Annotated in this window: 95 protein-coding genes, 1 other RNA gene, 3 pseudogenes and 1 riboswitch (1 of these 100 running past the window's edge); of the genes and pseudogenes, 77 read left to right on the top strand and 22 right to left on the bottom strand. The window is 41.9% G+C overall.

All coding sequences use genetic code 11. The features are described from left to right. Nucleotides 1-5 carry the start of an amino acid ABC transporter ATP-binding protein gene (locus BLS46_RS07855; protein ID WP_093586786.1) on the bottom strand. 736 nt of this gene lie to the left of the window's left edge, so 5 of the gene's 741 nt are visible here — the first part of the coding sequence; the start codon lies at nt 3-5; its stop codon lies beyond the left edge, outside the window. Then, on the bottom strand, nt 5-1,567 hold the full coding sequence (locus tag BLS46_RS07850) for an ABC transporter substrate-binding protein/permease (protein WP_093586784.1): 1,563 nt from the start codon (nt 1,565-1,567) through the stop codon (nt 5-7). The genes BLS46_RS07855 and BLS46_RS07850 overlap by 1 nt, the downstream gene beginning before the upstream one ends. A 133-nt stretch (nt 1,568-1,700) precedes the next feature. On the opposite strand from BLS46_RS07850, the gene BLS46_RS07845 reads away from it, so the two are divergent. Together BLS46_RS07845 and BLS46_RS07840 are read left to right on the top strand one after the other, a co-directional pair. Further along, complete coding sequence (locus BLS46_RS07845; RefSeq protein WP_093586782.1) at nt 1,701-3,590, top strand: DUF2207 domain-containing protein; 1,890 nt, start codon at nt 1,701-1,703, stop codon at nt 3,588-3,590. 61 nt (nt 3,591-3,651) lie between these two features. Beyond that, nucleotides 3,652-4,497: an undecaprenyl-diphosphate phosphatase gene (locus BLS46_RS07840; RefSeq protein ID WP_093586780.1), complete on the top strand. Its 846-nt coding sequence runs from the start codon at nt 3,652-3,654 to the stop codon at nt 4,495-4,497. Nucleotides 4,498-4,530: 33 nt separating this feature from the next. Here BLS46_RS07840 and dinB read toward each other — a convergent pair whose 3' ends face one another. Continuing rightward, complete coding sequence (gene dinB / locus BLS46_RS07835) at nt 4,531-5,592, bottom strand: DNA polymerase IV (RefSeq protein WP_093586778.1); 1,062 nt, start codon at nt 5,590-5,592, stop codon at nt 4,531-4,533. 236 nt (nt 5,593-5,828) lie between these two features. On the opposite strand from dinB, the gene pflB reads away from it, so the two are divergent. Next, on the top strand, nt 5,829-8,144 hold the full coding sequence (pflB, locus tag BLS46_RS07830; RefSeq protein ID WP_084974072.1) for a formate C-acetyltransferase: 2,316 nt from the start codon (nt 5,829-5,831) through the stop codon (nt 8,142-8,144). Nucleotides 8,145-8,538: 394 nt separating this feature from the next. Continuing rightward, on the top strand, nt 8,539-10,644 hold the full coding sequence (locus BLS46_RS07825) for an ATP-dependent Clp protease ATP-binding subunit (RefSeq protein WP_093586776.1): 2,106 nt from the start codon (nt 8,539-8,541) through the stop codon (nt 10,642-10,644). Between the two features lie 58 nt (nt 10,645-10,702). Here BLS46_RS07825 and BLS46_RS07820 read toward each other — a convergent pair whose 3' ends face one another. Then, nucleotides 10,703-11,185, bottom strand: coding sequence for an S-ribosylhomocysteine lyase (locus BLS46_RS07820; protein ID WP_000032557.1), 483 nt, complete (start codon nt 11,183-11,185; stop codon nt 10,703-10,705). 246 nt (nt 11,186-11,431) lie between these two features. Between BLS46_RS07820 and tnpA the strand changes: the two genes are divergently transcribed. Then, nucleotides 11,432-11,896, top strand: a complete 465-nt coding sequence (tnpA, locus tag BLS46_RS07815; RefSeq protein ID WP_093586774.1) for an IS200/IS605 family transposase — start codon at nt 11,432-11,434, stop codon at nt 11,894-11,896. A 135-nt stretch (nt 11,897-12,031) separates the two neighbouring features. Here the strand turns inward: tnpA and BLS46_RS07810 are convergent, their stop codons facing one another. Further along, entirely contained in the window at nt 12,032-13,519 is a 1,488-nt protein-coding gene (locus tag BLS46_RS07810; RefSeq protein ID WP_093586772.1) for a DUF1846 domain-containing protein, read from the bottom strand. Nucleotides 13,520-13,671: 152 nt separating this feature from the next. Here BLS46_RS07810 and BLS46_RS07805 point away from each other — a divergent pair, with 152 nt between their 5' ends. From BLS46_RS07805 to BLS46_RS07700, 21 genes and pseudogenes are all read left to right on the top strand, one after another. Beyond that, nucleotides 13,672-15,282, top strand: a complete 1,611-nt coding sequence (locus BLS46_RS07805) for a glycoside hydrolase family 13 protein (RefSeq protein ID WP_093586770.1) — start codon at nt 13,672-13,674, stop codon at nt 15,280-15,282. Between the two features lie 168 nt (nt 15,283-15,450). Further along, complete coding sequence (locus BLS46_RS07800; protein ID WP_093586768.1) at nt 15,451-17,418, top strand: peptide ABC transporter substrate-binding protein; 1,968 nt, start codon at nt 15,451-15,453, stop codon at nt 17,416-17,418. A 149-nt stretch (nt 17,419-17,567) separates the two neighbouring features. Further along, nucleotides 17,568-19,529, top strand: coding sequence for a peptide ABC transporter substrate-binding protein (locus BLS46_RS07795; RefSeq protein ID WP_093586767.1), 1,962 nt, complete (start codon nt 17,568-17,570; stop codon nt 19,527-19,529). A 189-nt stretch (nt 19,530-19,718) separates the two neighbouring features. After that, the gene (locus BLS46_RS07790; RefSeq protein WP_093586765.1) at nt 19,719-21,164 is read left to right on the top strand and encodes an LCP family glycopolymer transferase CpsA; all 1,446 of its coding nucleotides are present in this window, start codon (nt 19,719-19,721) and stop codon (nt 21,162-21,164) included. Nucleotide 21,165: 1 nt separating this feature from the next. Next, nucleotides 21,166-21,897 (top strand): capsular polysaccharide biosynthesis protein Cps4B, encoded by a 732-nt coding sequence (cps4B, locus tag BLS46_RS07785; protein ID WP_093586763.1) that lies wholly within the window; start codon nt 21,166-21,168, stop codon nt 21,895-21,897. Nucleotides 21,898-21,905: 8 nt separating this feature from the next. Continuing rightward, nucleotides 21,906-22,598, top strand: a complete 693-nt coding sequence (gene cpsC / locus BLS46_RS07780) for a capsular polysaccharide biosynthesis protein CpsC (RefSeq protein ID WP_093586761.1) — start codon at nt 21,906-21,908, stop codon at nt 22,596-22,598. A 9-nt stretch (nt 22,599-22,607) separates the two neighbouring features. After that, nucleotides 22,608-23,291, top strand: coding sequence for a tyrosine-protein kinase (locus BLS46_RS07775; RefSeq protein ID WP_093586759.1), 684 nt, complete (start codon nt 22,608-22,610; stop codon nt 23,289-23,291). Nucleotides 23,292-23,313: 22 nt separating this feature from the next. After that, nucleotides 23,314-24,681 (top strand): sugar transferase, encoded by a 1,368-nt coding sequence (locus BLS46_RS07770; protein ID WP_093586757.1) that lies wholly within the window; start codon nt 23,314-23,316, stop codon nt 24,679-24,681. A gap of 3 nt (nt 24,682-24,684) precedes the next feature. After that, nucleotides 24,685-25,134, top strand: a complete 450-nt coding sequence (gene pssD / locus BLS46_RS07765) for a PssD/Cps14F family polysaccharide biosynthesis glycosyltransferase (RefSeq protein WP_093586755.1) — start codon at nt 24,685-24,687, stop codon at nt 25,132-25,134. Beyond that, nucleotides 25,134-25,613, top strand: a complete 480-nt coding sequence (locus tag BLS46_RS07760; protein ID WP_093586753.1) for a glycosyltransferase — start codon at nt 25,134-25,136, stop codon at nt 25,611-25,613. Before pssD ends, BLS46_RS07760 begins: the two co-directional genes overlap by 1 nt. Before the next feature lie 142 nt (nt 25,614-25,755). Then, nucleotides 25,756-26,868: a glycosyltransferase family 1 protein gene (locus tag BLS46_RS07755; protein WP_093586751.1), complete on the top strand. Its 1,113-nt coding sequence runs from the start codon at nt 25,756-25,758 to the stop codon at nt 26,866-26,868. Beyond that, nucleotides 26,865-27,335, top strand: a complete 471-nt coding sequence (locus BLS46_RS07750; RefSeq protein ID WP_093586749.1) for a DapH/DapD/GlmU-related protein — start codon at nt 26,865-26,867, stop codon at nt 27,333-27,335. The genes BLS46_RS07755 and BLS46_RS07750 overlap by 4 nt, the downstream gene beginning before the upstream one ends. Before the next feature lie 266 nt (nt 27,336-27,601). After that, nucleotides 27,602-28,324 (top strand): annotated as a pseudogene (locus BLS46_RS07745) (glycosyltransferase family 32 protein); the annotation flags it as partial. 548 nt (nt 28,325-28,872) lie between these two features. Next, complete coding sequence (locus tag BLS46_RS10130) at nt 28,873-29,493, top strand: O-antigen ligase family protein (RefSeq protein ID WP_345773356.1); 621 nt, start codon at nt 28,873-28,875, stop codon at nt 29,491-29,493. Continuing rightward, nucleotides 29,487-29,987 carry an acyltransferase gene (locus BLS46_RS07735; protein ID WP_093586743.1) on the top strand — a complete coding sequence of 167 codons (501 nt, stop codon included), beginning with the start codon at nt 29,487-29,489 and terminating at the stop codon, nt 29,985-29,987. Before BLS46_RS10130 ends, BLS46_RS07735 begins: the two co-directional genes overlap by 7 nt. A gap of 10 nt (nt 29,988-29,997) precedes the next feature. Next, nucleotides 29,998-31,185 carry a CDP-glycerol glycerophosphotransferase family protein gene (locus BLS46_RS07730; protein ID WP_247943661.1) on the top strand — a complete coding sequence of 396 codons (1,188 nt, stop codon included), beginning with the start codon at nt 29,998-30,000 and terminating at the stop codon, nt 31,183-31,185. Beyond that, nucleotides 31,154-32,605 (top strand): lipopolysaccharide biosynthesis protein, encoded by a 1,452-nt coding sequence (locus tag BLS46_RS07725; protein ID WP_247943660.1) that lies wholly within the window; start codon nt 31,154-31,156, stop codon nt 32,603-32,605. Before BLS46_RS07730 ends, BLS46_RS07725 begins: the two co-directional genes overlap by 32 nt. Before the next feature lie 113 nt (nt 32,606-32,718). Next, a complete protein-coding gene (gene tagD, locus BLS46_RS07720) occupies nt 32,719-33,111 on the top strand; it encodes a glycerol-3-phosphate cytidylyltransferase (RefSeq protein ID WP_044812580.1) in 393 nt (130 codons plus the stop codon). A gap of 341 nt (nt 33,112-33,452) precedes the next feature. Continuing rightward, entirely contained in the window at nt 33,453-35,435 is a 1,983-nt protein-coding gene (locus BLS46_RS07715) for a peptide ABC transporter substrate-binding protein (protein WP_093586741.1), read from the top strand. A gap of 283 nt (nt 35,436-35,718) precedes the next feature. Further along, complete coding sequence (locus BLS46_RS07705) at nt 35,719-42,210, top strand: SpGH101 family endo-alpha-N-acetylgalactosaminidase (RefSeq protein ID WP_093586739.1); 6,492 nt, start codon at nt 35,719-35,721, stop codon at nt 42,208-42,210. Nucleotides 42,211-42,382: 172 nt separating this feature from the next. Beyond that, a complete protein-coding gene (locus tag BLS46_RS07700; protein WP_093586737.1) occupies nt 42,383-50,821 on the top strand; it encodes an SIALI-17 repeat-containing surface protein in 8,439 nt (2,812 codons plus the stop codon). Between the two features lie 174 nt (nt 50,822-50,995). On the opposite strand, the gene pbp1a is transcribed toward BLS46_RS07700, so the two are convergent. Both pbp1a and recU read right to left on the bottom strand, forming a co-directional pair. Then, entirely contained in the window at nt 50,996-53,143 is a 2,148-nt protein-coding gene (pbp1a, locus tag BLS46_RS07695) for a penicillin-binding protein PBP1A (RefSeq protein ID WP_093586735.1), read from the bottom strand. Continuing rightward, nucleotides 53,140-53,736, bottom strand: a complete 597-nt coding sequence (recU, locus tag BLS46_RS07690) for a Holliday junction resolvase RecU (RefSeq protein WP_093586733.1) — start codon at nt 53,734-53,736, stop codon at nt 53,140-53,142. Before recU ends, pbp1a begins: the two co-directional genes overlap by 4 nt. Before the next feature lie 66 nt (nt 53,737-53,802). On the opposite strand from recU, the gene BLS46_RS07685 reads away from it, so the two are divergent. From BLS46_RS07685 to tig, 17 genes and pseudogenes are all read left to right on the top strand, one after another. Further along, nucleotides 53,803-54,330, top strand: a complete 528-nt coding sequence (locus tag BLS46_RS07685; RefSeq protein ID WP_084974126.1) for an SLOG family protein — start codon at nt 53,803-53,805, stop codon at nt 54,328-54,330. A gap of 69 nt (nt 54,331-54,399) precedes the next feature. Next, the gene (gpsB, locus tag BLS46_RS07680) at nt 54,400-54,729 is read left to right on the top strand and encodes a cell division regulator GpsB (RefSeq protein ID WP_000146526.1); all 330 of its coding nucleotides are present in this window, start codon (nt 54,400-54,402) and stop codon (nt 54,727-54,729) included. 20 nt (nt 54,730-54,749) lie between these two features. After that, nucleotides 54,750-55,131: RNase P RNA component class B (rnpB, locus tag BLS46_RS07675), an RNA gene on the top strand. An 84-nt stretch (nt 55,132-55,215) separates the two neighbouring features. Continuing rightward, nucleotides 55,216-56,373, top strand: a complete 1,158-nt coding sequence (locus tag BLS46_RS07670; RefSeq protein ID WP_084974127.1) for a THUMP domain-containing class I SAM-dependent RNA methyltransferase — start codon at nt 55,216-55,218, stop codon at nt 56,371-56,373. Nucleotides 56,374-56,385: 12 nt separating this feature from the next. After that, complete coding sequence (locus BLS46_RS07665) at nt 56,386-57,837, top strand: cell division site-positioning protein MapZ (RefSeq protein WP_084974129.1); 1,452 nt, start codon at nt 56,386-56,388, stop codon at nt 57,835-57,837. Nucleotides 57,838-57,912: 75 nt separating this feature from the next. Next, nucleotides 57,913-59,337: an NADP-dependent phosphogluconate dehydrogenase gene (gene gndA / locus BLS46_RS07660; RefSeq protein WP_084974131.1), complete on the top strand. Its 1,425-nt coding sequence runs from the start codon at nt 57,913-57,915 to the stop codon at nt 59,335-59,337. A gap of 11 nt (nt 59,338-59,348) precedes the next feature. Further along, a complete protein-coding gene (locus BLS46_RS07655; protein WP_000518005.1) occupies nt 59,349-60,038 on the top strand; it encodes a response regulator transcription factor in 690 nt (229 codons plus the stop codon). A gap of 98 nt (nt 60,039-60,136) precedes the next feature. After that, the gene (locus BLS46_RS07650; RefSeq protein WP_093586731.1) at nt 60,137-61,117 is read left to right on the top strand and encodes an N-acetylmuramoyl-L-alanine amidase family protein; all 981 of its coding nucleotides are present in this window, start codon (nt 60,137-60,139) and stop codon (nt 61,115-61,117) included. 119 nt (nt 61,118-61,236) lie between these two features. After that, nucleotides 61,237-62,115 (top strand): mevalonate kinase, encoded by an 879-nt coding sequence (gene mvk / locus BLS46_RS07645; protein ID WP_093586729.1) that lies wholly within the window; start codon nt 61,237-61,239, stop codon nt 62,113-62,115. Next, the gene (mvaD, locus tag BLS46_RS07640; RefSeq protein ID WP_093586727.1) at nt 62,097-63,050 is read left to right on the top strand and encodes a diphosphomevalonate decarboxylase; all 954 of its coding nucleotides are present in this window, start codon (nt 62,097-62,099) and stop codon (nt 63,048-63,050) included. The genes mvk and mvaD overlap by 19 nt, the downstream gene beginning before the upstream one ends. Further along, nucleotides 63,037-64,044, top strand: a complete 1,008-nt coding sequence (locus tag BLS46_RS07635; protein WP_093586725.1) for a phosphomevalonate kinase — start codon at nt 63,037-63,039, stop codon at nt 64,042-64,044. Before mvaD ends, BLS46_RS07635 begins: the two co-directional genes overlap by 14 nt. Continuing rightward, entirely contained in the window at nt 64,028-65,029 is a 1,002-nt protein-coding gene (gene fni, locus BLS46_RS07630; RefSeq protein WP_084974143.1) for a type 2 isopentenyl-diphosphate Delta-isomerase, read from the top strand. The genes BLS46_RS07635 and fni overlap by 17 nt, the downstream gene beginning before the upstream one ends. 166 nt (nt 65,030-65,195) lie before the next feature. Beyond that, nucleotides 65,196-65,894, top strand: coding sequence for a cell wall-active antibiotics response protein LiaF (gene liaF / locus BLS46_RS07625; RefSeq protein WP_084974145.1), 699 nt, complete (start codon nt 65,196-65,198; stop codon nt 65,892-65,894). Continuing rightward, entirely contained in the window at nt 65,891-66,889 is a 999-nt protein-coding gene (locus BLS46_RS07620) for an envelope stress sensor histidine kinase LiaS (protein WP_093586723.1), read from the top strand. The genes liaF and BLS46_RS07620 overlap by 4 nt, the downstream gene beginning before the upstream one ends. A gap of 10 nt (nt 66,890-66,899) precedes the next feature. Next, nucleotides 66,900-67,532: a response regulator transcription factor gene (locus BLS46_RS07615; protein WP_093586721.1), complete on the top strand. Its 633-nt coding sequence runs from the start codon at nt 66,900-66,902 to the stop codon at nt 67,530-67,532. Beyond that, a pseudogene (locus tag BLS46_RS07610) lies at nt 67,533-68,188 on the top strand (DNA alkylation repair protein). It abuts the gene before it with no gap. A gap of 92 nt (nt 68,189-68,280) precedes the next feature. After that, nucleotides 68,281-69,564 (top strand): trigger factor, encoded by a 1,284-nt coding sequence (gene tig / locus BLS46_RS07605; protein WP_093586719.1) that lies wholly within the window; start codon nt 68,281-68,283, stop codon nt 69,562-69,564. A gap of 47 nt (nt 69,565-69,611) precedes the next feature. Here tig and BLS46_RS07600 read toward each other — a convergent pair whose 3' ends face one another. From BLS46_RS07600 to rnhC, 3 genes are all read right to left on the bottom strand, one after another. Next, nucleotides 69,612-71,978 carry an SF1B family DNA helicase RecD2 gene (locus tag BLS46_RS07600; protein ID WP_093586717.1) on the bottom strand — a complete coding sequence of 789 codons (2,367 nt, stop codon included), beginning with the start codon at nt 71,976-71,978 and terminating at the stop codon, nt 69,612-69,614. 148 nt (nt 71,979-72,126) lie between these two features. Beyond that, nucleotides 72,127-72,741, bottom strand: a complete 615-nt coding sequence (gene lepB / locus BLS46_RS07595; RefSeq protein WP_001105833.1) for a signal peptidase I — start codon at nt 72,739-72,741, stop codon at nt 72,127-72,129. Nucleotides 72,742-72,744: 3 nt separating this feature from the next. Further along, nucleotides 72,745-73,626, bottom strand: coding sequence for a ribonuclease HIII (gene rnhC, locus BLS46_RS07590; protein WP_093586715.1), 882 nt, complete (start codon nt 73,624-73,626; stop codon nt 72,745-72,747). An 86-nt stretch (nt 73,627-73,712) separates the two neighbouring features. Here rnhC and zapA point away from each other — a divergent pair, with 86 nt between their 5' ends. From zapA to BLS46_RS07560, 6 genes are all read left to right on the top strand, one after another. Then, nucleotides 73,713-74,015, top strand: coding sequence for a cell division protein ZapA (zapA, locus tag BLS46_RS07585; protein ID WP_093586713.1), 303 nt, complete (start codon nt 73,713-73,715; stop codon nt 74,013-74,015). Further along, nucleotides 74,012-74,560 (top strand): CvpA family protein, encoded by a 549-nt coding sequence (locus tag BLS46_RS07580; protein ID WP_093586711.1) that lies wholly within the window; start codon nt 74,012-74,014, stop codon nt 74,558-74,560. Before zapA ends, BLS46_RS07580 begins: the two co-directional genes overlap by 4 nt. A gap of 100 nt (nt 74,561-74,660) precedes the next feature. After that, complete coding sequence (locus tag BLS46_RS07575) at nt 74,661-76,997, top strand: endonuclease MutS2 (protein WP_093586710.1); 2,337 nt, start codon at nt 74,661-74,663, stop codon at nt 76,995-76,997. Between the two features lie 169 nt (nt 76,998-77,166). Continuing rightward, a riboswitch (glycine riboswitch) is annotated at nt 77,167-77,255 on the top strand. An 88-nt stretch (nt 77,256-77,343) separates the two neighbouring features. Continuing rightward, the gene (locus BLS46_RS07570) at nt 77,344-78,666 is read left to right on the top strand and encodes an alanine/glycine:cation symporter family protein (protein WP_093586708.1); all 1,323 of its coding nucleotides are present in this window, start codon (nt 77,344-77,346) and stop codon (nt 78,664-78,666) included. Between the two features lie 130 nt (nt 78,667-78,796). Beyond that, nucleotides 78,797-79,345 (top strand): carboxymuconolactone decarboxylase family protein, encoded by a 549-nt coding sequence (locus BLS46_RS07565; protein ID WP_004256949.1) that lies wholly within the window; start codon nt 78,797-78,799, stop codon nt 79,343-79,345. Between the two features lie 109 nt (nt 79,346-79,454). After that, nucleotides 79,455-80,354 (top strand): TDT family transporter, encoded by a 900-nt coding sequence (locus tag BLS46_RS07560; RefSeq protein ID WP_084945548.1) that lies wholly within the window; start codon nt 79,455-79,457, stop codon nt 80,352-80,354. Nucleotides 80,355-80,380: 26 nt separating this feature from the next. On the opposite strand, the gene serS is transcribed toward BLS46_RS07560, so the two are convergent. The 3 genes from serS to BLS46_RS07545 form a co-directional block, all read right to left on the bottom strand. Beyond that, nucleotides 80,381-81,655 (bottom strand): serine--tRNA ligase, encoded by a 1,275-nt coding sequence (gene serS, locus BLS46_RS07555; RefSeq protein WP_093586706.1) that lies wholly within the window; start codon nt 81,653-81,655, stop codon nt 80,381-80,383. 213 nt (nt 81,656-81,868) lie between these two features. Next, on the bottom strand, nt 81,869-82,240 hold the full coding sequence (locus BLS46_RS07550; protein ID WP_000079368.1) for a DUF956 family protein: 372 nt from the start codon (nt 82,238-82,240) through the stop codon (nt 81,869-81,871). Between the two features lie 2 nt (nt 82,241-82,242). After that, nucleotides 82,243-83,607: an aspartate kinase gene (locus tag BLS46_RS07545; RefSeq protein ID WP_038804093.1), complete on the bottom strand. Its 1,365-nt coding sequence runs from the start codon at nt 83,605-83,607 to the stop codon at nt 82,243-82,245. A 202-nt stretch (nt 83,608-83,809) separates the two neighbouring features. Here BLS46_RS07545 and BLS46_RS07540 point away from each other — a divergent pair, with 202 nt between their 5' ends. The 15 genes from BLS46_RS07540 (at nt 83,810) to BLS46_RS07470 (ending at nt 95,456) form a co-directional block, all read left to right on the top strand. Then, on the top strand, nt 83,810-84,595 hold the full coding sequence (locus tag BLS46_RS07540; protein WP_093586704.1) for an enoyl-CoA hydratase: 786 nt from the start codon (nt 83,810-83,812) through the stop codon (nt 84,593-84,595). A 90-nt stretch (nt 84,596-84,685) separates the two neighbouring features. Next, nucleotides 84,686-85,120 carry a fatty acid biosynthesis transcriptional regulator FabT gene (locus tag BLS46_RS07535; RefSeq protein WP_000386342.1) on the top strand — a complete coding sequence of 145 codons (435 nt, stop codon included), beginning with the start codon at nt 84,686-84,688 and terminating at the stop codon, nt 85,118-85,120. Next, nucleotides 85,120-86,094 carry a beta-ketoacyl-ACP synthase III gene (locus BLS46_RS07530; protein WP_093586702.1) on the top strand — a complete coding sequence of 325 codons (975 nt, stop codon included), beginning with the start codon at nt 85,120-85,122 and terminating at the stop codon, nt 86,092-86,094. Before BLS46_RS07535 ends, BLS46_RS07530 begins: the two co-directional genes overlap by 1 nt. 57 nt (nt 86,095-86,151) lie before the next feature. After that, nucleotides 86,152-86,376: an acyl carrier protein gene (locus BLS46_RS07525; RefSeq protein WP_093586700.1), complete on the top strand. Its 225-nt coding sequence runs from the start codon at nt 86,152-86,154 to the stop codon at nt 86,374-86,376. A gap of 116 nt (nt 86,377-86,492) precedes the next feature. After that, nucleotides 86,493-87,467 carry an enoyl-[acyl-carrier-protein] reductase FabK gene (fabK, locus tag BLS46_RS07520; protein WP_093586698.1) on the top strand — a complete coding sequence of 325 codons (975 nt, stop codon included), beginning with the start codon at nt 86,493-86,495 and terminating at the stop codon, nt 87,465-87,467. Next, complete coding sequence (gene fabD / locus BLS46_RS07515) at nt 87,460-88,380, top strand: ACP S-malonyltransferase (protein ID WP_093586696.1); 921 nt, start codon at nt 87,460-87,462, stop codon at nt 88,378-88,380. Before fabK ends, fabD begins: the two co-directional genes overlap by 8 nt. A gap of 45 nt (nt 88,381-88,425) precedes the next feature. Then, nucleotides 88,426-89,157 (top strand): 3-oxoacyl-[acyl-carrier-protein] reductase, encoded by a 732-nt coding sequence (fabG, locus tag BLS46_RS07510; RefSeq protein WP_001177612.1) that lies wholly within the window; start codon nt 88,426-88,428, stop codon nt 89,155-89,157. A gap of 28 nt (nt 89,158-89,185) precedes the next feature. Continuing rightward, on the top strand, nt 89,186-90,418 hold the full coding sequence (gene fabF / locus BLS46_RS07505) for a beta-ketoacyl-ACP synthase II (protein ID WP_093586694.1): 1,233 nt from the start codon (nt 89,186-89,188) through the stop codon (nt 90,416-90,418). After that, on the top strand, nt 90,419-90,907 hold the full coding sequence (accB, locus tag BLS46_RS07500) for an acetyl-CoA carboxylase biotin carboxyl carrier protein (RefSeq protein ID WP_093586692.1): 489 nt from the start codon (nt 90,419-90,421) through the stop codon (nt 90,905-90,907). Continuing rightward, nucleotides 90,904-91,326 (top strand): 3-hydroxyacyl-ACP dehydratase FabZ, encoded by a 423-nt coding sequence (fabZ, locus tag BLS46_RS07495; protein WP_000565515.1) that lies wholly within the window; start codon nt 90,904-90,906, stop codon nt 91,324-91,326. The genes accB and fabZ overlap by 4 nt, the downstream gene beginning before the upstream one ends. Nucleotides 91,327-91,337: 11 nt before the next feature. After that, nucleotides 91,338-92,705 carry an acetyl-CoA carboxylase biotin carboxylase subunit gene (gene accC / locus BLS46_RS07490; protein ID WP_093586690.1) on the top strand — a complete coding sequence of 456 codons (1,368 nt, stop codon included), beginning with the start codon at nt 91,338-91,340 and terminating at the stop codon, nt 92,703-92,705. A gap of 35 nt (nt 92,706-92,740) precedes the next feature. Beyond that, entirely contained in the window at nt 92,741-93,607 is an 867-nt protein-coding gene (gene accD, locus BLS46_RS07485; protein ID WP_093586688.1) for an acetyl-CoA carboxylase, carboxyltransferase subunit beta, read from the top strand. Beyond that, a complete protein-coding gene (locus BLS46_RS07480; RefSeq protein WP_093586686.1) occupies nt 93,604-94,371 on the top strand; it encodes an acetyl-CoA carboxylase carboxyl transferase subunit alpha in 768 nt (255 codons plus the stop codon). The genes accD and BLS46_RS07480 overlap by 4 nt, the downstream gene beginning before the upstream one ends. 158 nt (nt 94,372-94,529) lie before the next feature. Beyond that, nucleotides 94,530-94,715, top strand: coding sequence for a biofilm-regulating peptide BriC (gene briC / locus BLS46_RS07475; RefSeq protein ID WP_093586840.1), 186 nt, complete (start codon nt 94,530-94,532; stop codon nt 94,713-94,715). A gap of 18 nt (nt 94,716-94,733) precedes the next feature. Beyond that, on the top strand, nt 94,734-95,456 hold the full coding sequence (locus BLS46_RS07470; RefSeq protein WP_093586684.1) for a CPBP family intramembrane glutamic endopeptidase: 723 nt from the start codon (nt 94,734-94,736) through the stop codon (nt 95,454-95,456). A 49-nt stretch (nt 95,457-95,505) separates the two neighbouring features. On the opposite strand, the gene nusB is transcribed toward BLS46_RS07470, so the two are convergent. From nusB to gatC, 6 genes are all read right to left on the bottom strand, one after another. Further along, nucleotides 95,506-95,928 carry a transcription antitermination factor NusB gene (nusB, locus tag BLS46_RS07465; protein ID WP_093586682.1) on the bottom strand — a complete coding sequence of 141 codons (423 nt, stop codon included), beginning with the start codon at nt 95,926-95,928 and terminating at the stop codon, nt 95,506-95,508. Then, complete coding sequence (locus BLS46_RS07460; RefSeq protein ID WP_000510598.1) at nt 95,921-96,310, bottom strand: Asp23/Gls24 family envelope stress response protein; 390 nt, start codon at nt 96,308-96,310, stop codon at nt 95,921-95,923. Before BLS46_RS07460 ends, nusB begins: the two co-directional genes overlap by 8 nt. A 21-nt stretch (nt 96,311-96,331) precedes the next feature. Then, the gene (gene efp, locus BLS46_RS07455; RefSeq protein WP_000568640.1) at nt 96,332-96,892 is read right to left on the bottom strand and encodes an elongation factor P; all 561 of its coding nucleotides are present in this window, start codon (nt 96,890-96,892) and stop codon (nt 96,332-96,334) included. A 128-nt stretch (nt 96,893-97,020) separates the two neighbouring features. Next, nucleotides 97,021-98,463, bottom strand: a complete 1,443-nt coding sequence (gene gatB / locus BLS46_RS07450) for an Asp-tRNA(Asn)/Glu-tRNA(Gln) amidotransferase subunit GatB (protein WP_093586680.1) — start codon at nt 98,461-98,463, stop codon at nt 97,021-97,023. Further along, a complete protein-coding gene (gatA, locus tag BLS46_RS07445) occupies nt 98,463-99,929 on the bottom strand; it encodes an Asp-tRNA(Asn)/Glu-tRNA(Gln) amidotransferase subunit GatA (protein WP_093586678.1) in 1,467 nt (488 codons plus the stop codon). The genes gatB and gatA overlap by 1 nt, the downstream gene beginning before the upstream one ends. After that, nucleotides 99,929-100,231, bottom strand: coding sequence for an Asp-tRNA(Asn)/Glu-tRNA(Gln) amidotransferase subunit GatC (gene gatC, locus BLS46_RS07440; protein WP_045617614.1), 303 nt, complete (start codon nt 100,229-100,231; stop codon nt 99,929-99,931). The genes gatA and gatC overlap by 1 nt, the downstream gene beginning before the upstream one ends. A 165-nt stretch (nt 100,232-100,396) precedes the next feature. On the opposite strand from gatC, the gene BLS46_RS07435 reads away from it, so the two are divergent. Continuing rightward, on the top strand, nt 100,397-101,089 hold the full coding sequence (locus tag BLS46_RS07435) for a YwaF family protein (RefSeq protein WP_093586676.1): 693 nt from the start codon (nt 100,397-100,399) through the stop codon (nt 101,087-101,089). A gap of 143 nt (nt 101,090-101,232) precedes the next feature. Continuing rightward, complete coding sequence (locus BLS46_RS07430; RefSeq protein WP_093586674.1) at nt 101,233-102,777, top strand: peptide chain release factor 3; 1,545 nt, start codon at nt 101,233-101,235, stop codon at nt 102,775-102,777. A gap of 198 nt (nt 102,778-102,975) precedes the next feature. On the opposite strand, the gene BLS46_RS07425 is transcribed toward BLS46_RS07430, so the two are convergent. Beyond that, nucleotides 102,976-103,929 (bottom strand): aromatic acid exporter family protein, encoded by a 954-nt coding sequence (locus BLS46_RS07425; RefSeq protein WP_093586672.1) that lies wholly within the window; start codon nt 103,927-103,929, stop codon nt 102,976-102,978. Nucleotides 103,930-103,996: 67 nt separating this feature from the next. Further along, nucleotides 103,997-105,202 carry a serine/threonine transporter SstT gene (gene sstT, locus BLS46_RS07420; protein WP_000720780.1) on the bottom strand — a complete coding sequence of 402 codons (1,206 nt, stop codon included), beginning with the start codon at nt 105,200-105,202 and terminating at the stop codon, nt 103,997-103,999. 148 nt (nt 105,203-105,350) lie between these two features. Here sstT and BLS46_RS07415 point away from each other — a divergent pair, with 148 nt between their 5' ends. The 10 genes from BLS46_RS07415 to BLS46_RS07370 all read left to right on the top strand — a co-directional run bounded on the left by BLS46_RS07415 (nt 105,351) and on the right by BLS46_RS07370 (nt 113,149). Continuing rightward, nucleotides 105,351-105,911, top strand: a complete 561-nt coding sequence (locus BLS46_RS07415) for a mechanosensitive ion channel family protein (protein WP_093586670.1) — start codon at nt 105,351-105,353, stop codon at nt 105,909-105,911. Between the two features lie 57 nt (nt 105,912-105,968). Further along, a complete protein-coding gene (locus BLS46_RS07410; RefSeq protein ID WP_038804075.1) occupies nt 105,969-106,877 on the top strand; it encodes a magnesium transporter CorA family protein in 909 nt (302 codons plus the stop codon). Nucleotides 106,878-106,894: 17 nt separating this feature from the next. Continuing rightward, a complete protein-coding gene (locus tag BLS46_RS07405) occupies nt 106,895-107,422 on the top strand; it encodes a YqeG family HAD IIIA-type phosphatase (protein WP_093586668.1) in 528 nt (175 codons plus the stop codon). Between the two features lie 2 nt (nt 107,423-107,424). Continuing rightward, nucleotides 107,425-108,531, top strand: coding sequence for a ribosome biogenesis GTPase YqeH (yqeH, locus tag BLS46_RS07400; protein ID WP_093586667.1), 1,107 nt, complete (start codon nt 107,425-107,427; stop codon nt 108,529-108,531). A 213-nt stretch (nt 108,532-108,744) separates the two neighbouring features. Then, the gene (gene yhbY / locus BLS46_RS07395) at nt 108,745-109,056 is read left to right on the top strand and encodes a ribosome assembly RNA-binding protein YhbY (protein WP_000060169.1); all 312 of its coding nucleotides are present in this window, start codon (nt 108,745-108,747) and stop codon (nt 109,054-109,056) included. A 51-nt stretch (nt 109,057-109,107) separates the two neighbouring features. Continuing rightward, the gene (locus tag BLS46_RS07390; protein ID WP_049477881.1) at nt 109,108-109,737 is read left to right on the top strand and encodes a nicotinate-nucleotide adenylyltransferase; all 630 of its coding nucleotides are present in this window, start codon (nt 109,108-109,110) and stop codon (nt 109,735-109,737) included. Further along, nucleotides 109,737-110,330, top strand: a complete 594-nt coding sequence (yqeK, locus tag BLS46_RS07385) for a bis(5'-nucleosyl)-tetraphosphatase (symmetrical) YqeK (protein WP_093586665.1) — start codon at nt 109,737-109,739, stop codon at nt 110,328-110,330. The genes BLS46_RS07390 and yqeK overlap by 1 nt, the downstream gene beginning before the upstream one ends. Then, entirely contained in the window at nt 110,331-110,684 is a 354-nt protein-coding gene (gene rsfS, locus BLS46_RS07380; protein WP_093586663.1) for a ribosome silencing factor, read from the top strand. A gap of 611 nt (nt 110,685-111,295) precedes the next feature. After that, the gene (locus BLS46_RS07375; RefSeq protein ID WP_306806750.1) at nt 111,296-112,036 is read left to right on the top strand and encodes a class I SAM-dependent DNA methyltransferase; all 741 of its coding nucleotides are present in this window, start codon (nt 111,296-111,298) and stop codon (nt 112,034-112,036) included. Between the two features lie 9 nt (nt 112,037-112,045). Further along, nucleotides 112,046-113,149, top strand: coding sequence for a nucleotidyltransferase (locus BLS46_RS07370; RefSeq protein ID WP_093586661.1), 1,104 nt, complete (start codon nt 112,046-112,048; stop codon nt 113,147-113,149). Between the two features lie 24 nt (nt 113,150-113,173). Here the strand turns inward: BLS46_RS07370 and BLS46_RS10100 are convergent. After that, nucleotides 113,174-113,424 (bottom strand): annotated as a pseudogene (locus BLS46_RS10100) (ISL3 family transposase); the annotation flags it as partial. 361 nt (nt 113,425-113,785) lie between these two features. Here BLS46_RS10100 and BLS46_RS07365 point away from each other — a divergent pair. Next, nucleotides 113,786-115,343 (top strand): KxYKxGKxW signal peptide domain-containing protein (locus tag BLS46_RS07365; RefSeq protein WP_180364072.1); only part of this gene is annotated, 1,558 nt, incomplete at its 3' end.

Genomic DNA, 115,343 nt, shown 5'->3' with positions numbered 1-115,343 from the left:
GTCATTATTTCAAATCCTCCGTTTGCATTTGGTTAGCACCTGTAGTATAGGTATCCATGTCCATACGGCGTTCGATGAAGCGTAGGATACGCGTTACGGTGAAGGTGAGGACAAAGTAAATCACGGCGATGATTGTAAATGTCTGGAAGTATTGATAAGTTTGAGTTGCCACGGTATTTCCAGAGAAGTAGAGTTCCACAACAGAGATAACATTCAGTACAGACGTATCCTTGATATTGATGACAAACTCATTACCAGTAGCAGGTAAGATATTGCGAACGACTTGAGGGAGGACAACCTTGCGCATGGTCTGATTATGGGTCATACCAAGAGCAGTTGCGGCTTCAAACTGTCCCTTATCAACTGCTAGGATACCTCCACGGACGATTTCTGTCATATAGGCACCAGTGTTGATTGAAACGATGAAGATAGCTGCATGTGTGCGATCGAGATTGATTCCAAAGGCTTGTGCTGTACCATAGTAGATAACCATAGATTGAACGATCATAGGCGTACCACGGAAAATTTCAATATAGACATTGAGAATCCAGCCAAGTAGTTTTTGCAAGCCATAGATGGCCTTGTTTTCAGATAGAGGAGCTGTACGGAAGACTCCGATTGCAAGCCCGATAATAAGCCCTGCGATGGTCCCGATAATGGAGATCAAGAGTGTGATACCAGCACCACGCAAGAGTTGTTGCCAGTTTTCAGAAAGAATTTTAGCGACTTGACTAAAGAAGCTGCTTTCTTCCTCCGTTGTTGTCGCCTCCACTGGTTGCTCTTTGATCATCCGATCCATGAGGGCTACTTGTTCGTCCTTAGAAATGGTTTCAATGCTGGCATTGATTTGGCTGATGCGACTATCGTCTTTGCGAAGACCAATTGCAATAGCGGTGTCTTCTTCTCCGGTTTCAAAGCCCTTGTCAAGCTGGACCATCTTGAATTTGGAGTTGGCAGACTCAGCGGTCAGTGCTTCAGGTCGTTCAGAAACATAGGCATCAATGACACCGGCTTCCAGAGCTTGGCGCATCTGAGCGAAGTCGCCCATAGCAGTTTCTTTTTTGGCACCTGGAATTTGGGAAATCAGGTCATAAAGGTAAACGCCTTGTTGAGACGTGATTTTTGCTCCGCTAAAGTCGTTTAAAGATTTGGCATTGGCATAGGCGGAGTCCTTTTTGACCAATAGAACAGGTTCACTGGTATAGTAACTGCTTGAAAAGGCAATTTCTTGTTTACGTTCAGCTGTTGGGCTCATACCTGCAATGATCATATCGATTTTGCCAGAAGTAAGAGCAGGAACAAGTCCCTCCCATTTGGTTTTCACCACCAAAGGTTCCTTACCTAGATCTTTGGCAATCTTTTTAGCGATTTGGACATCGTAGCCATTGGCATATTGGTTGGTACCGTCAATTTTGACAGCACCGTTACTATCATCGTCTTGGGTCCAGTTGAAGGGGGCGTAAGCTGCCTCCATCCCGATGCGTAAATATTCGTCAGCTTGGACCTGGCTAACTAGTCCCAGTGTAAGGGCTAGGCTAGCAAGGATAGATAAGCATAATTTTTTCATGTTTTCTCCTATTTCTAGTCTAAAAATGACTTCTCTCTATTGTATCGAAAAATAGTGAGATTTTCAATACAAGTAAGCCTTTACTTATAAAAAATGATATAATGATAGCAAAGATAAAAAGGGGGATTGTGTTGTGAAAAAGACTTTTTTCGTGCTTTTATTTAGCTTGTTTTGTATTTTACCACTCTCTGTTTTTGCGGTTGATTTCAAGATTCGCTCTTATCAAGGTGATTTGTATATTCATGCAGATAATACAGCAGAATTTAGGGAGAAAGTAGTCTACTATTTTGATGAAGACTTTAATGGACAACTAGTAGGACTTGGCCGTTCTGGTAAGATGCCAAAGGGCTTTGAAATAGATTCCAGTCCGAAGATTCAGGTATGGAAAAATGCTAGTGCCATTGAAAATGTCAATAGTGAAGTGATAGAAGAATCGGAAGGTTATACTGTAAAAGTGTATAATCCAGGCCAAGAGGGAGATACTGTTGAAGTGGTGATCACATGGAAACTAAAAAATCTCCTATTTCTATATGATGATATCGCGGAACTTAATTGGCAGCCCCTGACGGATAGTTCAGAACCTATCGAAAAATTTGAGTTTCGAGTAACGGGCTTTAATGGAGCAGAAAAATTGTTCTTTCATACAGGGAAACTCTTTACAGAGGGCAAGGTAGAAAAGATAGATGGTGATTATCGTGTTCATTTACAGAACCTACCTCGTCAGCGTGGGGTTGAGTTGCATGCATATTGGCCTAGAAAAGATTTTGGAACAGCTTTGGATCAGGGATTGAAGGGCAATCGTTTAGCAGAATTTGAAAAAATAGAGGAATCCATTACTGCTGAAAAAGCTCAGAGCAAAGCTCTGGTTACGTGGATTATCCCTTTGCTACTCTCGCTTTCCTTAGTCTTTAGTGTTATTTTCTACTGCCTTTACAGAAGAAAAACCTCCCCATCGAAGAAATATGCTAAAAATCACCGTCTCTATGAACCGCCAATGGACTTAGAACCGATGGTTTTATCGGAAGCTGTTTACTCCACTTCTTTAGAGGAAGTCAGTCCCTTGACCAAGGGAGGAGGGAAATTCACCTTTGACCAACTCGTTCAGGCAACTTTATTGGATGTGATCGACCGTGGACATGTTTCAATCATCTCAAATGGAGATGAGGTCCGTTTAAAGGTCGTAAAAGAAAAAGGATTGGCAAGTTTTGAAAAAGATTGCCTTAATTTAGCCTTTTCAGGAAGAGAAGAAGTGCTTGTTTCAGATTTGTTTGCAGATTACCAAGTGTCAACTAGTCTTTACCAAGGTGCAAAAGCAGCTGATGAAAAACGAATTCAGAAAACAGGACGTAAGCTTAAGTCGTCTTTTGAGCAAGCTCTGAAGCAGATGCAGGATGGAGTGAGAAAGCGGGTTTCCTCTTTGCAACTTCCAGATTATTATCGTTCACTGAGTAATGGTGAAAAAATCCTGCGATTGACGATAGGTGTCTTTACGATTTTACCTGCTTTCGTTGGTTTTGGCTGGTTCTTGTATAGTTTGGATGCCCACGGGTATCTTTCTCTGCTACTTCTTATCTTTGGATTTGCAGGCTTGATGTTAGCTGCCGTCTATTATTGGACAACCCGATTTGATACTCGTGATGGTGTTTTAAATGAAGATGGACTAGAAGTGTACTATCTCTGGACTAGTTTTGAAAACATGCTTCGCGATATCGCCCATCTAGACAAGGCAGAATTAGAGAGTATTGTTCTTTGGAATCGCCTCCTTGTCTATGCTACTTTATTTGGTTATGCGGACAAGGTGAGTCATTTGATGAAATCTTATCAGATTCAAGTTGAGAACCCAGATATCAATCTTTACGTAGCTTATGGCTGGCACAGTATGTTTTATCATTCAACTGCTCAAATGAGTCACTATGCTAGTATTGCAAACACAGCAAGTACCTACTCCGTCTCTTCTGGAAGTGGAAGTTCTGGCGGAGGATTCTCCGGAGGTGGAGGCGGTGGTAGCATCGGCGCCTTCTAGAAAAAATCTATCGCAACATCCGAAATTATGCTATAATAGAGGACAGAAAAAGGAGTAATGTATGTATTTTATTGAAATTTTGAAGTCAATCTTTTTTGGGATTGTTGAAGGAATTACAGAATGGTTGCCCATTTCAAGTACTGGCCACTTAATCTTGGTTGAAGAATTTGTACAATACAAGGACCAAAATGAAGCCTTCATGTCCATGTTTAATGTTGTCATTCAGCTCGGTGCCATTTTAGCAGTTATGGTCATTTACTTTAATAAGCTCAATCCCTTCAAATCTGGAAAAACTAAGGTCGAAGTTCGTAGAACTTGGCAATTGTGGTCAAAAGTTCTCGTTGCAACCTTGCCTTTACTATTGGTTTTTAAACTAGATGATTGGTTTGATGCCAACTTCCATAACATGGTTTCGGTTGCCATTATGTTGATTATCTATGGTGTTGCCTTTATCTATCTTGAAAAACGAAATAAGGCGCAAGCCATTGAACCAACAGTAACAGAGCTAGACAAGTTGCCTTATAAAACAGCTCTTTACATTGGACTCTTCCAAGTCCTCGCCCTCTTTCCAGGAACAAGCCGTTCAGGTGCGACTATCGTTGGTGGTTTGTTGAATGGAACAAGCCGCTCTGTCGTAACAGAGTTTACCTTCTACCTCGGAATCCCTGTTATGTTTGGGGCTAGTGCTTTAAAGATTTTCAAATTTATTAAAGCAGGTCAACTTTTGAGTTTTGGACAACTGTTCTTGCTCTTGGTAGCTATGGGTGTTGCCTTTGCAGTCAGCATGGTTGCTATTCGTTTCTTGACTAGCTATGTGAAGAAGCACGACTTTACACTCTTTGGTAAATACCGTATTGTACTTGGTAGTGTCTTGTTGCTTTACAGTTTTGTGCGTTTATTTGTATAAGAAAAAGCTTGAGGGAATTTTCCTTCAAGCTTTTTAAAATCCTGTCACTGTGATTCCTAGTAGACGAGCGCCTTTTTCTTTTTCAGCTAGTTCTTCGTAGAGTTGAAGGGCAGTTTGAGAAATCTGGCTAGCGTCCTGTGTAGCTTGTGGGAGGCTTTTTCGTCTAGTTAGAGTGGAGAAGTCAGCGTAACGAATCTTTAGGATAATGATTTTTCCAGCTTTGTCTTGTTTACTGAGATTGAGAGCAACTTTTTCAGAGAGAAGAGTCAGCTCTTTTTTGATGTCCTCTTCAGCCTGGAGAATCTTACCATAGGTTTTCTCCTTGCCGATGGACTTACGAATGCGATTGGACTTGACCGGTGAATTATGAATGCCTCTGGCCTTTCGATAAAGATCAAAACCGAGTCTGCCAAACCGATCGATTAAAGTGACTTCAGAAACGTCTAATAAGTCTGCGCCAGTATAAATACCCATTTCATGAAGCCTTTCCACTGTTTTCTTACCTACACCATGGAATTTGGCAATATCCATCTGTTTAAGAAATTCTTGGGCTTGGTCAGGTAGAATCACTGTCAAACCATGTGGCTTTTGGTAATCGCTGGCCATTTTAGCTAGAAATTTATTGTAGGAAACGCCAGCAGAAGCAGTCAGGTGCAGTTCCTGCCAGATATCTTGTTGAATGAGGCGAGCTATTTTAACTGCTGACTTGATACCGAGTTTGTTTTCAGTTACATCCAAGTAGGCTTCGTCAATACTCATAGGTTCAATCAAATCAGTATAACGTTTAAAAATAGCTCGAATCTGAAGACCCACTGCCTTATACTTTTCATAATTTCCGGAGATAAAAACGGCTTGGGGACAACGCTCATAAGCTTCTTTAGAACTCATGGCAGAGTGAATACCAAAGGCTCGTGCCTCGTAGCTACAAGTGGAAACAACTCCCCGTCCGCCTGTTTGTCTAGGGTCGCTCCCAATGATAACAGGTTTTCCTTTTAACTTAGGATTGTCTCTTATTTCCACCGCAGCAAAAAAGGCATCCATGTCGATATGGATGATTTTTCTGGACAAATCATTAATCAATGGAAATATGAGCATTTTGCTTCCTTTCTAATGTCATTTTCTATTTATTATACCCTTTTTTCTGAAAAAATGGGAAAGTTCAACCCGACTTTCAAAAATATAATACAGATTGCGTCGAAAAACAGACTGTATTAGAAAAGAAAGTGATAAAGAAGCCTTTTTTCGCTTGTTGAAATCGGTTACAGTATGGTATACTGGTCTCATGAATGTAACAGATGACTGTTACTAGAAAGAAAAATGAGGACATTAACATGGTTGTTAAGACAGTTGTTGAAGCACAAGACATTTTTGATAAAGCTTGGGAAGGCTTCAAAGGCGTAGATTGGAAAGAAAAAGCAAGCGTATCTCGCTTCGTTCAAGCTAACTACACACCTTATGATGGAGATGAAAGTTTCCTTGCTGGCCCAACAGAACGTTCACTTCACATTAAAAAAATTGTAGAAGAAACTAAGGCTCACTACGAAGAAACTCGTTTCCCAATGGACACTCGTCCAACTTCTATTGCTGATATCCCTGCAGGATTTATCGACAAAGAAAACGAATTGATCTTTGGTATCCAAAACGATGAACTCTTCAAATTGAACTTCATGCCAAAAGGTGGTATCCGTATGGCTGAAACGACTTTGAAAGAAAATGGATACGAACCAGACCCAGCTGTTCACGAAATCTTTACTAAATACGTAACAACAGTTAACGACGGTATCTTCCGTGCCTACACTTCAAACATTCGTCGTGCTCGTCACGCTCACACTGTAACTGGTCTTCCAGATGCATACTCACGTGGACGTATCATCGGTGTTTACGCACGTCTTGCTCTTTACGGTGCAGACTATTTAATGCAAGAAAAAGTTAACGACTGGAATGCAATTAAAGAAATTGATGAAGAAACAATCCGTCTTCGTGAAGAAGTAAATCTTCAATACCAAGCATTGCAACAAGTTGTTCGCTTGGGTGACCTTTACGGAGTTGATGTTCGCAAACCAGCGATGAACGTTAAAGAAGCGATCCAATGGGTTAACATCGCCTTCATGGCTGTCTGCCGTGTTATCAACGGTGCTGCTACATCTCTCGGACGTGTGCCAATCGTATTGGACATCTTTGCAGAACGTGACCTTGCTCGTGGTACATTTACTGAATCAGAAATCCAAGAATTCGTTGATGATTTCGTTATGAAACTTCGTACAGTTAAATTTGCTCGTACAAAAGCTTATGACCAATTGTACTCAGGTGACCCAACTTTCATCACAACTTCTATGGCTGGTATGGGTAACGACGGTCGTCACCGTGTTACTAAGATGGACTACCGTTTCTTGAACACTCTTGACAATATCGGTAACTCTCCAGAGCCAAACTTGACAGTTCTTTGGACTGATAAATTGCCATACAACTTCCGTCGCTACTGTATGCATATGAGCCACAAACACTCTTCTATCCAATACGAAGGTGTAACGACAATGGCTAAAGACGGATACGGAGAAATGAGCTGTATCTCATGCTGTGTGTCACCACTTGACCCAGAAAACGAAGATCAACGCCACAACATCCAGTACTTCGGTGCTCGTGTAAACGTTCTTAAAGCCCTTCTTACTGGTTTGAACGGTGGTTACGACGATGTTCACAAAGACTACAAAGTATTTGACATCGATCCTATCTGTGACGAAGTTCTTGAATTCGAATCAGTTAAAGCCAACTTTGAAAAATCTCTTGATTGGTTGACTGACACTTACGTAGATGCTTTGAACATCATCCACTACATGACTGACAAGTACAACTACGAAGCTGTTCAAATGGCCTTCTTGCCAACTAAACAACGTGCCAACATGGGATTCGGTATCTGTGGATTTGCAAACACTGTTGATACATTGTCAGCGATTAAATACGCTACGGTTAAACCGATCCGTGATGAAAATGGCTACATCTACGATTACGAAACAATCGGTGAATACCCACGTTGGGGTGAAGATGACCCACGTTCAAACGAATTGGCAGAATGGTTGATCGAAGCTTACACAACTCGTCTACGTAGCCACAAACTATACAAAGACGCAGAAGCTACAGTATCACTTTTGACAATCACATCTAACGTTGCTTACTCTAAACAAACTGGTAACTCACCAGTCCACAAGGGTGTATACCTCAACGAAGATGGTTCTGTAAACTTATCTAAACTTGAATTCTTCTCACCAGGTGCTAACCCATCTAACAAAGCTAAAGGTGGATGGTTGCAAAACTTGAACTCACTTGCGAGCCTTGACTTCAGTTACGCAGCTGACGGTATCTCATTGACAACTCAAGTATCACCTCGTGCTCTTGGTAAGACTCGTGACGAACAAGTTGATAACTTAGTAACAATCCTTGATGGTTACTTCGAAAACGGTGGACAACACGTTAACTTGAACGTTATGGACTTGAACGATGTTTACGAAAAGATCATGTCAGGTGAAGACGTAATCGTACGTATCTCTGGATACTGTGTAAATACTAAATACCTTACACCAGAACAAAAAACTGAATTGACACAACGTGTCTTCCACGAAGTTCTTTCAATGGATGACGCATTGAGCTAAGATTCAATTGAAATAGAAAGAAAGCCAGTCGATATGACTGGCTTTTTGTATGATTAAAAATTTTTTAAAAAATAGTCAAATTTGGTCAAAAACTATTGACTTTTACTGACCAATGTGGTATAGTAGAAACATAAGGAAAATGAATTCCTTAGAAAACTTCATTTTCAATGATTCTATTTCTTGAAAATGTACGATAGATACCCTAGAAAGGGGTGAGGCCTATGTTAAATCTAACAGATTTTGAAAAGAAGATGATAAAAGGCTTATTTAAAAAAGAAAAACCAGGAATTATACGTAGGGTAGCTAGTTAGCTAGTCTAAATTTTTTAAAAGAAAGGTCAAAGATAGTCAATATCAGAGATTGCAATTAATTAACAATAAACGAGGTAAAGAATATGAACAACAACTTTAATAACTTTAACAATATGGATGATTTATTTAACCAATTGATGGGTGGTATGCGAGGATACAGTTCTGAAAACCGTCGCTACTTGATTAATGGACGAGAAGTGACACCTGAGGAATTCGCTCAGTATCGTGCAACGGGGAAATTACCAGGAAATGCAGAATCTGATGCGCAAATGCAGCACCACGCTTCAGGTATGAAACAAGACGGTGTCCTTGCTAAACTAGGTCGTAACTTGACAGCGGAAGCTCGTGAGGGCAAGCTAGATCCTGTAATCGGACGAAACAAGGAAATTCAAGAAACATCTGAAATTCTCTCACGTCGTACGAAAAATAATCCTGTTCTAGTCGGAGATGCAGGTGTTGGTAAGACAGCCGTTGTCGAAGGTCTAGCACAAGCGATTGTGAATGGAGATGTTCCGGCTGCCATCAAGAACAAGGAAATTATTTCTATTGATATCTCAGGTCTTGAGGCTGGAACTCAATACCGTGGTAGCTTTGAAGAAAACGTTCAAAATCTAGTCAATGAAGTAAAAGAAGCAGGGAATATTATCCTCTTCTTTGATGAAATTCACCAAATCCTTGGCGCTGGCTCAATCGGAGGAGACAGTGGTTCTAAAGGGCTTGCGGACATTCTCAAGCCAGCTCTCTCTCGTGGTGAATTGACCGTTATTGGAGCGACAACTCAAGACGAATACCGTAACACCATCTTGAAAAATGCAGCTCTTGCTCGTCGTTTCAACGAAGTCAAGGTCAATGCTCCTTCAGCAGAGGATACCTTTAAAATCCTTCAAGGGATTCGTGACCTCTATCAACAACACCACAATGTCATCTTGCCAGACGAAGTCTTGAAAGCAGCAGTGGATTATTCGATTCAATACATTCCTCAACGTAGCTTGCCAGATAAGGCTATTGACCTTGTGGACGTAACGGCTGCTCACTTGGCAGCTCAACATCCTGTAACAGATGTGCATGCTGTTGAACGGGAAATTGAGGCAGAAAAAGACAAGCAAGAAAAAGCAGTTGAGGCAGAAGATTTTGAAGCAGCTCTCAATGCCAAAACACGTATTGCAGAATTAGAGAAAAAAGTCGAAAACCACACAGAAGACATGAAAGTGACTGCAAGCATCAACGATGTGGCTGAATCTGTGGAACGAATGACAGGTATCCCAGTTTCACAAATGGGAGCATCAGATATCGAACGTTTGAAAGATATGGCTCATCGCTTGGAACACAAGGTTATCGGCCAAGACAAGGCGGTTGAAGCTGTAGCTCGTGCTATCCGTCGTAACCGTGCTGGTTTTGATGAAGGCAATCGCCCAATCGGTAGCTTCCTCTTTGTAGGTCCTACTGGGGTTGGTAAGACAGAACTTGCTAAGCAATTGGCGCTCGATATGTTTGGAACGAAGGATGCAATTATCCGTTTGGATATGTCTGAATACAGTGACCGCACAGCCGTATCTAAATTGATCGGTACAACAGCCGGTTATGTGGGTTATGATGACAATAGCAATACCTTGACAGAACGTGTTCGTCGCAATCCATACTCTATCATTCTCTTGGACGAAATTGAAAAGGCTGATCCTCAAGTAATCACCCTTCTCCTCCAAGTCTTGGATGATGGTCGTTTAACTGATGGTCAAGGAAATACAGTGAACTTCAAGAACACGGTCATTATCGCAACGTCAAATGCTGGATTTGGCTATGAAGCCAACTTGACCGAAGATGCGGACAAACCAGAGTTGATGGATCGTTTGAAACCATTCTTCCGTCCAGAGTTCCTTAACCGCTTTAACGCAGTTATCGAGTTCTCACACTTGAATAAGGAAGACCTTTCTAAGATTGTGGACTTGATGTTGGCTGAAGTTAACCAAACCTTGGCTAAGAAAGACATTGATTTGGAAGTCAGCCAAGCAGCTAAGGACTTTATCACAGAAGAAGGTTATGACGAAGTTATGGGTGTTCGTCCTCTCCGTCGCGTGGTTGAACAACAAATTCGTGATAAGGTGACGGACTTCCACTTGGATCATCTAGATGTCAAACATTTGGAAGCAGATATGGAAGATGGCGTTTTGGTCATTCGTGAAAAAGCCTAACTCAAGATTTTGAGAATAAAAAAAGAAGGAACTAGCTAAAAGCTGGTTCCTTTTGTGTTTAGATGACATGGCGTTCAAAGGCATCATCTGAGATTCCTTGTTCTAGGATGAGTTTCGCCCATTCTTTGGCAGAAAAGAGGCTGTGATCCTTGTAGTTTCCGCAAGATTCGATGGTTGTTCCAGGGACATCTTCCCAAGTAGTGGTTTCAGCGATTTCCTTGAGCGAATCCTTGATAACGGCTGCAATTTCAGCGCTAGTATGGCGCCCCCACATAATCATGTGAAAGCCTGTACGGCAACCAAACGGCGAACAGTCAATCATACCGTCAATTCGGGTACGGATGAGTTTGGCCAAGAGGTGCTCGATAGTGTGAAGGCCAGCGGTAGGGATAGAATCCTCATTTGGCTGCACCAAGCGAATATCAAAGTTGGAGATGACATCTCCTTTTGGCCCTGTTTCTTCCCCAATCAAGCGAACATAGGGTGCTTTAACAATGGTGTGGTCAAGTTCGAAACTTTCAACAATAACTTCTTTTGACATGGTAGTTCCTTTCAGTTTTCTTCTTTCATTATATCATAAAGACTGCTCTTGAAACAGAGAGAAAACCTCTCCAAGAAAGGAGAGGTTTGAGTTTTTATTATGTGACTATTAGTCCGTCTCGCTCCGCAAGGTGCGAGACAAATAAACCACCCGCTATGCGGGTGCGCATCGAAGGTTATACCAAAAAACTCCAAACGCGATACAATAAAGGTGTTCAAGCCAATTGTAAAGCGAAAGGAGAAAAATATGGCACAAAAGTCACATAGTTTATCACACACAAAGTGGATGTGTAAATATCACATTGTGTTCACCCCTAAGTATAGACGAAAAGTAATTTATAATCAATATCGAAGCAGTTTGGGAGAAATATTCCATCGATTATGTAGTTATAAAGGTGTTGAGATTATCGAAGGTCACTTAATGCCAGACCATGTACATATGTTAGTCAGTATTCCATCGAGGATAAGTGTTTCAAGTTTCATGGGGTATTTAAAAGGTAAAAGTGCACTCATGATGTTTGACAAACACGCCAACCTCAAGTACAAGTTTGGGAATCGGCATTTCTGGGCAGAAGGTTATTATGTAAGTACAGTAGGGCTTAATGAAGCCACAATTAAGAAATATATTCAAGAACAGGAAAAGCGTGATATAGCACTAGATAAATTAAGTGTAAAAGAATATGAGGATCCCTTTAGGGATAGTGGTAAGTAATACTAAAGCCTCTTTAAGAGGCAAGTGACGAGTCAAGAGCAATGAGGCTTAAACAACGTGAAAGCCAGCGCCTTTAGGCGCTGGCTGGTGATCTGGGCTTATAGCCCTGGTGCAAACCACCCGTTAGACGGGTGGTTATGATTTGCGATACAAGCGGTCGTATTGGTAATAAGGGTCAAAGGTAACGTTGATACCCAATTTGCGAAGGACATTCTTGTCTTCATCGGTCAAAATGATGGTTGAGTGAGCTTCGCTTCCTTTGAGATTACCAAGTTCCTCCATGGCACGCGCAGCGTCAGGATTTTCCATAGCTGTGATTGCAAGTGCAATCAGGATTTCATTTGAGTGGAGGCGAGGATTGCGACTACCGAGATGATTGATTTTAAGACCTTGAATTGGTTTGACGACTTCAGGCTCGATGAGTTTCACTTCCTTAGCGATGTTAGCTGATTTTTTGATGGCATTGATCAAGGCTGCAGCTGTAGGACCAAAGAGTTCAGAGTTTTTACCAGTTACGATTTCCCCATTTGGCAATTCAAGGGCTAGGGCAGGGCCACCAGTTTCTTCTGCTTTTTGGCGTGCAGTAACAGCAACCTTACGGTCTGCAGGTGTGATACCGAGGTCGTTCATGAGAAGTTCAATTTTCTTGACAGCAGATTCTCCGACTTTTTCAGCTTTAAAATCAAGAACAGTTTGATAGTAGCGACGGATGATTTCTTGTTTAGAAGCTTCGACAGCAGCTTCATCATCTGTAATAGCGAAACCAACCATGTTGACACCCATGTCTGTTGGTGAAGCGTATGGAGATTCACCGAGAATGCGTTCCAACATACGTTTGAGCACCGGGAAAATTTCGATATCACGGTTGTAGTTGACAGTGGTTTCTCCATAGGTTTGAAGATGGAAAGGGTCAATCATGTTGACATCGTCAAGGTCTGCAGTTGCAGCCTCGTAGGCCAAATTGACCGGATGATGAAGGGGAAGATTCCAAACTGGGAAGGTTTCAAATTTAGCGTAGCCAGACTTGATGTCATTGAGTTGGTCGTGGTACATATTGGACATACAAGTTGCCAATTTTCCAGAACCAGGTCCAGGAGCGGTTACGACAATCAAGTTGCGACTGGTTTTGATGTAGTCGTTTTTCCCCATGCCTTCTGGAGAAATGATGTGATCCATATCCGTTGGATATCCTTTGATTGGATAATGAAGATAAGAATCAATTCCATTTTTCTCAAGCTGGTTTCGGAAGGCATCTGCAGCTGGTTGACCAGCGTATTGTGTGATGACAACCGAACCAACAAAAATTCCCAGCTCATTGAATTTGTCAATCAAACGAAGAACTTCTTGATCATAAGAAATGCCTAGGTCGCCACGCGCTTTGGAATGCTCGATGTTGCTTGCGTTAATGGCGATCACAACTTCAACCTGCTCTTTCAATTCTTGCAAGAGCTTGATTTTATTGTCAGGCTCATAACCAGGAAGGACTCGAGCAGCGTGGAAATCTTCTAACATTTTGCCACCAAACTCCAAATAGAGCTTGCCGTCAAATTGGTTGATGCGCTCCAAAATGTGGTCGCGCTGTAGATTCAAATATTGTTCAGAACTAAAAGCTTGTTTTTTCATTTTTTTACCTCTGACCTCTATTATAATAAAAAATTGGGAGATAGGAAACTACGGAGTCAAAAAAGAAATCAAAAAGATTAGGCAAACGCTTGCACTACGTTCGAAAAAGCGCTATCATAGACTATAGATTATTAAAATAATGAGGTAAACAGATGCAAGAAAAATGGTGGCACAATGCCGTAGTCTATCAAGTCTATCCAAAGAGTTTTATGGATAGTAATGGAGATGGAATCGGTGATTTGCTAGGAATTACGAGTAAGTTAGACTATCTAGCTAAGTTAGGGATTACAGCGATTTGGCTTTCTCCTGTTTATGACAGTCCGATGGATGATAATGGCTATGATATTGCTGATTATCAAGCGATTGCAGCTATTTTTGGAACCATGGAGGACATGGAGCAACTCATCGCAGAAGCTAAGAAGCGTGATATTCGAATTATCATGGACTTGGTAGTCAATCATACCTCGGATGAACACGCCTGGTTTGTTGAGGCCTGCGAAAATCCTGATAGCCCTGAGCGAGACTACTATATCTGGCGGGATGAGCCCAATGATTTGGAGTCTATCTTTAGTGGATCCGCCTGGGAATACGATGAAAAGTCGGGTCAATACTATCTCCACTTTTTCAGCAAGAAACAGCCCGATCTCAACTGGGAGAATGAAAAACTGCGCCAGAAAATTTACGAGATGATGAACTTCTGGATTGATAAGGGCATTGGCGGTTTCCGTATGGATGTTATTGACATGATTGGGAAAATTCCTGATGAGAAAGTAGTCAATAATGGTCCCATGCTCCATCCCTATCTCAAGGAGATGAACCAAGCCACCTTTGGAGATAAGAATCTCCTGACAGTAGGAGAGACCTGGGGAGCAACGCCAGAGATTGCTAAGCTCTACTCGGATCCAAAGGGACAAGAATTGTCTATGGTCTTCCAGTTTGAACACATCTGTCTTCAGTATCAGGAAGGGCAACCTAAGTGGCACTACCAAAAAGAGTTAAATGTAGGGAAGTTAAAAGAGATTTTTAACAAATGGCAGACGGAGTTAGGAGTTGAAGACGGCTGGAATTCCCTCTTCTGGAATAACCATGATCTCCCTCGCATCGTCTCTATCTGGGGAAATGACCAAGAATACCGTGAAAAATCTGCCAAAGCCTTTGCAATCTTGCTTCATCTTATGAGAGGGACTCCCTATATCTACCAAGGTGAGGAGATTGGGATGACCAACTATCCATTTGAAACACTGGACCGAGTAGAAGATATTGAATCCCTCAACTATGCGCGTGAGGCTCTTGAAAAAGGCGTTCCGATTGAAGAAATCATGGACAGCATCCGTGTCATTGGTCGTGATAATGCCCGTACCCCAATGCAATGGGATGAAAGCAAAAATGCTGGCTTCTCAACAGGTCAACCTTGGTTGGCAGTTAATCCAAACTACGAAGAAATCAACGTTCAAGAAGCACTGGCAAATCCAGATTCTATTTTCTATACTTATCAAAAACTCGTTCAAATCCGTAAGGAAAACAGTTGGCTGATTCGCGCTGACTTTGAATTGCTTGATACGGCTGACAAGGTATTTGCTTATATCCGTAAGGACGGAGACCGTCGCTTCCTAGTCGTGGCTAATTTGTCCAATGAAAGACAAAACTTTTCAGTAGAAGGAAAAGTGAAATCTGTCTTGATTGAAAATACTACTGCTAAAGAAGCAGTTGAGAAACAGACCTTGGCTCCATGGGATGCCTTCTGTGTGGAAATGACTGACTAAAATGAGCGAACCTCAAGCTTTTGAAGCTTGAGGTTTTTTACTAAAAATTGTATAGAAAAATCTTTTAAAAATATTTGTTAGAATTTTCTAAAAAATCGCTTGAAAGTCCTTGCTTTTATGAAAAAATAGGGTATAATGGTGAAAACACTATCTTTAAGGAGATTACTTATGAGATCGAAAAAGTGGCTCTTAGGAGCAGGTGCTGTCTTGAGTGCGGCCCTTCTGTTAACCGCTTGTGGGCAAAGCGAAAAGAAGGCTGATGCTCCCAAGACATTTTCTTATGTCTATGCAATAGATCCATCATCTTTGGACTACAGTGTGACGAGCAAGAGCTCAACTTCTGACGTTATAGCCAATGTTGTCGATGGTCTCTTGGAAAACGATAAATACGGGAACTTGATTCCGTCGCTTGCAGAAGACTGGTCCGTTTCTAAAGATGGCTTGACCTATACCTACAAACTTCGTAAGGGTGTAAAATGGTATACTTCTGAGGGAGAAGAGTATGCTGAAGTCAAGGCTCAGGACTTTGTTACGGGTCTGAAACACGCAGCTGACGGTAAATCAGACGGCCTCTCTCTCCTTCAAGATTCTATCAAAGGTTTGGCTGCCTACATTAGTGGTGAAAGCAATGACTTTTCTACTGTAGGAGTCAAGGCTGTTGACGATTACACGGTTGAATATACGCTTAACAAACCAGAAAGCTTCTGGAACTCTAAAGTCACAACTGCTACCATGCTTCCAGTTAATGAAGAATTCTTGAATTCTAAAGGGAGCGACTACGGTGCACCAACACCATCAAGCATCCTTTATAACGGTCCTTATTTCTTGAAATCATTGACTTCAAAATCAGTCATCGAGTATGAAAAGAATCCAAACTACTGGGATAAGGACAATGTTAAGATTGACAATATTAAACTAACCTTCTACGATGGATCTGACCAAGAATCCTTGATTCGCAGCTTTACACAGGGAGCTTATACAACAGCTCGTCTCTTCCCAACAAGCTCAAATTTTGAGTCAACTAAGAAAGAGTACGGCGATAAGATTGTCTACAGTCCACAAGAAGCGACAAGCTACTACCTCACTGTTAACGTAAACCGCCAGTCTTACAATAAAACAGCCAAAACAGACGAAGCTCAAAAAACATCAACCAAAGAAGCTCTTCTTAACAAGAACTTCCGTCAGGCACTGAACTTTGCCCTTGACCGTCACTCTTACACTGCTCAGTTGAATGGTGAAGAAGGTGCGGACAAGATTATCCGTAACAGTCTAGTACCTCATGACTACGTTCAAGTGGGTGAAAAAACCTTTGGAGAGTTGGCTCAGGCAGAGCTCGTTTCTTATGGTGACCAGTGGAAAGATGTAGCTCTTACAGATGGCAAGGATACGCTATACAGTCCTGAAAAAGCCAAGGCAGCCTTTGCAAAGGCTAAGGCAGAATTGCAGGCTAAGGGTGTGACCTTCCCAATCCGTTTGGATGTTCCAGTTGAACAAACGGATGTAATCGCCGTTCAACAGACTAACTCACTCAAGCAGTCTATCGAATCAACACTTGGTACAGAGAATGTCATTGTCGATGTCCTTCAAATGACAGATAATGAAAAAATGAGCATTACGTCTCAAGCCAAGGTGCCATCCCAAAAAGATTATGACTTGAACGGAACTGGTTGGGGGCCAGACTATCAAGACCCAGCTACCTACCTCAACATTCTTGATGCTAAGAAGGGTTCTGCCCTTAAACACTTGGGTATCACTCGTGGAAAAGATCCAGAAGTGATGGCTCAAGTCGGTCTAGACGAATACAAGAAACTCTTGGATGATGCCGCAGCTGAAACAAGCGACCTCAATAAGCGTTATGAGAAATATGCTAAAGCTCAAGCTTGGGTGTCTGATAGCTCACTCTTAATCCCAGTAGCTTCTTCAGGTGGTTCTCCAACTGTTAGTCGTACTGTACCATTCTCAAAAGCATACTCACAAGTCGGAATCAAGGGAGACCCGTTTGTATTCAAAGGTTTGGAGCTGCAAAAGGATGTCGTGACTACAAAAGAATACGAAGAAGCTCTCAAGAAATGGCAGAAAGAAAAAATTGAAACAAATGCCAAATACCAAAAAGAGTTAGAGAAACACGTCAAATAGTCTATAAAAGAAAAGGAAGTTGCAGAAAATCTGTACTTCCTTTTTCTGATTTTGAGACAGCAGTTGTCGTAAAAGTAGTAACTTTACATTTTTGAATAAATTTGATAAAATATAGCTATGTTATAAAAGGTGACATAAAGGAGTGAATGATGATCAAAATGAAAAAAAGACTGATTGGGACAGGTCTTGTCTTAGCGACAGGGATTATGCTCTCTGCATGTGGACAGTCCAACACAGATACTAGCACTTATTCATCAACATTTAGTGCGAATCCGACAACTTTTAACTATCTTATAGATTATTATGCGGATAACACTGCCGTTATTACCAATCTCGTAGATGGTTTGTTAGAAAATGATAGCTATGGGAATCTAACGCCAGCTCTAGCTGAAGACTGGTCAGTTTCGGCGGATGGTTTAACCTATACCTATAAACTCAGAAAAGATGCCAAGTGGTATACGGCTGATGGTGAGGAATATGCTTCAGTCAAAGCCCAAGACTTTGTTACTGGGATCAAGTATGCTGCGGACAACAAGGGGCAAGCCATGGATCTCATTCAAAATTCTATCAAGGGATTGAATGACTATGTGACAGGTGCGACTAATGACTTCACAACAGTTGGTGTGAAAGCCTTGGATGACTATACGGTTGAATACACTTTGACACGGCCAGAACCTTATTGGAATTCAAAGACAACCAACAGTATCCTTTTTCCGGTTAACGAAGAGTTCTTGAAATCAAAGGATAAAGAATTTGGGACCTTGACGCCAGACAGTATCCTTTATAATGGGCCTTACCTGTTAAAAGATTTCACATCAAAATCTTCGATCGAGTATGTCAAGAATCCACACTATTATGACCATGATAAAGTAACCATTGAGAAAGTTAAGTTAGCCTACTTTGATGGTTCAGATCAGGAGATGACCATCCGAAACTTTGAAAGTGGTGCCTACTCACTTGCGGGAGTCTATCCAAATAGCTCGAGCTATGCCAAGACGAAAGAAAAATACCAAGACAATATCGTTTATAGCTTACAAGACAAGACTTCTTGGTACTTCAACTTTAACGTTAACCGTAAAGCCTATAACCATACTGCAAAAACATCAGATCAACAAAAGAACTCAACGCAAACAGCGATTTTAAATAAGAACTTCCGTCAGGCGCTTAACTTTGCTATCGATCGTACGACCTACTCTGCCCAATCTAACGGTCAAGAAGCGGCAAGTAAGACCCTTCGAAATACCCTTGTTCCCCCAACATTTGTCCAGGTGGGAGATAAGACCTTTGGAGAAGTAACAGCTTCTAAGCTTGTGAACTACGGAACTGAGTGGTCAGGAATCAACTTGGCGGATGCCCAAGACGGTTACTTCAACAAGGAAAAGGCCCAAGCAAAATTTGCGGAAGCTAAAAAGGAATTGGAAGCCCAAGGGGTTACCTTCCCGATCCATTTGGACGTTCCTGTTGACCAAACCGATAAAAATGCGGTTTCTGGTATGAATTCGCTTAAACAAACACTTGAAACAGTATTAGGTTCTGATAATGTCGTCATTGATGTTCAACAGCTTTCAACGGATGATTTTGGGAATGTTGCTTTCCTAGCACCAAATCCAGCAGCTCGTGATTACGATTTGAACTTTGATGGCTGGGTTGGTGATTATCAAGATCCGTCAACTTATCTGGATCCATTTAATGCCGAAGATGGTTTTTATCTCAAAATTTTCGGTCTAGATGCTAAGGAAGATCAAGAACTGATCAAGAGCCTAGGACTTGATAGCTATACAAAACTTCTAAAAGAAGCAGATGCTGAGAATCAAGATGTTGCTAAGCGTTATGAAAAATACGCTGAAGCTCAAGCTTGGATGATTGACAATTCTCTAGTCATGTCTGTTATGTCAAATGGTGGTACAGCATCTGTAACCAAAGTAACTCCGTTTACACGTGCCTACTCTCTAGTGGGAATCAAAGGTGATGGAAACAACTACAAGTACATGAGACTGCAAAAAGGCCCTGTTACCAAGAAACAATTTGATGAAGCTAAGGCTAAGTGGGAAGAAGAAAGTAAAAGGGCTATCGAACAAAGTCAAAAAGAATTTGAAAATCATATCAAATAAAAAGTTGAAATAAGGTCTCTTGCAAGGGACCTTATTTTTGTTTGCTCAAGCTCCTAAATAATGAAAGCGGTCACTTCGAAATATAGCTAAGAAAAAATGAATGAAAACGCTGAGAATTGTGGGAATAAATGGAATTTACCTTACTTTTGTGATATAATTACTTTAATTATTATAGTATAGGGGAGTGTCATGACGAAACGTTCAAAGAGATCTCGCTCGGGGAAAGTAAAGCGAAGCGTTAACATAGCCTTGTTAGCTGTTTATCTATTATTAGCTGGCTTTTTATTGTTTTTGATTTTTAAATACCATATCCTTGCTTTTAGATATCTTAATCTAGTGGCAACTACGTTAGTCCTACTAGTTGCCTTGGTAGGGCTACTCTTGATTATCTATAAAAAAGCAGAAAAGTTTACCATTTTTCTGTTGGTGTTCTCTATCCTTGTCAGCTCTGTGTCGCTCTTTGCAGTACAGCAGTTTGTTGGACTGACCAATCGTTTAAATGCGACTTCTAATTACTCAGAATATTCGATCAGTGTCGCTGTTTTAGCAGATAGTGAGGTTGGAAATGTTACGCAACTGACAAGTGTGACAGCGCCGACTGGGACTGATAATGAAAATATTCAAAAACTACTAGCTGATATCAAATCAAGTCAGAATACCGATTTGACGGTCGACCAGAGTTCGTCTTACTTGGCGGCTTACAAGAGTCTGATTGCAGGGGAGACTAAGGCCATTGTCCTAAATAGTGTCTTTGAAAATATCATCGAGTCAGAGTATCCAGACTACGCATCGAAGATAAAAAAGATTTATACCAAGGGATTCACCAAAAAAGTAGAAGCTCCTAAAACTTCAAAGAGTCAGTCTTTCAATATCTATGTGAGTGGAATTGATACCTATGGCCCGATTAGTTCAGTGTCGCGTTCAGACGTCAATATCCTGATGACTGTCAATCGAGATACCAAGAAGATCCTCTTGACCACAACGCCACGTGATGCCTATGTACCAATCGCAGACGGTGGAAATAATCAAAAAGATAAATTAACCCATGCGGGCATTTATGGAGTTGATTCATCCATCCACACCTTAGAAAATCTCTATGGAGTGGATATCAATTACTATGTGCGATTGAACTTCACTTCGTTTTTGAAATTGATTGATTTGTTGGGTGGGGTAGATGTTTATAATGATCAGGAATTCACAGCACTACACGGTAAGTTTCAATTCCCTGTGGGCAATGTTCATCTTGATTCAGAACAGGCTCTCGGTTTTGTTCGTGAGCGCTACTCCCTAGCAGATGGCGATCGTGACCGCGGGCGCAATCAACAAAAGGTGATTGTGGCTATCCTTCAAAAATTAACGTCAACCGAAGCACTGAAAAATTATAGTACGATCATTGATAGCTTGCAAGATTCTATCCAAACAAATATGCCACTTGAGACCATGATGAATTTGGTCAATGCTCAGTTAGAAAGTGGTGGAACTTACAAAGTGAATTCGCAAGACTTGAAAGGTACAGGACGGATGGATCTTCCTTCCTATGCGATGCCAGATAGTAACCTCTATATGATGGAAATTGACGACAGTAGCCTTGCATCTGTCAAAGCTGCTATTCAAGACGTGTTGGAGGGAAAATGAAATGATTGATATTCATTCGCACATTGTCTTTGATGTAGATGATGGCCCCAAGTCAAGAGAGGAAAGCAAGGCTCTCTTGACAGAAGCCTACAGGCAGGGGGTGCGAACCATTGTCTCTACCTCTCATCGTCGCAAGGGCATGTTTGAAACTCCAGAAGAGAAGATAGCAGAAAACTTTCTTCAGGTTCGGGAAATAGCTAAGGAAGTGGCGAGTGACTTGGTCATTGCTTATGGGGCTGAAATCTACTACACACCAGATGTTCTGGATAAGCTGGAAAAAAAGCGGATTCCGACCCTCAATGATAGTCGTTATGCCTTGATAGAGTTTAGTATGAACACCCCTTATCGCGATATTCATAGTGCCTTGAGCAAGATCTTGATGTTGGGAATTACTCCAGTCATTGCCCACATCGAGCGCTATGATGCTCTTGAAAATAATGAAAAACGCGTTCGAGAACTGATCGATATGGGCTGTTACACGCAAGTAAATAGTTCACATGTCCTCAAACCCAAACTTTTTGGAGAACGTTATAAATTCATGAAAAAAAGAGCGCAGTATTTCTTGGAGCGTGATTTGGTTCATGTGATTGCAAGTGATATGCACAATCTAGACGGCAGACCTCCTCATATGGCAGAAGCATATGACCTTGTTTCCCAAAAATACGGAGAAGCGAAGGCTCAGGAACTTTTTATAGACAATCCTCGAAAAATTGTAATGGATCAACTAATTTAGGAGAAATGATGAAAGAACAAAACACGATAGAAATTGATGTATTTCAATTACTTAAAACCTTGTGGAAACGCAAGCTAATAATTTTATTAGTGGCACTTGTGACAGGTGCGGGAGCTTTTGCATATAGCACTTTTATTGTTAAGCCAGAATATACAAGCACCACGCGTATTTACGTAGTCAACCGTAATCAAGGAGATAAGCCGGGACTGACGAATCAGGACTTGCAGGCAGGCTCTTATCTGGTAAAAGACTACCGCGAAATTATCCTTTCGCAGGATGTATTGGAAAAGGTAGCGACAAATTTGAAATTGGATATGCCAGCAAAAACGTTAGCTAGCAAAGTTCAAGTGACTGTACCAGCCGACACTCGTATCGTCTCAATCTCTGTCAAGGATAAACAACCAGAGGAAGCCAGTCGCATTGCTAATTCTCTACGAGAAGTTGCTGCAGAAAAGATCATCTCTGTAACGCGAGTATCTGATGTAACGACGCTTGAAGAAGCGCGACCAGCTACGACTCCCTCTTCTCCAAATGTTCGACGCAACACCTTATTTGGTTTTCTCGGAGGAGTCGTCGTAACAGTAATTACTGTTCTTTTGATTGAGTTACTCGATACCCGTGTGAAACGTCCTGAAGATGTTGAAGATGTACTGCAAATTCCACTTCTAGGAGTCGTTCCAGCTTTGGACAAAATGAAATAGGAGGAAGTTATGCCAACGTTAGAAATCTCACAGGCAAAATTGGATCTTGTAAAAAAGGCAGAGGAATATTATAATGCTTTGTGCACGAACCTACAGTTAAGTGGAGATGATTTGAAAGTATTTTCTATCACTTCTGTGAAACCAGGAGAAGGAAAATCAACGACTTCCACCAATATCGCTTGGGCTTTTGCGCGTGCAGGTTACAAAACGCTGCTGATTGATGGAGATATCCGCAATTCTGTTATGTCAGGTGTCTTTAAAGCAAGGGATAAAATTACAGGTCTGACAGAATTTCTATCAGGGACTACAGACCTGTCACAGGGGCTTTGTGATACCAATATTGAGAATCTCTTTGTGATTCAGGCTGGCTCTGTGTCACCAAATCCGACAGCACTTCTCCAAAGTAAGAATTTCAATACAATGCTTGAAACCTTGCGTAAATATTTTGACTATATCATCGTAGACACTGCTCCTGTCGGTGTCGTGATTGATGCGGCTATCATTACGCGAAAATGCGATGCTTCTATTTTAGTGACAGCGGCAGGTGAAACAAATCGACGGGATATTCAAAAAGCGAAAGAACAGTTGGAACAAACTGGGAAGCCGTTTTTGGGAGTTGTGTTGAACAAATTCGATACTTCAGTAGACAAATACGGTTCTTATGGAAATTATGGTGATTACGGAAAAAAATAAAAAATAGGTTGGGGGGATAGAGATGAATGGAAAAGTAGTAAAGCCTTCATTGGCCATAGTCCAGAGTTTTCTTGTTATTTTATTGACTTATCTACTTAGTGCTGTGAGAGAAACGGAGATTGTTTCAACAACAGCTATTGTACTTTATATCCTCCACTATTTTGTCTTTTATATCAGTGATTATGGACAGGATTTCTTTAAAAGGGGATATTTGATTGAACTTGTCCAGACATTGAAATATATCCTATTCTTTGCGCTAGCGATTAGTATTTCTAATTTTTTCTTAGAAGATCGATTTAGTATTTCCAGAAGAGGCATGATTTACTTCCTTATATTACATGCTCTCTTAGTCTATGTGCTAAACTTATTTATCAAGTGGTATTGGAAGCGGGCTTATCCCAACTTTAAAGGAAGTAAGAAGATTCTCCTACTTACAGCAACTTCTCGTGTCGAAAAGGTACTGGATAGACTAATAGAATCAGATGATGTTGTTGGGGAGTTGGTAGCCGTCAGTGTTTTAGATAAACCAGATTTTCAGCATGATTATTTAAAGGTTGTAGCAGAGGGGGAGATAGTAAACTTTGCGACTCATGAGGTGGTCGATGAAGTCTTTATCAATCTTCCAAGTGAAAAATACAATATTGGTGAGCTTGTCTCTCAGTTTGAAACGATGGGAATTGATGTAACAGTCAATCTAAATGCTTTCGATCGTAGCTTGGCACGTAACAAGCAAATTCGTGAGATGGCAGGATTAAACGTTGTGACTTTTTCTACAACATTTTATAAGACTAGCCACGTGATTGCTAAGCGGGTTATTGATATTATCGGTTCCCTGGTAGGTTTGATATTATGTGGTCTAGTCAGTATTGTACTGGTTCCTTTGATTCGAAAGGATGGAGGCACTGCTATTTTTGCTCAGACGCGTATTGGGAAAAATGGCCGCCAGTTCACTTTTTATAAGTTCCGCTCCATGTGTGTAGATGCTGAGGATAAAAAAAGAGAACTCATGGAACAAAATACCATGCAGGGTGGAATGTTTAAGGTGGATGATGATCCACGTATCACAAAAATTGGTCGTTTTATACGGAAGACGAGCTTGGACGAGCTACCACAGTTTTACAATGTTCTAAAGGGAGATATGAGTTTGGTAGGTACACGACCACCAACAGTGGACGAGTATGAGCACTATACCCCAGAACAAAAACGCCGTCTAAGTTTTAAACCTGGCATAACAGGTTTATGGCAGGTCAGCGGACGAAGTGAAATCAAAAATTTCGATGAAGTTGTCAAATTAGATGTGGCCTATATTGATGGTTGGACAATCTGGAAAGATATTGAAATTTTATTGAAGACAGTTAAGGTTGTATTGATGAAGGATGGAGCGAAGTAGGAAATGAAAATATGTTTAGTTGGATCTAGTGGAGGTCATCTGACTCATTTATATCTATTAAAACCTTTCTGGAAAGATAAGGAAAGATTTTGGGTTACTTTTGATAAAGAGGATGCAAGAAGTATCTTGGGAAATGAGACATTTTATCCTTGTCATTATCCTACTAATCGTAATTTGAAAAATCTTATTAAAAATACGATTCTTGCTTTCAATATTTTGAGAAAGGAACGCCCTGATGTTATCATCTCATCAGGGGCTGCTGTAGCAGTTCCGTTCTTTTATCTAGGAAAGATATTTGGTGCTAAGACAGTCTATATTGAAGTTTTTGACCGTATTGATACGCCAACATTAACAGGGAAATTAGTGTATCCGGTAACAGATAAGTTCATAGTGCAGTGGGAGGAAATGAAAAAAGTATATCCAAAAGCAATCAATCTTGGAGGGATTTTCTAATGATTTTTGTGACAGTAGGTACTCATGAGCAACAGTTTAATCGACTTATTAAAGAGGTTGATCGACTAAAAGGCGAGGGACTTATTCAGGATGATATTTTTATTCAGACTGGTTTTTCAGACTATGAACCAGTGCACTGCCAATGGAAAGCTTTGATTTCTTATGATGAGATGAATCGATATATGGATGAAGCAGACATTGTCATCACACATGGCGGACCTGCAACATTTATGGGAGTGATTTCCAAGGGGAAGAGACCAATTGTAGTACCTAGACAGGAAAAATTTGGCGAGCATGTGAATGATCACCAAATGGAATTTTGCTTAAAGTTACTAGGCGAAGGATACGATCTAGTTGTAATCGATGAAATTGATAAACTTAATGAGAATATTAAATATTCAAAAGTTCAGCAAGTTAGTTCTCATAATAGTAAGTTTACTAATGAACTGTCAGATATAATTGAAAATATGTTTATATAAGATATGTGTGACTGCCAGTTTTTTTGTGTTACTAATAATTGTCATACAGTCAGAGCTTTTTAAACTATATCGTTATTAAATAGTGAGTTTTATATTTTAATGATTACTATTCGTATTTAATAAGAAATAATGGAGAAGATGAATGAAGATTTTGCATATTCCAACAGGTGGCTTATTTTCAGATGGAATAGGGACGTTTATCTATTCTTATTTAGAATGCATGGATCTAGATAAATGGGAAGTGACAGTTTTAGCTACTAATATCCCACTGTTAGAAGATAAAGCAAAATTTGAGAATTTAGGTATCCAGGTAGTAGTTCTAGAGCGGAAAAAAACTGCGATTATTCACTATATGTGTCAATTATACAAATTAATAAGAGCTAATAAATATGATATAATTCATGTTCATGGTAGTAGTTCTTTAATGTCAATCGAGCTATCTGTTGCAAAAATTGCAGGGATCCCAGTAAGGATTGCCCATAGTCATAATACTACTTGTGACCATAGAAAATTAGATAAAGTATTACGGCCAGTATTTCATAAGTTATATACGCAGGCGTGGACATGTGGTGAAGGAGCTGGGAAATGGCTTTTTACCAATAGAGAATATACTATTATTCATAATGCAAGAAATATAAAGCGTTATCAATTTAGTGAGTCCAAACGACAACAATTTAGAAAAAAACTATCTCTTAAAGATACAACTCTTGCTTTAGGTCATGTTGGTCGGTTTAATGTTCAAAAAAATCATGAATTTCTTGTGTTATTATTGGAAAATTTAGTAATACAAGGACTAGATGTTAAATTATTTTTAGTAGGTGAAGGGTCAACTTTATCAAAAATTAAGAATATGGTTTCTGAAAAATCTTTAGAAGATAGGGTCTTCTTTCTAGGTCATCTTAATGATATGAAATCATTCGTGTCTGCTATGGATATAATGCTTCTCCCAAGCTTGTACGAAGGTCTCCCTCTGGTGTCAGTAGAATGGCAACTAAATGGAATACAATGTATCTTATCTGATACTATAACAAAGGAGTGTATCTACACTAAACAAGTGACTTCTTTACCAATTGGGACCCCTCTTTATTGGGGAAAAGCGATAAGAGATTTCTGTCCAGAAGATAGATTGAGACAATCAATTGAGAATCAAAGACTTGCGAGAGAAGCTGGTTATGATATTGAACTGGAATCAGTTAAATTAGATACTTTATACAATAAATTGATAATGGCTATAAAAGATAGGACAAGAAAATGAAAAATGATAGGAAAGCTCAACTAATAATTACAATTTTTAAATATGGTAAAAGACATGTAGGACGATCAACTTTTTATCATAAGTTAAATTATAAAATGTATCAAATTTTAAATGCTATATTTGTAATTGGTATTTTCAATACAGAATTACCAGCATCACAAAATATTAGTGATAATATAATATTGTTTCATCCGTATGGGATAATAGTTAATGGCGATGTAACTTTAGGGAATAATGTTGTGATAAGACAGCAGGTTACCATTGGTAATAAAGGGATGGAAAGAGACGTGGGAAAATCTCCTATTATCGAAGCAGGTGTTGATATTGGAGCAGGCGCTAAAATTATAGGAGGGATAACGATTGGTGAGGGTTCAAAAGTAGGAGCTAATGCTGTTGTAACAAAAAGCTTTCCACCTGGTTCAATTTTAGTAGGAGTTCCAGCGAGGAATATAGCATCAGAGAAGTAATTTGGGATAGAATACAAATAAATGTGTTAATATGCTAAGATATGAGCATCAGCGACAATGCTGTTTGAATATTTTAGTGAATCAAAAAAGAGAGAAAAATGATAAAATCTAACTTAGTAAGTATTATATTATATTATATGTTCAATAAGAACTGTCGAATTAATTTAATAAATTTAGTGATAAATACGTACTAGTGAGAATTTGTTTTATTGTAAGAGAGTTCCTATCATTATAGATAATTACTAAATAGTCAGGGAAAGGAAAAACTAATGATTCCAAAAAAAATACATTATTGCTGGTTTGGTGGAGGTCCATTACCTACTGATGTTAAAAAATGTATTGATAGCTGGAGAAAATTTTGTCCGGAATATGAGATTATTAGATGGGATGAAAGCAATTTTATTATTAGTGATCAAAACAATTTTGTTCAGGCTGCATATGAAAACAAAGCTTGGGCATTTGTTAGCGACTATGCACGGTTAAGAATCATATATGAAAATGGTGGTATCTATTTGGATACAGATGTTGAATTGATTAGAAATCTTGATGAATTGCTTGACCATGTAGCTTTTTTTGGTGCTCACCAGGTAAATGGATTAGTAGCTACTGGTCTAGGTTTTGGTTCGGAAAAGGGGACGGAGATATTAAAAGAATTATTAAGACTGTATGATAATACAGATTTTGATCCGTGTAAAAAGAATGAGTTGGCATGTCCCATACTTAATTCGTTTGTCTTTACTGATTTTGGCTATCAGCCTTCTTCTAACATTGTTCAAACGGAGTATTTTACTATCTATCCTGCTGAGTATTTTGATCCTATATATGTTGGAGCCAATGCTAGAAATTTATTATCGGAGAAAACATATTCAATTCATCATTACAGTGCCTCTTGGACTCCTGTGAGAGTTAGAATAAAAAATAAAATCATTAGATATATTGGTAGGGATAAGATTCTACAATTAAAGAAAATTCTAGAAAGGAAAAGATAATGAAAATATCGCTTTCCAAAGTATTTTTTTTACAATTTTGTGCACTTTATATCTTTACAATTTTATATCCTAGAGGTATTACATTAACTTATTCTTCATCTGCAGATTTTTTTACTCTAATTTATAAATTTTGTTTATATTTCACCATCGCAGCCAGTATGATATATATTTTTATAAAAATATTATATCAGAGACTACACCTAGCATCATATACTTTTTTTATATTGCAGTATTATATTGTTTCTATAGTTATTACATTGTTTTTAACAGGCACAATAGATTCGGGTTTACAAACAGTCTTTTATCCGATCTGTATATATTTATTTTTTAATGAGATTCAAGATAGGGTATTGATTATAAAAATTAGTGATATATTTTTATACTGTTTAACTCTTTTATTCTTTATAAATACTTTGGATCTTATGATGAATTTTACCAATATTTATCATATAACCTTTTTGGGGCATGTCCAAGTGATATCACAATTTGGAATTATAGCTTTTTTCATTTCTTCCTATTACTTAATGATAGGAAATAGAAATCGCAAGATGGCCTTACTATTACAAATTTTGACTGTGCTCAATTGTCTATATGCTGATGTTTTTTTATCAAAGATTATAGCAATCTTCATGATTATTTACGCATTATCATTTAACATAAAGAGAGTATTTTGGAAGAGAGGAATTCTGATTTCTTTCTTGACATTTATTATAACTATTCTGCTTCTTTTCATTGATATTCAAGGTTATTTGATAAGATATTTACAATATTTTGATTTTACTTTTAATGGCCGCTATCAAATTTGGCGTATTGCTTATCAAAAATTTTTAGATTCAAAAATATATGGTTATGGAGTTTTTAGCCTTCATTTCAATCTTCCGTGGCAAGATTCTGGTGCTAAGGGGATCAACTATGCTCATAATCAGTTTATGCAATTAGCAATAGATAATGGAGTAATTGGTATCGTCTCTTTCTTTATTATGATTTTTTATATGATATTTTTAACAAGGAAGATTAGAAATTGTAGAGTAGCTTCATTGTTTTTATTTTCGTACTTTTGTTTGTTTATAGTAATGTTTATTGAAAGTGTAACCTATTACCCGTATTACTTTATTATATTGATTTTTCAAATATTATATGAAAGGTTAGAGCAGGTGGGAGAATGCTAAATAGTTTAATTAGAAGATTTAATCAAATTTTCTATAGTTATCGGGTTAGAAGAAAAGCTGCAGTTGCTAAAGGAAGAGTGTACACGGGTGGAAAAACATTTGTTACTTCGAATACCTATCTTTCTGAGAATGTTTCTTTTAATGGCATGTCAATGTTTGGAGAAGGTAGAATTTCGATAGGAAGAAATTTCCATTCTGGTATGAATTGCCAAATTATAACGTCGTTTCATGACTATGATACAGGAACTAAGATACCGTACGACAACAAGTACATACATAAAGACGTAATTATTGATGATAATGTCTGGATTGGGAATAATGTTATTATCCTCGGCGGATCTCATATCGGAGAAGGAGCAGTTATTCAAGCAGGGAGTACAGTTGTAGGGGAAATACCTCCAGGAGCAATCGCAGGTGGTCATCCAGCAAGAGTATTTAAATTTAGGAATATGGAGCATTATGAAGAATTAAAGAGACTAGAACAATTTTATTAAGGAGCAATATATGAATATTATAAGATATTTGAAAAGAAATGGATTTCGATATACATTAAATGTCCTCTATCAATATAAAATTCAAAAGATTTTAGATTCAATTGTTATTAGATTTACTAAGTTTAAAAAGTTACAAAATATTATTGTCATTGAATGTCACACAGACTTTGATAATAATGGAGGAGCTTTTTATGATTATTTGATAAGAAATAATTATAATAAGAAATATAAAATTATTTTATTATTAAAAAATCGACTAGTACGTACTCTTCCTGAAAATGTAGATTATTTTTATTTGAAAAAACCTAGTTTGAGAAAGGCATATTTGTTATCATTAAGTAAATTTTTTCTTTTCGATAATGATATACTTCGTAAATATAGAAAAGATCAAAAATACTTTTATTTAACACATGGGTGCTTTCCTTTAAAAAATACAATAGGTAAAATAACAGTTCCGAATTATGTTGATTTTGTTCTATCTCCCTCGGGCAATGTAGATAATATTATAGTTAAGCAGTTTGGATTAACATCTAAAGAGCAGTGCCTTCACACTGGATTTCCGTGTCATGATATCTTTTATTCAAAACCAGAACCTCTAGTATTTTTATCTGATTATGATAAAAAAATTATCTGGGCACCAACTTTTAGAAAGGGTGGTGGCTATAATAGAAATGATAGTACAGCTAGCTATCCTTTAGGTATTCCGTTACTTGAAACACTAGATGAACTTGCAAACCTAAACACATATCTAAGTCAACGGGATATTGTCCTGATTGTAAAGTTACATCCAATGCAAGATATTTCAGATTTGGAGTTGAAACAATTTAGTCATATTATGTTTCTGACAAATCAAGATTTGAATCGTAAAAATACAAATCTGTATCAATTGCTGATGAATTCAGATGCTTTACTCAGTGACTATTCTGCAATCTCGTATGATTATTTACACCTTGATAAACCAATAGGGTATGTTTTTTCGGATCTAAATGATTATAAGTTGGGGCTTTCAGTTGATAATGTAGATGATTACATAGCAGGTGATAAGATACTGTCTTTTAACAACTTGCTGCACTTTATTGATAACATTTATCTAGAAATTGATAAAAATAAAGAAAAACGCAAGGAACTATTTAATAAAATATTCGAAAAACAGGATGGAGAATCGTGTGAAAGATTGGCACAAATTATGGAATTATAAAAGCCGTTACGAAGAAATGTCTGTTGGGATGAAAGCGGCACTCTGGTATACTGTTGCAAATTTTATTCAAAAGGGTTTTGTATTTCTTTCAACTCCGATTTTAACCAGAATACTTAATGTTGATGATTACGGTACATTGATGCTTTACCAATCATGGTTTGTACTATTTGCTATTTTTGCGACCTTGAATCTTTCTCAAACAGCTTATAATAAGGGCTTAGTGGAATTTGAGAATGATAAAGATAATTTTACATTTTCTTTGTTGTTTTTGTCTAAGATTATTACTATAATTGTTGCTTTTTTATATTTTACTTTTAATATACTGGTTAAAGATAGTACTGGATTAACTCCCAGTTTCATGATATTTTTATTCAGTGATATTTTATTTAATATTAGTATAGAATTTTATTTGGCACGTCAAAGATTTGAATTCAAATATAGAAAAGCAGTTCTAATTTCAACTTCTTCAAGTTTTTTAATTGTGGCTATTAGTACAACTATCTTATTAGCGATTAAGAATGATTTATTCATTAAAATTGTATTAGATGCTATTATCCGAATTATCTTTGGTTTATATTGTTTTTATCTCTTGTTTTTTTCAGGGAGAAGGCAACTTAAGATAGAAAAAAAATATATTAAATATGGTTTGAGTTATTCATTACCTTTGATACCGCATTTCTTATCGCACTATATTTTGAATCAGTCTGACCGTTTGATGATTAACATGTTTGATGGTAAGGAGAAATTAGCTATATATAGTCTAGCTTATTCTGTATCAATGATTATGTTTTTGTTTACTAATGCGATTAATCAATCAATAATGCCGTATACATTTCAGGCTTTGAAAAAAAAGGATTATTGTGGGATACATAGGAGTACCAAATGGCTTTTTGTAGTAGTTGGGGGGATCACAGCTCTCTCAATTCTATTTGCACCAGAACTAATTGTTATTTTAGGTGGCAATAAATATAGGGAATCAATTTGGCTAGTACCTCCAATTGCCATCTCGGTTTATTTCCTTTTTGTATATTCTATGTTTAGTAATATCAGTTTTTATTATAAGATGAATAAACTGATTTCGTTAGTTTCCACAGGTGCGGCTCTTTCAAATATTATTCTAAATTATATTTTTATTAATATATTTGGATATCAAGCTGCAGCTTACACTACATTATTATGCTATATATTGTTATCGTTTTCTCATTTTTTCTTATATAGATTTTTATTAAAAAAAGAGGAAATTCATGAGGAACTTTATAATATGAAGATGATTTTAATAATATCTTTAATATTATTAATAATACTATTTTTGATACTTGTTATTTATAACTTAGCCATTATAAGATATGCAATTATTGCAATTGTTTTATTTCTTTTGTTTACAAAGAGAAATAAAATAATCACATCACTAAAAAGTTGATATTGAAAATTTAGAATCAAATTGAGAATATAGTAGATATCAAACCAGTATTAATAATGAATAATTGTTTTTATGTAATTTAGGATTAATCAAAAAATTGAAAGGAAATATCAATGAAAAGAGTAATTACTTATGGAACCTTTGATTTGCTTCATTATGGACATATCAATTTGCTAAAGAGAGCGAAGCAATTAGGAGATTATCTCATTGTTGTAGTTTCAAGTGATGAGTTCAATTTGAAAGAAAAAAATAAAGTTTGTTACTTTAATTTTGAACATAGAAAAAATTTGGTTGAAGCAATAAGATATGTTGATCTGGTGATTCCTGAAACAAGTTGGGAACAGAAAAAAACAGATATTAAAGAATATCACATTGATACATTTGTTATGGGAGATGATTGGAAAGGAAAATTTGATTATTTAAAAGAAGAAGGAGTGGAAGTAGTTTATTTACCAAGAACTAAAGAAATATCTACCACTAAAATTAAAGAAGATTTAGCAGATTAGATTTATTACAAAAATATTTTGAGATCAGATAATAAATTTGTTTCCATAATTATTAATGTCTTGACTATTTAAATCTCATTTTAAAAAAATCTAGTTTAAGATACCTAAAAATTCCATTTTTGAATATTGTTTTATTACCACAGAAGTATATTAAATTAAAATAAATTATTTTAGATTTATAATGTGGCTCTTTGTCAACTAACATCTGGGGAGGACAATCACTGTCTTCTCATTTTTTGTCTTTTCAGAATATACCAAACTAACCCAAAAATTCTGAAAATTCTGTTGACATCTTTTTGAAAAGAGTCTATAATGGAGAGAAAGTTTTAAAGGAGAAAATGATGAAAAGTTCAAAACTATTTGCCCTTGCGGGTGTGACATTATTGGCAGCGACTACTTTAGCTGCATGCTCTGGATCAGGTTCGAGCGCTAAAGGTGAGAAGACATTCTCATACATTTATGAGACGGATCCTGACAACCTGAACTATTTGACAACTAATAAAGCAGCTACAGCAAATATTACCAGCAACGTGGTTGATGGTCTGCTAGAAAATGACCGCTACGGAAACTTTGTGCCGTCTATGGCTGAGAATTGGTCTGTATCCAAGGATGGATTGACTTACACTTATACTATCCGTAAGGATGCAAAATGGTATACTTCTGAAGGTGAAGAATACGCGGCAGTCAAAGCTCAAGACTTTGTAACAGGACTTAAATATGCTGCTGATAAAAAATCTGATGGTCTTTATTTAGTTCAAGAATCAATCAAAGGATTGGACGCCTATGTTAAAGGAGAAATTACAGACTTCTCTCAAGTAGGCATCAAGGCCCTTGATGATTATACAGTTCAGTACACATTGAACAAGCCAGAAAGCTTCTGGAATTCTAAGACAACGATGGGAGTTTTGGCTCCAGTAAATGAAGAGTTCTTGAACTCCAAAGGGGATGACTTCGCCAAAGGGACAGATCCTAGTAGTATTCTCTATAATGGACCATTCTTGCTCAAATCGATTGTAGCCAAATCTTCTGTTGAGTTTGAAAAGAATCCAAACTATTGGGATAAAGATAATGTCCGCATTGGCAAGGTGAAATTGTCATACTGGGATGGCCAAGATACCAACAAACCAACTGAAGCCTTCAAAGATGGCAGCTTTACAATGGCACGTCTCTTCCCAACAAGCGCAAGCTACCCAGAGACTGAAAAAGCCTTTAAAGACAATATTGTTTACACACAACAAGACTCAACAACTTTCTTAGTTGGTATCAATATCGACCGTCAGTCTTATCAACATACTTCTAAGACAGCTGATGAACAAAAAACATCTACCAAGAAAGCTCTTCTAAATAAAGATTTCCGTCAAGCGCTTGCCTTTGGTTTTGATAGAACTGCCTATGCCTCTCAAGTAAATGGCGCAAGTGGTGCGACTAAACTGCTTCGCAACTTGTTTGTCCCACCTACATTTGTTCAAGCAGATGGTAAAAACTTTGGTGAGTTGGTCAAAGAAAAATTGGTGACATACGGTGACGAGTGGAGCAACGTGAACTTGGATGATGCTCAAGATGGACTTTACAATCCAGAAAAAGCCAAAGCAGAATTCGCCAAGGCTAAGATAGCTCTTCAAGCAGAAGGTGTGAAATTCCCAATCCACTTGGATATGCCTGTAGACCAAACAAACACAACGAAAGTTCAACGTGTGCAATCTTTGAAACAGTCACTTGAAGTAACTTTGGGAACAGATAATGTAGTTGTGGATATCCAACAACTTCAAAAAGACGATGTCTTGAACATCACCTACTTTGCCGAGACTGCTGCTGGTGAAGATTGGGATATCTCAGATAACGTTGGTTGGTCTCCAGACTTTGCGGATCCATCTACCTATCTTGATATTATCAAACCATCTGTAGGAGAAAATACAAAGACTTACCTAGGATTTGACTCTGGAACCAACAACGCTGCTGCCAAGCAAGTTGGTTTGGAAGACTACGAAAAAATGGTTGTGGAAGCTGGGGAAGAAACTACTGACGTTTCAAAACGTTATGAAAAATATGCTGCTGCCCAAGCTTGGTTGACAGATAGTGCCTTGATCATCCCAACAACTTCTCAAACTGGTCGTCCAATGTTGTCTAAGATGGTACCATTTACTCTTCCGTTTGCTTACTCAGGTAACAAAGGTATGAGCGAAGCCCTTTTGTACAAATATCTAGAAGTACAAGATAAGCCAGTAACAACAGAAGAATACCAAAAAGCCCAAGAAAAATGGCTGAAAGAAAAAGAAGAGTCTAATAAAAAGGCCCAAGAAGATCTCGCAAAACATGTGAAATAACTGTTGCAAAATATAAGAAAGGATTTAGTATTCCTCTTGGATGCTGAATCCTTTTTTACATTTGTAAAGAAAGATTCTAAATTTGGAGCCTCTTTTTGTCGGAATAGAGAAAATTTTCCTTAATTTTACTTGTTTCCTATTGCTTTCTCAGCTATTATTTGTTATATTAAAAGCACAATTATTTTTTATTTATCAGGGTTAAGCATTGCACTTTCAGAGGAAGGAGTATTTTTTAAAAAAGAAATGTAAACGCTTACTCAAAAATGAAAGGATTTAGGACTTTATGAATAAAGGATTATTTGAAAAACGTTGTAAATATAGTATTCGGAAATTTTCATTAGGTGTTGCTTCTGTTATGATTGGGGCTGCATTCTTTGGGACAAGTACAGTTCTTGCAGATAGCGTGCAGTCTGGCTCCACAGCGAATTTACCAGCGGACCTAGCTGCTGCTCTTGCAACAGCAAAAGAGAATGATGGGCGTAATTTTGAAGCACCAAAGGCGGGAGAAGACCAAGGGTCTCCAGAAGTTACGGATGGACCTAAGACAGAAGAAGAACTATTAGCACTTGAAAAAGAAAAATCAGCTAGTTCAGATAAGTTACCAGAAGGCTTAGAAGGCAAATTAGATAAGGCTGAAGATAAAGGGAAAGAAGTTGACAAGGATCAATTAGCTAAGGATACTGAGAATCTCGTTCCAGAAGATGTAGCTAAAACAAAGAATGGTGAATTAAACTACGGAGCAACTGTCAAAATCAAGACACCGTCAGGTGAAGGTAGTGGGATTGTCATTGGCGAAAATCTTGTTTTAACTGTTTCACATAACTTTATAAAAGATGTTCCAGATGGCAATAATCGCAAGGTCGTTGACAATGATAATGGTGAAGGGGATATCTACAGTATTTCCTATCCAGGACTACCAGATGTTAAATTTAGTAAAAAAGACATTATTCACTGGGATCGCGAAGGTTTCCTAAAAGGCTACAAGAATGATTTGGCTCTTGTTCGATTGCGAACAGTTCTGGAAAATGCTCCAGCAGAAGTGACTGAAAAACCTGCAGTGAAAAAGGTTGGAGATAAATTGCATGTCTTTGGCTATCCAACTGGAAAATTATCACCAGTCCTCAATACAACTATTGAATTAGTCGAATCCTACGGTGAGGGCGTAAAAGGGATCGGTTATCAAGGTAGCCATCCAGGTGCTAGTGGTGGTGGTATCTTTGATACAGAAGGAAAACTCGTCGGTGTTCATCAAAATGGAGTTGTTGGTCAACGTAGTGGTGGTATTCTCTTCTCACCTGCTCAATTGAAATGGATCCAAGATCACATGAAGGGAATTTCAAGTGTTAAACCAGCAGACTTGGAAGAGAAAGAAAAACCAGCCGAAGATAAACCAAAAGAGGACAAACCAGCTGCTAAACCTGAAACACCTGAGAAAGTGACAGCTGAATGGCAAACTGTAGAGAAAAAAGAACAACAGGGAACAGTCACTATCCGAGAAGAAAAAGGTATCCGCTACAACCAACTATCTTCAACTGCTCAAAATGATAACGCAGGCAAACCAGCTCTGTTTGAAAAGAAGGGCTTGACCGTTGATGCCAATGGAAATGCAACTGTTGATTTAACCTTCAAAGAAGATTCTGAAAAGGGCAAATCACGCTTTGGTGTCTTCCTGAAATTTAAAGATACCAATAATAATGTTTTTGTCGGTTATGACAAGGATGGCTGGTTCTGGGAGTATAAATCTCCAACAACCAGCACTTGGTATAGAGGTAGTCGTGTCGCTGCACCTGAAACAGGATCAACAAACCGTCTCTCTATCACTCTCAAGTCAGATGGTCAGCTAAATGCCAGCAATAACGATGTCAATCTCTTTGACACAGTTACTCTACCAGCTGCGGTCAATGACCATCTTAAAAACGAGAAGAAGATTCTTCTCAAGGCAGGTTCTTATGGCGATGAGCGAACAGTTGTTAGCGTTAAAACGGATAACCAAGAGGGGGTAAAAACAGAGGATACTCCTGCTGAAAAAGAAACAGGAGCTGTGGTTGACGATAGCAAGGTAACTTATGACACTATTCAGTCTAAGGTCCTCAAAGCAGTGATTGACCAAGCCTTCCCACGTATTAAAGAATACAGCTTGAACGGGCATACCTTGCCAGGACAAGTCCAACAATTCAATAAAGTCTTTATCAACAAACACGAAGTCACACCTGAAGTTACTTACAAAAAAATCAATGAGACAACTGCAGAGTACTTGATGAAGCTTCGCGATGATGCTAATCTTATCAATGCAGAAATGACGGTCCGTCTGCAAGTTGTTGATAATCAGTTGCACTTTGATGTGACCAAGATTGTCAACCATAATCAAGTCACTCCAGGTCAAAAGATTGATGACGAAAGAAAATTGCTTTCTTCTATTAGTTTCCTTGGTAATGCCCTAGTCTCTGTTTCTAGTGATCAAGCTGGGGCTAAGTTTGATGGGGCAACCATGTCAAACAATACCCATGTCAGCGGAGATGATCATATCGATGTAACCAATCCAATGAAAGACTTGGCTAAGGGTTACATGTATGGATTTGTTTCTACAGATAAGCTTGCTGCAGGTGTCTGGAGCAACTCTCAAAACAGCTACGGCGGGGGTTCTTATGACTGGACTCGTTTGACAGCCTACAAGGAAACAGTCGGAAATGCCAACTATGTTGGAATTCATAGTTCTGAATGGCAATGGGAAAAAGCTTATAAGGGCATTGTCTTTCCAGAATACACCAAGGAACTTCCAAGTGCCAAGGTTGTTATCACTGAAGATGCCAATGCGGATAAGAAAGTCGATTGGCAAGATGGTGCCATTGCTTATCGTAGCATCATGAACAACCCTCAAGGTTGGGAAAAAGTTAAGGATATCACAGCTTATCGTATCGCGATGAACTTTGGCTCACAAGCACAAAACCCATTCCTTATGACTTTGGATGGAATCAAGAAGATCAATCTCCACACAGATGGTCTAGGACAAGGTGTTCTCCTTAAAGGATATGGTAGCGAAGGCCATGACTCTGGTCACTTGAACTATGCTGATATTGGTAAGCGTATCGGTGGTGTTGAAGACTTTAAGACCCTAATTGAGAAGGCTAAGAAATATGGAGCTCATCTAGGTATCCACGTTAACGCTTCAGAAACTTATCCTGAGTCTAAATACTTCAATGAAAAAATCCTTCGTAAGAATCCAGATGGAAGCTATAGCTACGGCTGGAACTGGCTAGACCAAGGTATCAACATTGATGCTGCTTATGACTTGGCGCATGGACGTTTGGCTCGCTGGGAAGACTTGAAGAAAAAACTTGGTGACGGTCTCGACTTTATCTATGTGGACGTTTGGGGCAATGGCCAATCAGGTGATAACGGTGCCTGGGCTACCCACGTTCTTGCAAAAGAAATCAATAAACAAGGCTGGCGCTTTGCGATCGAGTGGGGACACGGTGGTGAGTACGACTCTACCTTCCATCACTGGGCAGCTGACTTGACCTATGGTGGCTACACCAATAAAGGTATCAACAGTGCCATCACACGCTTTATCCGTAACCACCAAAAAGATGCTTGGGTAGGGGACTACAGAAGTTACGGTGGCGCAGCAGACTACCCACTTCTAGGTGGCTACAGCATGAAAGACTTTGAAGGCTGGCAAGGACGGAGCGACTACAATGGCTACGTGACTAACCTCTTTACTCATGATGTCATGACCAAGTATTTCCAACACTTCACTGTAAGTAAATGGGAAAATGGTACACCGGTGACTATGACCGATAACGGTAGCACCTATAAATGGACTCCAGAAATGCGAGTGGAATTGGTAGATGCTGACAATAATAAAGTAGTTGTAACTCGTAAGTCAAATGATGTCAATAGCCCACAATACCGTGAACGTACAGTAACTCTCAACGGACGTGTTATCCAAGATGGTTCAGCTTACTTGACTCCTTGGAACTGGGATGCAAATGGTAAGAAACTTCCTACTGATAAGGAAAAAATGTACTACTTCAATACGCAGACTGGTGCAACAACTTGGACCCTGCCGAGCGATTGGGCAAAGAGCAAGGTTTACCTTTACAAGCTAACTGACCAAGGTAAGACAGAAGAGCAAGAATTAACTGTGAAAGACGGCAAGATTACCCTAGACCTTCTAGCTAATCAACCATACGTACTTTACCGTTCGAAACAAAACAATCCTGAAATGTCATGGAGCGAAGGCATGCACATCTATGACCAAGGATTTAACAGCGGTACCTTGAAACATTGGACCATTTCAGGCGATGCTTCTAAGGCAGAAATTGTCAAATCACAAGGCGCAAATGAAATGCTTCGTATTCAAGGAAACAAAGAAAAAGTCAGCCTTACTCAGAAACTGACTGGCTTGAAACCAAATACTAAGTATGCTGTTTATGTCGGTGTCGATAATCGTAGTAATGCCAAGGCGAGCATCACTGTGAATACTGGTGAAAAAGAAGTGACCACTTATACCAATAAGTCTCTCGCTCTCAACTATGTTAAGGCCTACGCCCACAATACACGTCGTGACAATGCTACAGTTGACAATACAAGTTACTTCCAAAACATGTACGCCTTCTTTACAACTGGATCGGACGTCTCAAATGTTACTTTGACATTGAGTCGTGAAGCTGGTGATGAAGCAACTTACTTTGATGAAATTCGTACCTTTGAAAACAATTCAAGCATGTACGGAGAAAACCATGATACAGGTAAAGGCACCTTCAAACAAGACTTTGAAAATGTTGCTCAAGGTATCTTCCCATTCGTAGTGGGCGGTGTCGAAGGTGTTGAAGACAACCGCACTCACTTGTCTGAAAAGCATGATCCATATACACAACGTGGTTGGAACGGTAAGAAAGTTGATGATGTTATCGATGGAAATTGGTCACTCAAGACCAATGGACTGGTTAGCCGTCGTAACTTGGTTTACCAAACTATCCCACAAAACTTCCGCTTTGAAGCTGGTAAGACCTACCGTGTAACCTTTGAATACGAAGCAGGTTCTGACAATACTTACGCCTTTGTAGTCGGTAAGGGAGAATTCCAGTCAGGTCGTCGTGGTACTCAAGCAAGCGACATGGAAATGCATGAATTGCCAAATACTTGGACGGATTCTAAGAAAGCCAAGAAGGCAACCTTCCTCGTGACAGGTGCAGAAACAGGCGATACTTGGGTAGGTATCTACTCAACTGGAAATGCAAGCAATACTCGTGGTGATTCTGGTGGAAATGCCAACTTCCGTGGTTATAATGACTTCATGATGGATAATCTTCAAATCGAAGAAATTACCCTAACAGGTAAGATGTTAACAGAAAATGCTCTGAAGAACTACTTGCCAACGGTTGCCATGACCAACTACACGAAAGAGTCTATGGATGCTCTGAAAGAGGCGGTCTTTAACCTCAGTCAGGCAGATGATGATATCAGTGTCGAAGAAGCGCGTGCAGAGATTGCCAAGATTGAGGCTTTGAAGAATGCTTTGGTTCAGAAGAAGACCGCCTTGGTAGCAGAAGACTTTGAAAGTTTGGATGCGCCTGCTCAAGCTGGTGAAGGCTTGGAAAATGCCTTTGATGGTAATGCATCTAGCCTATGGCATACATCTTGGGATGGAGGAGATGTAGGCAAGCCTGCAACTATGGTCTTGAAAGAACCGACTGAAATTACAGGACTTCGCTATGTTCCACGTGGTTCAAGTTCAAACGGTAACTTGAGAGATGTGACACTGGTTGTAACAGATGAGTCTGGCAAGGAGCACACTTTCACTGCGACGGACTGGCCTGATAACAATAAGCCAAAAGACATTAACTTTGGTAAGACAATCAAGGCTAAGAAAATCGTCCTTACGGGAACAAAGACTTACGGAGACGGTGGAGATAAATACCAATCTGCAGCGGAACTCATCTTTACCCGTCCACAGGTAGCAGAGACACCGCTTGACTTGTCAGGATATGAAGCAGCTTTAGCTAAGGCTCAAAAATTGACAGACAAAGAAAATCAAGAGGAAGTGGCTGGAGTTCAGGCGAGCATGAAATATGCGACGGATAACCATCTCTTGACGGAAAGAATGGTGGCCTACTTCGCAGACTATCTCAACCAATTAAAAGATTCTGCTACGAAACCAGACGCTCCAACAAGTAGCAAGGGTGAAGAACAACCTCCAGTTCTTGAAGTTCCTGAATTTAAGGGCGGCGTCAATGCAGTAGAAGCAGCTGTACATGAAGTCCCAGAGTTCAAGGGCGGCGTTAATGCGGTTGAAGCAGCTGTTCATGACCTACCTGAGTTCATGGGAGGAGTCAATGCAGTAGAAGCAGCTGTACATGAAGTCCCTGAGTTCAAGGGCGGCGTTAATGCGGTTGAAGCAGCTGTTCATGACCTACCTGAGTTCATGGGAGGAGTCAATGCAGTTGAAGCCTTGGTACACGAATTGCCAGAATACACTGGTGGTGTTAATGGAGTTGAGCCAGCCCTACATGAAAAACTAGAGTACACAGGCCCACTAGGTACAGCAGGTGATGAACCAGCACCAACTGTTGAGAAACCAGAGTATAAGTTGACACCAGCTCCACTAGCTGATACAAAGACATCAGAAATCAAAGATACTCTGAAAAATGAAGAAAGCAAAAAGACACTCCCAGAAACAGGAGAAGACCAGTCTGATACAGCCCTCTTCCTAGCAGGAATCAGCCTAGCATTGTCAGCCGCCCTCTTTGCTATTAACAGTAAAAAAGAATAGATATTTATTTATTCCACAACTACATTGTTTGGATAAGTGACTTGGACTTCTATGGGGGTCAGAGTCGGAAAATGAATCAAACACCTGGAGAGGACCTCTTGGTTCTCTTCTTTTTAAAAGGAGAAATGATAACGCTTACTATCGTAAGCGGATGAAAGGAAATAGGAGAAATATGGACAAACACTTTTTTGAGAAACGCTGTCATTATAGTATCCGCAAATTTGCAATTGGTGCAGCTTCAGTTATGATTGGTGCTAGTATTTTTGGGGCAAATCTAGCCCATGCTTCAGAGACAGAAGTAAAATCTAGTACAGAGGATACCATAACGCAGGTTAAACCCATGGATAAGTTACCAGATGATTTAGCAGCTGCGCTTGAAAAGGCGGATGCAGAAGCTGCAACAGAAGGAAATCAAGAGGGTAGCCAGGCAACCGAAGAAGGAACAAAACCTGAAGAGACAGGAAAAACAACATCAACAACGACTCCTTCAGTTCCAGAAACATCTGAAATTCCTAAAGAAGAAGTGCAACCAGCAGAAACAAATACTCCTGCTACTAAACCAACTAATCAAGAAGTAGAAGAACGTCCAGATCTCAATCACTTAGAGGGAACTACTGCTTCAGCAAACAACCATGAGACTGGTACCAACTTTACTGCAGATAAGGCTATTGATGGAGATGAAAATACTCGTTGGGCAACGGACAGAGATGTACCAAAACCAACCTTCGAATTAACTCTTCCAAAAACTACCCTCATCAAGCATGTGGAAATTGACTGGGATCGTCGTCTTCGCAATGGGCAAAATGACCCAAATATCAAATCTTGGAGTCTCTACTACGCAGGTCAAGAAGACGTGGGCGCTAACGGAGAAAAACAATGGAAACTAGCTCATACCAAGACTGGAGATCCTGTTTTAGATGAGAAAGTAGACCTAGCTGAAAGTATCAAAGCTAAGTACCTCAAATTGGAGGTCAATGATTACCAAGCGGGAACAATGGGCTGGAGAAACGTTGGAATCCAAGAAATTCGAGCTTATTCAAACGTTCCGGACCATAGTAAGGTGACGGATATTCGCCAAGTAACCGAACTAACAGTAGCAGAAGATGGACAGTCTCTTGTCCTACCAAGTTTGCCGGGTCAGGTCAGTCTGATTGGCAGTAACAAGCAGGGTGTGATTGACCTTCAAAATCGCATCTACCAACCTCTGACAGATCAACGTGTCAAGGTTACGGTCCAACAAATCAAAGACAGTCATACCTTTACCAAAGAGTTTGAAGTAGTCATCAAGGGGCTACATCAGGACGAAGGTGTGGGTGTGAAACCAAAAGTAGCACCAGCTGTTCAACAATGGTATGGGAAAGAAGGCCAATCTTCTATCACTTCAGATACAGTTCTTGCGACAGGTGATTCAGGTTTTGATCAGGCTGCAACCTTCTACCAGTCAGACCTTGCAAGCCGTGGATTGGAACTTGCGACAGGTGACAAGCAAGCACAAAAACGAATTGAATTTAAAAAGGTTGAAAACAAAGGTTATGGCAAGGAAGGCTACGGCATCACTATCCAAGATGATGTGATTACCATCGAAGCTGCAACAAACACAGGTGCCTTCTACGCCACTCGTACGCTCCTTCAGATGGGAGAAAAGGATCTGCAAAACGGTGAAATTCGAGACTTCCCAAGTTTCAGTCATCGTGGCTTTATGCTGGATACAGGTCGTAAATTTATCCCTTATGACACCCTTGTAGATATCATGCTCAACATGGCTTACTACAAGATGAACGACTTGCAGTTGCACTTGAATGATAACTATATCTTCCTTAAGGAACACTTGGCAGGTAAGAATTTAACCCCAGAAGAACAACTCAAGTATGTACTTGAACATGCCAAGACTGGTTTCCGTGTGGAGACAGATATTGTCGGTAAGAATGGTCAAAAATTGACATCAGATGAGCATTATACTAAGGAAGAAATGCAAAATCTGATTAAATTGGCCAAGGCCTTGCATATCAACCTAGTACCAGAAATTGACACACCAGGTCACGCCTTGTCCTTTGTCAAAGTCCGTCCAGACCTCATGTATCAAGGTAGTTTGAGCGATTACGCAGGCAAGCACAATGTCGAACGAGTTGCCATGCTAGACTTGGATAACAAGTACGATGAAACGCTGGCTTTTGTCAAATCCGTCTATGACAAACTCCTCGATGGTCCAGATGCTCCTTTGCATGGTGTATCCACTGTTCATATCGGTACAGATGAGTATTATGGTAGCAGAGAAAGCTATCGTCGTTATGTCAATGATTTGATTCAATATATCAAGTCTAAGGGCTATACACCACGTATCTGGGGCTCGCTCAGTGCGAAACGTGGAAACACTCCTGTTGATTGGAACGGAGTAGAAGTTGATATTTGGAGTATTCACTGGCAACGTCCTAATGAAGCCATTGCTCAAGGAGCTAAGATTATCAATATCACGGATGTGCCGACATATAGTGTCCCAAGTGGAAGTAATAGTCAAGCAGCCTACGGGGACTATGCTAACTACGAACGCCAGTATAATAGCTGGACACCAAACGACTTCCGAACAGGTGGAGGTCCGCTTCTTGAATCGTCTCATCCAAGTATTATCGGAGGAGGTCATGCGGTTTGGAACGACAATATCGACCTTCATGAGACAGGTTTGACCTCTTACGATATCTTTAAACGTTTCTTCAAGAGCATGCAAACCACTGCAGAGCGGACTTGGGGATCTGATCGTGCGGCTACGACCTTTGCAGAACGCACCCTACCAACGAGTCCTTATGCGCCACAGTCTAACCCTGAAAAAGCAATTGCTTCAGAGGAACTATTCAACATCACTCCAGACAAGGTGAAAGAATATGCAACGAAGAAAGTAACCGCAACAGAAAATGGATTGGCTTTTGAGAAAGACAGTAGCATCGAAGGTTTGCCTGGTGATGTTGGTCCAAGTCATGTCTTGAAGTTTGATGTAACTATCACTGGAGACGGTGAACAAACCTTCTCAACAAGTGGGGATAACCGTATCTATCTAGCTGATAAAGATGGCTACCTCGCTTATCAATTTGAACAGTTCCATATCCAATTCAAGAAAAAACTTGAAAAGAACAAACGCTATCAAGTCTCTATCGTGACCAAACCACAATCAACAGAAGTCTATGTGGATGGTGAAAAGATTGAGCGTATCGCGGATCCTGCGCATCCACGTTTGGCTCATACAAGCTTGGTATTGCCACTTGAAAGTATCGGTGGCTTCAAGGGAATCTTGCACAGCGCTGAGTTGACTGATAAGCCTTTTGTAAATCCTCGTTTGATTGCAAATGACAAATTCACTGCTACTGCAAGTAGCCAAGAATTGCCAGGAACAGCGACTGAAGGCGCTGTTGAGAAAGCCTTTGACAATGATCCAAATACCTTTTGGCATACTAAGTGGACTGGTGACACTGCGCCATACACTCTTTCTATGACCTTGAAAGAAGCAGAAAAAGTCAATGGCTTGACTTATCTCCCACGTCCAGGTGGTGGAAATGGTGTCGTTACTCGCTACGAAATCTACGCACAAAAAGATGGCCAAATGGTCAAGGTTTCAGAAGGAAACTGGGACAACAATGCCCAAGAAAAAACAGTCAACTTTGCGGCGGTACATACCAACAAGATTGAGTTGAAAGTATTGGAAGGCGTTGGTGGTTTTGCAAGTGCAGCTGAAGTTCATCTATTGAAACCTGTCAAAGAAGAGCAAGAAACGCCTGCACCAAGTCAACCAGAAAAACCAACTACTCCTGAAAAACCAAAAGTAGACCAAACCGGTGATGGAACAGTTGAATTGGCAGATCAATTCACAGCAAGTAAACCAGCTAGCGAAGACAGCATTGCAGCTGCTAGCAAGAGCGCAGACTATCTCAAGAAAGAGTACAAGGTCTTCCCAACTCCACAAAAAGTGACCTATGGCGAAGGTGTTACAGCCCTTCGTAAGCAAGTCAATCTGGTTATGGGGGATCAACTCGACATCTATACTCGCAATCGCTTGAAGAGTGTCTTGCAGGATAATCAAGTATCTTATACAACTGGTAAGACAGCAATCGCTGGCGCAACCAATATCTATCTTGGAGTGCATGGACAAGGTTCACAAGCAGAGCAAAACTTGTCCAATGTTTCAGCAGGTCTCTTTGACAAGATTGATGCCTATGCCTTGACCATCAAGGATAACTCAATTTCTATCGTCGGAAAAGACACGGATGCAGTCTTCTATGGTTTGACAACCTTGAAACACATGCTTAAGGAAAGCCAAGTGCCAGTCCTTCGCAATGTGACAGTAGAAGATTACGCAGAGCTCAAGAACCGTGGCTTTATCGAAGGTTACTATGGAAATCCATGGTCGAATGCCGATCGTGCAGAGCTCATGCGTTACGGTGGCGATTTGAAATTGAACCAATACTTCTTTGCACCAAAAGATGATCCATACCACAACAAGAAATGGCGTGAACTCTATCCAGAAGAAAAACTAGCTGAAATCCGTGAACTTGCTCGTGTCGGAAATCAAAGTAAAACCCGCTATGTCTGGACCATCCATCCATTCATGAACAACCGCATCCGCTTTGGCAATGAAGCGCATTACCAAGAAGACTTGGCAACTATCAAGGCTAAATTTACCCAGTTGATGAAAGTTGGTGTCCGCGAATTTGGTATCCTAGCAGATGATGCTCCAAGCCCAGTTGGAGGCTACAATAGCTACAACCGCTTGATGCAAGATATGACCAAGTGGTTGACTGAAATGCAGGGAACTTACAGCGGTCTTCGTAAAGAAATGATCTTTGTTCCTGGCCAGTATTGGGGTAATGGACGTGAGGATGAGTTGAAATCCCTCAATGAAAATCTCCCAAGTTCAACATCCATGACCTTGACGGGTGGTAAGATTTGGGGTGAAGTCTCTGAAAGCTTCCTTTCAACTCTCAAGAACAATCTATCCGCAGGTGGCAAGACCTATCGCCCAGTTTCACTTTGGATTAACTGGCCTGTAACAGATAACTCTAAACAACACTTGATTCTAGGTGGTGGTGAGAAATTCCTTCATCCAAATGTGGATCCAAGCTTGCTATCTGGTATCATGTTGAACCCAATGCAACAGTCTGAACCATCTAAGATTGCCCTCTTTGCAGGAGCTCAATACTCATGGAAACAGTGGAAATCAGAGGAAGAAGCTAAGAAAATCAATGACATTGCCTTCAACTTTGTAGAAAATGGTCATTTTGAAGATAGCAAGGTATCAGCAGCCTTCCGTGAACTTGGCAAGCACATGATCAACCAAAACATGGATAATCGTGTCGTCAAACTAGAAGAATCTGTAGACTTGGCTCCAAAATTAACAGACTTCATGACCAAGCTTAAAGCAGGTCAGGATGTGACTGCAGAACGTGCAGCCTTGCGAGCTGAATTTGCCAAGATTAAAGAAGCAGCCGAACTCTATAAAGCATCAGGCGATAAAAAAATGGTTGCCCAAATCCACTATTGGTTGGATAATGCAATCGACCAAATGAATGCCCTCGATGCCTTCCTTACAGGAACTGAAGCCATAGCTACAAACGATGCAGCCAAACTTTGGGATAGCTACTATAAAGGTTTGAAATTGTACGAACAGTCTCAAACTCACACCTTCCATTATGTAGACCATATGGAAAAAGCTGAATTGGGTGTTCAACATATTCGTCCATTTATCCTATCCTTGAAAGAAGTTCTAGCGTCTGAAGTTCAAAAAGTCTTGCATCCAGACCAAATCATCAGTACCTTTATCACCAATCGAACAGGTGTAGAAGGTGGTTTAGCAGAAGTAACGGATGGCGATTTGGCAACTCATGCGATTATTAAATCACCAAATAGCATCAAGACAGGTGATTATATTGGTATGAAGTTCAACAAACCAGTAGCGATTCAAACCTTGACCTTTGCTATGGGAACTCAGGCAAATCCACGTGATACCTTTAGTAAGGCAGAAGTACAGTATCAAGATGAAAATGACAAGTGGGTAACCTTGAAAGAGCCAAGCTATGTCGGAAATGAATCCCTACTTAAGTTTGAAAATCTCACTATCAAGGCCAAGGCAGTTCGCATGATTGCGACAGCAGACCGCGAGAACACTTGGTTTGCAGTTCAGGAAATTGCAGTTAACCGTCCAGTTGAAAAAGCTCGTAGCCAACAAGCAACGACAGTTAGTCTAAGCTCAAACTTAGTTTACAAACTAAATACCTCAGCCCGTCAAATCACTGATAGCAAGGACAATACAGAAGCCATGATGGCAAATGCTGACGGTAGCAATACGACTCCAGTAGATGCCTGGGCACAACTTGACCTCGGTGAAGTCAAGTCAGTCACTAAAGTTCGTCTTCGCCAAGGAACGGGTGATAAACTTGCCGCAGGTGTACTTGAGTACTCTACAGATGGAACTACTTGGCAGGAACTCGATCGCCTATCAGGAGAACAAACCAAGGAAGTGACCAGAGCGATCAATGCTCGTTACATCCGAGTACGCAATACCAAGGCCCTCGACCTCTGGTGGCGTATCCAAGACTTCTCTGTTGAGACACGCTCTGGAAACAGTGATTTAACGGACACCAACGTAGACGCCTTGAAGGAAACACCAGTAGTGGATAGCTTGGGCAGTTACGAGCTTCAAATTCCAGCTGGAACCAAACTCCCTGCTCATAGCTATCTAGGTATGAAGCTTGACCGTATCCATCAGATCAAGAGCATCCAGCTCCAAGGCTCAGCCAACCCTGCTCTTAGCCTAGAGTATTCTGCAAATGCACAAGAATGGACACCAGCCAGCCAGTTGACTGATAGATCTGTAGCGACCCACTTGGTACGTTACGTTCGTCTTGTGAATAAAACAGACAAAGAGCAGGCTGTTCCATCTACTTCACTCCTAGTAACTACCAAAGAAGTCCAACCAACTAAACTAGAATCAACAACAATGGGCATTCATCCAACATACGGAAGCAATGATGTTCGTAAACTGAACAACCTAGATCAACTATTTGACGGTGTTTACAACAACTTCGTTGAGTTTTCAGACTATGCCCATAAAGATGGCCACGTGACCTTGAAACTTGGTAGCGAACGCACTATCAAGAAGATTAGAGCCTACATCCAAGACGGAACTCAAAACTATCTTCGTGATGGTAAGATCCAAGTCAGCCAAGACGGTAAAACTTGGACAGATGTTGTGACAGTAGGAGATGGTGTGGCCAATAGCCAACACGATGATTCTCTGACAGATGGTTGGACACATGATTCTAAGATGCCAGGAAATCGTTATATCGAAGGTGAATTGACGACACCAGTCAAAGCCAACTATCTCCGTGTTCTCTATACTGCAGACTATGATGCTCGTTTTGTAGGCTTTACAGAATTGGTCATCAACGATGGTGAGTTTGTCAAACCAATCAATGATCCAACGGTAGAAGGAAACGGTGGAGAAAGCCAAGGCAACCTTTATAATAACCTTGTAGACGGCAAAGTCTTGACCAGTTACAAGTCTGAAAAAGACAAGGGCGAATTGGTGTATCACTTGTCTGAACCAACCAAAGCTAACCACCTTCGTCTCGTCTCTAGTCTTCCTGAAGGAGCTAAGGCACGTGTTCTTGCTAGAACACTCAAGGATGGTCAAGACAGTTGGACAGACCTCGGTGCAATTACATCTAGTCTCCAAACCTTCGCTATCCGAAATGGTGGCTCTCTTCTAGATGTCAAATTAGTCTGGGAAGGTGGCAAGGCTGAGTTTTATGAATTGGCGAGCTTCTATCAAGAATTGACAGAAGAATCGGTTCAATCAAGCAAGGGTGATGAAGAACCACCAGTTTTGAGCAAACCGAACTTTACAGGTGGAGTGAATGCGGCTGAGGCAGCAGTGCATGAAGTACCAGAGTACACAGGCCCACTTAGTACAGCAGGAGATCAGCCAGCACCGATAGTTGAGAAACTAGACTTTACAGGTGGAGTGAATGCGGCTGAGGCAGCAGTGCATGGAGTACCAGAGTACACAGGCCCACTTGGAACAGCCGGAGACCAAGCGGCACCGACAGTTGAGAAACCAGAGTTTACAGGTGGTGTGAACGCGGTAGAAGCAGCAGTACATGAAGTACCAGAGTACACAGGTCCACTTGGAACAGCAGGAGATCAGCCAGCACCGACAGTTGAGAAACTAGAGTTTACAGGTGGTGTGAACGCGGTAGAAGCAGCAGTACATGAAGTACCAGAGTACACAGGTCCACTTGGAACAGCAGGAGATCAGCCAGCACCGACAGTTGAGAAACTAGAGTTTACAGGTGGTGTGAACGCGGTAGAAGCAGCAGTACATGAAGTACCAGAGTACACAGGTCCGCTTGGTACAGTAGGAGATCAGCCAGCACCGATAGTTGAGAAACCAGAGTTCAAGCTAAGTTCGTTAGAAAAAACTCAGACTTCAGGAGCACCAGTTCAAATTGCCAAAGAAGACAAGAGATTGCCAGAAACTGGTGAGAAACAGTCAGAAACAGCTATTTTCTTGGCAAGTGTTGGACTAGCTCTATCTGCTATCTTTGTCGCGAAAGGGAAAAAGGAATAGCATCTGATTACCTTTGTTTTTGACAAATTTTAGCATCAAGAGAAAGTGAAAAAGACAGCTCCGTAACCTCTATAATAGTTAGAGAAACTATCAAAAGAGTTATGGTGCTGTTGGGATAAACTATTGTGCTATAAAGAATAAAAATCCTGAGAAGTAAAATTCTCAGGATTTTGCTTATTGTTGCGGTTGACTTGGTTGGTTTTGCTCAGCAGGTGTAGTTCCTGATTGTTGAGGAATCGTCTGCGTTTGACTTGTGCTTGGAGAAGTTGCGCTTGACTGAGAAGTCGAACTCTCAGATGTTGAGCTAGAACTTTCAGATGTCGAACTTTGTTGCGTAGATGATGAAGGGGTCCACGTATTGCGTGCTCCATTCTTAAAGACAAATTCTCCGCTTCTGTAAAGGCCTTCAGGCATGGTCCAATCCCCTGGATGGTCATCTGTTGAGAGGTAGGTCATCATCGAACGGTAGACCTTAGCAGCAACGTAGAAGCCATCACCAACGATAGGAGTAAGTCGGTTAGAGTAACCGGTCCAGACAGCCATTGAATATTTACGAGTATAGCCGACAAACATTTCGTCTGGAGCTACATAACCAGAGTTTTTAATGTATTTCTCGATTTCATCATCTGTATAGTTTGATGTACCAGTCTTACCAGCTTGTGGTAGCCATGAAAGGTAGGCTCCACGTCCTGTCCCGTAGGTTAGGACAGTTTTCATCATTTCTGTCATCATATAGGCGGTTGTTTCTTTCATAGCGCGTGTTCCTGAATCAGAAAACTCTTTTGAACTACCATCACTAAAGATGATTTTGTTGATGTACATTGGCTTATGGTAAATACCGCCATTGGCAAAGGCAGCATAGGCTGCGGCCATTTTTTCACTGCTTGCCCCATACTTTTTGTTAGATTCGGTTGTGTTACTTGAAATCGCGTTGGCATAGTGCATATCTGGGTAGTCAATACCGAGTCCATTTAGGAAGGTTTTGGCTCTATCCAAACCGACTTTATTCAAGGTTTCTACAGCTGTAACGTTCCGTGATTGTTGAAGAGCATACTGCAACGTGATGTTTCCAAAGTAACTCTTATCCCAGTTGTAGACAGGTGTGTTGGTGCCAGGATAGTTATATGGTACGTCGTGAACAACCGAAGCGGTTGAATCATAGATATCGTACTCCAAAGCTGGTGCGTAATCTGTGATTGGTTTCATAGTTGAACCCCAGTCGCGGTTTGTTTCGACAGCTTGGTTCATACCGAAGGAAACATTGCTAGATTGATGGCGTGCGCCTAACTGGGCAATCACCTTTCCATTTGTGACATCAACGATGGTAGAAGCTACTTGCAACTCATCATCTGGATAATTAACGTATTCGTCGGTATTGTAGATATCCCAGAGACGTTGTTGAACGGCTGGATCAACATTGGTATAAACTTCCATCCCTGTTGTCAAAAGGTTGTAACCAGTTTCCTGTTCGACTTGGTCGATTACCTCTTTGAGATAATTGTCCATATACGGAGGATAGCTATTAGCAGATTTTAGACTTTGAAGTCCGTCTGTAATAGGAGTGTTAATGGCTTTTTCGTATTGTTCGGCTGTAATGTAACCTTGTCCCTTCATCTCGGAGAGAACCAGATCTCGACGTTCTTGTGCCGCTTCTGGATGAGAGTAGGGATCATATTGATTTGGAGCCTGGGGCATTCCAGCTAGGAGAGCCAATTGAGGTAGACTTAAATCTTTGAGGTCTTTACCATAGTAGTTTTGGGCTGCCGTTTGCATCCCGTAATTTCCGTTGGACATATAGACCTTGTTGATGTAGTAAGTTAGGATTTCTTGTTTGGTCGCCTTTTGTTCTAGCTGAACGGCTAGCCAAGCTTCCTGAGCCTTACGTGAAAGTGTCTGGTCAGATGTTGACGTTGAGAAGTAGGTTAATTTAATCAACTGCTGTGTCAAGGTAGAACCACCTTGAAGACCGCCCCCACCACGAAGGTTTCGTAAGGAAGCGCCTAGGATACGAATCGTATCTACTCCTCGGTGACTAAAGAAACGATGATCTTCAATAGAGACAATTGCATTGACCAGCTCCGTAGGGATTTCATTAGCCTGTGCATTGACACGGCGCTCAGAACCCAGATCAGCGATCAGTTCATTTTTGCTGTCATAGATCTTACTAGACGTTGTAGCGACTAGCTTACTTTCGGATAGGGCTGGAGCCTTGCTTACATAGTAGAGAAAGAGGCCTCCACCTAGCATAATAGCTGCGATAAATACAGTTAAGAGGCAGATACTGACATACTTAACTATTCGCAGGAAAGTTTGTTTGTTCATCTTATTTTACCACCTAGTAAATGTTCTTTGATAACTTCGAGATAGGGAATCTGTGGAAAGGCACCAGGCTCGATCCTATATCCATTTTCTCGAATATATCCAAGTGGCATTGACTTTTGTCCTCTATCTTGATGATAGAAACGAATCAAATCAATGGCCGGCAATAAGTAGGTTTCTTGCTGAGAAGAAAAGTGAAGGAGGACAAAGCAGATTCCTTGCTGGGCAAGAACTTGTTCCATATGCTGGATCTGATGGAGATGAAAATTCTTCATCGGAATCGCATGTTTTTGCCTGGTTTCCTTGGCTTCAAAGTCGATGTAGTATCCATCATAAACCCCTGAATAGTCAGTCGTTGAGGCCTGTCTAAAGTAGGCTTCAACGATCTTGGCTCGACTTCGTTGGGGATAGTCGACACGTACGATTTGGATGGGAGTCGGTTTCTTGTGAATAACTGCTAACCCATGTGACAAATAGTAGTCGTTCGTAGCGTTGATCATCTTTTCAAAAGACATTCCCCGATTTGCGAAATTTTTAGTTTGTGACGGGGGCGCTTGTCTCTTCTGTGATGAAAGTTTATGTGGATAGTTGACCATAATTCTCCTTATTGGTACAATAACATCACTCTATTATATCATAAATTTACAAAGAAAGGGTTAAAAATGACAACAGCCTTGATTTTAGGCTATTCAGCCTTCGACCTTGGTCTCTTTAATGACAAGGATATTCGCGTTGATATTATCAAAACAGCCATTCGGAGAGATCTAGAACGTCTAGCAGAAGAAGGGGTGACCTGGCTTGTCTTTACAGGGACCTTGGGCTTTGAGTACTGGGTGCTTCAAGTGGCAAAAGACATGCAAGCAGACTATGGCTTTCAGTTGGCAACGATTTTTGCCTTTGAAACCCATGGTAGTAACTGGAATGAGGCCAATCAAATCAAACTTAGTGAGTTTAAGCAGGTTGACTTTGTCAAATACGCCTATCCACAATATGAGCACAAGGGACAATTACGCGATTATCAGAAATTTCTGCTAGAAAATACGGAAGGGTGCTATCTCTTTTATGACGAAGAAAATGAAACCAAGTTACAGTATTTTTACCAGATGATGAAAAATCAAGAAGGCTATGTTACAAAAAGATTAACATTTGAGGATCTGAACGAAATAGTGGAAAATTTTTCCGAAAAATGAGGCTTTGACCTTGATTTTTGTTTGTCTTTTTTTATATAATAAGAATAGCAATCAAGAATGGAGAGAGAAATGGCAAGTATTATTTTTTCAGCAAAAGATATTTTTGAACAAGAGTTTGGACGTGAAGTTCGCGGATATAGTAAGGCAGAGGTAGACGAGTTCCTAGATGATGTAATCAAGGATTATGAGACTTACGCAGCTTTGGTCAAATCTCTTCGTCAGGAGATTGCTGATTTGAAGGAGGAATTGTCTAACAAGCCACAGGCAAGTTCTACTCAACAAAGTTCTATCGAAGTAACAAGTTCTACTCCAATGACAAATTTTGATATTTTGAAACGATTGAATCGACTTGAAAAAGAAGTATTCGGTAAGCAAATCGTAGACAATTCTGAGTTATAATCAGGTGTCTATTAGATGCAATTTTTGGATAATCGCGTGAAGAGAATCCCTTTTCATGAGGAAAGTCCATGCTAGCACAGGCTGTGATGCCTGTAGTGTTTGTGCTAGGCGAAACCATAAGCCTAGGGACGAGAGATCGTTACGGCAGTCGAAATGGCTAAGTCTTCGGATAGGTCAGAGTAGGCTTGAAAGTGCCACAGTGACGGAGTCTCTCTGGAAACAGAGAGAGTGGAACGCGGTAAACCCCTCAAGCTAGCAACCCAAATTTTGGTCGGGGCATGGAGTGCGTGGAAACGAACGCAGCACTCTGACCGCTATCAGTTTAATGCAGACAGCGGTAGACAGATGATTATCGAAGGAAGTGGTCCTAGTCACTTCTGGAACAAAACATGGCTTATAGAAAATTGCATATAGGTTGGGGCTGAGAAATCTTTCTCAACCTCATTTTTTAAAGTGTACAAAAGAAAGGTCTTACAAGACTGTAAAATGAAAAAAGAATTTAATTTAATCGCAACTGCTGCAGCGGGGCTCGAGGCTGTCGTTGGACGTGAGGTGCGAGAGTTAGGCTATGATTGCCAGGTCGAAAACGGCCGTGTCCGTTTTCAAGGAGATGTGAAGGCAATTATTGAGACCAATCTTTGGCTTCGAGCAGCTGACCGCATCAAGATTGTAGTTGGAAGCTTTCCTGCAAAGACTTTTGAAGAGCTTTTCCAAGGAGTTTTTGCTCTGGATTGGGAAAACTATCTCCCGCTCGGGGCACGTTTCCCTATTTCCAAGGCTAAATGCGTTAAGTCTAAACTGCACAATGAACCTAGTGTTCAGGCTATTTCCAAGAAGGCGGTTGTGAAGAAACTGCAAAAGCACTATGCCCGTCCAGAAGGGGTTCCCTTGATGGAAACTGGTCCCGAGTTTAAGATAGAGGTGTCCATCCTTAAAGATATGGCGACTGTCATGATTGACACGACAGGTTCTAGCCTCTTTAAGCGTGGTTATCGTACGGAAAAGGGTGGAGCTCCTATCAAAGAAAACATGGCAGCAGCCATTTTACAACTCTCTAACTGGTATCCAGATAAGCCCTTGATCGATCCGACCTGTGGTTCAGGAACTTTCTGTATCGAGGCGGCTATGATTGCTAGAAAGATGGCCCCTGGGCTTCGCCGTTCCTTTGCTTTTGAAGAATGGAACTGGGTTAGCGATCGGTTAATTCAAGAAGTGCGTACCGAAGCTGCTAAGAAAATCGATCGTGAGATAGAATTGGATATTATGGGCTGTGATATTGATGCTCGGATGGTTGAGATTGCTAAGGCCAATGCTCAAGCAGCTGGTGTGGCTGGTGATATCACTTTTAAACAAATGCGGGTACAGGACTTGCGCTCAGACAAGATCAATGGCGTCATCATTTCCAATCCACCATATGGAGAGCGTTTATCTGATGATGCAGGAGTTACCAAGCTCTATGCTGAGATGGGACAGGTCTTTGCACTATTGAAAACCTGGAGCAAATTTATCCTGACGAGTGACGAAGCTTTTGAAAGTAAGTACGGAAGTCCAGCGGATAAAAAGCGCAAACTTTATAACGGAACCTTAAAAGTGGATTTGTATCAATACTTTGGTCAGCGTGTGAAGCGCCAAGAGGTAAAGTAGAAAGGAAGACAGATGAGTAAAAAAAGACACAATCGTCATAAAAAAGAGCATCAAGAGTCCAAATTTGATTTTGACGAGGCGAAAGATCTGACAGTTGGTCAAGTCATCCGTAAAAATGAAGAAGTTGAAGCTGGAGTATTGCCTGAGGACAATATCTTGGATAAATATATCAAACAGCACCGCGAGGAAATCGAAGCCGATAAGTTTGAAACACGTCAATTTAAAAAAGAAGAACTGCAGGAAGCTCAGGCTCAAGAAGAATTGACGACACAGGAAGTCTCAGAAATCACTGAAGAGTCGGCACCAATCATAGAGGAACCCGAAACAGTTTCAGAAGAAACGGTGTCAGACTCAGTGGAAACTACAAGCTCGGATGTGATTTTGCCTCCTTTGGGAGAAGAAAATCAAGACTTGGAACCGCTTGTGTTGGAAAAGCAAACGCCAGCAGAGGTTGCTGATGAGAAAGAAGAGGAAGAGACAGCTCTACTTTCACGCTCAGCTCAGGCAGAATCAGAAACAATTTCTAATTCTAAAAAGAAGCGCGTGTTTATTATCGGTTCAGCCTTGGCAGCAGCCCTTATCTTGGCAGGTAGTTACTATATCTATCGCCAAGTAACTCGCTCCAACCAAGCCATCCAGTCTTCTCAATCATCTTCTAGCAATCAAGAAACACAGGCGGCTCTACAAGAGTTTAATACCCTCTATGATGCCTTTTATACGGATGCTAATAAAACAGCCTTGAAAAATAGTCAGTTTGACAAGTTGAACCAACTCAAGGCTCAGCTAGATAAACTCGAAGGCAGTCGAGAGTATACCCTTGCAAAATCTAAGTATGATAGTTTAGAAACTCAAATCAAGGCTGTGCAAGAAGTGAATAATCAGTTTGAGACTCCAGCAATTACTGATGGTGTCTTGGATACCAATGCAAAGGTTAAAGCAGATGCTAAATTTACAGAGATTAAAACAGGGAATACAGAGCTAGATAAACTGTTAGATAAGGCCATTAGCCTTGGTAAGAGCCAGCAAACAAGCGCCTCTAGTTCAAGTTCAAGTAGCAGTAGTCAGGAAAGTTCAAGTACAACGACTGATAGCAGTACGAGCAGTTCGTCTGCTTCATCAAGTTCAGCACCTGCCAGCAGACCGGAAAGTGGAGGTTTGTCTAGCGATGGTGTCAATCTTCAAAGAAGTGCTAGTCGTGTACCGTACAACCAATCAGCTGTAGAGGATAGCAGCAACCCTGCCTGGAATTTTGCGGACGGTGTCCTTGAACAAATCCTAGCAACATCGCGTGCTCGTGGCTATATCACTGGCAATCAATATATCCTAGAACGGGTCAATATCGTAAACGGAAATGGTTATTACAACCTCTACAAACCAGATGGAACCTATCTCTTCACCCTCAACTGTAAGACTGGATACTTTGTCGGTAATGGAGCTGGTCACGCAGATGACTTGGACTACTAGGAGTCCGTTACAAAATTCTTTCCTTTCATAGGTAAAAATGATAAAATAAAACATATTAAACAAGAGGAGTGTCACATGACAAAAGCTAACTTTGGTGTCGTTGGTATGGCCGTAATGGGTCGTAACCTTGCCCTAAATATCGAATCTCGTGGCTATACAGTTGCCATTTACAACCGTAGTAAAGAAAAAACAGAAGACGTAATTGCTTGCCATCCTGAAAAGAACTTTGTACCTAGCTACGATGTAGAGTCTTTCGTTCAATCTATCGAAAAACCTCGTCGTATCATGCTCATGGTTCAAGCTGGACCTGGGACAGACGCAACTATCCAAGCTCTCCTTCCCCACCTTGACAAGGGTGATATCTTGATTGACGGAGGAAATACTTTCTACAAAGATACCATCCGTCGTAATGAAGAATTGGCAAACTCAGGCATCAACTTTATCGGTACAGGGGTTTCTGGTGGTGAAAAAGGTGCCCTTGAAGGTCCTTCTATCATGCCTGGTGGACAAAAAGAAGCCTACGAATTGGTTGCTGATGTTCTCGAAGAAATCTCAGCCAAAGCACCTGAAGATGGCAAACCATGTGTTACTTACATCGGTCCTGATGGAGCTGGTCACTATGTGAAAATGGTTCACAACGGTATCGAGTATGGGGACATGCAATTGATCGCAGAAAGCTATGACCTCATGCAACACTTGCTTGGCCTTTCTGCAGAAGACATGGCTGCAATCTTTACTGAGTGGAACAAGGGTGAATTGGACAGCTACTTGATCGAAATCACAGCTGATATCTTGAGCCGTAAAGACGATGAAGGCCAAGAGGGACCAATCGTAGACTATATCCTTGATGCTGCAGGCAACAAGGGAACTGGTAAATGGACTAGTCAATCATCACTTGACCTTGGTGTGCCATTGTCACTGATTACTGAGTCAGTATTTGCTCGCTACATCTCTACATACAAAGAAGAGCGTGTACATGCTAGCAAGGTCCTTCCAAAACCAGCTGCTTTCAAATTTGAAGGAGACAAGGCTGAGTTGATTGAAAAGATCCGTCAGGCCCTTTACTTCTCAAAAATTATCTCTTACGCACAAGGTTTCGCACAATTGCGTGTAGCTTCTAAAGAAAACAACTGGAACTTGCCATTTGCGGACATCGCATCTATCTGGCGTGATGGCTGTATCATTCGCTCACGTTTCTTGCAAAAGATCACAGATGCTTACAACCGTGACGCTGATCTTGCTAACCTTCTCTTGGATGAGTACTTCTTGGATGTTACTGCTAAATACCAACAAGCAGTGCGTGATATCGTAGCTCTTGCGGTTCAAGCTGGTGTACCAGTACCAACTTTCTCAGCAGCTATTACTTACTTTGATAGCTACCGTTCAGCAGACCTTCCAGCTAACTTGATCCAAGCGCAACGTGACTACTTTGGTGCTCACACTTACCAACGTAAAGACAAAGAAGGAACCTTCCACTACTCTTGGTATGACGAAAAATAAGTAGGTCAGCCATGGGGAAACGGATTTTATTACTTGAGAAAGAACGAAATCTCGCTCATTTTCTCAGTCTGGAACTCCAAAAAGAGCAATACCGTGTTGATCTGGTAGAGGAGGGGCAAAAAGCCCTCTCCATGGCTCTCCAGACAGATTATGACTTGATTTTACTGAATGCTCGTCTGGGGGATATGACGGCCCAGGATTTTGCAGAGAGGCTGAGTCGGACAAAACCTGCCTCAGTGATTATGGTCTTGGACCATCGCGAAGAATTGCAAGACCAGATTGAGACAATCCAGCGCTTCGCCGTTTCTTACATCTATAAGCCAGTGATTATTGATCAGCTGGTGGCTCGTATTTCAGCGATTTTCCGAGGTCGGGACTTTATCGACCAACACTGTAGTCAGATGAAGGTCCCAACGTCTTACCGCAATCTGCGTATGGATGTAGAACATCATACCGTTTATCGTGGCGAGGAGATGATTGCTCTGACGCGCCGTGAGTATGACCTTTTGGCCACTCTCATGGGAAGCAAGAAGGTCTTGACTCGTGAGCAGTTGTTGGAAAGTGTTTGGAAGTACGAAAGTGCGACAGAAACCAATATCGTGGATGTTTATATCCGTTATCTACGTAGCAAGCTTGATGTAAAAGGTCAAAAAAGCTACATTAAAACCGTGCGTGGTGTTGGTTACACCATGCAAGAATAGAAAAGCAGTTGCAGTTGTGTAACTGCTTTTTTTGAGGAATTCCTATATATTGACATACGGTAAAGTCTTTGCTACAATCAGTTGCGGAGGATACTAAAATGAAATTTTTGAAAAAAATAATGCGAGTTGGACTAGCAGTGTTTTTCTTCGGCTTGCTAGCGACAAATACAGTATTGGCGGATACCGCAGGTGGACAGTTTGTTGATAAGGGCAATAGAAAATACTATATAAAAGATGACCATAAAGCGATCTATTGGCATAAAATAGATGGTAAAATGTACTATTTTGATGATGATGGAGAAATGGTAGTCGGCTGGCAATACTTAGAAATTTCTGGGACGGGTTATCGTGATGATTTATTTGATAATCGTCCAGTTTTCGAAATTGGCCTTCAATATAAATGGTACTACTTTGATCAAGATGGGGTACTACAAGAATTTGTTGGCTGGAAACAATTAGAGGTTAAGGATTCATTAACTGTTGGTAAAAAACATGGTGAAGGCTTTGAAGGCCCAGAAGTTCTTAAATTAGCAAATTATTACTTTAATGAAGATCATTCTTTAAAGACAGGTTGGCTCTACGATCAATCTAACTGGTATTACCTAGCAAAAACAGGTCATTTAGGAAAAGACTACCTTGGTGGTGAAAGACGTGCGGGTTGGATAAACGATGATTCGACTTGGTACTACCTAGATCCAACAACTGGTATTATGCAAACTGGTTGGCAATATCTAGGTAATAAGTGGTACTACCTCCGCTCATCGGGAGCTATGGCAACTAGTTGGATTAAAGATGGTTCGACTTGGTATTATCTAGATGCTAAAAATGGAGATATGAAGACAGGCTGGGCTTATGTCGGTAACAAGTGGTACTATCTCCGTTCATCAGGAGCTATGGCAACTGGTTGGATTAAGGATGGTTCGACTTGGTATTACCTACATGCAAATAATGGTGACATGAAGACAGGTTGGTTCCAGGTCAATGGCAAATGGTACTATGCTTATAGTTCAGGTGCTTTAGCAGTTAGTACAAGAGTGGATGGCTACTACGTCAACTATAATGGCGAATGGGTCCAATAATGAAAGAGGCGATTGTGAAGGAAACAATCGCTTTTTTTGTGAAAATATAATAAAATAGATAGGAGAAAATACTACTGTATGAAAAGTAAGACGGTCTTTTCGTCTGGTTAAAGGAAAACATGACAAAAAAAGTGGGTGTCGGTCAGGCACATAGTAAGATTATTTTAATAGGGGAGCATGCGGTCGTATACGGCTATCCTGCTATTTCCTTGCCTCTTTTGGAGGTGGAGGTGACTTGTAAGGTAGTCCCTGCAGAGAGTCCTTGGCGTCTGTATGAAGAGGATACCTTGTCCATGGCGGTATATGCTTCGCTGGAGTATTTGGATATCAAAGAAGCCTGCATTCGCTGTGTGATTGACTCGGCTATCCCTGAAAAACGGGGAATGGGTTCGTCAGCAGCTATCAGCATAGCGGCCATTCGAGCTGTTTTTGACTACTATCAGGCCGACCTGCCTCATGATGTACTAGAAATCTTGGTCAATCGGGCTGAGATGATTGCTCATATGAATCCTAGTGGTTTGGATGCCAAAACTTGTCTCAGTGACCAGCCCATTCGCTTTATCAAGAATGTTGGTTTTACAGAGCTTGAGATGGACCTATCCGCCTATTTGGTGATTGCAGATACAGGCGTTTATGGTCATACACGCGAAGCCATCCAAGTGGTTCAAAGCAAGGGGAAGGATGCCTTACCGTTTTTGCATGCCTTGGGAGAATTGACCCAGCAGGCAGAAGAGGTGATCAGACAAAAAGATGCTGAAAAACTGGGACAAATCCTCAGTCAAGCGCATTTACATCTAAAAGAAATTGGTGTCAGTAGCCCTGAAGCAGATTCCCTTGTTGAAACGGCTCTTAACCATGGTGCTCTGGGTGCCAAGATGAGTGGTGGTGGGCTAGGAGGCTGTATTATCGCCTTGGTAGCCAATCTAGATCAAGCACAAGAACTAGCAAAACGATTAGAAGAGAAAGGAGCTGTTCAGACATGGATCGAAAGCCTGTAACAGTACGTTCCTACGCAAATATTGCCATTATCAAATATTGGGGAAAGAAAAAAGAAAAAGAGATGGTGCCTGCTACTAGCAGCATCTCTCTGACTTTGGAAAACATGTATACAGAGACGACCTTGTCGCCTCTGCCAGCCCATGCGACTGCTGATGCCTTTTATATAAATGGTCAGCTACAAAATGAGGCGGAGCATGCCAAGATGACTAAGATTATTGACCGCTACCGTCCAGATGGTGAGGGCTTTGTTCGTATTGACACTGAAAACAATATGCCTACCGCAGCTGGTTTATCCTCAAGTTCCAGTGGTTTATCCGCCTTGGTCAAGGCTTGCAATGCTTATTTCCAGCTTGGCTTGAATCGGAGCCAGTTGGCGCAGGAGGCTAAGTTTGCCTCAGGTTCTTCCTCCCGCAGTTTTTATGGACCACTGGGTGCCTGGGATAAGGATAGCGGGGAAATTTACCCTGTAGAAACAGACTTGAAACTAGCTATGATTATGTTGGTGTTAGAGGACAAGAAAAAACCAATTTCTAGCCGTGATGGGATGAAACTTTGTGTGGAAACCTCGACGACCTTTGATGACTGGGTACGCCAGTCTGAAAAGGACTATCAGGAGATGCTGGTTTATCTCAAAGAGAATGATTTTGCCAAGGTTGGGGAATTAACGGAGAAAAATGCCCTTGCTATGCACGCTACGACGAAAACAGCATCACCATCTTTTTCTTATCTAACGGATACGACTTATGAAGCCATGGACTTTGTCCGCAAACTTCGTGAGCAAGGAGAAGCCTGCTACTTTACCATGGATGCTGGTCCTAATGTCAAGGTCCTCTGTCAAGAGGAAAACTTGGAGCATTTATCAGAAATCTTTGGTCAACGTTACCGCTTAATTGTGTCAAAAACAAAGGATTTGAGCCAAGATGATTGCTGTTAAAACTTGCGGGAAACTCTATTTGGCAGGTGAGTATGCTATTTTAGAGCCAGGACAGTTAGCCTTGATAAAGGCCATCCCCATCTATATGAAGGCTGAGATTGCTTTTTCTGAGACCTACCGTATCTATTCAGATCTGTTTGGTTTCGCAGTGGACTTGACGCCAAATCCTGACTACAGCTTGATTCAAGAAACGATTATTTTAGTGGGAGATTTCCTTGCTGTTCGCGGTCAGACTTTGCGACCTTTTTTCTTGGAAATCCGTGGAAAAATGGAACGCGAAGGGAAAAAGTTTGGTCTGGGTTCTAGTGGTAGTGTTGTTGTCTTGGTTATCAAGGCCCTGCTGGCTCTATATGATATTACGGTTGATCAGGAACTCTTGTTCAAGCTGGCTAGCGCGATCTTGCTCAAGCGAGGAGACAATGGCTCTATGGGAGACCTTGCCTGTATCGTTGCAGAGGATTTGGTTCTCTACCAGTCATTTGATCGCCAAAAGGTGGCTGCTTGGTTGGAAGAAGAAAGCTTGGCGACAGTTTTGGAGCGTGACTGGGGTTTTTCTATCTCACAAGTGCAGCCGGGCCTAGAATGTGATTTCCTAGTGGGATGGACCAAGCAAGTGGCCGTATCGAGTCAAATGGTCAAGCAAATCAAGCAAAACATAGGCCAGAATTTTTTAACTTCCTCAAAAGCAACGGTGTCTGCTTTGGTAGAAGCCTTGGAGCAGGGGAAAGCAGAAAAAATCATCGAGCAGGTGGAAACAGCCAGTCAGCTTTTAGAAGGTTTGAGCGCAGATATTTACACGCCTTCGCTCAGAGAGTTAAAAATGGCCAGCCGAGGTTTGCAGGCCGTTGCCAAGAGCAGCGGTGCTGGTGGTGGTGACTGTGGGATTGCCTTGAGTTTTGATGCGCAATCCACTGAAACCTTAAAAAATCGTTGGGCCAATCTGGGGATTGAGCTCTTATACCAAGAAAGGATTGGACATGACGACAAATCGTAAGGACGAGCATATCCGCTATGCCCTTGAACAGAAAAGTTCTTATAATAGCTTTGATGAGGTGGAGTTGATTCATTCTTCCTTGCCCCTTTATGACCTAGATGAAATCGATCTTTCGACAGAATTTGCAGGTCGAAAGTGGGACTTTCCTTTTTATATCAATGCCATGACAGGTGGGAGCGAAAAAGGTAAAGAAATCAATCAAAAATTAGCTCAGGTTGCAGAAGCCTGTGGGATTTTATTTGTGACAGGTTCTTATAGTGCAGCCCTCAAGGATCCTACAGACGACACTTTTTCTGTCAAATCTAGCCATCCAAAGCTCCTCCTTGGAACCAATATTGGCTTGGACAAGCCTATCGAGTTGGGACTTCGGGCTGTAGAAGAGATGAATCCTCTCCTCCTGCAAGTGCATGTTAATGTCATGCAGGAATTGCTCATGCCTGAGGGAGAAAGGAAGTTCAGAAGCTGGCAATCGCATCTAGCAGATTATAGCAATCGGATCCCTGTTCCTATTATTCTAAAGGAAGTGGGCTTTGGGATGGATGTAAAGACCATCGAAAGAGCCTATGAACTGGGTGTTCGAACCTTTGACCTGTCAGGTCGTGGTGGCACCAGTTTTGCCTATATCGAAAACCGTCGCAGTGGTCAACGTGATTACCTTAATCAATGGGGCCAGTCTACTATGCAAGCCCTTCTCAATGCCCAAGGCTGGAAAGACAAGGTCGAACTCTTGGTCAGTGGAGGTGTTCGGAATCCGCTAGATATGATTAAGTGCTTGGTATTTGGTGCCAAGGCTGTAGGACTGTCACGTACCGTTCTGGAATTGGTTGAAAGCTATACCGTCGAAGAAGTGATTGGTATTGTTCAAGGCTGGAAAGAAGATCTGCGTTTGATTATGTGTGCCCTTAATTGTGCCACCATAGCGGATCTGCAAAACGTAGACTATATTCTTTATGGTAAACTAAAAGAAGCTAGAGATCAGATGTAGAGAGGTCGGGACAAGAATCCCGCCCTTTTTTATATCTCTTTGTCAACCGTAATGGGTTGCTGGAACTTAGCTTGTACGAGCGCTTTCTGTCCTATCTCCTTTTTCCATCCTCAGACCGAGGTGACTTTTTTGAATTATGATAAAATAGAAAAGAGAGGATGCGTCTATGAAAAAATTTCAAATCTTTTTATTTATTGAAGCCTGTTTATTGACGGGAGCTCTGATTTTGATGGTATCAGAGCATTTTTCGCGTTTTCTGCTGATTCTATTCCTCTTTTTGCTCTTGCTCCGCTATTATACAGGTAAAGAGGGCAACAACGTTTTCCTCCTTGTGGCGACTATTCTTTTCTTTTTCATTGTCATGCTCAATCCCTTTGTGATTTTAGCCATCTTTGTAGCGGTCATCTATAGTCTCTTTCTTCTCTATCCGATGATGAATCAAGAAAGAGAGGAGACGGATTTGGTCTTTGAAGAGGTGGTAACGGTTAAAAATGAACACAATCCTTGGTTTGGCAATCTCCATCATTTCTCTAGTCACCAGACCTGCCAGTTTGACGATATCAACCTCTTTCGCCTCATGGGCAAGGATACCATTCATTTGGAAAGAGTTATCCTAACCAATCATGACAATGTCATTATCCTTAGAAAGATGGTCGGAACGACTAGGATTATCGTGCCCGTAGATGTGGAAATCAGTCTCAGTGTCAACTGCCTCTATGGAGATTTAACTTTCCTCCATCAACCCAAGCGAGCCCTCCGCAATGAACACTATCATCAGGAGACCAGAGACTATCTCAAGAGTAACAAGAGCGTCAAGATTTTCTTGACCAGTATGGTTGGTGATGTGGAGGTGGTCAGAGGATGAAAAAGCAATCGTACCTATTAATCGGCCTGACTTCTTTCCTCTTTATCCTCTTTTTGACTAATAGTTTACTTGATATTTTTGAACTAGACTGGTCCTATTTGCTACAGGATATCGAGAAAACAGAGAAAATCATCTTCTTGATCTTTGTCTTTAGTCTTTCCATGTCCTTCTTTTTTGTCCTCTTTTGGCGGGTGATAGAAGAAGTCTCTCGCAGAAAAATGCAAGTCAATCTCAAGCGACTGCTAGCAGGAAAAGAGGTGATCCCCTTTGCAGATCCAGACTTGGACACCAGTTTTAAGTCCTTGTCTGGCAAGCTCAACCTCTTGACAGAAGCTGTTCAAAAGGCTGAAAATCAAGGTCTGGTCAAGGAAGAAACAATCATCGAGAAAGAACGGAAGCGGATAGCACGTGACCTGCACGATACAGTTAGTCAGGAGTTGTTTGCAGCCCATATGATTTTATCAGGTGTCAGTCAGCAGGCTTTGAAGCTGGATAGAGAAAAGATGCAGACCCAGTTGCAAAGTGTTGCAGCCATCCTCGAAACAGCCCAGAAAGATTTGCGGGTCTTGCTCCTACATTTGCGACCTGTTGAGTTGGAAGAGAAGAGTTTGATTGAGGGGATTCAAATCCTCTTAAAAGAGCTAGAGGACAAGAGTGATCTCAAGGTTAGTCTCAAGCAGAATGTGTCTAAATTGCCCAAGAAGATTGAAGAACATATCTTCCGTATTCTTCAGGAATTGATCAGCAATACCCTTCGCCATGCCCAGGCATCTTGCCTAGATGTCTACCTCTATCAGACAGATGTTGAATTGCAGCTGAAGGTGGTGGACAACGGAATTGGTTTCCAGTTAGGGAGCTTAGACGACTTGAGTTATGGACTGCGAAATATCAAGGAGCGGGTTGAAGATATGGCAGGAACGGTTCAACTCTTGACAGCTCCCAAGCAAGGACTGGCGGTTGATATCCGTATTCCCCTGCTAGACAAGGAATCATAAAGGAGTAGAGATGAAAATTTTACTGGTAGATGACCATGAAATGGTCCGATTGGGCTTGAAAAGCTACTTTGATCTCCAAGACGATGTAGAAGTTGTGGGCGAAGCTGCCAATGGGGCTCAAGGCATTGACTTAGCTTTGAAATTGCGTCCAGATGTCATTGTCATGGATATCGTCATGCCTGAGATGAATGGGATTGACGCGACCTTGGCCATCCTCAAAGAATGGCCTGAAGCCAAGATTTTGATTGTCACCTCTTACTTGGACAATGAAAAAATCATGCCAGTCTTGAATGCGGGTGCCAAAGGTTATATGCTCAAGACTTCTAGTGCAGATGAATTGCTCCACGCTGTCCGCAAGGTGGCTGCTGGAGAGCTGGCCATTGAACAAGAGGTCAGCAAGAAGGTCGAATACCACCGCAATCATATCGAGCTTCATGAGGACTTGACTGCGCGTGAACGTGATGTGCTTCAACTCATCGCCAAGGGCTACGAAAATCAGCGCATCGCAGATGAACTCTTCATTTCTCTCAAGACGGTCAAGACCCATGTGTCCAACATTCTTGCCAAGCTTGAGGTTAGTGATCGCACCCAGGCGGCGGTCTATGCCTTCCAGCACCACTTGGTCGGGCAGGAGGACTTTTAGATGAGTCTTGTAGATTTACTTGAGGAGCTAGAAGCAACAAAAGTCCCTGAAAAAGCAGGGCCTATGGAAGCCTATATGCGCCATCAATTTCCCTTTCTAGGTATTGCAGCGCCTGAAAGAAATGCACTCTATAAAAAGTACTTTCCAAGCGCGAAAAAAACAAGAGTTATTGACTGGGATTTTGTAGATATTTGCTGGGAAAGGAAGCCTAGAGAATACCAATATGTGGCTGCCAACTATTTGTAAGCCATGCAGTCTTATCTAACAGAGAATGATTTGCCTAAGCTTGAGCATCTGGTCGTGACCAAGTCTTGGTGGGACACGGTAGATATTCTAGACAGAGTAGTAGGAAGTTTGGTAGTCGACTATCCGGAACTTGAAGAAGTGATTTTTAAATGGAGCCTATCAGACAATATCTGGCTGAGACGCGTCGCTATTGACCACCAGTTGTTAAGAAAAGAGAAAACAAATGTCCAACTGATGGAAAAGATCCTGCTCAACAATCTGGACCAGACAGAATTTTTTATCAATAAAGCCATCGGCTGGGCTCTAAGAGACTACTCTAAAACCAATCCCGAATGGGTAGCACGTTTTATTGAAAAAATAGGAAAAGAATGGCTGAACTTAGTATCAAGGAAGCCAGCAAGTACCTTTAGCATCGTTGAAAAGCGCATTCATTACTTGAAAAAAGTCACCCGTTTATGTTATAATAGACTGTATTTAAAAAATTTTAAGGAGAAATGACAGAATGTCTGTATCATTTGAAAACAAAGAAACAAACCGTGGAGTCTTGACTTTCACTATCTCTCAAGACCAAATCAAACCAGAAGTGGACCGTGTATTCAACTCAGTAAAGAAAACTCTTAACGTTCCAGGTTTCCGTAAAGGTCACCTTCCACGTCCTATCTTTGATAAAAAATTTGGTGAAGAAACACTTTACCAAGATGTTTTGAATGCTCTTTTGTCAAACGCTTATGAAGCAGCTGTAAAAGAAGCTGGTCTTGAAGTGGTTGCGCAACCAAAAATTGACGTTACTTCAATGGAAAAAGGTCAAGACTGGGTTATCACAGCTGAAGTCGTGACAAAACCTGAAGTAAAATTGGGCGACTACAAAAACCTTGAAGTATCAGTTGATGTAGAAAAAGAAGTAACTGACTCTGACGTTGAAGAGCGTATCGAACGCGAACGCAACAACTTGGCTGAATTGGTTATCAAAGAAGGTGCTGCTGAAAATGGCGACACTGTTGTGATTGACTTCGTTGGTTCTATCGATGGTGTTGAATTTGACGGTGGAAAAGGTGAAAACTTCTCACTTGGACTTGGATCAGGTCAATTCATCCCTGGTTTTGAAGACCAATTGGTAGGTCACTCAGCTGGCGAAACTGTTGATGTTGTCGTAACATTCCCAGAAGACTACCAAGCAGAAGACCTTGCAGGTAAAGAAGCTAAATTCGTGACAACTATTCACGAAGTAAAAGCAAAAGAAGTGCCAGCTCTTGACGATGAACTTGCAAAAGACATCGACGAAGAAGTGGAAACACTTGCTGAATTGAAAGAAAAATACCGCAAAGAATTGACTGCTGCTAAAGAAGAAGCATACAAAGATGCCCTTGAAGGTGCAGCAATCGATAAAGCTGTAGAAAACGCTGAGATCGTAGAACTTCCAGAAGAAATGATCCACGAGGAAGTTCACCGTTCAGTAAATGAATTCCTTGGGAACTTGCAACGTCAAGGTATCAATCCTGACATGTACTTCCAAATCACAGGAACTACTCAAGAAGACCTTCACAAACAATACGAAGCAGAAGCTGAGTCACGTACGAAGACTAACCTTGTTATCGAAGCAGTTGCGAAGGCTGAAGGATTTGACGCTACTGAAGAAGAAATCCAAAAAGAAATCGAACAATTGGCTGCAACTTACAACATGGAAGTGGCACAAGTTCAAAACTTGCTTTCAGCTGATATGTTGAAACACGATATCGCAATCAAAAAAGCTGTTGAATTGATCACAAGCACAGCAACAGTTAAATAATCTTAATAAATAAAAATCCCACCTGAATTGGTGGGTTTTCTTATGCGCTATTTTCCGAAAATCTCTTTGAGATCTGCATCTGTAATCCCAATCATAGCGGGAATGCTGGACCAGTTTTCCTCGGTGAGGATATAGGATAGAGGAGAATCCTCTTGATTTGTCGTTTCGCTAGGGACTGGGCTGGTTTGGTCAGCTGAATCGACCAGATCCTGAAAGCGTTCAATCAGATAGGTCTTGCGAGCAGTCCCGATATGCTTGACTGCATAGTCAAAGGCCTGTAATTCACCAAGAAGGATAAGCTTGCTCTTGGCCCGTGTAATAGCTGTATAGATGAGATTGCGTTCCAGCATACGTCTACTAGCACTGGTGATGGGCAGGATGACAACGGGAAACTCACTCCCCTGCGACTTATGGATACTCATGGCATAGGCCAGGCGAATCTTGTACCATTCGTTACGTGGGTAGACGACCTCATTGCCGTCAAAATCAATGACAATCTCGTCTTGTTTAGACTCGGTGTATTTTCCAGGAATCAGGTCTGTGATGTAGCCTAGATCTCCGTTAAAGACATTAACTTCAGCGTCGTTGACTAGGTGAATGACCTTGTCTCCTGTTCGATAGTGACACTGAGTTGCTTCAAAGCTAACTTGCCCCTTTTGCTGAGGATTGAGCAGGTCTTGCATAAGTTGGTTGATGGCGTCAATACCAGCAGTTCCTCGATACATAGGCGCTAGCACCTGAATATCACGAGCCGGAATGCCACTTCTGAGGGCAGCACCGAGGATCTTCTCAATGGTTGCAGGGATATGGCTACTAGCGATTTCAAAGTAGGAGCGGTCAGCTTTTTTCTGGGTAAAGTCGGCTGGCAAGATGCCTTGTCGAATCTGACTCGCTAAGGTAACGATAGTTGATTCTTCACTCTGACGGTAAATCCGTTCCAAGCGAGTCTGAGGGATCAGAGGTATCTGGAGCAGGTCAGCCAGTACCTGGCCAGGACTGACAGACGGTAGCTGGTCACTGTCTCCCACGATGAGAATTTTACTGTTAGAAGAGATGTTAGAGAAGAGTTGGTTGGCTAGCCAAGTATCTACCATGGAGAATTCATCCACGATAATAAAGTCGGCATCCAGATAATCTTCCAAATGGCTGGTATCATCGTCACCCGTCATTCCCAAATGGCGGTGAATGGTCGCGCTAGGCAAACCTGTCAATTCATTCATGCGCCGAGCCGCTCGACCAGTTGGAGCTGCTAGAAGGATAGGCAGGTTGCTTTTTTTCCTGAGGTCAAGTCCTTCTAAGAGGGCATAAACAGCGATAATCCCATTGATAACAGTCGTCTTACCCGTACCAGGTCCACCTGTTAGGATAAAGACCTTGTTCTGGATAACATCGCAGATAGCCTGTTTTTGGATGCTATCGTATTGGATACCCAGTTCCTCCTCAATACTAGCGATATGCTTGTGAATGGTTTCTAGATCCTGACTTTTCTGCTTTCCTTTTTCAAGGATACGCATAAGATGACTGCGAATGCCTTCCTCGGCGAAAAAGAGGCTGTTATCAAAGATTTTGGTATCAATCTGCTGAACCTTGTCTTCTTCGATCAGATGAGATAATTCCTGAGCGACTTGGCTAGGATCGAGTTCCACGGGACGAGAAGACTCGAGGAGAGTCAGGGTCTGTTCCAGCAAATCTCGGGCTTCCATGTAGGTATCGCCCGTATCCATACAGCCTTGAAAGAGACTGTGGACAAGGCCAGCACGGAAGCGCTCGGGAGCCTGGCTTTCGATACCTAGTTCCTCCGCTAGTTGGTCAGCAATGGTAAAACCCAATCCCTTGATATCCTCGACCAGCTGGTAGGGATAATTTTCAACCACATCAAGCGTTTCTTCCTTGTAAAAGTCTTGAATCTGAAAGGCTAGTTTATTGGGAATGCCGTAGTTGGCAAGTTTAGCCAAAACCATCTCTGTCCCATAGTTGAGACGGAGGGTAGAGAGGAAAGCCTCACGGTTTTTGGCAGAGAGTCCTGCAATGCTTTCTAGCTTTTCAGGATGCTCCAGAATTTCGTCAATGGTATTTTCACCATAGGTGTCCACGATTTTCTGAGCAGTTTTGAGACCAATTCCCTTGAAATGGCTGCTAGAAAAGTATTTGACAAGCCCTTTTCGAGTCGGTTTTGCTCGTTCATAGCGGCTGATTTGCAGTTGTTCTCCGTACTTGGAGTGTTGAACGATTTGTCCCCAAAAAGTGTAGTCTTCGCCCTCAATCACGTCAGCCATGGTTCCTGTAACGATGATTTCAAAATCGTCAAAGTCCTCCGCATTGGTATCTTCGATATCTAGGAGGAGGATACGATAAAAATTACTGGGATTTTCAAAAATAATGCGTTCAATGGTGCCTGAAAAATAAACTTCCATAGATTTCCTTTTTGATAGAAAAAGAGCTGGGATAGAGCTTTCAGTTAGTTTTTTCTTGGATTTTGGACTTGGTACAAGATATTGCCAAGTTGCAATCTAATCCTAAAAGCTAACTCAAAAAGACTATCACAGCATCTAGTTGCTGATTTTAAAAGATTCCGATACGGTTGAGTGGCCAGAAACGGAATTTGGCTTCTCCTTTGATTTGACTGGCTTTAAAGGTTCCGACATGGCGACTGTCACTGGAAACCAAACGGTCATCTCCAAGGAGGAGGTACTCACCCTCGGGTACGGTAAAGCTGAAGCTGGTGTTGAAATTCACATCGACAGTAAAGGCTTGAGCTTTCTGGGCTAGACTTCTAAAATAGACCCCCTTATCCCCTTCAAAGCCTTTCCCCGAATAGGCGTTTTGCAGTTTATCATTTTTAAACTGTTGGAGGTAGTCTGCTAGGTAAGGTTCATCGGTTTCTTGATTGTTGATAAAGAGCTTGTCGTTTTCGTAGCGAATGGTATCACCAGGCATGCCGATGACGCGTTTAACGATGTCTTTATTTCCATCATCTTCATGGGCAACTACAATGTCAAAGCGGTTAATAGGGAGGTGCTTGACGACAAAGAGAATCTCTCCATCAGCTAGGGTCGGATCCATAGAGTGTCCTTCCACGCGAACATTGGTCCATAGAAAGAGACGACTGAGACCAACTACTATAATGATGAGGAATGTGAGTCCCCACTCTTTTAGAAATGTTTTAAAATAATTCATAACTTACCTTTCTAGAAGTGCTTTGGCTTTTTCAGTGTTTTTAAAATGTAGTTTGGCACAGAAATGAAGTCCTTTCATGCCATAGGCTTGAAGGATTTTGCTAGCAACCTTATCAGAAGCAGTTCCAGCGCCGCTTGGCAGTTGGTAGCCTAGTTCTCGTCCAAGATTTTCCAAGTTTTCGAGGAAGAGATCCCGCGCGATGATGGAGCTAACCGCAACAGCCAGGTATTTGCCCTCGGCTTTTTCTTCCAAAGTGATCTTATTTGGAAAATGATTGGCTTCTTGCGCCAAGTACTTGTCATAGTTTTTAGGACTTGTAAAAGCGTCAATCACGATTTTTTCTGGCTGGACTCCTTTTTGGAGAAGGAGAAAGATAGCCTGATTGTGTAGGGCAACCTTTACAGAAACAGCATTGTAACGCTCTCCGACAACTTCGTTGTACTTGCTTGGTGAAAGGAGGAGTGCTTGATGCTGGATCTTTTCCTTGAGGATAGGGGCAATCTGACGAATCTTTTGATCTGTCAGGGTTTTTGAATCCCCCACTCCGAGTTTTCTCAAGAATTCATGCTGGTCGGCTGTCACAAAGGAAGCCACGACAGCAAGCCCACCAAAGTAGGAACCATTTCCCACCTCATCAGTTCCAATCATAGGGAAATCTTGTCCACGGTTTTCTTGTTGTACTTGATAACCAAAGAAACTGGCGTATTGCTCAGCAGCTTCGCCCTGCAGGAGGACTTTTCCAGAAGTATAAATGGAAACCGTTGCCTGAGGAAAGCGCAAAAAATAGCGAATATAGGGATTTTTACTAGGAGCGAGAGCCTTCTGATACTGACTTAAAAAGCTCTGAATTTCCTGTTCACTTGGTGTGAGTGTGATACTTGCCATAGTCTCTATTGTACCACAAAAGCAGGAGAATTGGTAAAAACTGACAAAGTTAGCGAAATTTGGTATAATATCGTGAGGTGAATTTTATGGCAAATCTAAATCGATATAAGTTTACATTCGGAAAAAAGACATTAACCTTGACAACCGAGCATGACAACCTCTTTATGGAGGAAATTGCCAAGGTTGCGACTGAAAAATACCAAGCAATTAAAGAACAAATGCCTGGGGCGGATGATGAAACCATTGCCCTCCTTTTAGCGATTAACAGCCTATCGACGCAGCTTAGTCGTGAGATTGAGTTTGACGATAAGGAGCAGGAGCTTAAAGACCTTCGAAATAAGCTAGTGGCAGTCAAGCAAGAGCAGAGCAAGGTTGAGGATTCCCTATGATTTCGATCCTTCTCTTACTAGTTCTAGCTTGGGGGTTTTACATCGGCTACCGTAGAGGTTTGGTGCTGCAAGTTTATTATTTCCTCGTGACAGTGATATCAGCCTTTGTTGCTGGTCAGTTTTATAAATCACTGGGAGATCAACTTCACTTGCTTGTCCCTTATGCCAATCCTCAGGAAGGACAGGGTACCTTTTTCTTCCCTTCAGGTCAGCTTTTTCAGCTAGACAAGGTCTTTTATGCGGGGATAGCCTACCTTCTAGTTTTCGGAACTTGTTACACTATCGGACGTTTTATCGGTTTGTTCCTATACTTGATTCCAACTAAAAAGCTAGATGTCAAATGGTTTCGTATCGGAGCAGGCCTATTGTCGCTATTGGTAACCTTATTTGTCTTGCAAATGGCTTTGACCATTCTTGCAACGGTGCCTCTGGCAGTCATTCAAAATTCACTCGAAAAAAGTATAGTAGCCAAACACATCATCCAAAGTGTCCCTTTTACGACAAATCTTATCAAACAACTCTGGGTGACAAATTTAATCGGATAAAAAGGGCGGGATTTTTCCTAGCCCTTTGTTTACAGATTGGAGGACTAGGTCAAAACCTCTAATTACTATAATTTTGTAAACAAGTATACAAGGGAAAAATATGAATACAAAAATACTAGAAACTTTAGAATTTAATAAAATTAAAGCCTTGTTTGAACCTCATATCCTAACAGAACAGGGACTAGAGGAGCTAAAAGGTTTGGCTCCGACTACCAAGGAGGATAAAATCAAACAGGCTTTTGCTGAAATGGAGGAAATGCAAGCCCTATTTGTGGAGCAACCCCACTTTACCATTCTAGCGACACGTGAGATTTCAGCTGTTTGCAAGCGTCTGGAGATGGGGGCGGACCTCAATATTGAGGAGTTCCTGCTCCTCAAACGGGTCTTGCTTGCTAGCAGAGAGTTGCAAGGGTTTTATGCCAATCTTGAAAATGTACGCTTGGAGCAGCTGGCGAGATGGTTTGAAAAACTGCATGATTTTCCACACTTGCAAGGGAGTCTTCAATCCCTAAATGACGCAGGCTTCATCGAAAATTTCGCCAGTGAAGAACTGGCACGTATCCGTCGAAAAATCCATGATAGCGAGAGTCAAGTTCGAGATGTCTTGCAAGACTTACTTAAACAAAAAGCGCAGATGTTGACGGAAGGGATAATCGCTAGTAGAAATGACCGTCAAGTCTTACCTGTCAAAAATACCTATCGCAATAAGATTGCTGGTGTTGTCCACGACATCTCTGCCAGTGGAAACACGGTCTATATCGAGCCACGTGAGGTCGTGAAACTGAGCGAAGAAATCGCTAGTTTGCGAGCAGACGAACGCTATGAGATGATTCGTATCCTACAGGAGCTCTCAGAACGCGTCCGCCCTCATGCGGCAGAGATTGCTAATGACGCGTGGATCATCGGCCATCTGGATCTGATTTGTGCCAAGGTGCGTTTCATTCAAGAAAGACAAGCAGTCGTTCCTCAACTTTCAGAGAATCAAGAAATTCAACTCCTTCATGTCCGCCATCCTTTGGTTAAAAATGCTGTCGCAAACGATGTACACTTCGGTAAGGAATTAACGGCCATTGTCATTACGGGTCCCAATACAGGTGGGAAGACCATCATGCTCAAAACCTTGGGTTTGACTCAACTTATGGCCCAGTCAGGCTTGCCCATTTTAGCTGATAAGGGGAGCCGTGTCGGTATTTTCGAAGAAATCTTCGCAGATATTGGAGATGAGCAGTCTATCGAACAAAGCCTGTCGACCTTCTCCAGCCACATGACCAATATCGTAGATATTCTTGGCAAGGTCAACAAACATTCACTTTTACTCTTAGATGAGCTTGGCGCAGGTACCGACCCGCAGGAAGGAGCAGCCCTTGCTATGGCTATTTTGGAAGATCTTCGCCTGCGTCAGGTCAAAACTATGGCGACGACCCACTATCCAGAACTCAAGGCCTATGGTATTGAGACAGCCTTTGTGCAAAATGCCAGTATGGAGTTTGATACAGCCAGTCTGCGTCCGACCTATCGCTTTATGCAGGGAGTTCCTGGCCGAAGCAATGCCTTTGAAATTGCTAAACGCCTAGGCTTGTCAGATGTCATCGTTGGGGATGCCAGCCAGCAGGTCAACCAAGATAATGACGTCAACCGCATCATTGAACAATTGGAAGAGCAAACGCTTGAAAGTCGCAAACGTCTAGATAATATCCGTGAGGTGGAACAAGAAAACCTCAAGATGAATCGAGCACTCAAAAAACTTTACAACGAGCTCAATCGTGAAAAGGAAACTGAGCTCAATAAGGCGCGTGAACAGGCTGCTGAAATTGTGGAACTAGCGCTAAGTGAGAGTGACCAGATTCTCAAGAATCTTCACAGTAAGTCTCAACTCAAACCTCACGAAATCATTGAAGCCAAGACTGAGCTGAAAAAACTGGCTCCTGAAAAAGTCGATTTGTCTAAAAACAAGGTCCTTCAAAAAGCCAAGAAAAAACGAGCTCCAAAGGTTGGAGATGATATCGTGGTTCTCAGTTATGGTCAGCGTGGAACCTTGACCAATCAGCTCAAGGATGGCCGTTGGGAAGCCCAAGTTGGTTTGATCAAGATGACCTTGGAAGAGAAAGAATTTGATCTTGTTCAGGCCCAACAAGAAGCCCCAGTCAAGAAAAAACAAGTCAATGTCGTCAAACGTGCTTCTGGTCGTGGTCCACAAGCTAGACTGGATCTCCGAGGCAAACGGTACGAAGAAGCCATGAATGAGCTGGATGCCTTTATTGACCAAGCCCTGCTTAATAACATGGCGCAGGTAGACATCATCCACGGTATCGGTACAGGAGTCATCCGTGAGGGCGTCACCAAATACCTACAAAGAAACAAGCATGTTAAGAGTTTCGGCTATGCTCCACAAAACGCTGGAGGCAGTGGCGCAACCATTGTGACCTTTAAAGGATAGAGAGAAGAAGGATTCGCTCTTTCTGAAAAAAAGAAATGAAAAGTCAAAAATTTTCATAGAAAATATTGACAAAGGCTAACTTTTCTTGTAAAATAATAAAAAATAAAATACCAACACCGAATGAAGTTTAATAGAAGTGGAGAAAGGTTTGTTTTCCATGACTGTAAATGGACGGAACTCTGGAGAGACCGTAAAGGCACCGAAGGGGCAAGGCAGGCAACTGCTCAAACTCTCAGGTAAAAGGACAGAGCTAAGATAGACCGCTTTTGGCATTTATCTAAGCATTCCAGAGTACATGTATCATGCATGTGCTCTTTCTTTTGGGGTTGAAGGATAGGAGTAGGACATGTCAGAATTGCTTAAAGCGCTTGATGCTTTCGTTTGGGGGCCTCCCCTCTTGATCTTATTGGTCGGAACGGGTATCTATTTGACCATCCGACTAGGCCTTTTGCAGGTGGCTCGTCTCCCTAAGGCCTTTCAGTTGATTTTTACCAAGGACAAGGGGCATGGCGATGTGTCGAGCTTTGCTGCTCTATGTACAGCTCTAGCCGCCACCGTTGGTACGGGAAACATCATTGGGGTCGCGACAGCCATTAAGGTTGGGGGCCCTGGGGCCCTCTTTTGGATGTGGATGGCGGCCTTCTTTGGGATGGCGACCAAATATGCCGAAGGCTTGCTGGCTATCAAATACCGTAGCAAGGATGCAAACGGCGCTGTAGCTGGAGGGCCCATGCACTACATCCTTTTGGGGATGGGAGAAAAGTGGCGCCCCCTTGCTATCTTCTTTGCCCTAGCGGGTGTATTGGTAGCCCTTCTAGGGATTGGTACCTTCACCCAAGTCAATTCGATTACAGAATCTATCCAAAATACAGCTCAAATTGATCCAGCTATCACAGCTCTCGTTTTGTCTGTTTTTGTTGCGATTGCCGTCTTTGGTGGACTCAAATCCATTTCCAAGGTTTCGACAGCAGTTGTTCCATTTATGGCTATTGTCTATATTTTGGGAACTCTTACAGTTATTCTCTTTAATATTGAGAAAATCCCAGCCACACTTGCCCTCATCTTTACTTCAGCCTTTAGTCCAGCTGCTGCGGTAGGTGGTTTTGCAGGTGCCAGCATTCGGATGGCTATCCAAAATGGTGTGGCGCGAGGAGTCTTTTCTAACGAATCTGGTCTTGGTTCAGCTCCGATTGCAGCGGCTGCAGCTAAGACTAATGAGCCTGTTGAGCAAGGCTTGATTTCCATGACAGGAACCTTTATTGATACGTTGATTATCTGTACTCTGACAGGTCTGACAATCTTGGTAACTGGAGTTTGGAGCGGTGATTTGAATGGAGTAGCACTTACCCAGTCAGCCTTCTCAACAATTTTTTCAAATTTTGGGCCTGCTCTTTTGACCATATTTTTGGTTCTCTTTGCCTTTACGACAATTCTAGGCTGGAATTACTACGGAGAGCGCTGTTTCGAGTTTCTCTTTGGCGTTCGCTTTATCTGGCTCTATCGAGTTGTCTTTGTGCTCATGGTCTTGTTGGGAGGTTTTATCGAGCTGGATATGGTCTGGATTATCGCAGATATCGTCAATGCCTTGATGGCTTTGCCCAACTTGATTGCCCTTTTGGTCTTGTCACCAGTCGTTATCACCGAAACCAAAAAGTATTTTAAACATTAACCCAATCACACTTTTCGTGTGATTTTTTGCTTTCATAAACATTTCCTATCATGGCAATTGAAAATATATATTATCCAAAGAAGAAATTCTATGATAGACTAAATGACAATAAAATGAAAAGAGGTTTCTTATGACAACATTTACCATCCACACAGTAGAATCAGCACCAGCAGAAGTAAAAGAAGTTCTTGAAACAGTAGAAAAAGACAACAATGGCTATATTCCCAACCTAATTGGTCTCTTGGCCAATGCCCCAACCGCCCTTGAAGCCTACCGAACTGTCGGAGCCATCAACCGCCGCAATAGCTTGACGCCAGTAGAGCGTGAAGTGGTGCAAATCACAGCTGCCGTAACCAATGGTTGTGCTTTCTGTGTCGCAGGTCACACCGCCTTTTCGATTAAACAAATCCAAATGAATGATGATCTTCTCCAAGCCCTCCGCAACCGTACCCCAATTGAGACAGACCCAAAACTAGATACTCTAGCTAAGTTTACCTTGGCGGTCATCAATACCAAAGGGCGTGTAGGAGATGAAGCGCTTAGTGAATTTTTAGAAGCTGGCTACACGCAACAAAATGCCTTGGATGTGGTTCTCGGTGTTAGTCTTGCCAGTCTTTGCAATTATGCCAATAACCTAGCCAATACGCCTATTAACCCAGAGTTGCAACCCTATGCCTAGTTCGAATCATAAATAAAAAATGAAGGCTGAGCAATCCAGTCTTCATTTTTCTATGCTATTTTAAGGGTTTTTATGCTATACTGATAATATATGATTAACGGAGGTTGCCATGAAAAAACTCCCCTTGGTATTTTCTGGTTGTTTGTTAGGTTTGGCAGGTGCAGGAAACCTGATTGCGGATACTTGGCCTGTTCTCTCTCATTTATTTAGTTTGACTGGATTAGTCTTATGGATTTTCTTTCTCCTTCTTCATCTAAGAAATTGGTCTGAAACCAAGCGAGAATTAACCAAAGCTCCTCTCTTATCTGGCATGGCGACCTTTCCCATGGCGGGGATGATTTTCTCGACTTATGTCTTGCGACTAGTTCCGTCTATGCCTATCCTAGCCCAGTTTTTGTGGTGGTTTTCCTTTATCTTGGATCTTGCTTTGATTGCTTATTTTTCTCGTCGCTTTGTGGGAGTGGAGGAAAGAGCTAGTGCAACACCAAGCTGGACGGTGCTTTATGTGGGGATAGCAGTGGCTGCCTTGACCTATCCAGTCGTTGGTCTGATTCAGATTGCCTACTTAACGGTGACTTTCGGCTTTCTAGCTACTTGTTTTCTCTATCCGTTGATTTACAGTGATTTAAAGAAAAAACCATTGACTCCAGCCCTACTAGGGCAAGAAGGAATCTACTGTGCTCCTTTTTCTTTGCTCTTAGCTGCTCTGGTGCGTATCGGTGGAGTTACTCTTCCGACCTGGGCCTTGTTACTGCTGATGCTTGTCTCTCAGTCGTTTTTCATCTTCGTTTTGACTCGCTTGCCCAATATTTTAAAAGAAGGATTTCAACCAGCCTTCTCAGCTCTGACTTTTCCAACCATTATCACGGCCACCTCGCTCAAGATGGCTCAGGGAATTTTGAAACTTCCATTTTTGGATTATTTGGTATTGGCTGAAACCCTCCTTTGCCTGATTATTTTACTCTTTGTCTTGAGTGGTTATCTAATTTGGTTGCGAAAAAAGGTCTAGCTATTATCTAGCTAGGCCTTATTTTTTTATGGTTTGATAACTTCAGCGCCACCCATATATGGACGAAGAACTTCAGGGATGGTTACAGAACCATCTTCATTTTGGTAGTTTTCAAGAATAGCAGCCACTGTACGTCCAACTGCAAGTCCAGAACCATTCAAGGTGTGAAGCAGCTTCACCTTGCCATCGGCTTCATCACGGTAACGGATTTGGGCACGACGAGCTTGGAAATCTTCTGTATTTGAACAGCTTGAGATTTCACGGTAGGTATTTTGCGCTGGAATCCAAACTTCCAAATCGTAAGTCTTGGCAGCTGAGAAGCCCATATCTCCAGTAGAGAGGGCAACGACACGGTATGGAAGGTTGAGTTTTTGAAGGATGTTTTCAGCGTTGGCTGTCATTTTTTCTAATTCTTCATAAGATTCTTCTGGTTTGGCAAATTTGACCATTTCAACCTTGTGGAATTGGTGTAGACGAATCAATCCACGTGTATCACGACCAGCTGAACCTGCTTCAGAACGGAAAGATGGACTCATAGCAGTGAAGTAGATTGGCAGGTCTTTTCCATCAAGGATTTCATCACGGTAGTAGTTGGTCAGTGGAACTTCAGCGGTCGGAATAAGGACATAGTTTGTGTCACTGAGTTCAAAAGTATCTTCCTTGAATTTTGGATATTGACCAGTACCAAACATAGAATCGTGGTTAACCATGTAAGGTGTGATGACTTCGGTATAGCCCTCTTTACCATGCTCATCCAACATAAAGTTATAGATAGCACGTTCCAAACGAGCGCCAAGACCTTTATAGAAAAGGAAACGAGCTCCCGTCACTTTTCCACCACGTTCCCAGTCAAGGATACCGAGGTCTTCACCCAGATCCCAGTGAGCTTTTGGCTCGAAGTCAAACTCGCGCGGAGTTCCCCAACGGCGAACTTCCACATTGTCATCTTCATCAGCTCCAACAGGAACGCTGTCAGCTGGGATGTTTGGAAGAGTAGTGGTGAATTCTGTTAATTTAGCATCGATTTCTGCCAATTCAGCATCCAAGGATTTGACCTCAGCAGAGAGAGCTTGCATAGCAGCAATCTTGTCATCAGCATTTTCCTTATTGCGCTTGGCTTGAGCAATCTCTGCAGAAACTGTGTTACGTTCTGCCTTGAGATTTTCGACCTTGACCAAGATGTCACGACGTTTAGCGTCGATTTCTTTCATCTCGTTCAAGACTGCAGCATCTACACCACGTGTAGCCAATTTTTCAGCGACAGCATCAAAGTCTGTACGAATACGTTTGATATCTAACATAAGAACTCCTTTATGAAAAAAGCACACCTAACAAAGCGTTGGAGTGGCAGGGCCACGGTTCCATCCAACTTCACAGGTGTGCACTTGATTCTGTATTTAATTGTGAATAACGGTAGAATTTCACCTATCCCTCCTATCTGCTCGCAGCACCCGCAGACTTTCTGAAAGAAGAGGATAACCTACTTATCCGTTGCTATGATTATACTAAAGTTTCTACTTTTTTGCAAATAGATTTTTAAATTTTTGTCCAATGGTCTGGAGCAGAGTCGGAAGTTTCACGACCTTGTCGTTTCCTAATTTTTCCCGAGCGATTTTGAGGATAGCCCCAGAGTCTTTTGAGGCAAAGAGGAATTTACCTTGATCGGTAAATACTTCAAAGTGACGGCTGATTTTGCGACCATTTACGTTGGCTCCGATTTGCTGAATGCTAGACCAGGGGATCTGGATATATTGTTCAACATTGACATCAGGATAAAACTCTAAGGCTTGGTCCCCGACTAGAAATTTTCCAACCTTTCCAGAGATAGAGAGGTAAGATGTTCCAGTGGTTTGGAGGTCAATGACTTTATTGAGAGATTGGGCCATGATCAGTCTTCCTTACTTTCATCGAAAAAGGCATGATAGAGAGCCTTGATAGCTGCTTTTTCTTGATCTTTATTGACAACAAACATGATGGAAACTTCACTTGAACCTTGGGACATCATCTGGATGTTGATTTTATTCTCAGACAAAGCACGTGTTGCAGTAGCAGTTACCCCGATATGACTCTTCATCTTTTCTCCGACAATCATAATGATTGAAAGGTCGTGTTCGATTTCAGCATGGTCCACTTCAGCCTTTTGAACGAGCTGACGCAGAATTTCTTCTTCTTTGATAGGAGTCAACTCACGGGAGCGGAGAATGATCGAAAGATCGTCGATACCTGTTGGCATGTGTTCCCATCCGATGTTAAGATCTTCGAGAATTTGCAGAACCTTGCGTCCAAATCCAACTTCACGGTTCATGAGGTATTTCGACATGTTGATGCTGACAAAGCCAGAATCACCAGCGATTCCAACGACTGGGAATTTATCACTGCTATGCTTTAGAACGATACGAGTACCCGGATGGTCAGGGTTATTGGTGTTTTTGATAACGAGAGGAATTTTCCCACGGTAGGCAGGAAGAAGGGCTTCGTCATGAAGGACTGAAAATCCAGCATAAGCCAATTCCCGCATTTCACGGTAGGTCAACTCAGGGATTGAGTGTGGTTGGTGGATAATTCCAGGATGGGCAGCAAAGATACCGTCTACGTCCGTAAAGTTTTCATAGAGATCAGCCTTAACACCGGCAGCGATGATGGAACCAGTTATGTCGGATCCACCACGGGAGAAGGTACAGATTTGATTTTCCTTAGTGACCCCAAAGAAACCAGGAATAACAAGGACTTCGTTGCTGTCAGCCAAGCCTTCAATCTTGTCATAACTAGAGGGAATGATACGTGCGTTTCCTGGTTCACTTGTGACAACAATCCCAGCTTCTCTTGGGTGAACATAGCGTGCATCGATGCCGTTTTGGTTAAAGTAAGCTGCGATAAGTTTGGCATTGTTGTTTTCTCCAGCTGCTAGGAAGGTGTCATAGAGAAAGTCATTTTCCTCAATAGGAAGAGTCGCTAAGGCACGGATGCTTTTAGAAATTTTTTCTAGAACTGATGGTTTTAAGCCTAGTTCGCTCACCATAGCCGCATAGCGATCGATGATCCAGTTTTGGCTCTTGCTGATATCATTTCCTGCTACATAATCACGATAGTATTTGATCAAGGCATCTGTAACCTTGGTATCCTCAGAATTGCGTTTACCCGGTGCAGAAACGACCACAAAACGGCGCTCTTTATCGCTTTTAACGATGTTTAAAACTTTTTCTAACTGACTAGCAGAGGCAAGAGAGCTTCCGCCAAATTTTACAACCTTCATAAGGGCTCCTCAAGTAAGTATTTTATACGATTATAGCAGAAAGAGGGGTATTTTTCAATGAAGAAAATAGTATAGTCTTTAGGATAAAGTGAGCGTTTTGATCAGCCGAGACACTTTCGATTGGTTTTCTCTTGCCTCTTTATCTAAAAAAAGGTATACTTTGATAATAAAATAATTTTATCACCTTACAAAAGGAGAAGCTATGAATCATATCCTATATCAGATCCTAGATGATCTTGCTATCATTACTTTGAATCGTCCCGAAGTTGCAAATGGTTTCCATATCCCAATGTGTGAGGAGATTTTAGAAGCTTTAACCTTAGCAGAACAGGATCAAGCTGTTCAGTTTATCTTGATTAACGCTAATGGGAAGGTCTTTTCAGTTGGAGGAGATTTGGTTGAGATGAAGCGTGCAGTGGATGAGGATGACATTCCTTCTTTGAATAAGATTGCAGAATTAGTCAATACAATTTCATATAAAATCAAGCAAATTCCTAAACCTGTCTTGATGGAGGTAGATGGAGCGGTTGCTGGCGCTGCAGCCAATATGGCAGTGGCAGTCGATTTTTGTTTGGCGACTGATAAGGCAAAGTTTATCCAAGCCTTTGTTGGAGTTGGATTGGCGCCAGACGCTGGTGGGATCCATCTCTTGAGTCGTAGTATCGGGGTAACACGGGCTGCGCAACTTGCCATGACAGGAGAAGCTTTGACTGCGGAAAAAGCACTGGAATGGGGCGTGGTATACCGTGTCTGCGAGGCAGATAAGCTAGAAAAGACAAGAGAACAAGTTCTGAAGAAATTAAGACGAGGCTCAGCAAACTCATACGCAGCCATTAAAAAGTTGGTTTGGGAAAGCCAATTTAAGGATTGGCAGAATTATGCTGAACTGGAATTGAAACTGCAAGAATCTTTGTCTTTGACTGAAGATTTTAAAGAAGGAGTACGAGCTCATTCTGAAAGAAGACGACCAAAATTTTCAGGAAAATAAAAAAATACTTGCGCAATTCTTTGAAGTTTGATATACTTTTTTTGTCAAATGTTTTGAATACAAAAGTTTTTTTGAGAAGGAGGGAATACTTTGGACTACCAACAAGTGAATGAGTATTTAACATCTATTTTTAATAATGTCCTTGTGATTGAGGAGGTTAGCTTACGAGGTAGTCGTTTCAAAGACATCTCCATCAAAGAAATGCACACGATTGATGTGATTGGGAAGTTTCCGGAGGCAACTCCAAGTAAGGTTTCTAAAGAACTGATGGTCACTCTTGGAACTGTTACGACCAGCTTGAATAATCTCGAAAGAAAAGGTTATGTTGAGCGCATTCGTTCTGATCAGGATCGTCGTGTGGTCTATCTGCATTTGACAAAGAAAGGTCGTTTGGTTCACCGCCTTCATAAACGTTTCCACAAGGCCATGGTCGAGAAAATTATCGATGGTATGAGTTCTGAAGAAATAGAAGTGATGGGCAGGGGCTTGACTAATCTTTATCAATTTTTGGAGGATTTGAAATAATGGCTTTTGCAAAAATAAGCCAGGTTGCTCATTATGTTCCAGAGCAAGTAGTCACTAATCAAGACTTGGCCCAAATTATGGATACAAGCGATGAGTGGATTTCAAGCCGTACAGGAATTAAACAGAGACATATTTCAAAAACGGAGTCAACGAGTGATTTGGCGACAGAAGTTGCCAAGAGTTTGCTGGCTAAGGCGAGCATAAAAGCGGATCAGATTGATTTTATCATTGTAGCGACGATTACCCCAGACTCGATGATGCCTTCTACGGCAGCTCGGGTTCAGGCAAATATCGGAGCGCATAGAGCTTTTGCCTTTGATTTGACAGCAGCTTGCAGTGGCTTTGTATTTGCTCTCTCAACTGCTGAAAAGTTTTTAAGCTCTGGACAGTTCAAGAAAGGGATTGTTATCGGAGCTGAGACCTTATCTAAGGCGGTTGATTGGTCTGATCGTTCGACAGCTGTTCTCTTTGGAGATGGTGCAGGCGGGGTTCTCTTGGAAGCGAGCGAAACACGTCACTTCCTTGTGGAAAGTCTCTATACGGATGGCTCTCGGAGCGAGTGTTTGACCTGTGCCCAAACGGCTCTGACTTCGCCCTTCTCAGATCAAGAGGCAGTTCCTGCTTTTTTGAAGATGGATGGACGAGCAGTTTTTGATTTTGCAAATCGAGATGTTGCTAGATCAATCAAAGAGACTATTGAAAATAGTCCAATCGCAGCATCGGAATTGGATTATCTCTTGCTTCATCAGGCAAATATCCGCATTTTGGATAAGATGGCTAAGAAGATTGGTGTAGACCGAGACAAACTTCCTGCCAATATGATGGAGTATGGAAATACCAGTGCAGCAAGTATCCCGATTTTGCTCTCAGAGTGTGTGGAGAATGGCAAGATTCGTTTAGATGGTAGCCAAACGATTCTCCTATCAGGCTTCGGTGGAGGTTTGACATGGGGCACACTCATTCTTACAATCTAGGTAATCATGTGGTAAACACATAGTTATAAATTTTTTATATTTTAAAGGAGTCCTATCATGGCAGTATTTGAAAAAGTACAAGAAATTATCGTTGAAGAACTTGGGAAAGACGCATCAGAAGTAACACTTGAATCTACTTTTGATGATTTGGATGCAGATTCATTGGACTTGTTCCAAGTAATCTCTGAAATCGAAGATGCTTTCGATATCCAAATCGAAGTAGAAGATAACTTAAAAACAGTTGGTGACTTGGTTGCCTACGTTGAAGAGCAAACAAAATAATTAACATATTACTAGAAGGAGTAGGGGAACCCACTCCCTCTTGTTTAGGTAATAGTTTGAAACTCAAATGATAAACCAATCGAACTATTACGTAAGCAAGGAATGATGGAGGCACTATGAAAACACGTATTACAGAATTATTGAATATTGATTATCCTATTTTTCAAGGAGGAATGGCCTGGGTTGCAGATGGTGACTTGGCTGGTGCGGTATCAAAAGCTGGTGGCCTAGGGATCATCGGTGGTGGAAATGCACCTAAAGAGGTCGTGAAGGCTAATATTGATAAAATCAAATCACTTACGGACAAACCTTTTGGTGTCAACATCATGCTCTTGTCACCTTTTGTAGAAGACATCGTTGATCTCGTGATTGAAGAAGGGGTCAAGGTGGTTACAACTGGTGCAGGAAATCCAAGTAAATACATGGCTCGTTTCCATGATGCAGGAATTACAGTGATTCCTGTTGTTCCAAGTGTTGCTTTGGCAAAACGCATGGAAAAAATTGGTGCAGATGCAGTTATTGCAGAAGGAATGGAAGCCGGTGGACATATTGGTAAATTAACAACGATGACCTTGGTTCGTCAGGTTGCTGCAGCTGTTTCGATTCCGGTTATCGCAGCTGGAGGAATTGCGGACGGTGAAGGTGTCGCTGCAGGCTTTATGCTTGGTGCTGAGGCCGTTCAAGTTGGTACGCGTTTCGTAGTAGCTAAGGAATCTAACGCCCATCCAAAATACAAGGAAAAAATCTTAAAAGCGCGTGATATCGATACGACTATTTCAGCTCAACACTTTGGTCATGCTGTTCGTGCTATTAAAAATCAGTTGACACGTGACTTTGAACAGGCTGAAAAAGATGCCTTTAAACAAGAAAATCCAGACTTGGAAATCTTTGAGCAAATGGGGGCTGGTGCTCTTGCTAAAGCCGTTGTTCATGGAGATGTAGAAGGTGGATCTGTCATGGCAGGTCAGATCGCTGGTTTGATTTCTAAAGAGGAAACTGTCGAAGAAATCCTAAAAGATCTATACTATGGCGCAGCCAAGAAAATTCAAGAAGAGGCCTCTCGTTGGGCAGGAGTTGTAAGAAATGACTAAAACAGCCTTTCTATTTGTCGGTCAAGGTGCTCAGTATCTAGGGATGGGGCGTGATCTCTATGATCGCTATCCTATCGTCAAGGAAACAATTGACCAAGCCAGTCAGGTTTTGGGTTATGACCTTCGTGACTTGATTGATAAGGAAGAAACCAAGTTAAACCAGACTCGCTATACGCAGCCAGCTATTTTAGCGACTTCGGTTGCTATTTACCGACTATTGAAAGAAAAGGGCTACCAGCCGGATATGGTAGCAGGATTGTCTCTTGGGGAATATTCTGCTCTTGTAGCAAGTGGTGCCTTGGACTTTGAAGAGGCAGTTGCCTTGGTTGCCAAGCGTGGTGCTTATATGGAAGAGGCTGCACCTGCAGGCTCTGGAAAGATGGTTGCCGTTCTTAATACTCCAGTTGAAGTGATTGAGGAAGCTTGTGAAACAGCCTCTAAAGTTGGAGTAGTGACTCCAGCTAACTACAACACCCCAAGCCAGATCGTTATCGGTGGTGAGGTGGCTGCGGTTGACCGCGCAGTTGAACTCTTGCAGGAAGCAGGAGCAAAACGATTGATTCCTTTAAATGTATCTGGTCCTTTCCATACAGCCCTTCTTGAGCCAGCCAGTCAGCAATTAGCTGGAGCTCTTGAGGGAGTGAGTTTCTCTGACTTTACTTGCCCTCTAGTCGGCAATACGGAAGCTGCTGTTATGGGAAAAGATCGAATCCAAGAGCTCTTGACGCGTCAGGTCAAAGAACCTGTTCGTTTTTATGAAAGTATTGCTGTGATGCAGGATGCTGGGGTAACCAATTTTATTGAAATCGGCCCTGGTAAGGTCCTATCAGGATTTGTCAAAAAGATTGATAAATCAGCTAAGGTAGCCAATGTCGAAGACCAGGCAAGCTTGGATGCTTTGTTAGGAAACTAATGACCCCTTCTCCCACAAAATACAACAGGAAACAGGAGAAATAGAATGCAACTTACAAACAAAAATGTCTTTGTAACAGGTTCAAGTCGTGGTATCGGACTTGCCATTGCTCACAAATTTGCTCAACTAGGTGCTAATGTAGTCTTGAATAGCCGTGGAGCAATCTCAGAAGAATTGCTGGCTGAGTTTTCAAACTATGGTGTCAAAGTAGTACCGATTTCAGGTGATGTTTCAGACTTTGCAGATGCCAAGCGTATGGTAGATCAAGCGATTGCAGAACTCGGTTCTGTTGATGTCTTGGTCAACAATGCTGGGATCACTCAAGATACGCTTATGCTCAAGATGACTGAAGAAGACTTTGAAAAAGTGATTAAGATCAACTTGACAGGTGCTTTCAACATGACGCAAGCAGTCTTGAAACAGATGATCAAAGCACGTGAAGGTGCGATTATCAACATGTCTAGTGTGGTCGGTTTGATGGGAAATATCGGACAAGCCAACTATGCAGCTTCTAAAGCAGGTTTGATTGGTTTTACCAAGTCAGTTGCACGTGAAGTTGCCAATCGTAATGTGCGCGTAAATGCTCTTGCACCAGGAATGATTGAGTCAGATATGACTGCTGTTTTGTCTGATAAGGTCAAAGAAGCGACATTGGCCCAAATCCCAATGAAACATTTCGGTCAAGCAGAACATATCGCAGATGCTACAGTGTTCCTAGCTGGACAGGATTATTTGACTGGACAAGTTCTCGCTGTTGATGGCGGACTTAGCATGTAAAAAATAAGGAAAGATATAGGTAAGACAGATGAAACTAAATCGAGTTGTAGTAACAGGTTACGGATTGACCTCTCCTATCGGAAATACTCCAGAAGAATTTTGGAACAGTTTGCAAACTGGGAAGATTGGAATTGGAGAAATCACTAAGTTTGACCACAGCGACTTTGCTGTGCACAATGCAGCAGAAGTTCAAGATTTCCCATTTGAGAAATACTTTGTCAAAAAAGATACCAACCGTTTTGACAACTATTCTTTGTATGCCTTGTATGCGGCTCAAGAAGCGGTGACAAATGCAAATCTTGATGTAGAAGCAATCGATAAGGATCGCTTTGGTGTTATCGTAGCTTCTGGTATTGGGGGAATTAAAGAAATCGAAGATCAGGTTATCCGTCTTCATGAAAAAGGTCCAAAACGCGTTAAACCAATGACACTTCCAAAAGCCTTGCCAAATATGGCTTCAGGAAATGTTGCCATGCGCTTCGGAGCAAACGGTATCTGTAAATCAATCAATACAGCTTGTGCCTCATCAAATGATGCCATTGGGGATGCCTTCCGCTCTATCAAGTTTGGCTTCCAAGATGTCATGTTAGTTGGAGGATCAGAAGCTTCTATCACTCCATTTGCCATTGCTGGTTTCCAAGCTCTGACAGCTCTTTCTACGACAGAAGATCCAACCCGTGCTTCTATTCCATTTGACAAAGATCGTAATGGTTTTGTAATGGGAGAAGGATCAGGAATGTTGGTTCTTGAAAGCCTTGAACACGCTGAAAAACGTGGGGCGACTATCTTGGCTGAAGTAGTTGGCTACGGTAATACCTGTGATGCTTACCACATGACTTCTCCACATCCAGAGGGTCAAGGCGCGATTAAGGCGATTAAACTAGCTTTGGAAGAAGCAGAAATTTCTCCAGAGCAAGTGGCTTATGTCAATGCCCACGGAACTTCAACTCCTGCTAATGAAAAAGGAGAAAGTGGTGCGATCGTAGCTGTCCTTGGTAAAGAAGTACCTGTATCTTCAACCAAGTCCTTTACAGGACACTTGCTTGGGGCTGCAGGAGCAGTAGAAGCCATCGCTACAATCGAAGCTATGCGTCATAACTTCGTGCCAAAAACAGCTGGAACAAGCGAGTTGTCAGACTATATCGAAGCGAATGTCGTTTATGGACAAGGCTTGGAGCAAGAAATTCCTTATGCTATTTCAAATACTTTTGGTTTTGGTGGACACAACGCGGTTCTTGCTTTCAAACGTTGGGAGGGCTAGATGAATATCAATGAAATTAAAGACTTGATGGCTCAGTTTGACCAATCAAGCCTGCGTGAATTTTCTTATAAAAACGGAGCGGACGAATTGCAGTTCAGTAAGAATGAAGCAAGAATGGCTTCTGAAGCTCCAGCTCAAGTTGTTCCAGCACCAACTGCAGTAGCGGCAAGTCCAGTAGTTTCTACTCCTTCAACTCCAGTAGAGAGTGCAGTGGAAGAAGCTCCAGTACCAGCTGAAACGACGGTTGCTCCAGAGGGGGATGTCGTTGAGAGCCCACTTGTAGGGGTGGCTTACTTGGCCGCTGGACCAGATAAACCTGCCTTTGTCACAGTCGGAGACAGTGTTAAAAAAGGTCAGACTTTGGTGATCATCGAAGCCATGAAAGTCATGAATGAAATCCCTGCACCTAAGGATGGTGTGGTAACAGAAATTCTCGTTTCAAATGAAGAAATGGTTGAGTTTGGTAAAGGATTGGTACGTATCAAATGATCGATATTCAAGGAATCAAAGAAGCTCTACCCCATCGCTACCCTATGCTCCTAGTGGACCGTGTCTTGGAAGTGAGCGAGGATACCATTGTTGCCATTAAAAATGTCACCATCAACGAACCTTTCTTTAATGGTCATTTTCCTCAATACCCAGTTATGCCAGGTGTTCTTATCATGGAAGCCTTGGCACAGACTGCGGGTGTCTTGGAATTGTCCAAGCCTGAAAACAAAGGAAAGCTGGTCTTTTACGCTGGCATGGACAAGGTCAAGTTTAAGAAGCAAGTTGTACCAGGTGATCAATTAGTCATGACGGCTACTTTTGTCAAACGTCGTGGTACCATCGCCGTGGTTGAAGCAAAGGCTGAAGTAGATGGCAAGCTTGCAGCGAGTGGTACTCTTACCTTTGCAATTGGAAACTAAGGAGGATCTCCATGTTTCGTAAAATTTTGATTGCCAACCGTGGTGAGATTGCGGTTCGCATTATTCGAGCTGCGCGTGAATTGGGCATCGCGACCGTAGCAGTTTATTCAACTGCTGATAAGGAAGCTCTTCACACACTCCTAGCGGATGAAGCTATCTGTATCGGACCCGGTAAGGCGACAGAGTCTTATCTCAATATCAATGCGATTTTATCTGCTGCAGTTTTGACAGAAGCAGAAGCCATTCACCCAGGTTTTGGTTTTCTTAGCGAAAACTCCAAGTTTGCCACGATGTGTGATGAAGTGGGGATTAAGTTCATCGGTCCTTCTGGGGCTGTAATGGATACCATGGGAGATAAGATCAATGCGCGTGAGCAAATGATCAAGGCTGGGGTTCCAGTTATCCCAGGATCTGATGGTGAAGTTCACACGGCTGAAGAGGCACTTGCAGTTGCAGAAAAAATTGGCTATCCAGTCATGCTTAAGGCATCAGCTGGTGGTGGCGGAAAAGGGATTCGTAAGGTTGAAAAGGCAGAAGACTTGGTCGCAGCCTTTGAGACAGCATCTAGCGAAGCCAAGGCCAACTTTGGAAATGGCGCTATGTATCTTGAGCGTGTGATTTATCCAGCTCGCCATATCGAAGTTCAGATTCTTGCGGACCAAGAGGGTCATGTTGTCCATCTTGGTGAACGGGATTGTTCACTCCAACGGAATAACCAAAAGGTCTTAGAAGAAAGCCCATCTATTGCGATTGGCAAAACCCTTCGTAATGAAATTGGTGCAGCAGCCGTTCGTGCAGCAGAGTCTGTAGGCTATGAAAATGCAGGGACGATTGAATTTCTTCTCGATGAAGCGAGTGGCAATTTCTACTTCATGGAAATGAATACTCGTGTACAAGTTGAACACCCAGTCACAGAGTTTGTTTCAGGTGTTGATATCGTGAAGGAACAGATTCGCATTGCTGCCGGACAACCTTTACCTTTTAAACAAGAAGATATTGTCCTACGAGGTCATGCTATCGAGTGCCGGATCAATGCAGAAAATCCAGCATTTAACTTTGCTCCAAGCCCAGGGAAAATTACCAATCTCTATCTACCAAGTGGTGGAGTTGGCTTGCGTGTGGACTCGGCAGTCTATCCAGGCTATACCATTCCTCCTTACTATGATAGTATGATTGCTAAAATCATTGTTCATGGGGAGAATCGTTTTGACGCTCTTATGAAGATGCAACGGGCACTTTATGAACTTGAGATTGAAGGAGTGCAAACCAATGCAGACTTCCAGTTGGATCTGATTTCAGATCGCCGAGTTATCGCTGGTGACTACGATACTTCCTTCTTGATGGAAACTTTCTTGCCAAAATACCAAGAAAAAGAATAGACTTTCAAAGAGTATGAGAACTAAAAGGGGGATTTATGGCTCTATTTAGTAAAAAGGATAAGTATATTCGGATCAATCCTAATCGTTCCGTAAGGCAGAAACCACAAGCCAAGCCTGAGGTTCCGGATGAACTCTTTTCCAAGTGTCCTGGATGTAAACATATCATCTACCAAAAGGATCTTGGAAGTGAGCAAATTTGTCCCCATTGTAGCTATACTTTCCGTATTTCAGCTCAGGAACGCTTAGCTTTGACGGTTGATTCTGACAGCTTTATGGAGATGTTTACGGGTATTGAAACTCAAGATCCGTTAAACTTTCCTGGCTACCAGAAAAAACTGGCTAGTATGCGTGAAAAGACAGGTTTGGATGAAGCGGTACTAACTGGTACAGCTAGCATAAAGGGACAAAAAGTTGCCCTTGGGATCATGGATTCTAACTTTATCATGGCTTCTATGGGAACCGTTGTGGGTGAAAAAATCACGCGCTTGTTTGAATATGCGACGCTTGAAAACTTGCCAGTCGTTCTCTTCACAGCTTCTGGTGGAGCTCGTATGCAAGAAGGAATCATGAGCTTGATGCAGATGGCTAAGATTTCTGCGGCAGTTCAACGTCATTCCAAGGCAGGACTTTTTTACCTGACTATTTTGACGGATCCGACAACAGGCGGAGTGACAGCTTCTTTTGCTATGGAAGGTGACATTATCCTAGCGGAGCCCCAGAGTTTAGTTGGTTTTGCTGGGCGTCGTGTTATCGAAAATACAGTTCGTGAGACCTTGCCGGATGACTTCCAAAAGGCAGAATTTCTGCTTGAACATGGATTTGTTGATGCAATTGTCAAACGGAGAGAATTGCCTGAAACAATTGCTAAATTAGTAAGATTGCATGGAGGAAGTCGCGGATGAATATTGCAAAAATAGTCAGAGAGGCACGTGAGCAGAGTCGCTTGACTGCACTTGATTTTGCCAATGGAATCTTTGACGAGTTTATCGAATTGCATGGAGATCGCTCTTTCCGCGATGATGGTGCGGTTATTGGTGGAATTGGCTGGTTAGGTGACCAAGCAGTAACTGTCGTCGGTATCCAAAAGGGGAAGAGTCTTCATGACAACCTCAAACGAAATTTTGGGCAACCTCATCCAGAAGGCTATCGCAAGGCTCTTCGCCTGATGAAACAGGCGGAAAAGTTTGGCCGTCCAGTTGTGACCTTTATCAATACGGCGGGTGCTTACCCAGGTGTTGGAGCTGAGGAACGTGGACAAGGGGAAGCAATCGCTCGAAACCTGATGGAAATGAGTGATCTCAAGGTTCCAATCATCGCGATTATTATCGGTGAAGGAGGATCTGGAGGTGCATTAGCACTAGCCGTAGCTGACCGTGTCTGGATGCTGGAAAATTCGATTTATGCCGTTCTCAGTCCAGAAGGCTTTGCCTCTATCCTTTGGAAGGATGGGAGCCGTGCCATGGAGGCGGCAGAGTTGATGAAGATCACTTCACACGAACTCCTAGAAATGGGAATCGTGGACAAGGTAATCTCAGAAGCGGGTCTCCCCAGTAAGGAACTGCAAGCTCGTGTTAAAAATGAATTGCGTGCAGAGCTTGAACGCTTGCAAGGCTTAGCCTTGGAACAGCTCATCGAAAAACGTTACCAACGCTTTAGAAAATACTAAAAAGAAAGCTAGAACTGAGTAAAGGTTCTAGCATTTTTTTAGAGAACATACATTTCAGGACGAAAAATTGACAGTTGAGGAGAAGACTAATAAAATAGATAAAAAAGAAGTATACTGTAGATGTGAGCCTACAACAATATTTTAAGAAGGTTCTTGCAATGACAGGTACAGATACATTTACAGTTCTTTCGTCAGAAGACCTAGACCAAATCTCAGGCGGTCTTGCTATTTGGGAAGATGGATATGGTAGATGGTTATATTATAGAGAATTTGCTCCCTATATGGGGCAAGGGGCACTTAATTCTTATAGGGATGCTTGGAAGTACGGCTTCCGAGCAGGATAATCTTTCAAAAAAAGTACGATGAGAAACACAAAGAAACTAAGACAATTTGGAATATTTTTGCTTATTATTTTACTATCTACCTATTTACCACAAACAATTGGATTGTATGTAGCAATCATTTTAGGTTTAGGCGCTGATGTCTATTCCCTTATTTTAACAATAGGATTAGTAGGAAGTTTTCTTCTATTAATTTGGTGGTTAAAAAAGCAAAAGATGCTCTTTATCTTTGAGAAAAAGAGCTGGAACTGGTCATTTGTCTTCTACTTATTTGCAACTTATGTGGTTTATCAGATTCTCGGTAATTTTTGGGCACGCTATGCTCATTTGATTAATCATAGGAATATTCATGATGAGTATTTTACCGTGGTTCTTTCAAATGGACAACCAACTTTTTTATCGACTATCTTATCTTTTGTCCTGCCTGTAATCATCGGTCCTGTTTTTGAGGAGACTCTTGATAGAGGGTATTTTATGAATACCTTCTTTCCTAAGTCAAAGTACTATTTAGATGTCATCTTATCAGGCCTTATCTTTGGACTTAGTCATTTGATACTATCTCACCGGGACCCAATTAGTTTATTATATTATAGTCTGATTGGTCTCTTTTTTGCCCTTGTTTATCGTTCTACCGACAATCTGAGATTAACGATTCTCTGTCATAGTTTTTTTAACTTTCTCAATCATGCAAAACCTATCTGGATTTTTGTTTATAATTATGTCTATTACCACTTTTTTAGATAGTGGAAGGCAAAGAAAAAAGTGTTTGATGTTTGTCAAACACTTTTTCTATTTACTGTTCTTCTATCACAAACTGGCTGAGCAGTCCATTGATAAAACGGGCAGACTTTTGATCTGAGAAGTCCTTTGCAAGCTCGATAGCTTCGTTAACAGCAACCAGCTGAGGGGTGTCAAATGAAGTGATTTCAAAGACTCCCAAGCGAAGGAGGTTTCTCTCCACGAGCGTTAAACGTTCAATGGTCCAACCTGCTTTTAAATGCTGTGTGATTTGCTTGTCTAGTTCTTCCTTTTTAGTTTGAACACCAGAAACGAGCTCTGTCAAAAAGGCTGGGAGTTGCACATCCGTATCTTCACGATCGTGTGTGTAGGCGAAACGACAAGCAGTTTCGACGTCTGTATCAAACTCAAGACTCATAAGAGCTTGAAAGGCACACTTACGGAGCTCACGTCTAGATTCTAATAGTGGACTAGTCATTGAGGAAGTCCTCATCAAACAAGTCTTTCAAGTCAGGTTTTGGTGTTTTATCTGGAACGATACCTGCAACGTGGATATTGATAGCAGCGAGTTCTACATCAGCCATATTGCGGACTGCATCTTTGACAGCTTTTTGGATAGCAACAGCTACCTTAGGAACTTTTACTCCGTACTCAAGGTAGAGGTAGATATCTGCTGTGAGTTCTTCGTCCACGTTTTTAAGATAAACACCGCGGCCGAGTGAAAGTTTTGAAAGGGTATCAGATACTGATTTGTTTGAAAAAGAGTGTACGCCCTCTACCTTTGCAGTAGCAACAGCAATGATTTTTTCAAGTACACGTGGGGCGATAACGATTTCGCCAAGTTGTTCTTCAATTCCCATAGAATGACCTCTTTCTAGAGATTAGGCACGAGAAACGTAAGTTCCTTCTGCAGTGTTGATAACGAGTTTTTGTCCTGCTTCGATGAAGTCTGGAACGTTTACGACAAGTCCAGTTTCCATCGTTGCTGGTTTACCAGAACCTGTAACAGTAGCACCTTTGATAGATGGTTGAGTTTCTGCAACTGTCAATTCGACAGTAGTAGGAACGGTAACACCGATCACTTCAGTTCCGTAGAATTGGATCTTCACATCAGAGTTTTCAAGGATGTAAAGCAATTCGTTTTCAACGTTGACTACAGGGATTTCGTATTGGTCGTAAGTTTCTGTATTCATGAAGTATGCTGTGTCATCCATTTTGTACAAGTATTGAGCTGGGACAGTCTCGATGATGGCTTGTTCAAATTTTTCCTCTGGACGGTAGCTTGTGTCAAATGTAGAACCAGTACGGACATCACGCAATTTCATACGCATGATCGTGTTTCCTTTACCTGGTTTGTGGTGGCTAGCTTCCAAAACGCGGATCAATTTTCCGTCAGCTGTTTCAAAGGTCATACCAGCTTTTAATTTACTTGCTTCAATCATGTTTTTACCTCTTTAATAAATATTATTACTCTTCATTTTACCATAAAATACTCTGGAAATAAAGCCAAAATAGTTATTGGGAGTTGGTAGAGAAGAAAAAACCAACCTTAGGGCCGGTTTTGTTCTGTCTAGTTTTCTTTCAACTTCGCCAATTCCTGTGCAAGCAGTTTAAGGGCAACTTGTGGGTTGGCTTGGCCTTTGGTTGCTTTCATGAGGAAGCCTGTGAAGGCCTTGTCTGCGTTGCGTTTGCCTGATTTGAAGTCGGCAACGGCTGCTTCATTATCCGCAAAGACTTGGTGGATGATTGGAATCAGAACATCTGGATCTGAGATTTGAACCATTCCTGCTTTTTCCACGTAGTCACGCGCGCCACCGCCATTTTTAGCCAGGTGGACAAAGACTTTTTTGGCAATTTTAGAAGAGATAGTGCCGTCCTCGATGATGGCAATCATTTCAACCAAGTTTTCTGGTGTCAATTCGATTTGTTCCAGTGTCTTGCCTTCTGCGTTCAAGAATTGAGCGACTTCACCTTGGAGCCAGTTAGAGACTTGTTTGGCATCACCACCGAGGGCAACAGCTTTCTCAAAGAAGTCAGAAGTGACTTTGTTAGCAGTCAGCTGACTAGCATCGTAGTCTGACAAGCCAAGTTCAGATACGTAGCGTGCACGGCGCTCTTTTGGAAACTCTGGCAACTCAGTACGCATTTCTTCGATCCACTCATCAGAGATTTCAAAGAGTGGTAGGTCTGGCTCTGGGAAGTAGCGGTAGTCTGCAGCACCTTCCTTGACACGCATGAGGATGGTTGCCTTGTTAGCTTCATCGTAACGGCGAGTTTCTTGGCGGATTTGACCACCTGAGCGAAGGATTTCAGCTTGACGTTGGACTTCGTATTCAAGCCCTTTACGGACATTTGAGAAGGAGTTGAGGTTTTTCAACTCAGTCTTGGTACCGAATTTTTCTTGACCATAAGGACGAAGGGAGATATTGGCATCCACACGCATAGAACCTTCTTCCATCTTAACGTCAGAAATGCCTGCGTATTGGATAACTTCCTTGAGGGCAGTAAGGTAAGCATAGGCTTCTTCAGGAGAACGCATGTCAGCCTCAGATACAATCTCAATCAAGGGAACTCCTTGGCGGTTGAGGTCAACATAAGAGTAACCATCTGTACCATGGGTGTTCTTACCAGCATCTTCTTCTAGGTGAGCGCGTTCGATACCGATTTTCTTAGTTGTACCGTCTTCTAGCTCCACTTCAATCCAGCCGTTGTATCCGATTGGCTCATCAAACTGAGAAATTTGGTAGGCTTTTGGATTATCAGGATAGAAGTAGTTCTTGCGGTCAAAGTGCATGTGCTTGTGGATGTCCATGTTGAGGGCAAGAGCAGCCTTGATTCCGGCATCAACAACACCTTTATTGAGAACTGGCAGTACACCTGGGAAAGACCAGTCAATCACGTTAGTGTTGGCATTTTGGTCGTTTCCAAAGTGGGCAGAAGTAGGTGAGAAGATTTTTGAATTGGTGTTGAGCTCTACGTGGACTTCAAGTCCAATGACTGTTTCAAAGTTCATTAGTTATCACCTCCAAAAATCACGGGTTGTTGTTTGTGGTAGTCTGTTGTCACCTCAAAAGCAGCAGCAGCTTGGTAAATGGTCTCTTCTGAGTACTTAGGACCAATCAATTGCAGACCGACAGGTAGACCTTGAGAGAATCCAGCAGGAATCGAAATCCCTGGAAGACCTGCCAAGTTGACTGGGATGGTCAAGAGATCAGCCAAGTACATGGCAACGGGGTCATGGTTGAGTGAGTCCAAGTCATAGGCAACACTAGGAGCAGTTGGTCCCAAAATCAAGTCGTAATCCGCAAAGACTTTTTCGAAATCTTGAATGATGAGGGTACGGACTTGTCCTGCCTTCTTGTAGTAGGCATCGTAGTAACCTGATGAAAGGCTGAAAGTACCCAGCATGATACGGCGTTTCACCTCTTCACCGAAACCTTGACTGCGGCTGTTTACATAGATTTCATCAAGGTTAGTCGCATCCTCTGCGCGGTAGCCGTAACGGATACCGTCAAAGCGTTGCAAGTTTGATGAAGCTTCTGATGAAGCAATGATGTAGTAAACGGCAACCCCGTATTTAGAGTGAGGAAGGCTAACTTCTTCGACGATAGCGCCGAGTTTTTCAAAGTGTTTGGCTGCCTTGATGATGGTTTCTTTAACTTCTGGGTCAATTCCTTCACCAAGGTATTCTTTAGGCAAAGCGATTTTCATGCCCTTGATGTCTTGACCGATTTTGGAAGTAAAGTCAGCGATGCGGACAGGAGCAGAGGTAGAGTCTTTGGCATCTTCGCTGGCAATAGCGTTGAGCAAGAGGGCATTCTCCTTAACAGTTGGTGCAAAGGGTCCGATTTGGTCTAGAGAGCTACCAAAGGCAATGAGCCCGAAACGTGAAACTGTTCCGTAGGTTGGTTTGAGACCAACAATCCCGTTGAAGGCAGCAGGTTGGCGGATAGAACCACCAGTATCAGAACCAAGTGACAAGCGGACTTGTCCTGAGGCTACAGCTGCAGCAGAACCACTTGATGAACCACCAGGAACCTTGCTGTGGTCCCAAGCATTTTTAGTGGCACCGTAGTGAGAAGTCTCACCTGAACCACCCATGGCAAATTCGTCCATGTTGGTCTTTCCAACAACAATCATACCCTTAGCTTTGGCATTGGCAACGGCTGTCGCATCAAAGATTGGCTCGTAGTTGTAGAGCATTTTTGAGGCTGCAGTTGTCAGGATACCGTCGGTAGAGATATTATCCTTAACAGCCAGTGGAATTCCTGAAAGGACATTGTCCACGTCAATTCCAGCTTCATCAATAGCCTTAGCTTGAGCGAGGGCTTGCTCTTCAGCGATGGTAATAAAAGCATTGATAGCCGTCTCGCGAGATTTGATATCTTCAAGCGTTGCTTGTGTCAATTCAGTTGCAGAAATTTCCTTAGAGACAAGGAGGTTGTGCAAGTCTTCAATGGTTTTGTTATTAAAAGTCATTAGGCATCTCCTCCATCATCTAGGATAGCTGGTACCTTGATATAGTAGTTGTCTTTTTCAGGTACGTTTTTAAACAAGCGATCACGGTCTGTTCCTTCTTCGGCCACATCAGGGCGGAGTACGGTCTTGCGGTCAGCCATAGTTGTAGTAGGTGCAATACCAGTTGTGTCAACTTCGCCCAGCAACTCAACCATATCAACAATTTTAGATAAGGTGGTCGCAAAGGCGGCAGTTTCTTCTTCAGAGAATCTTAATTTTGAAAGATTGGCAACGTGTGTTACCTCTTCTTGCGTAATTTTCATCTTGCATCCTTTCGTGAAATGATGATTTTTAGTCTGTTCTATTTTACCATATTTTCCTATAAATAAGGGAGCCAAACTGAAAAGAAATAGAAATTGAAAAATCGCTTTTAATTCGCTATAATGGTTAAACTAGAGAATAGAGAAAATAAGAGTTAGGATAGAAATATGTTCCATCAATTTATCACCAGATCTCAAACGGTTCCTCCTCCTATTCCACTCTTTTGGTATGGGGCTATGATGCTTCTTTTAGTGCTTTGTATTTATGGAGCACTTGCTTATCACAAAAATCCGAAATTTGTCCGCTTGTTTAAGGGGATTCAGATCCTCCAGTTACTTGCCCTATATAGTTGGTATGTTGGTTTTGGAATTCCATTTTCTAATAGCCTTCCATTTTACCATTGCCGTTTGGCTATGTTTGCGGTGGTTTTCTTGCCTGATAAATGGCGGAGCAAGCAATATTTTGCCCTCTTAGGAGCAAGTGGAGCGGTCTTTGCTTTGGTTTATCCCGTTTTTGACCCCTATGATTTTCCCCATATTACTAGTTTTTCATTTTTGATTGGGCACTATGCCCTTTTGGTGAATTCCTTGGTTTACTTGATGAATCACTATGACAAGAGTCTGCTCAAGAAATATATGATTGTAGCCTATACTTTTATCCTCAACCTCTTTCTAGTTTGGGTTAATCAGGTGACGGGTGGAAATTATGGTCTCTTAAGAGATACACCGTTTATCTCGAATGCTCCTCTATGGCTAAAGTACCTCCTTGTGTCGGTCATCCTTTCACTGGCTCTTGTTCTCTTTGATATCTTGTTCAAGAAACGGTGGGAAAATAGAAATCAGGTAAAATCTATACTCTAGCTTGCCTTTTCATCAGATGAGCAATTGAAAAACTCCCCAAAATCCGATATAATGGAGAGTTGAAAGGAATGGTAAAATCCAATGTAAACATCATTCTTAGCTACTGAAACAACTAAAAATAGAGAATCAAAGAAAGAGAACTTATGACTATTCAAGAAGAAATCAAGAAACGCCGTACCTTTGCCATCATCTCCCACCCGGACGCGGGGAAGACAACCATCACTGAGCAGTTGCTCTACTTTGGGGGCGAGATTCGTGAGGCTGGTACCGTAAAAGGGAAGAAAACAGGGACTTTTGCAAAGTCTGACTGGATGGATATTGAGAAACAACGTGGGATTTCGGTCACGTCATCTGTTATGCAGTTTGACTATGATGGTAAGCGCGTGAACATCCTAGACACACCAGGGCACGAGGACTTCTCAGAAGATACTTATCGTACCTTGATGGCGGTGGATGCTGCGGTCATGGTCGTGGACTCTGCCAAGGGTATCGAGGCCCAAACCAAGAAATTGTTTGAAGTTGTGAAGCACCGTGGCATCCCAGTCTTTACCTTTATGAACAAGCTGGACCGTGACGGTCGTGAGCCGCTGGATCTCTTGCAAGAACTAGAAGAAGTCCTAGGCATTGCGAGTTATCCAATGAACTGGCCAATCGGGATGGGGAAAGCCTTTGAAGGGCTTTATGACCTCTATAACCAACGTTTAGAACTTTATAAAGGGGATGAGCGCTTTGCCAGTCTGGAAGAAGGGGACAAGCTCTTTGGAAGCAATCCTTTCTACGCTCAGGTTAAGGACGACATCGAACTTTTGCAAGAAGCGGGAAATGAATTTTCAGAAGAAGCTATTCTTGCAGGAGAACTGACTCCGGTCTTCTTTGGTTCAGCCTTGACAAACTTTGGGGTGCAGACCTTCCTTGAGACCTTCCTTAAGTTTGCCCCTGAACCACATGGACACAAGAAGACAGACGGTGAAATTGTCGATCCATATGACAAGGATTTCTCAGGATTCGTCTTTAAAATCCAAGCCAACATGGACCCTCGTCACCGTGACCGGATTGCCTTTGTGCGTATCGTATCCGGTGAATTTGAGCGTGGGATGAGTGTTAATCTGCCTCGTACTGGCAAGGGTGCCAAGCTTTCGAATGTCACTCAGTTTATGGCGGAAAGTCGTGAGAATGTGACCAACGCCGTAGCAGGAGATATCATCGGTGTTTACGATACAGGTACTTATCAGGTTGGAGACACTTTGACGGTTGGAAAAAATAAGTTTGAATTTGAACCACTGCCAACCTTTACACCTGAGATTTTCATGAAAGTTTCTGCTAAGAACGTCATGAAGCAAAAATCCTTCCACAAGGGAATTGAGCAGTTGGTACAAGAGGGAGCCATTCAGCTTTATACTAACTACCAAACAGGCGAGTACATGCTGGGCGCTGTAGGTCAACTTCAGTTTGAAGTCTTCAAGCACCGTATGGAAAATGAATACAATGCGGAAGTGGTCATGAGCCCAATGGGTAAAAAGACGGTTCGTTGGATCAAGCCTGAGGAGCTAGACGAGCGCATGTCTTCTAGCCGAAACATCTTGGCTAAAGACCGCTTCGACCAACCTGTCTTCCTCTTCGAAAACGACTTTGCCCTCCGCTGGTTTGCGGATAAGTATCCAGATGTAGAGCTGGAGGAAAAGATGTGATTCAGTAAGCCTACTTGATTGCATAGCAATCTAAGTAGACTACGGTAAGTCCTATTAGACTTACCTAACTGCCTCACTAGGAAAAGTCCGCGAATAATATCGATTCGTTGATTTTTTCATATAGTAAAGGTAATTGAAGTCAAAGGTAAATTAAAAACCTCAGAGAAATCATGTTACATGAATTCTTCTGAGGTTTTTCTAGTTTCCATATTTCTGATAAAAATCGACCTTGACCTGAATGAAGGTTTCGGCTTCGCGTAGTAGCTGCAGGAGGGTAGCACGGGTCTCAAACTCCTCGCGTGTTTTAGGGAGACTCCGATTGCGGAAGACTTGCAGATAGCGTTCGATGTCATCAAGTAGATCGTGAGCAGGATTGGTCTGGCTTAGCTGGGTAGCAATCTTAGAAAAGAGCTGGGCCAAGATCAAACTTTCACTTGCGGCTAGGTGACAAGTATTGATCTGCTGGGCCATATTTCGCAGGATACGACTTTGCCGTTGCCTCATCTCAAAGTAGTGGATATGGTAGTCCGTCTGGTGAAAGAGGTGGTCTGAGTGATCCAAATAGACCAGCTTGAGGGCCTCATCAAGGAGCTCATCTAATTGGTCAACAAGTTGGGCTCGATTGCGCCCGTCTCCCCTCGACAGATAGTATTTAAAGCGAAGCAGGATATCTTTTAACTTTTCTTCGACCTGAAGGTGGTAGCTTTGGATAGCTTTATCACGAGAGGGCATATAAAGATTGACCAATAGAGCAAAGCTTGTCCCGATGAGAAAGAGGAACACTTCATTGAGCAAGAGATCTGGAGAGGTAGACTCCTGTACCAAAAGATGACTGACCAAGACACTGCTAGGGGTGATGCCAATTTCCCAACCCATTTTATAGGCTAGGGGCACGTAGAGAGCCAGATAGAGCCCGAGGCTCCAGATGTGAAATCCTGTTAGTTGAAAGGCTAGAACACCGATAGCCAGTGCTAGGAGCATGGAAAAGAGGCGGTTACGTGCCAATTTAAGTGTGCTTCTGCGCGTGTCGGATAGACTTAAGAGGGAGATAATTCCAGCTGAAACCGCTGATGATAAATCTAAAAAATAAGCTAGAAAACAAGCGAGGCAGGTCGCTAAGATCAGTTTTGTCGTACGTTGGGTGATAGACATGAGAATTTCCTATAATACTAGAATAAGAGTATAAAAGACAAGGCTTAGAAGACTTGTCTTAAAAAATCTATTTTTTACGTGCCGACGCGTACTCAGCTACTGCTGTAAAGAGGACGTCGGTAGAAGAGTTTAGGGCAGTTTCGCAGGAATCTTGGACGACACCGATGACAAAACCAACTCCGACTACCTGCATAGCAACGTCATTTGAAATCCCAAAGAGACTACAAGCGACGGGAATGAGGAGGAGTGATCCACCAGCGATTCCAGAAGCTCCGCAGGCAGAAATAGCAGCCACTACACTGAGCACAAAAGCTGTACCAAAGTCGACAGAGATTCCTAGCGTATTGACTGCAGCTAGAGTCAGAATGTTAATGGTTACGGCTGCGCCAGCCATGTTAATAGTGGAGCCAAGGGGGATAGAAACAGAGTAGGTATCTGGATTGAGTCCTAGATCTTGGCAGAGTTTCATGTTGACAGGGATATTAGCGGCAGAACTACGAGTAAAGAAAGCTGTAATTCCACTGACACGCAAACATTTAAAAACAAGAGGGTAGGGATTTTTTCTCATAAAGAAAAATGCAATGAGGGGATTGATGACAAGGGCCACAAAAGCCATAGTTGCAATCAAGAGTCCTAGCAAAATTCCGTAGTTAGCAAGGCTGGTAATTCCTTTATCAGAGATGGTCTTGAAGACCAAGCCCATAATTCCGAAAGGTGCCAAATTGATAATCCACTCCACAATCTTGGAAGTTACACCAGCCATAGTTTTGAGCAATTCCTTGCTGTTTTTGCTAGCTTCTCTCATAGCAAGTCCAAAGACAACAGCCCAGGATAGGATTCCGATATAATTAGCTTGGACGATGGCATTGAGGGGATTGTCCACGAGATTCAGCAGGAGGTTGCTGAGAACTTGACCGATGCCGTCTGGTGGGGCAATCTCTGTGCTCGCACTGCTGAGGGTAATCTGGACGGGGAAGAGAAAACTAGCCAGTACAGCAATCAAGGCAGCTGCAAAGGTACCGAGTAGATAGAGAAAAATAACGGTCTTCATATTGGTATCTTGCCCTTTTTGATGTTGTGAGAGGGCATTTGCGACGAGGGTAAAGACCAAGACAGGAGCGATGGCTTTCAGACCCCCAACGAATAGGTCGCCGAGAATGCCGAGCCCCGACAGACTAGGAAAAAGTAGCCCTAGAGAGGCTCCAAGAAGCATGCCGATTAGGATACGTTTGATGAGGCTGGCCTTGTTCCAGGCTCGAATGATTTTTTTCATAATAGTCTCCTTCAAAATGTATTGTTTATGATTATAGTATAAATATGCCGTTGAGGCAAGTCTTTTTTTGAGTTTGGGGGAATATCGGAATATTTATGAGGGATTTGAACGGGATGATTTGTGGTATAATACTAAAAAGGAGTTTTGTATGCAAGAATTTTTTCAACGTTATCTTGACAAATTGGATGTAACAACTGTATTAGAGAATCTCTTGACCAAGGTGATCTCTCTTTTGATTTTGTTTCTGTTATTTTATATAGCTAAAAAGATGCTTCATGCGACTGTACGAAAGATTGTCAAACCCTCGCTTAAATTTTCAAATCGAGATACAGGCAGACAAAAGACCATCTCTCGTTTGCTTGAGAATATCTTTAACTACACCCTTTATTTCTTTTTAATTTACTGTATCTTGTCCATTTTAGGATTGCCAGTTTCCAGCCTCCTTGCTGGGGCAGGAATTGCTGGGGTTGCCATTGGGATGGGAGCTCAAGGCTTTTTATCCGATGTCATCAACGGCTTTTTCATCCTCTTTGAACGCCAGCTCGATGTGGGCGACGAAGTGGTCCTCACAAATGGTCCTATTACCGTATCTGGAAAGGTTGTCAGTGTAGGAATCCGTACGACCCAACTTCGCAGTGACGACCAAGCCCTTCATTTTGTTCCCAACCGAAATATCACTGTTGTCAGCAACTTCTCTCGTACAGAGTAGGTCTGCTATTTTGGCAGATTTGTGGTACAATAGAAAGAGTTTGGTAAAGGAGAGAGTATGCTATTTGTAGAGAAAAAACTAGGTCATGATTGTACCTGGATAGACCTTGATGTGGACAAGATTAAAAACATGGAAGATCTTTCTGACATCTATGGATTGGACAAGGAAACCATCGAGTATGCTCTGGATAGAAATGAACGAGCCCACATGGATTATAACCGTGAAACGGGGACGGTAACCTTCATTTATAATGTTCTTGATTTAGAAAAAGACAAAGAATATTATGAAGCGATTCCGATGACCTTTATCGTTGAAAAACAACGACTGATCACTATCAGCAATCACAAGAATACTTATGTGATTAAACGCATGGCGACCTACCTTGAAAGTCATGAAATTATTTCCATCTACAAATTTCTTTTTGCCAGTTTAGAGATTATTAGCAATGCTTATTATCCAGTTATTGAAGAGATGGATAAAAGTAAGGATGAAATCAGTGCACTTCTTCGTCAAAAAACAACCAAAAAAAATCTCTTTGCCCTCTCTGACTTGGAAACTGGTATGGTTTACCTGACAGCTGCTGCTAAACAAAATCGTCTCCTCTTGGAACACATCCAAGGGCATGCTCTTTATCGCAATCTTAATGAGGTAGAAAGAGAGCAGTTTGACGATGCCATGATTGAAGCCCATCAGTTGGTTTCGATGACAGACTTGATTTCTCAAGTTTTGCAACAACTCTCAGCCTCTTACAACAACATCCTAAATAATAATTTGAATGATAATTTGACAACTTTGACCATTATCTCAGTCTTGCTAGCTATCCTTGCGGTTATTACAGGATTCTTCGGAATGAATGTCCCTTTACCGTTTACAGATGAACCGAATGCTTGGATTTATATTTTGATAGCTAGTCTCATTTTATGGGCAGTCTTAGCCCAATGTTTAAAGAAAATTGCTAGAAATTAAAAAGAAAAGGAGCCAGAATGGCGATTGAAAACTATATGCCAGATTTCGCTGTGGAAGCAGTCTATGATCTGACAGTCCCAAGCCTGCAAGCGCAGGGAATCAAGGCTGTTTTGGTTGATTTGGACAATACCCTCATTGCTTGGAACAACCCTGATGGGACGCCAGAGATGAAGCAATGGCTACATGACCTTCGGGACGCAGGTATTCGCATCATCGTGGTCTCAAATAATACCAAAAAACGAGTTCAACGCGCAGTTGAGAAGTTTGGGATTGATTACGTTTATTGGGCCTTGAAGCCTTTCACATTTGGAATTGACCGTGCCATGAAGGAATTCCACTACGAGAAAAATGAAGTGGTCATGGTCGGCGACCAACTCATGACGGATATTCGGGCCGCGCATCGTGCAGGCATTCGCTCTATCTTAGTCAAACCCTTGGTCCAACACGACTCGATCAAAACGCAGATTAATCGGGCTCGCGAGCGCCGTGTTATGCAAAAAATCGCTGAAAAGTACGGACCGATTACATATAAAAAAGGAATTTAACTATGGAAGAAATTCTCTGTATTGGTTGTGGAGCAACCATTCAGACGACAGACAAGACTGGTCTTGGCTTCACTCCCCAGTCGGCACTTGAAAAAGGCTTGGAGACTGGTGAAGTTTATTGCCAACGCTGTTTCCGTCTCCGTCATTACAATGAAATCACTGATGTCCAGTTGACGGACGATGATTTCCTCAAACTCTTGCACGAGGTGGGAGACAGTGATGCTTTGGTAGTCAATGTCATTGATATTTTTGACTTTAATGGCTCTGTCATCCCAGGCTTGCCACGCTTTGTATCAGGCAATGATGTCCTCTTAGTTGGAAATAAAAAAGATATCCTGCCCAAGTCAGTTAAACCGGGCAAGATTAGCCAGTGGCTCATGGAACGTGCCCACGAAGAAGGACTTCGTCCAGTGGATGTCGTCCTGACTTCAGCCCAAAACAAGCATGCCATTAGGGAAGTCATTGACAAAATTGAGCACTACCGTAAGGGGCATGATGTCTATGTAGTTGGGGTAACCAACGTTGGGAAATCAACTCTTATCAATGCCATTATCCAAGAAATCACAGGTGACCAAAATGTCATCACGACTTCGCGTTTCCCGGGGACAACTTTGGACAAGATTGAGATTCCGCTTGACGACGGATCTTATATCTACGATACACCGGGAATTATTCACCGCCACCAGATGGCCCACTACTTGACGGCCAAAAACCTCAAGTATGTCAGCCCTAAAAAGGAAATCAAGCCAAAAACCTATCAACTCAATCCTGAACAAACCCTGTTTCTAGGTGGTCTCGGACGGTTTGACTTTATCGCAGGAGAAAAGCAAGGATTTACTGCTTTCTTTGACAATGAACTCAAACTCCACCGTACCAAGCTTGAAGGCGCTAGTGCCTTTTATGACAAGCATCTGGGAACCCTTCTAACTCCACCAAATAGCAAGGAAAAAGAAGATTTTCCAAAACTTGTTCAGCATGTCTTTACCATCAAGGACAAGACTGACCTAGTCATCTCAGGCCTAGGCTGGATCCGCGTAACAAGCAGCGCCAAAGTCGCCGTCTGGGCACCAGAAGGCGTCGCCGTCGTCACACGAAAAGCAATCATTTAAACACAGAAAGGAAAGAGTTGTCTGGATTCGGGCGAGCCCTGCGAGCCCATAACGAATACTTTTCGCTGTGGTGTCAGTTGGTACAATAACTTGTACCAACTGCGGAAAATTTGAGACCTTAGGCTCAAATTTTAGTCATGAAAGTCCGAAGGACTTTGCTGACGTCCGTCACCACTTCAGAAAAGTATAAAAAGAAACTCTTTTTAAGAAATTATGTCATTAACATCGAAACAACGTGCCTTTCTCAACAGTCAGGCACACACCCTCAAACCTATCATCCAAATCGGGAAAAATGGACTCAACGACCAAATCAAAACCAGCGTCCGTCAAGCTCTTGACGCCCGTGAATTGATTAAAGTTACGCTCTTGCAAAACACAGATGAAAACATCCACGAAGTAGCTGAAATCTTGGAGGAAGAAATCGGTGTAGATACTGTCCAAAAAATCGGACGCATCTTGATCTTATTTAAACAATCCAGCAAGAAAGAAAATCGCAAGATTTCTAAAAAAGTCAAAGAAATCTAAAACCCTACTCCAAACAACTGTTTTTACAGAGAATTAAAGGAAGACGAGCCTATGGCAATCGAATTATTGACTCCCTTTACCAAGGTAGAGTTGGAGCCAGAAATCAAGGAGAAAAAACGCAAACAAGTCGGGATTCTAGGAGGGAATTTTAATCCCGTTCACAATGCCCATCTTGTTGTGGCGGACCAAGTACGACAACAGTTAGGACTGGACCAGGTCCTGCTCATGCCCGAATACCAACCTCCTCATGTAGATAAAAAGGAAACCATCCCCGAGTACCATCGGCTCAAGATGCTTGAGTTGGCGATTGAGGGGATCGAAGGCCTAGCCATTGAAACTATTGAGCTGGAGCGCAAGGGAATTTCTTACACCTACGACACCATGAAGATTTTGACAGAGCAACATCCAGATACGGATTATTACTTCATTATCGGTGCCGACATGGTGGACTATCTGCCTAAGTGGTACCGAATTGATGAGTTGGTCGACATGGTTCAGTTTGTGGGAGTTCAGCGCCCACGCTACAAGGCAGGGACTTCTTATCCAGTCATCTGGGTGGATGTACCGCTCATGGATATCTCATCCAGCATGGTGCGTGACTTCCTTGCCCAAGGCCGGAAACCCAACTTTCTCCTACCTCAGCCAGTGCTAGACTACATCGAGAAGGAGGGACTCTACTGATGGCCTATCAAGACTATATCAATTGCTCCCGTGAGGCTTTGTTGGAAAAAATGGCAGAGCTTCTACCTGAAAAACGCTTAACTCATTGTCTGGGTGTGGAGCGTGCAGCCATAGAACTGGCTCAGCGCTTTGGTGTGGATAGTGAGAAAGCAGGCCTAGCAGGACTTCTCCACGACTATGCTAAAAAGTTGTCAGATCAGGAATTTCTAAACTTGATTGACCGTTATCAGCTAGACCCTGACCTCAAAAACTGGGGCAATAATGTCTGGCATGGCATGGTTGGCATCTACAAGATTCAGGAAGATTTGAATTTGAAAGATTCTGAGATCCTGCGAGCTATTGAAATCCATACAGTCGGAGCTGGTCAGATGAGCGAGCTAGATAAGGTCATCTACGTCGCAGATTATATTGAACACAATCGTGCCTTTCCAGGAGTGGACCAGGCGCGTGAGATTGCAAGTCTATCGCTCAATAAGGCGGTGGCCTACGAAACAGCTCGTACCGTGGAGCATCTAGCTCATCAGGGATTTCCCATCTATCCCCAAACCATTGAAACCTATAACGCCTATGTGCACTATTTGAAAGAGGACTAAATGAAGGAAAAAGAATTACTAGAACTAGTCGTGAAAGCGGCTGATGAGAAACGTGCGGAGGATATCCTCGCACTTGATGTACAAGATTTGACCAGCGTGACAGACTACTTTGTCATCACTAGCTCGATGAATAGCCGTCAGTTGGACGCTATCGCTGACAATATCCGTGAAAAAGTAGCTGAAGCAGGCTTTAAAGGCAGTCATGTCGAAGGCGATGCAGCTGGAGGCTGGGTTTTGTTGGACCTCGGCGGTGTCGTTGTGCATATCTTTTCAGAAGAAATGCGTGCCCACTATAACCTAGAAAAACTATGGCATGAGGCGGATTCTGTAGACTTATCTGAAACTCTGGCGTAGAAGATGACTGGAACTTCGGATGGGAATTGCTTTGAAATTCGACAATGTATTGAGATTGTTCTTATTTTGAGTAGGAAGTGAGAGATTGCCGAGACTTTCCGTTGTGATAAAAGTTCTTGAAATATTAATGTTTCAAGAACTCGGGAGTTTTGAGAGTAAAACAGTTCGGGGAACTGTTTTACTCTGAGTTTAGAGATGAAAAACGAAGGGCTCAAAACTAAGTCTTGGAACTTCGAAGAAGGTCGCAGACGTCCGAAATCACCTAAGGAAAGTCTTAAAAAGACTTTGTCTTCAATCGAACTCAGTTGCAGTCAACTGGGTTTATTTGCTTATTTTAGAAAATTGATGGAAAGGTGAGGGCGTCGTGTTTTGTTCATATCGAAACTGAACACGAGCTAAAAGCTACGAGAAAAAGAGTAACTTCCTTTGTATCTGACGATACAGCAGAAAGTTTCCTATTTTTTCCTTGCTTTTAACGCTCTTTGTATCTTAGAAAGGATTTGAACCCGTCCTGTAATCGTCGGAAAATAGATAGCTTAGTCTTGGATCAGGATCCTAAGTCCAAGCTCCTAATTTTCATTCTGATTACGGGCGGACTTGGTATCATGAATATGGCGACTTATGAAACCTTTGCGGCTGTTTACGATGCTGTGATGGATGATAGTTTATACGATAAATGGACGGATTTTTCGCTTCGCCATTTGCCTAAGACTAAGGAGAGAAAGAAACTTTTGGAACTGGCTTGCGGAACAGGTATCCAGTCTGTTCGCTTTTCTCAGGCTGGTTTTGATGTGACAGGACTTGACTTGAGCGCGGATATGCTGAAGATTGCTGAGAAGAGAGCGACATCAGCCAAGCAAAAGATTGATTTTATTGAAGGTAATATGCTGAATTTGTCCAAGGCTGGTAAATATGATTTTGTGACTTGTTACTCTGACTCTATCTGCTACATGCAGGATGAGGTGGAGGTGGGAGACGTCTTTAAGGAAGTCTATAATGCCCTCAATGAAGACGGAGTATTCATCTTTGATGTGCATTCGACCTACCAGACTGATGAGGTTTTTCCAGGCTATTCCTACCATGAAAATGCGGAAGACTTCGCCATGCTTTGGGATACCTATGAGGAAGAAGCCCCTCACTCTATCGTGCATGAGTTGACTTTCTTTATCAAGGAGGCTGACGGTTCCTTTAGTCGCCACGATGAAGTGCATGAGGAGCGGACCTATGAAGTTTTGACCTACGATATTTTATTGGAACAAGCTGGTTTCAAGTCTTTTAAACTCTATGCGGACTTTGAGGACAAGAAACCGACAGAAACCACTACCCGTTGGTTTTTTGTCGCGCAGAAGTAGGAGAACATCATGACAATCACAGGTATTATCGCGGAGTTTAATCCTTTTCATAATGGGCACAAATACTTGCTTGAGCAGGCGAAGGGACTGAAAATCGTTGCCATGTCTGGGAATTTCATACAGCGTGGAGAGCCTGCTATCGTGGACAAGTGGACACGGGCTCAGATGGCGCTGGAAAATGGAGCGGATCTGGTAGTGGAATTACCCTTTTTAGTCAGTGTTCAGGCAGCAGACTTCTTTGGTCAAGGGGCTGTGGATATCTTGGCTCGGTTGGGTATTGATACCCTAGATTTTGGGACAGAGGAAGTTCTGGATTACCAGAAAATTGCTGACCTATACACGGAGCAAGGCACTGAGATGGAGGAATTTGTGGAAAATCTGCCTGATGCCCTCTCTTATCCTCAGAAAACCCAAGCCATGTGGAAGGAATTTGCAGGTCTTGATTTTTCAGGCAATACCCCCAATCATGTCCTTGCTCTGGCCTATGCCAAGGCGGTTGCGGGACGTAAAATCAAACTCCATTCGATTCAGCGTCAGGGAGCAGGATATCATTCTGTGGACAAGGATGTGGACTTTGCCTCGGCGACAGCCCTACGTCAGCACCAAAGTGACAAAGATTTCTTAGAACGCTTTATGCCTTCTGTTGCTCTCTTTGAGCAAGCCAGTAAGGTGAGTTGGGATGACTATTTTCCTTTGCTACGCTATCAAATCTTGTCAAATCCAGACCTAACCACCATCTATCAGGTCAATCAAGAAATGGCTGTGCGCATCAAGGATGCTATCAAAACAGCCCAGTCTTTGGAAGAATTGGTCGAGGCGGTTGCGACCAAACGCTACACCAAGGCGCGTGTACGTCGCCTATTGACTTATATCTTGGTGCAAGCTAGAGAAAGTTCCTTGCCAGAAGGCATCCATGTCCTTGGCTTTACGGAAAAAGGCAGACAACATCTCAAGTCTCTGAAAGAGCAGGTCCATCTAGTCAGCCGAATTGGCAAAGAACCTTGGGATGTTATGACCCAAAAGGCAGATCAGATCTACCAACTAGGACAGCCAAGCATCGCAGAGCAGAATTTTGGTCGAGTGCCGATTAGAATGGAAATAAGTGGAAACTGAAGTGGGTGACATATAACGAAGCATAGAGGGAATCAGATTGGTTCTCTCTTTTGTCATGTTTAAAGCTATGAAAATTCTGGTTTTGACATTGTCAAAGTTCTAACAATCAAAGGCATTTCGTTTAATGACTATGATAAGGTTGATAGTGGATTCTCGTTTTGTATGAGAACAGGGTGTTACAAAGCGTTAATAATCTTGTCCTCATCTGTATCTTTCGAAAACGTCTGAAAAACGATTAAAAGTATGGGATTTACAAAAGAAATGATCTCTTCTAATGATGGTTTGGTCATTTTTTATTGGAAGTATTAATGGGCTTGATTTCGAAAATCGTAAGAGAATTTCAATAGTTTGAACTCTAAAAGCGAATTTTTAATAAAAATTAAGTGTTTTCATTTGTCATTTCGCATATAATTACTTGAAAAGGGCAATCCGTTTTGATAAAATGATAAGTGGTGTATACTAGATAAGAACGACTGGTATATCCCAGATGGGATCTGCTTTTTCTGAGTCAAAGGGATAAAAACTGAAACTGACTGCGGTTTTATTATTTTGGTTTTGAGAGGGCAGCGCAACTACGCTTTGTTAATGGTCATGAGGTTAACAAAGGGTCGCAATTGGATAAAAGAAAGGAAACAAATGTTTCGAAGTAAAAAATTTAACAAAGATTTCGAGATCGTAGATGAGAAAAAGCGTTATAAGCTTTACAAGTCGGGGAAAAACTGGGTAAAAGCCTCAAACTCTCAATTGGATCTCTTCCGTATTGGTGGGATGGGCGAAGTTGTCTCTAGTACCCTGTCAGACACTGAAGAACTTGATCACGCACACCTAAGCTTTAACACGCTAGCGGGTATAGGGGGAATCCTGGCCGCGGGAGCTGCAGGATTTGTGATGACTCAAGAGCAAACTGTATACGCAGATGAAACGTCTGACTATGCAGAAAAGGATAAAACAGTCATCGCAGCTGAACCAAAAGCAGCTGAAACAACTGAGACAAGTACTAACTCAATCATCGCTCAAGCGCAGGCAGAAGTAAAGAAAGCTCAAACAGAACAAGCATCTGCAACAGCTTCTGTATCAGTCAGTCAATCTGTTGAGGCTCAAGCGAGTGCGAGTCAGTCAGCTTCAGTCAGTCAATCTGCCTCAGCAAGTCAGTCAGTCTTAGCGAGTCAGTCAGCATCTGCAAGTGCTTCAACATCAGCAGGTCAGTCAACTGCTCCAGCATCTGAGTCAGCGAGTCAATCAACCTCAGCTCCTGTATCAGCTTCAGCAAGTGCAAAAGCATCTGCATCAGTAAGCTCTGCACCATCAGAGTCAGCAAGCGCTCAAGCACCTGCCTCTGTAGTTGAGAGTACATCAGCTGTTAGCGAACCATCAGCTCAGGCTTCTGTGTCTACCTCAGCTTCTGCATCGCTCAACCTTAAGGTCAACCCTGCGGCAAGTCTTGTATCAGGTAGTGCTAACCAAAGTTTGGCTAGTGCAGCTCTTAGCGCAAGCCAAGCAGTAACGACAAGCAACAATATCGCAGCTGGTATTGTAGCGGATAAGAACCAAGCCCAAGGTAAAGATACAACCAAGCAAGCTGAGAAAGATCAAACAGCAGACAAGCAAGTGACAAATGCACCAAAAGAGGCTGGTTATTCAGGTTTCCGTAGTGCTGGTTATTCAGGTTTCCGTAGGTTGCCACAACCAGGTGATGAAGGATTTGATTGGGCTCCGAGACTTCAGGTCATAGATGGACCTGGGAATGTTGTTCTCCAACCTGGTCAAAAGTTCAATTTCACTGTAACTATCCATCACAGAAACTCTACAAACCAATTTGTACATCCAGCTAAACTAACTCTGATAGATAACTACAGACGGATTAAACCAAATGGTGACTGGATAACATATAAATTTACTTCTAGTGGCCCTGATGTTAAGATGAGAGTTTATGGTACTGTTCCAGAGAATCCTCAATCACTTACATATTTTGCAGCACTGCAAAATGAGGGAACAAATCAAAGGAGATTCCCGATAAGAGGCTTCTCAATGACTATTGATGGTAACGGTAGCATCTCTAAGTCGACATCAGCAAGCCAATCAGTAAGCTCAAGTCAAAGAGCTTCAGCGAGTGCATCGCTTAGCGCACATCAATCCCACTCAGCATCTGTATCAGCAAGCATCAGTGCGAGCCAATCAGCATCAAGCTCAGCAA

It is taken from the genome of Streptococcus sp. NLAE-zl-C503 (assembly GCF_900104285.1).
GTDB lineage: Bacteria > Bacillota > Bacilli > Lactobacillales > Streptococcaceae > Streptococcus.
This window is presented reverse-complemented; position numbering and strand designations above follow the sequence as displayed.

Excerpts from the sequence above, each read along its gene's own strand:
- BLS46_RS07635 (WP_093586725.1), top strand. The coding sequence starts at position 63,037 with ATGATTGCTGTTAAAACTTGCGGGAAACTCTATTTGGCAGGTGAGTAT.
- BLS46_RS07700 (WP_093586737.1), top strand. The coding sequence starts at position 42,383 with ATGGACAAACACTTTTTTGAGAAACGCTGTCATTATAGTATCCGCAAA.
- mvk (WP_093586729.1), top strand. The coding sequence starts at position 61,237 with ATGACAAAAAAAGTGGGTGTCGGTCAGGCACATAGTAAGATTATTTTA.
- pbp1a (WP_093586735.1), bottom strand. The coding sequence starts at position 53,143 with ATGAACAAACAAACTTTCCTGCGAATAGTTAAGTATGTCAGTATCTGC.
- BLS46_RS07650 (WP_093586731.1), top strand. The coding sequence starts at position 60,137 with ATGAAATTTTTGAAAAAAATAATGCGAGTTGGACTAGCAGTGTTTTTC.
- BLS46_RS07760 (WP_093586753.1), top strand. The coding sequence starts at position 25,134 with ATGATTTTTGTGACAGTAGGTACTCATGAGCAACAGTTTAATCGACTT.
- BLS46_RS07670 (WP_084974127.1), top strand. The coding sequence starts at position 55,216 with ATGAAAAAAGAATTTAATTTAATCGCAACTGCTGCAGCGGGGCTCGAG.
- efp (WP_000568640.1), bottom strand. The coding sequence starts at position 96,892 with ATGATTGAAGCAAGTAAATTAAAAGCTGGTATGACCTTTGAAACAGCT.
- BLS46_RS07430 (WP_093586674.1), top strand. The coding sequence starts at position 101,233 with ATGACTATTCAAGAAGAAATCAAGAAACGCCGTACCTTTGCCATCATC.
- BLS46_RS07735 (WP_093586743.1), top strand. The coding sequence starts at position 29,487 with ATGCTAAATAGTTTAATTAGAAGATTTAATCAAATTTTCTATAGTTAT.
- fabD (WP_093586696.1), top strand. The coding sequence starts at position 87,460 with ATGACTAAAACAGCCTTTCTATTTGTCGGTCAAGGTGCTCAGTATCTA.
- BLS46_RS07530 (WP_093586702.1), top strand. The coding sequence starts at position 85,120 with ATGGCTTTTGCAAAAATAAGCCAGGTTGCTCATTATGTTCCAGAGCAA.
- BLS46_RS07850 (WP_093586784.1), bottom strand. The coding sequence starts at position 1,567 with ATGAAAAAATTATGCTTATCTATCCTTGCTAGCCTAGCCCTTACACTG.
- fni (WP_084974143.1), top strand. The coding sequence starts at position 64,028 with ATGACGACAAATCGTAAGGACGAGCATATCCGCTATGCCCTTGAACAG.
- BLS46_RS07405 (WP_093586668.1), top strand. The coding sequence starts at position 106,895 with ATGGCGATTGAAAACTATATGCCAGATTTCGCTGTGGAAGCAGTCTAT.
- BLS46_RS07390 (WP_049477881.1), top strand. The coding sequence starts at position 109,108 with ATGGCAATCGAATTATTGACTCCCTTTACCAAGGTAGAGTTGGAGCCA.
- BLS46_RS07560 (WP_084945548.1), top strand. The coding sequence starts at position 79,455 with ATGAAAAAACTCCCCTTGGTATTTTCTGGTTGTTTGTTAGGTTTGGCA.
- BLS46_RS07755 (WP_093586751.1), top strand. The coding sequence starts at position 25,756 with ATGAAGATTTTGCATATTCCAACAGGTGGCTTATTTTCAGATGGAATA.
- yqeH (WP_093586667.1), top strand. The coding sequence starts at position 107,425 with ATGGAAGAAATTCTCTGTATTGGTTGTGGAGCAACCATTCAGACGACA.
- BLS46_RS07415 (WP_093586670.1), top strand. The coding sequence starts at position 105,351 with ATGCAAGAATTTTTTCAACGTTATCTTGACAAATTGGATGTAACAACT.
- BLS46_RS07820 (WP_000032557.1), bottom strand. The coding sequence starts at position 11,185 with ATGTCAAAAGAAGTTATTGTTGAAAGTTTCGAACTTGACCACACCATT.
- cps4B (WP_093586763.1), top strand. The coding sequence starts at position 21,166 with ATGATTGATATTCATTCGCACATTGTCTTTGATGTAGATGATGGCCCC.
- fabZ (WP_000565515.1), top strand. The coding sequence starts at position 90,904 with ATGATCGATATTCAAGGAATCAAAGAAGCTCTACCCCATCGCTACCCT.
- BLS46_RS07570 (WP_093586708.1), top strand. The coding sequence starts at position 77,344 with ATGTCAGAATTGCTTAAAGCGCTTGATGCTTTCGTTTGGGGGCCTCCC.
- gatB (WP_093586680.1), bottom strand. The coding sequence starts at position 98,463 with ATGAACTTTGAAACAGTCATTGGACTTGAAGTCCACGTAGAGCTCAAC.
- BLS46_RS07730 (WP_247943661.1), top strand. The coding sequence starts at position 29,998 with ATGAATATTATAAGATATTTGAAAAGAAATGGATTTCGATATACATTA.
- BLS46_RS07775 (WP_093586759.1), top strand. The coding sequence starts at position 22,608 with ATGCCAACGTTAGAAATCTCACAGGCAAAATTGGATCTTGTAAAAAAG.
- BLS46_RS07565 (WP_004256949.1), top strand. The coding sequence starts at position 78,797 with ATGACAACATTTACCATCCACACAGTAGAATCAGCACCAGCAGAAGTA.
- BLS46_RS07790 (WP_093586765.1), top strand. The coding sequence starts at position 19,719 with ATGACGAAACGTTCAAAGAGATCTCGCTCGGGGAAAGTAAAGCGAAGC.
- gatA (WP_093586678.1), bottom strand. The coding sequence starts at position 99,929 with ATGACTTTTAATAACAAAACCATTGAAGACTTGCACAACCTCCTTGTC.
- accB (WP_093586692.1), top strand. The coding sequence starts at position 90,419 with ATGAATATCAATGAAATTAAAGACTTGATGGCTCAGTTTGACCAATCA.
- BLS46_RS07575 (WP_093586710.1), top strand. The coding sequence starts at position 74,661 with ATGAATACAAAAATACTAGAAACTTTAGAATTTAATAAAATTAAAGCC.
- BLS46_RS07800 (WP_093586768.1), top strand. The coding sequence starts at position 15,451 with ATGAGATCGAAAAAGTGGCTCTTAGGAGCAGGTGCTGTCTTGAGTGCG.
- BLS46_RS07805 (WP_093586770.1), top strand. The coding sequence starts at position 13,672 with ATGCAAGAAAAATGGTGGCACAATGCCGTAGTCTATCAAGTCTATCCA.
- BLS46_RS07810 (WP_093586772.1), bottom strand. The coding sequence starts at position 13,519 with ATGAAAAAACAAGCTTTTAGTTCTGAACAATATTTGAATCTACAGCGC.
- serS (WP_093586706.1), bottom strand. The coding sequence starts at position 81,655 with ATGTTAGATATCAAACGTATTCGTACAGACTTTGATGCTGTCGCTGAA.
- BLS46_RS07580 (WP_093586711.1), top strand. The coding sequence starts at position 74,012 with ATGATTTCGATCCTTCTCTTACTAGTTCTAGCTTGGGGGTTTTACATC.
- liaF (WP_084974145.1), top strand. The coding sequence starts at position 65,196 with ATGAAAAAATTTCAAATCTTTTTATTTATTGAAGCCTGTTTATTGACG.
- BLS46_RS07665 (WP_084974129.1), top strand. The coding sequence starts at position 56,386 with ATGAGTAAAAAAAGACACAATCGTCATAAAAAAGAGCATCAAGAGTCC.
- dinB (WP_093586778.1), bottom strand. The coding sequence starts at position 5,592 with ATGCTCATATTTCCATTGATTAATGATTTGTCCAGAAAAATCATCCAT.
- fabK (WP_093586698.1), top strand. The coding sequence starts at position 86,493 with ATGAAAACACGTATTACAGAATTATTGAATATTGATTATCCTATTTTT.
- BLS46_RS07525 (WP_093586700.1), top strand. The coding sequence starts at position 86,152 with ATGGCAGTATTTGAAAAAGTACAAGAAATTATCGTTGAAGAACTTGGG.
- nusB (WP_093586682.1), bottom strand. The coding sequence starts at position 95,928 with ATGACTAGTCCACTATTAGAATCTAGACGTGAGCTCCGTAAGTGTGCC.
- pssD (WP_093586755.1), top strand. The coding sequence starts at position 24,685 with ATGAAAATATGTTTAGTTGGATCTAGTGGAGGTCATCTGACTCATTTA.
- fabG (WP_001177612.1), top strand. The coding sequence starts at position 88,426 with ATGCAACTTACAAACAAAAATGTCTTTGTAACAGGTTCAAGTCGTGGT.
- yqeK (WP_093586665.1), top strand. The coding sequence starts at position 109,737 with ATGGCCTATCAAGACTATATCAATTGCTCCCGTGAGGCTTTGTTGGAA.
- tagD (WP_044812580.1), top strand. The coding sequence starts at position 32,719 with ATGAAAAGAGTAATTACTTATGGAACCTTTGATTTGCTTCATTATGGA.
- BLS46_RS07370 (WP_093586661.1), top strand. The coding sequence starts at position 112,046 with ATGACAATCACAGGTATTATCGCGGAGTTTAATCCTTTTCATAATGGG.
- mvaD (WP_093586727.1), top strand. The coding sequence starts at position 62,097 with ATGGATCGAAAGCCTGTAACAGTACGTTCCTACGCAAATATTGCCATT.
- BLS46_RS07840 (WP_093586780.1), top strand. The coding sequence starts at position 3,652 with ATGTATTTTATTGAAATTTTGAAGTCAATCTTTTTTGGGATTGTTGAA.
- BLS46_RS07615 (WP_093586721.1), top strand. The coding sequence starts at position 66,900 with ATGAAAATTTTACTGGTAGATGACCATGAAATGGTCCGATTGGGCTTG.
- BLS46_RS07375 (WP_306806750.1), top strand. The coding sequence starts at position 111,296 with ATGGCGACTTATGAAACCTTTGCGGCTGTTTACGATGCTGTGATGGAT.
- BLS46_RS07620 (WP_093586723.1), top strand. The coding sequence starts at position 65,891 with ATGAAAAAGCAATCGTACCTATTAATCGGCCTGACTTCTTTCCTCTTT.
- BLS46_RS07545 (WP_038804093.1), bottom strand. The coding sequence starts at position 83,607 with ATGAAGGTTGTAAAATTTGGCGGAAGCTCTCTTGCCTCTGCTAGTCAG.
- BLS46_RS07750 (WP_093586749.1), top strand. The coding sequence starts at position 26,865 with ATGAAAAATGATAGGAAAGCTCAACTAATAATTACAATTTTTAAATAT.
- accC (WP_093586690.1), top strand. The coding sequence starts at position 91,338 with ATGTTTCGTAAAATTTTGATTGCCAACCGTGGTGAGATTGCGGTTCGC.
- BLS46_RS07460 (WP_000510598.1), bottom strand. The coding sequence starts at position 96,310 with ATGGGAATTGAAGAACAACTTGGCGAAATCGTTATCGCCCCACGTGTA.
- zapA (WP_093586713.1), top strand. The coding sequence starts at position 73,713 with ATGGCAAATCTAAATCGATATAAGTTTACATTCGGAAAAAAGACATTA.
- BLS46_RS07470 (WP_093586684.1), top strand. The coding sequence starts at position 94,734 with ATGAGAAACACAAAGAAACTAAGACAATTTGGAATATTTTTGCTTATT.
- yhbY (WP_000060169.1), top strand. The coding sequence starts at position 108,745 with ATGTCATTAACATCGAAACAACGTGCCTTTCTCAACAGTCAGGCACAC.
- BLS46_RS07480 (WP_093586686.1), top strand. The coding sequence starts at position 93,604 with ATGAATATTGCAAAAATAGTCAGAGAGGCACGTGAGCAGAGTCGCTTG.
- BLS46_RS07410 (WP_038804075.1), top strand. The coding sequence starts at position 105,969 with ATGCTATTTGTAGAGAAAAAACTAGGTCATGATTGTACCTGGATAGAC.
- BLS46_RS07770 (WP_093586757.1), top strand. The coding sequence starts at position 23,314 with ATGAATGGAAAAGTAGTAAAGCCTTCATTGGCCATAGTCCAGAGTTTT.
- BLS46_RS07435 (WP_093586676.1), top strand. The coding sequence starts at position 100,397 with ATGTTCCATCAATTTATCACCAGATCTCAAACGGTTCCTCCTCCTATT.
- gatC (WP_045617614.1), bottom strand. The coding sequence starts at position 100,231 with ATGAAAATTACGCAAGAAGAGGTAACACACGTTGCCAATCTTTCAAAA.
- BLS46_RS07705 (WP_093586739.1), top strand. The coding sequence starts at position 35,719 with ATGAATAAAGGATTATTTGAAAAACGTTGTAAATATAGTATTCGGAAA.
- BLS46_RS07825 (WP_093586776.1), top strand. The coding sequence starts at position 8,539 with ATGAACAACAACTTTAATAACTTTAACAATATGGATGATTTATTTAAC.
- BLS46_RS07685 (WP_084974126.1), top strand. The coding sequence starts at position 53,803 with ATGACAACAGCCTTGATTTTAGGCTATTCAGCCTTCGACCTTGGTCTC.
- pflB (WP_084974072.1), top strand. The coding sequence starts at position 5,829 with ATGGTTGTTAAGACAGTTGTTGAAGCACAAGACATTTTTGATAAAGCT.
- rsfS (WP_093586663.1), top strand. The coding sequence starts at position 110,331 with ATGAAGGAAAAAGAATTACTAGAACTAGTCGTGAAAGCGGCTGATGAG.
- briC (WP_093586840.1), top strand. The coding sequence starts at position 94,530 with ATGACAGGTACAGATACATTTACAGTTCTTTCGTCAGAAGACCTAGAC.
- BLS46_RS07425 (WP_093586672.1), bottom strand. The coding sequence starts at position 103,929 with ATGTCTATCACCCAACGTACGACAAAACTGATCTTAGCGACCTGCCTC.
- BLS46_RS07715 (WP_093586741.1), top strand. The coding sequence starts at position 33,453 with ATGAAAAGTTCAAAACTATTTGCCCTTGCGGGTGTGACATTATTGGCA.
- cpsC (WP_093586761.1), top strand. The coding sequence starts at position 21,906 with ATGAAAGAACAAAACACGATAGAAATTGATGTATTTCAATTACTTAAA.
- rnhC (WP_093586715.1), bottom strand. The coding sequence starts at position 73,626 with ATGGCAAGTATCACACTCACACCAAGTGAACAGGAAATTCAGAGCTTT.
- recU (WP_093586733.1), bottom strand. The coding sequence starts at position 53,736 with ATGGTCAACTATCCACATAAACTTTCATCACAGAAGAGACAAGCGCCC.
- sstT (WP_000720780.1), bottom strand. The coding sequence starts at position 105,202 with ATGAAAAAAATCATTCGAGCCTGGAACAAGGCCAGCCTCATCAAACGT.
- BLS46_RS07600 (WP_093586717.1), bottom strand. The coding sequence starts at position 71,978 with ATGGAAGTTTATTTTTCAGGCACCATTGAACGCATTATTTTTGAAAAT.
- gndA (WP_084974131.1), top strand. The coding sequence starts at position 57,913 with ATGACAAAAGCTAACTTTGGTGTCGTTGGTATGGCCGTAATGGGTCGT.
- BLS46_RS07795 (WP_093586767.1), top strand. The coding sequence starts at position 17,568 with ATGATCAAAATGAAAAAAAGACTGATTGGGACAGGTCTTGTCTTAGCG.
- BLS46_RS10130 (WP_345773356.1), top strand. The coding sequence starts at position 28,873 with ATGGCCTTACTATTACAAATTTTGACTGTGCTCAATTGTCTATATGCT.
- tnpA (WP_093586774.1), top strand. The coding sequence starts at position 11,432 with ATGGCACAAAAGTCACATAGTTTATCACACACAAAGTGGATGTGTAAA.
- tig (WP_093586719.1), top strand. The coding sequence starts at position 68,281 with ATGTCTGTATCATTTGAAAACAAAGAAACAAACCGTGGAGTCTTGACT.
- accD (WP_093586688.1), top strand. The coding sequence starts at position 92,741 with ATGGCTCTATTTAGTAAAAAGGATAAGTATATTCGGATCAATCCTAAT.
- BLS46_RS07550 (WP_000079368.1), bottom strand. The coding sequence starts at position 82,240 with ATGGCCCAATCTCTCAATAAAGTCATTGACCTCCAAACCACTGGAACA.
- lepB (WP_001105833.1), bottom strand. The coding sequence starts at position 72,741 with ATGAATTATTTTAAAACATTTCTAAAAGAGTGGGGACTCACATTCCTC.
- fabF (WP_093586694.1), top strand. The coding sequence starts at position 89,186 with ATGAAACTAAATCGAGTTGTAGTAACAGGTTACGGATTGACCTCTCCT.
- BLS46_RS07540 (WP_093586704.1), top strand. The coding sequence starts at position 83,810 with ATGAATCATATCCTATATCAGATCCTAGATGATCTTGCTATCATTACT.
- gpsB (WP_000146526.1), top strand. The coding sequence starts at position 54,400 with ATGGCAAGTATTATTTTTTCAGCAAAAGATATTTTTGAACAAGAGTTT.
- BLS46_RS07655 (WP_000518005.1), top strand. The coding sequence starts at position 59,349 with ATGGGGAAACGGATTTTATTACTTGAGAAAGAACGAAATCTCGCTCAT.